Source organism: Burkholderia singularis, assembly GCF_900176645.1.
Classification (GTDB): Bacteria; Pseudomonadota; Gammaproteobacteria; order Burkholderiales; family Burkholderiaceae; genus Burkholderia; species Burkholderia singularis.
This window is the reverse complement of sequence record NZ_FXAN01000039.1, coordinates 1-87,674: the sequence shown is the minus strand read 5'-3', so window position 1 is coordinate 87,674 and position 87,674 is coordinate 1. Positions and strand designations below refer to the sequence as shown.

At 65.2% G+C, this 87,674-nt stretch carries 82 protein-coding genes and 1 other RNA gene; 56 read left to right on the top strand and 27 right to left on the bottom strand.

All coding sequences use genetic code 11. The features are described from left to right. From BSIN_RS06410 to BSIN_RS06380, 7 genes are all read right to left on the bottom strand, one after another. Positions 1-850, bottom strand: an 850-nt coding sequence (locus BSIN_RS06410; protein WP_173678641.1) for an MJ0042-type zinc finger domain-containing protein, incomplete at its 3' end; no start/stop codon positions are given. Between the two features lie 47 nt (positions 851-897). Beyond that, entirely contained in the window at positions 898-1,800 is a 903-nt protein-coding gene (gene prmA / locus BSIN_RS06405; RefSeq protein ID WP_059515838.1) for a 50S ribosomal protein L11 methyltransferase, read from the bottom strand. Beyond that, complete coding sequence (gene accC, locus BSIN_RS06400) at positions 1,797-3,170, bottom strand: acetyl-CoA carboxylase biotin carboxylase subunit (protein WP_059515840.1); 1,374 nt, start codon at positions 3,168-3,170, stop codon at positions 1,797-1,799. Before accC ends, prmA begins: the two co-directional genes overlap by 4 nt. Before the next feature lie 93 nt (positions 3,171-3,263). Then, on the bottom strand, positions 3,264-3,734 hold the full coding sequence (gene accB / locus BSIN_RS06395; protein ID WP_059515841.1) for an acetyl-CoA carboxylase biotin carboxyl carrier protein: 471 nt from the start codon (positions 3,732-3,734) through the stop codon (positions 3,264-3,266). 68 nt (positions 3,735-3,802) lie between these two features. Further along, positions 3,803-4,255, bottom strand: coding sequence for a type II 3-dehydroquinate dehydratase (gene aroQ / locus BSIN_RS06390; protein ID WP_089339858.1), 453 nt, complete (start codon positions 4,253-4,255; stop codon positions 3,803-3,805). A gap of 194 nt (positions 4,256-4,449) precedes the next feature. Continuing rightward, complete coding sequence (locus tag BSIN_RS06385) at positions 4,450-5,016, bottom strand: TlpA family protein disulfide reductase (RefSeq protein WP_089339857.1); 567 nt, start codon at positions 5,014-5,016, stop codon at positions 4,450-4,452. Further along, positions 5,013-5,666 (bottom strand): UDP-N-acetylmuramate--alanine ligase, encoded by a 654-nt coding sequence (locus BSIN_RS06380; RefSeq protein ID WP_089339856.1) that lies wholly within the window; start codon positions 5,664-5,666, stop codon positions 5,013-5,015. The genes BSIN_RS06385 and BSIN_RS06380 overlap by 4 nt, the downstream gene beginning before the upstream one ends. A gap of 191 nt (positions 5,667-5,857) precedes the next feature. Here BSIN_RS06380 and mpl point away from each other — a divergent pair, with 191 nt between their 5' ends. The 17 genes from mpl (at position 5,858) to pyrF (ending at position 24,914) form a co-directional block, all read left to right on the top strand. Further along, positions 5,858-7,255: a UDP-N-acetylmuramate:L-alanyl-gamma-D-glutamyl-meso-diaminopimelate ligase gene (mpl, locus tag BSIN_RS06375; RefSeq protein ID WP_089339855.1), complete on the top strand. Its 1,398-nt coding sequence runs from the start codon at positions 5,858-5,860 to the stop codon at positions 7,253-7,255. Next, a complete protein-coding gene (locus tag BSIN_RS06370; protein ID WP_069233768.1) occupies positions 7,252-7,851 on the top strand; it encodes a YqiA/YcfP family alpha/beta fold hydrolase in 600 nt (199 codons plus the stop codon). The genes mpl and BSIN_RS06370 overlap by 4 nt, the downstream gene beginning before the upstream one ends. Before the next feature lie 78 nt (positions 7,852-7,929). After that, on the top strand, positions 7,930-10,005 hold the full coding sequence (locus tag BSIN_RS06365) for a ribonuclease catalytic domain-containing protein (RefSeq protein ID WP_089339854.1): 2,076 nt from the start codon (positions 7,930-7,932) through the stop codon (positions 10,003-10,005). Between the two features lie 5 nt (positions 10,006-10,010). Beyond that, positions 10,011-10,883: a shikimate dehydrogenase gene (gene aroE, locus BSIN_RS06360; protein WP_089339853.1), complete on the top strand. Its 873-nt coding sequence runs from the start codon at positions 10,011-10,013 to the stop codon at positions 10,881-10,883. A 20-nt stretch (positions 10,884-10,903) separates the two neighbouring features. Then, positions 10,904-11,695, top strand: a complete 792-nt coding sequence (gene mtgA, locus BSIN_RS06355) for a monofunctional biosynthetic peptidoglycan transglycosylase (protein WP_369828148.1) — start codon at positions 10,904-10,906, stop codon at positions 11,693-11,695. Between the two features lie 382 nt (positions 11,696-12,077). Next, the gene (locus BSIN_RS06350) at positions 12,078-13,727 is read left to right on the top strand and encodes a S10 family serine carboxypeptidase-like protein (RefSeq protein WP_089339852.1); all 1,650 of its coding nucleotides are present in this window, start codon (positions 12,078-12,080) and stop codon (positions 13,725-13,727) included. 87 nt (positions 13,728-13,814) lie between these two features. Beyond that, a complete protein-coding gene (locus BSIN_RS06345; protein ID WP_059515860.1) occupies positions 13,815-14,213 on the top strand; it encodes an EF-hand domain-containing protein in 399 nt (132 codons plus the stop codon). Positions 14,214-14,475: 262 nt separating this feature from the next. Further along, positions 14,476-15,384 carry an IclR family transcriptional regulator gene (locus BSIN_RS06340; protein WP_059516104.1) on the top strand — a complete coding sequence of 303 codons (909 nt, stop codon included), beginning with the start codon at positions 14,476-14,478 and terminating at the stop codon, positions 15,382-15,384. Continuing rightward, entirely contained in the window at positions 15,381-16,397 is a 1,017-nt protein-coding gene (locus BSIN_RS06335; protein ID WP_089339851.1) for a 2-dehydro-3-deoxygalactonokinase, read from the top strand. Before BSIN_RS06340 ends, BSIN_RS06335 begins: the two co-directional genes overlap by 4 nt. Before the next feature lie 51 nt (positions 16,398-16,448). Beyond that, positions 16,449-17,132 (top strand): 2-dehydro-3-deoxy-6-phosphogalactonate aldolase, encoded by a 684-nt coding sequence (locus BSIN_RS06330; RefSeq protein WP_173678640.1) that lies wholly within the window; start codon positions 16,449-16,451, stop codon positions 17,130-17,132. Further along, a complete protein-coding gene (locus BSIN_RS06325; RefSeq protein ID WP_173678639.1) occupies positions 17,129-17,908 on the top strand; it encodes an SDR family oxidoreductase in 780 nt (259 codons plus the stop codon). Before BSIN_RS06330 ends, BSIN_RS06325 begins: the two co-directional genes overlap by 4 nt. Before the next feature lie 125 nt (positions 17,909-18,033). After that, entirely contained in the window at positions 18,034-19,029 is a 996-nt protein-coding gene (locus BSIN_RS06320) for an arabinose ABC transporter substrate-binding protein (protein WP_089339849.1), read from the top strand. A gap of 100 nt (positions 19,030-19,129) precedes the next feature. Further along, positions 19,130-20,641, top strand: coding sequence for an L-arabinose ABC transporter ATP-binding protein AraG (araG, locus tag BSIN_RS06315; RefSeq protein WP_089339865.1), 1,512 nt, complete (start codon positions 19,130-19,132; stop codon positions 20,639-20,641). An 82-nt stretch (positions 20,642-20,723) separates the two neighbouring features. Continuing rightward, positions 20,724-21,728 (top strand): L-arabinose ABC transporter permease AraH, encoded by a 1,005-nt coding sequence (gene araH, locus BSIN_RS06310; protein ID WP_059515870.1) that lies wholly within the window; start codon positions 20,724-20,726, stop codon positions 21,726-21,728. 35 nt (positions 21,729-21,763) lie between these two features. Then, the gene (locus BSIN_RS06305) at positions 21,764-22,570 is read left to right on the top strand and encodes an SDR family NAD(P)-dependent oxidoreductase (RefSeq protein WP_089339863.1); all 807 of its coding nucleotides are present in this window, start codon (positions 21,764-21,766) and stop codon (positions 22,568-22,570) included. A gap of 48 nt (positions 22,571-22,618) precedes the next feature. Then, positions 22,619-23,698 (top strand): aldose 1-epimerase, encoded by a 1,080-nt coding sequence (locus BSIN_RS06300; protein WP_089339848.1) that lies wholly within the window; start codon positions 22,619-22,621, stop codon positions 23,696-23,698. Between the two features lie 388 nt (positions 23,699-24,086). Next, positions 24,087-24,914, top strand: coding sequence for an orotidine-5'-phosphate decarboxylase (pyrF, locus tag BSIN_RS06290; RefSeq protein ID WP_089339846.1), 828 nt, complete (start codon positions 24,087-24,089; stop codon positions 24,912-24,914). 268 nt (positions 24,915-25,182) lie between these two features. Here pyrF and BSIN_RS06285 read toward each other — a convergent pair whose 3' ends face one another. From BSIN_RS06285 to thiL, 3 genes are read right to left on the bottom strand one after another with little or no spacing between them, the layout of a single operon-like run. Continuing rightward, positions 25,183-25,683, bottom strand: coding sequence for a CinA family protein (locus BSIN_RS06285; protein ID WP_059515876.1), 501 nt, complete (start codon positions 25,681-25,683; stop codon positions 25,183-25,185). A gap of 46 nt (positions 25,684-25,729) precedes the next feature. After that, on the bottom strand, positions 25,730-26,311 hold the full coding sequence (locus tag BSIN_RS06280; RefSeq protein ID WP_173678638.1) for a phosphatidylglycerophosphatase A family protein: 582 nt from the start codon (positions 26,309-26,311) through the stop codon (positions 25,730-25,732). Then, positions 26,301-27,302 carry a thiamine-phosphate kinase gene (gene thiL, locus BSIN_RS06275; RefSeq protein ID WP_256583635.1) on the bottom strand — a complete coding sequence of 334 codons (1,002 nt, stop codon included), beginning with the start codon at positions 27,300-27,302 and terminating at the stop codon, positions 26,301-26,303. The genes BSIN_RS06280 and thiL overlap by 11 nt, the downstream gene beginning before the upstream one ends. A gap of 185 nt (positions 27,303-27,487) precedes the next feature. Here thiL and BSIN_RS06270 point away from each other — a divergent pair, with 185 nt between their 5' ends. From BSIN_RS06270 to BSIN_RS06260, 3 genes are all read left to right on the top strand, one after another. Next, positions 27,488-29,791 carry an NADP-dependent malic enzyme gene (locus BSIN_RS06270; RefSeq protein WP_059515882.1) on the top strand — a complete coding sequence of 768 codons (2,304 nt, stop codon included), beginning with the start codon at positions 27,488-27,490 and terminating at the stop codon, positions 29,789-29,791. 357 nt (positions 29,792-30,148) lie between these two features. Beyond that, positions 30,149-30,580: a ribonuclease gene (locus BSIN_RS06265; protein ID WP_069233778.1), complete on the top strand. Its 432-nt coding sequence runs from the start codon at positions 30,149-30,151 to the stop codon at positions 30,578-30,580. Between the two features lie 16 nt (positions 30,581-30,596). Beyond that, complete coding sequence (locus BSIN_RS06260; protein WP_059516114.1) at positions 30,597-31,160, top strand: barstar family protein; 564 nt, start codon at positions 30,597-30,599, stop codon at positions 31,158-31,160. Positions 31,161-31,663: 503 nt separating this feature from the next. Here the strand turns inward: BSIN_RS06260 and BSIN_RS06250 are convergent. The 3 genes from BSIN_RS06250 to speE are packed head-to-tail and all read right to left on the bottom strand — an operon-like array spanning position 31,664 to position 33,764. Then, complete coding sequence (locus BSIN_RS06250) at positions 31,664-32,434, bottom strand: 16S rRNA (uracil(1498)-N(3))-methyltransferase (protein WP_059515889.1); 771 nt, start codon at positions 32,432-32,434, stop codon at positions 31,664-31,666. Next, positions 32,431-32,847, bottom strand: a complete 417-nt coding sequence (locus BSIN_RS06245; RefSeq protein WP_059515891.1) for a VOC family protein — start codon at positions 32,845-32,847, stop codon at positions 32,431-32,433. The genes BSIN_RS06250 and BSIN_RS06245 overlap by 4 nt, the downstream gene beginning before the upstream one ends. Before the next feature lie 59 nt (positions 32,848-32,906). Further along, positions 32,907-33,764, bottom strand: a complete 858-nt coding sequence (speE, locus tag BSIN_RS06240) for a polyamine aminopropyltransferase (RefSeq protein ID WP_059515893.1) — start codon at positions 33,762-33,764, stop codon at positions 32,907-32,909. A gap of 270 nt (positions 33,765-34,034) precedes the next feature. Here speE and tkt point away from each other — a divergent pair, with 270 nt between their 5' ends. Further along, positions 34,035-36,107 carry a transketolase gene (gene tkt / locus BSIN_RS06235; protein ID WP_369828147.1) on the top strand — a complete coding sequence of 691 codons (2,073 nt, stop codon included), beginning with the start codon at positions 34,035-34,037 and terminating at the stop codon, positions 36,105-36,107. Positions 36,108-36,190: 83 nt separating this feature from the next. Further along, entirely contained in the window at positions 36,191-37,201 is a 1,011-nt protein-coding gene (gene gap / locus BSIN_RS06230) for a type I glyceraldehyde-3-phosphate dehydrogenase (protein ID WP_059515897.1), read from the top strand. Positions 37,202-37,340: 139 nt separating this feature from the next. Here gap and BSIN_RS06225 read toward each other — a convergent pair whose 3' ends face one another. Then, positions 37,341-38,033, bottom strand: a complete 693-nt coding sequence (locus BSIN_RS06225; RefSeq protein ID WP_069233784.1) for a FadR/GntR family transcriptional regulator — start codon at positions 38,031-38,033, stop codon at positions 37,341-37,343. Positions 38,034-38,320: 287 nt separating this feature from the next. On the opposite strand from BSIN_RS06225, the gene BSIN_RS06215 reads away from it, so the two are divergent. From BSIN_RS06215 to BSIN_RS06205, 3 genes are all read left to right on the top strand, one after another. Then, positions 38,321-39,643: a C4-dicarboxylate transporter DctA gene (locus tag BSIN_RS06215; protein ID WP_059515902.1), complete on the top strand. Its 1,323-nt coding sequence runs from the start codon at positions 38,321-38,323 to the stop codon at positions 39,641-39,643. Between the two features lie 96 nt (positions 39,644-39,739). Continuing rightward, positions 39,740-40,750, top strand: coding sequence for an allantoicase (gene alc / locus BSIN_RS06210; protein ID WP_089339842.1), 1,011 nt, complete (start codon positions 39,740-39,742; stop codon positions 40,748-40,750). Positions 40,751-40,761: 11 nt separating this feature from the next. After that, a complete protein-coding gene (locus BSIN_RS06205) occupies positions 40,762-41,289 on the top strand; it encodes an ureidoglycolate lyase (protein WP_089339841.1) in 528 nt (175 codons plus the stop codon). A gap of 520 nt (positions 41,290-41,809) precedes the next feature. Here BSIN_RS06205 and fur read toward each other — a convergent pair. Next, entirely contained in the window at positions 41,810-42,250 is a 441-nt protein-coding gene (gene fur / locus BSIN_RS06200; protein ID WP_059569055.1) for a ferric iron uptake transcriptional regulator, read from the bottom strand. A 156-nt stretch (positions 42,251-42,406) separates the two neighbouring features. Here fur and BSIN_RS06195 point away from each other — a divergent pair, with 156 nt between their 5' ends. The 9 genes from BSIN_RS06195 (at position 42,407) to BSIN_RS06155 (ending at position 52,362) form a co-directional block, all read left to right on the top strand. Next, the gene (locus BSIN_RS06195) at positions 42,407-43,201 is read left to right on the top strand and encodes an outer membrane protein assembly factor BamE (RefSeq protein ID WP_173678637.1); all 795 of its coding nucleotides are present in this window, start codon (positions 42,407-42,409) and stop codon (positions 43,199-43,201) included. A gap of 73 nt (positions 43,202-43,274) precedes the next feature. Further along, positions 43,275-44,072, top strand: a complete 798-nt coding sequence (dapB, locus tag BSIN_RS06190) for a 4-hydroxy-tetrahydrodipicolinate reductase (protein WP_059516118.1) — start codon at positions 43,275-43,277, stop codon at positions 44,070-44,072. Positions 44,073-44,116: 44 nt separating this feature from the next. Beyond that, on the top strand, positions 44,117-44,818 hold the full coding sequence (locus BSIN_RS06185; RefSeq protein ID WP_059516120.1) for a MotA/TolQ/ExbB proton channel family protein: 702 nt from the start codon (positions 44,117-44,119) through the stop codon (positions 44,816-44,818). A gap of 244 nt (positions 44,819-45,062) precedes the next feature. Further along, positions 45,063-45,560 carry an ExbD/TolR family protein gene (locus tag BSIN_RS06180; RefSeq protein ID WP_089339840.1) on the top strand — a complete coding sequence of 166 codons (498 nt, stop codon included), beginning with the start codon at positions 45,063-45,065 and terminating at the stop codon, positions 45,558-45,560. Positions 45,561-46,091: 531 nt separating this feature from the next. Next, positions 46,092-48,686 (top strand): leucine--tRNA ligase, encoded by a 2,595-nt coding sequence (leuS, locus tag BSIN_RS06175; protein WP_059515913.1) that lies wholly within the window; start codon positions 46,092-46,094, stop codon positions 48,684-48,686. A 61-nt stretch (positions 48,687-48,747) separates the two neighbouring features. After that, positions 48,748-49,299 (top strand): LPS-assembly lipoprotein LptE, encoded by a 552-nt coding sequence (locus tag BSIN_RS06170; RefSeq protein ID WP_059516122.1) that lies wholly within the window; start codon positions 48,748-48,750, stop codon positions 49,297-49,299. Between the two features lie 44 nt (positions 49,300-49,343). Continuing rightward, positions 49,344-50,432, top strand: coding sequence for a DNA polymerase III subunit delta (gene holA / locus BSIN_RS06165; RefSeq protein WP_059515915.1), 1,089 nt, complete (start codon positions 49,344-49,346; stop codon positions 50,430-50,432). A gap of 201 nt (positions 50,433-50,633) precedes the next feature. Then, positions 50,634-51,905 carry a glutamate-5-semialdehyde dehydrogenase gene (locus BSIN_RS06160; RefSeq protein ID WP_089339861.1) on the top strand — a complete coding sequence of 424 codons (1,272 nt, stop codon included), beginning with the start codon at positions 50,634-50,636 and terminating at the stop codon, positions 51,903-51,905. A gap of 34 nt (positions 51,906-51,939) precedes the next feature. Then, entirely contained in the window at positions 51,940-52,362 is a 423-nt protein-coding gene (locus tag BSIN_RS06155) for a CopD family protein (RefSeq protein ID WP_082709743.1), read from the top strand. A 173-nt stretch (positions 52,363-52,535) separates the two neighbouring features. Here BSIN_RS06155 and BSIN_RS06150 read toward each other — a convergent pair whose 3' ends face one another. Continuing rightward, positions 52,536-53,411 carry a MurR/RpiR family transcriptional regulator gene (locus BSIN_RS06150; protein ID WP_089339839.1) on the bottom strand — a complete coding sequence of 292 codons (876 nt, stop codon included), beginning with the start codon at positions 53,409-53,411 and terminating at the stop codon, positions 52,536-52,538. A gap of 298 nt (positions 53,412-53,709) precedes the next feature. Here BSIN_RS06150 and edd point away from each other — a divergent pair, with 298 nt between their 5' ends. The 4 genes from edd (at position 53,710) to BSIN_RS06130 (ending at position 58,445) form a co-directional block, all read left to right on the top strand. Beyond that, a complete protein-coding gene (edd, locus tag BSIN_RS06145; RefSeq protein WP_089339838.1) occupies positions 53,710-55,569 on the top strand; it encodes a phosphogluconate dehydratase in 1,860 nt (619 codons plus the stop codon). A 124-nt stretch (positions 55,570-55,693) separates the two neighbouring features. Beyond that, complete coding sequence (eda, locus tag BSIN_RS06140) at positions 55,694-56,320, top strand: bifunctional 4-hydroxy-2-oxoglutarate aldolase/2-dehydro-3-deoxy-phosphogluconate aldolase (protein WP_069233790.1); 627 nt, start codon at positions 55,694-55,696, stop codon at positions 56,318-56,320. 228 nt (positions 56,321-56,548) lie between these two features. Beyond that, entirely contained in the window at positions 56,549-57,913 is a 1,365-nt protein-coding gene (locus tag BSIN_RS06135; RefSeq protein ID WP_059515923.1) for a GntT/GntP/DsdX family permease, read from the top strand. A gap of 16 nt (positions 57,914-57,929) precedes the next feature. Then, the gene (locus BSIN_RS06130) at positions 57,930-58,445 is read left to right on the top strand and encodes a gluconokinase (protein WP_059515925.1); all 516 of its coding nucleotides are present in this window, start codon (positions 57,930-57,932) and stop codon (positions 58,443-58,445) included. 117 nt (positions 58,446-58,562) lie between these two features. Here BSIN_RS06130 and purB read toward each other — a convergent pair whose 3' ends face one another. Together purB and BSIN_RS06120 are read right to left on the bottom strand one after the other, a co-directional pair. Continuing rightward, positions 58,563-59,951 (bottom strand): adenylosuccinate lyase, encoded by a 1,389-nt coding sequence (gene purB / locus BSIN_RS06125; RefSeq protein ID WP_089339837.1) that lies wholly within the window; start codon positions 59,949-59,951, stop codon positions 58,563-58,565. 393 nt (positions 59,952-60,344) lie between these two features. Then, positions 60,345-61,757, bottom strand: a complete 1,413-nt coding sequence (locus tag BSIN_RS06120; RefSeq protein ID WP_089339836.1) for an MFS transporter — start codon at positions 61,755-61,757, stop codon at positions 60,345-60,347. Between the two features lie 385 nt (positions 61,758-62,142). On the opposite strand from BSIN_RS06120, the gene BSIN_RS06115 reads away from it, so the two are divergent. The 7 genes from BSIN_RS06115 to BSIN_RS06085 all read left to right on the top strand — a co-directional run bounded on the left by BSIN_RS06115 (position 62,143) and on the right by BSIN_RS06085 (position 69,372). Then, positions 62,143-63,090, top strand: coding sequence for a LysR substrate-binding domain-containing protein (locus BSIN_RS06115; protein WP_089339835.1), 948 nt, complete (start codon positions 62,143-62,145; stop codon positions 63,088-63,090). 231 nt (positions 63,091-63,321) lie between these two features. Continuing rightward, positions 63,322-64,626 carry a Glu/Leu/Phe/Val family dehydrogenase gene (locus tag BSIN_RS06110; RefSeq protein ID WP_089339834.1) on the top strand — a complete coding sequence of 435 codons (1,305 nt, stop codon included), beginning with the start codon at positions 63,322-63,324 and terminating at the stop codon, positions 64,624-64,626. A 233-nt stretch (positions 64,627-64,859) separates the two neighbouring features. Next, positions 64,860-65,753 (top strand): glutamate/aspartate ABC transporter substrate-binding protein, encoded by an 894-nt coding sequence (locus tag BSIN_RS06105; RefSeq protein WP_173678636.1) that lies wholly within the window; start codon positions 64,860-64,862, stop codon positions 65,751-65,753. Between the two features lie 83 nt (positions 65,754-65,836). Beyond that, complete coding sequence (locus tag BSIN_RS06100) at positions 65,837-66,577, top strand: amino acid ABC transporter permease (protein WP_089339833.1); 741 nt, start codon at positions 65,837-65,839, stop codon at positions 66,575-66,577. Next, positions 66,577-67,254: a glutamate/aspartate ABC transporter permease GltK gene (gene gltK, locus BSIN_RS06095; protein ID WP_059515940.1), complete on the top strand. Its 678-nt coding sequence runs from the start codon at positions 66,577-66,579 to the stop codon at positions 67,252-67,254. Before BSIN_RS06100 ends, gltK begins: the two co-directional genes overlap by 1 nt. Then, the gene (locus tag BSIN_RS06090) at positions 67,251-67,976 is read left to right on the top strand and encodes an amino acid ABC transporter ATP-binding protein (protein ID WP_059515942.1); all 726 of its coding nucleotides are present in this window, start codon (positions 67,251-67,253) and stop codon (positions 67,974-67,976) included. The genes gltK and BSIN_RS06090 overlap by 4 nt, the downstream gene beginning before the upstream one ends. Before the next feature lie 310 nt (positions 67,977-68,286). Beyond that, complete coding sequence (locus BSIN_RS06085) at positions 68,287-69,372, top strand: hypothetical protein (RefSeq protein WP_143757357.1); 1,086 nt, start codon at positions 68,287-68,289, stop codon at positions 69,370-69,372. Between the two features lie 259 nt (positions 69,373-69,631). Here the strand turns inward: BSIN_RS06085 and BSIN_RS06080 are convergent, their stop codons facing one another. Continuing rightward, complete coding sequence (locus BSIN_RS06080; protein ID WP_089339831.1) at positions 69,632-70,543, bottom strand: class II glutamine amidotransferase; 912 nt, start codon at positions 70,541-70,543, stop codon at positions 69,632-69,634. Between the two features lie 232 nt (positions 70,544-70,775). Between BSIN_RS06080 and pyrC the strand changes: the two genes are divergently transcribed. From pyrC to rnpB, 3 genes are all read left to right on the top strand, one after another. Next, positions 70,776-71,834: a dihydroorotase gene (pyrC, locus tag BSIN_RS06075; protein WP_089339830.1), complete on the top strand. Its 1,059-nt coding sequence runs from the start codon at positions 70,776-70,778 to the stop codon at positions 71,832-71,834. A gap of 44 nt (positions 71,835-71,878) precedes the next feature. Then, positions 71,879-72,700 (top strand): DUF3025 domain-containing protein, encoded by an 822-nt coding sequence (locus tag BSIN_RS06070; RefSeq protein ID WP_089339829.1) that lies wholly within the window; start codon positions 71,879-71,881, stop codon positions 72,698-72,700. 221 nt (positions 72,701-72,921) lie between these two features. Beyond that, positions 72,922-73,334: RNase P RNA component class A (rnpB, locus tag BSIN_RS06065), an RNA gene on the top strand. A gap of 87 nt (positions 73,335-73,421) precedes the next feature. On the opposite strand, the gene BSIN_RS06060 is transcribed toward rnpB, so the two are convergent. Next, a complete protein-coding gene (locus tag BSIN_RS06060; protein WP_059515953.1) occupies positions 73,422-73,844 on the bottom strand; it encodes an OsmC family protein in 423 nt (140 codons plus the stop codon). A 671-nt stretch (positions 73,845-74,515) separates the two neighbouring features. Between BSIN_RS06060 and rplM the strand changes: the two genes are divergently transcribed. The 3 genes from rplM (at position 74,516) to erpA (ending at position 75,920) form a co-directional block, all read left to right on the top strand. Then, a complete protein-coding gene (rplM, locus tag BSIN_RS06050) occupies positions 74,516-74,944 on the top strand; it encodes a 50S ribosomal protein L13 (protein WP_006025277.1) in 429 nt (142 codons plus the stop codon). Between the two features lie 11 nt (positions 74,945-74,955). Beyond that, positions 74,956-75,348 (top strand): 30S ribosomal protein S9, encoded by a 393-nt coding sequence (rpsI, locus tag BSIN_RS06045; protein WP_004194309.1) that lies wholly within the window; start codon positions 74,956-74,958, stop codon positions 75,346-75,348. A 203-nt stretch (positions 75,349-75,551) separates the two neighbouring features. Next, the gene (gene erpA / locus BSIN_RS06040) at positions 75,552-75,920 is read left to right on the top strand and encodes an iron-sulfur cluster insertion protein ErpA (protein WP_059569076.1); all 369 of its coding nucleotides are present in this window, start codon (positions 75,552-75,554) and stop codon (positions 75,918-75,920) included. A gap of 167 nt (positions 75,921-76,087) precedes the next feature. Here the strand turns inward: erpA and BSIN_RS06035 are convergent, their stop codons facing one another. Continuing rightward, on the bottom strand, positions 76,088-77,227 hold the full coding sequence (locus BSIN_RS06035) for a methionine aminotransferase (RefSeq protein WP_089339827.1): 1,140 nt from the start codon (positions 77,225-77,227) through the stop codon (positions 76,088-76,090). 269 nt (positions 77,228-77,496) lie between these two features. On the opposite strand from BSIN_RS06035, the gene BSIN_RS06030 reads away from it, so the two are divergent. After that, entirely contained in the window at positions 77,497-78,531 is a 1,035-nt protein-coding gene (locus tag BSIN_RS06030) for an ABC transporter substrate-binding protein (protein ID WP_218192399.1), read from the top strand. A gap of 61 nt (positions 78,532-78,592) precedes the next feature. Here BSIN_RS06030 and BSIN_RS06025 read toward each other — a convergent pair whose 3' ends face one another. Further along, a complete protein-coding gene (locus tag BSIN_RS06025; RefSeq protein ID WP_256583637.1) occupies positions 78,593-79,693 on the bottom strand; it encodes an anhydro-N-acetylmuramic acid kinase in 1,101 nt (366 codons plus the stop codon). 210 nt (positions 79,694-79,903) lie between these two features. Here BSIN_RS06025 and tyrS point away from each other — a divergent pair, with 210 nt between their 5' ends. From tyrS to BSIN_RS06005, 3 genes are all read left to right on the top strand, one after another. Further along, positions 79,904-81,145 carry a tyrosine--tRNA ligase gene (gene tyrS, locus BSIN_RS06015; RefSeq protein WP_059515961.1) on the top strand — a complete coding sequence of 414 codons (1,242 nt, stop codon included), beginning with the start codon at positions 79,904-79,906 and terminating at the stop codon, positions 81,143-81,145. A 178-nt stretch (positions 81,146-81,323) separates the two neighbouring features. Beyond that, entirely contained in the window at positions 81,324-81,782 is a 459-nt protein-coding gene (gene dtd / locus BSIN_RS06010; RefSeq protein WP_059516130.1) for a D-aminoacyl-tRNA deacylase, read from the top strand. Positions 81,783-81,808: 26 nt separating this feature from the next. Continuing rightward, positions 81,809-82,471 carry a histidine phosphatase family protein gene (locus BSIN_RS06005; RefSeq protein WP_089339859.1) on the top strand — a complete coding sequence of 221 codons (663 nt, stop codon included), beginning with the start codon at positions 81,809-81,811 and terminating at the stop codon, positions 82,469-82,471. Positions 82,472-82,740: 269 nt separating this feature from the next. On the opposite strand, the gene BSIN_RS06000 is transcribed toward BSIN_RS06005, so the two are convergent. The 5 genes from BSIN_RS06000 to ruvC form a co-directional block, all read right to left on the bottom strand. Further along, complete coding sequence (locus BSIN_RS06000) at positions 82,741-83,898, bottom strand: ParB/Srx family N-terminal domain-containing protein (RefSeq protein WP_089339824.1); 1,158 nt, start codon at positions 83,896-83,898, stop codon at positions 82,741-82,743. Positions 83,899-84,003: 105 nt separating this feature from the next. Continuing rightward, positions 84,004-84,960 (bottom strand): oxygenase MpaB family protein, encoded by a 957-nt coding sequence (locus BSIN_RS05995; protein ID WP_089339823.1) that lies wholly within the window; start codon positions 84,958-84,960, stop codon positions 84,004-84,006. Between the two features lie 26 nt (positions 84,961-84,986). Beyond that, on the bottom strand, positions 84,987-86,057 hold the full coding sequence (ruvB, locus tag BSIN_RS05990) for a Holliday junction branch migration DNA helicase RuvB (protein WP_059515969.1): 1,071 nt from the start codon (positions 86,055-86,057) through the stop codon (positions 84,987-84,989). A 111-nt stretch (positions 86,058-86,168) separates the two neighbouring features. Then, complete coding sequence (gene ruvA, locus BSIN_RS05985) at positions 86,169-86,750, bottom strand: Holliday junction branch migration protein RuvA (RefSeq protein ID WP_059515971.1); 582 nt, start codon at positions 86,748-86,750, stop codon at positions 86,169-86,171. A 190-nt stretch (positions 86,751-86,940) separates the two neighbouring features. Next, complete coding sequence (ruvC, locus tag BSIN_RS05980) at positions 86,941-87,483, bottom strand: crossover junction endodeoxyribonuclease RuvC (protein WP_069233800.1); 543 nt, start codon at positions 87,481-87,483, stop codon at positions 86,941-86,943. Between ruvC and BSIN_RS26175 the strand changes: the two genes are divergently transcribed. Continuing rightward, a partial coding sequence (locus BSIN_RS26175; RefSeq protein WP_218192400.1) for a hypothetical protein occupies positions 87,415-87,674 on the top strand: 260 nt, incomplete at its 3' end. The genes ruvC and BSIN_RS26175 overlap by 69 nt on opposite strands.

Here is an 87,674-nt window from a genome sequence, read left to right as displayed (position 1 = left end):
GTGCGGTGTGCAAAGCGGCGGTGGAGGCGAGGGGGCGGGACGGCTCGCGCGCGTCGGCGGATGTGCTGTCGCCCGCGCGGCAGTCGGGCGATGCCGGCGCAGTTTCGTTGACGGTGGCGTGATTGGCCGTCTCGCCGCTACCCATTGCCTGGCCGTTCGAAGCAGAACCGTTCGTCGCGCAGAGGCTCGATGCCGAGCGGTTCGATTCAACGCGGTCTGTCGGCGGAGCGTTTGCGCCCGCAATGTCGCTGGTCGCCGGATCGCCGATTGCCAAGCCGCTTGCGGCTTCGGACGCGCGATTGGCGATGGCCGCGCCGGGCGGCGCGTCCTGAATGGCCGGGGCCGGACCGTTTGCCGTCGCACCGCGTGCCGCCGAGCCGATCGCCCCGCACGCGGCTTCCCCTTGTGCAACCACGCGGTTTGCCGCCGCGCCGATGCCCGCGCTCGTTACTTGCAACTCTGGTTCGACGTTGCCGTCGAGCCAGGGTGCACGCATGTCCCACGCGTGCGGCGTGAAGTCGCGATGACCGGCTCCGAGCGGTACGTGCCCGGACGACGTGGCGGCAAAGAGGCGAGGCGGCTTGGCGGGCGCCGCGCCGCGCACGGCTTCGGCCGCCAGCGCGGCGGCCACGGCCGGTTCGTCGGACACGAGCGAGCAGGTCGCGTCGAACACTTGCTGGCAATGCCCGCAACGCACCAGCCCGCCGCGCAGCGCGAGTTGTTCGCGCTGCAGCCGGAAGACGGTTTCGCAATGAGGGCAGCGCGCCGCGAGGCGCGCGTGCGCTGGCGTCTGGCCGCCCCAAGCGCGCTGACTGTCTTCTTCGGAGGACGACGAACGAGGTGAGTTCATGTTAGCCGGGCCGCCAGCTAAACCGTTAAGGTTGGACTGCGCCTATTCTAATGGCTTTCGCGCCGCGTTCCGGCGAGACAGACCCAACCTTCGTGTTCGCGCCAGACGGCGATGTCGAGATAGCGCGCATAGGCGCTCGCGACTTCGTCCGCTTGCCGCGCGAGCACGCCAGACAGCGCGAGCCGTCCGCCCGGCTTCACTTTCGACGCGAGCATCGACGCCATCAGCTTCAGCGGATTCGACAGGATATTCGCGACGACGATATCGAATTCACTGTCGGGGCAAGCGTCGGGCAGGCCATAGACGACTTCGGCGCGGTTGCGCGCGCTGTTCTGGCGCGCGGCTTCGACAGCTTGAGGGTCGATGTCGATGCCGGTCACGCTGCCCGCGCCGCATTTCTTCGCGAGAATCGCGAGGATGCCGGAGCCGCAGCCGTAATCGAGGACCGACTGTCCCGGTTGCACCGTCTGTTCGAGCCACTCCATGCAAAGGCGCGTCGTCGGGTGGCTGCCCGTGCCGAATGCCAGGCCGGGATCGAGTTCGAGTACGAGCGCTTCGGGGTCCGGCGCATCATGCCAAGACGGCACGACCCAGATTCGTTCGCCGATATGGATCGGATCGAATTGCGATTGCGTCAGCCGTACCCAATCCTGATCCTCGACGTCGCGCACGTCGAAGCGCGGCGTCTTGGCGAGGCCGATTTCGTTCGCGGCGGCGGCAAGCAGCACGGCGGGGTCGTGCGTCGCGTCGACGAGCGCGACTACGCGCGAACGCTGCCACGCGGTGTGCTCCGGCGCGAGGCCCGGCTCGCCGAAGAGCGGCTGTTCGTCCGGCGTATCGGCGTCGGCGTCCTCGACGGACGCCGACAGCGCTCCCAGCTCGACGAGCGCGTCGGACAACGCTTCCGCGTGCTCGCGCGGCAGCTCGACGACGAGTTCCCGGTAACTCATGACGCCGCTTCTTCCGGCGCGTGCTGCTGCCGCTGCGCGAGCCGGTGCTCGAGATAATGGATGCTGGTGCCGCCTTCGACGAACTTCGAGTCGAGCATCAATTCGCGATGCAGCGGGATGTTGGTCTGGATGCCTTCGACCACCATTTCCGACAGCGCGATCCGCATCCGGTTGATCGCCTGCTCGCGCGTCGCGCCGTAGGCGATCAGCTTGCCGATCATCGAATCGTAATTGGGCGGCACGAAATAGCCGTTGTATACGTGCGAATCGACGCGGATGCCGGGGCCGCCCGGCGTATGCCACGACGTGATCCGGCCTGGCGACGGCGTGAATTTGAACGGGTCCTCGGCGTTGATCCGGCATTCGATCGCGTGGCCGCGGAACTGGATGTCGCGCTGGCGGATCGACAGCTTTTCGCCGGCCGCGATCTTGATCTGTTCCTGCACGATATCGACGCCCGTGATCAGCTCCGTCACCGGATGCTCGACCTGCACGCGCGTGTTCATCTCGATGAAGTAGAACTCGTTGTTTTCGTACAGGAATTCGAACGTGCCCGCGCCGAGGTAACCCATCTTCTTGCACGCGTCCGCGCAGCGGTCACCGATCCGGTCGATCAGGCGGCGCGGGATGCCGGGCGCGGGGGCTTCCTCGATCACCTTCTGGTGGCGGCGCTGCATCGAGCAGTCGCGCTCGCCCAGCCACAGCGCGTTGCGGTGCGAGTCCGACAGCACTTGAATCTCGATGTGGCGCGGGTTTTCGAGGAACTTCTCCATATAGACCTGCGGATTGCCGAACGCGCGGCCCGCTTCCTCGCGCGTCATGTTGACCGCGTTGACGAGCGCCGCCTCGGTGTGGACGACGCGCATCCCGCGCCCGCCGCCGCCGCCCGCCGCCTTGATGATCACCGGATAGCCGATCGAGCGCGCGATCTTCACGATCTCCTTCGGATCGTCCGGCAGTGCGCCGTCCGAGCCCGGCACGCACGGCACGCCGGTCTTGATCATCGTCTGCTTCGCGGTGACCTTGTCGCCCATCATCCGGATCGTGTCCGGGCGCGGGCCGATGAACGTGAAGCCCGATTGCTCGACGCGCTCGGCGAAATCGGCATTTTCCGACAGGAAGCCGTAGCCGGGGTGAATCGCTTCGGCGTCCGTCACTTCGGCCGCGCTGATGAGGGCCGGCATGTTCAGATAGCTGAGGTTCGACGGGGCCGGCCCAATGCAGACCGCTTCGTCGGCGAGCCTCACATACTTGGCTTCCTTGTCGGCCTCGGAATAGACGACCACCGTCTTGACGCCGAGCTCGCGGCACGCGCGCTGGATGCGCAACGCGATTTCCCCGCGATTGGCAATGAGGATTTTTTCAAACATAGCGAGTATTCGTCTCTTCGATGGGCACGCGCTGCGCGTGCCTTGAGGAGCAGGGCGGCGGCGCTCTCGACGCGCGCGCCGCGCGGGCAGACGTTAGCCGATCACGAAAAGCGGTTGGCCGTATTCGACGGCCTGGCCGTTCTCGGCAAGGATTTCCTTGATGACGCCGGCTTTGTCCGATTCGATTTCGTTCAGCAGCTTCATTGCTTCGATGATGCAAAGCGTCTGGCCTTCCTTGACCGTGTCGCCGACCTGGACGAACGGATCGGCGCCCGGTGACGGCGCGCGGTAGAACGTGCCGACCATCGGCGATGTGACGACGTGGCCTTGCGGCGCGGCCGGCGCAACCGCAGCGGCGGCCGGCGCGCTTGCGCTTTCGGGCTGCACCGCGACGGCGGGGGCTGGGGCGCTCACCTGCGGCGCAAAGCCGCCCGATTGCTGGACGTAGACCGGCGGCGCGTTCTTGACGATGCGAACCTTGCCTTCGCCTTCGGTGACTTCCAGCTCGGAGATGCCGGATTCGGAGACGAGGTCGATCAAAGTTTTCAGCTTACGAAGGTCCATCGGGAATTCCCCTTTCAATACGTGAAACGCCGGTTCGGAACCGGCGCTGAATCGAGTTCTTGTAAATCTCAGCCGCGCGCGGCCTGTTGCAGCTTGTCGAGCGCGTATTCGAGTGCGTACAGATAGCCTTTCCAGCCAAGGCCGCAAATTACGCCTTCGGCCTGATCGGAAAAATAAGAGTGATGCCGGAACGGTTCGCGCCGGTGCACGTTCGACAGATGAATCTCGACAAACGGGATGCCGACCCCCGCGAGCGCATCCCGAATCGCGACGCTCGTATGTGTATACGCAGCGGGATTGATCAGAATGAACGCGGTGCCGTCGGTTCTTGCAGCCTGGATGCGATCAACCAGCGCACCCTCATGATTGCTTTGAAACGACTCGAGGGCTGCGCCCGCCTGTTGCGCGCGCGCAGCCAGCGCTTGATCGATCTGCTCGAGCGTGACGCGGCCGTACACATCCGGTTCCCGGGTGCCGAGAAGGTTGAGATTAGGGCCGTGGAGCACCAGCAACCGAGTCATGGTCGCTTCTTTTTCTGCGCAATTGCGCGAACTTTATCGCCAATTAGAGAAATTTGTCTAGTTTCGCCGAATGGCTGACGGCGCCGGCGCGCCGACGGTGGCCTGCCAATAGGCTCAGAATCGGCTAACGTCGGGCAATTTTGCTTCAATCTGCTAGAAATTGTTCATAATGCGCCGAGAATCAGTTCGACTGATCAGAGCGTGTCGAGGAGGCGTTTGAGTTCGTCCGTGTGAATTTGACCCAGCTTCGTCATACGGATCTTGCCGCTGGCGTCGATCACGACTGTAAACGGTAACGCCCCCGCGGTATTGCCAAAATTTCGGGCTAGATCTGCGCCCGCATAGCCGCTGACGAAGATCGGATAGTCGACCGGCACTTTCTTCAGGAAGTTTTTCACATTCTGCTCCGAATCGACGCCTATTCCGATGAAATGAATATCTTTTTTCGCGTATTCATGGGCCAGGCTGACGAGTTCGGGCATTTCTGCGACGCATGGGCCGCACCAGGATGCCCAGAAATTGACGACAGTATTCTTGCCCTTATAGGCGGCGAGCGCATGCGATTTGTCGTCGACGCCGGGGAAAGACGCAGCCCATAGTGCGTCGACGGGAGCGCTGGGCGCCGCGCTTGCAGCCGGCGCGGCCGCCTGGGCGTCTTCATTGCCCGCGCTGCCGCGCCACCAATGGCCGGCGGCCAAGCCGCCGGCGGTCGCGATGGCGGCAACCGCGACGGCCGCGAAAATCCTTTTGCTGTTCGTCATCGATTGGGGTCGGTCGGTGAGAGGGGCGCGGCGTCGAGCAGGGCGCGCAAGGCCGCCGCATCGGCCCGGGCAAGCCGGCCGCGGGCATCCGCCTTCAGGGCGCCGCGCAGGTCGTTGCTCGTATAGAGGGTCAAATGAATGCCGACGGGTGCTTCGCCGCGCGCTCCGCGCCACAGGAAGCTGAGCGTTTCGACGTCGCCGCGTCCCGCGAAATGGCGGGTTTCGGAAACGTCATATTGAACGTTCTGATTCAGCAGATAAATGGCGACATCTTTCTGATTGTCGCAAAAGATCTGCAAATAAATATCGGAATGCACATTAGCGGTGCCGTTCAGCACCGCACCGGCGATGTATGGGTTGAACGGGGCGAGCCGCTCCATCCACGCAAGCGCGATGGCGCGCAGCCGCCTCAGTTCGACGGGCTGGGTGTCAGCCTGGAACAGAGCCAGATACTCGTGCAGTTCTTCTTCGATCCGGTCGTTATCCGGCAGCCATTCTCCGGCTATTCGGCTGTCGCCGCCCAATACCTGCCGGGCGGCCTTGCGTTTTGCGCCAGCGTAATCGAGCCCGTCTTCGGCAATCAGGCGTGCCGCCGCGAGCGCAATTTCGTCGCGCACGCGTTGCGGATCGAGTAGGGTTTTGCGAGACATAATTCGACAATCATACTAGAACGGCGCGATGCGGCTGCCGTGCCTTGGCGGAGCCGCCGGAGACGTCAGTTACAATAGTGCGCTTTGGGCGGCGGCGCGAGCGAGCGCTCATGCGCGTAGTCCCGGCAATCGGCGCACGTCGCGGCCGGCCTCCCGGTTCGATTCGACGCCCATGCGGCGCAAAAAGCTCTATGCATATCCACATTCTTGGCATCTGCGGCACTTTCATGGGCGGTCTTGCCGTGCTCGCCCGCGCGGCGGGCCATACGGTGACTGGGTGCGACGCGGGTGTCTACCCGCCGATGAGCACGCAGCTCGAAGCGCAGGGCATTCAGTTGATCGAAGGTTATGGCGCCGAGCAGGTCGATCTGAAGCCCGATCTGTTCGTGGTCGGCAATGTCGTATCGCGTGGCAATCCGCTGATGGAAGCGATTCTCGATCGCGGGTTGCCTTATGTGTCGGGGCCGCAATGGCTCGGCGAGCACGTGCTCGCCGGTAAGTGGGTGCTCGCTGTCGCCGGCACGCACGGTAAGACAACGACGAGTTCGATGCTCGCGTGGCTTCTCGAAGACGCGGGCCTGAATCCGGGCTTTCTGATTGGCGGTGTGCCGTTGAATTTCGGCGTATCCGCGCGGCTTACCGATTCGACTTTCTTCGTGATCGAAGCCGACGAGTACGATACCGCTTTCTTCGACAAGCGCTCGAAATTCGTCCATTACCGGCCGCGTACCGCGATTCTCAACAATCTCGAGTTCGATCATGCCGACATTTTCCCTGATCTTGCCGCGATCGAGACACAATTCCATCATTTGATCCGTACTGTGCCGAGCATTGGCAGGCTGGTGACGAATGGCCGCGACGACGCGCTCGAGCGGGTGTTGGCGCGCGGCTGCTGGAGCGAGGTCGAGCGCTTCGGCGTCGACGGCGGCTGGCAGGCGTTGCCCGCGGATGACGGCGTGCCTGTCGACGAGCGTTTTGCCGTCTATTCGCGTAGCGAGCGGGTTGGCGTCGTCGAGTGGCAGGTGCAGGGCGAGCACAATCGGATGAATGCGCTCGCTGCGATCGCGGCGGCGCGCCATGTCGGCGTGCCGCCGCTGCGTGCCGCCGCCGCGCTCGCCACGTTCCGTAACGTGAAACGCCGGATGGAGGTGCGCGGCAGCGTCGACGGCGTGACGGTCTATGACGACTTCGCGCATCATCCGACCGCGATCGAAACCACGATCGCCGGCCTTCGTGCGCGTATCGGTCGGGAAAATGCCCGCATCCTCGCCGTGCTCGAGCCACGCTCGAACACCATGAAACTCGGCGTGATGAAGGCGCAGCTGCCGGCGAGTCTTGCCGACGCCGATCTCGTGTTCGGCTATGGCGCATCCACGGGCCGCGACGCGCTCGGCTGGCATCTTGCGGATACGCTTGCGCCGCTTGGTGACAAGGCGCGCGCGTTCGACGATCTGCATGTGCTCGTGAATGCGGTGACGCGCGCGGCGCGGCCGGGCGATCACGTGCTCGTGATGAGCAACGGCGGCTTCGGCGGCGTTCATCAGAAGCTACTGGATGCGCTCGGCGCGCGCAGCCGGAGCGGCGCGTGATTCTCTATCTGCACGGCTTTCGTTCGTCGCCGCAGTCGTTCAAGGCGCGCGCGCTGGCCGCGCGGCTTGCCGAACTCGGCCGCTCGGGTGAGTGGCGCTGCCCGGCGCTGCCGGTCGCACCGCTCGATGCGGTTGCGGTTGCCGAGGCGCAGGCCGCGGGCGTGCCGGCGCACGAAGTGACCGTGATCGGCAGTTCGCTCGGTGGCTACTACGCGACCTGGCTTGCGCAGAAGCACGGCTGGCGCGCGGTACTGCTGAATCCTGCGACGCAGCCGCAGCGCGACTTGCAGCGCTATCTCGGCGAGCAGCCGCTTTGGCACGGGGGCGGTACGATCGTTGTCGAGCCGCATCATCTGGATGAGCTGAATGCGTTGCACGTGCCGACGATCACGCGGCCGCAGCGCTACTATCTATTCGCGGCGACGGGCGACGAGGTGCTCGATTACCGCGAGATGCTGGCGCGCTATCCCGGTGCACGGACTCGCGTCATCGAAGGCAGTGACCATGGCATCAGCGAATTTGCCGACTATATCGACGACGTTCTTGCGTTTTGCGATGCCGGACAAGCAGCGCCGGATACGAGGCCGGCGTTCTAAACCGACGGCACCACACATGGCGCCGCTTCCGGCCGGAGCGCGGCGCACGACAGTCTGAACGAAAGACGAGAGTATTGAGTGAACGTTTTCTTCGAGGAATCGGGCAGTTTCAAGGCCGGCAGCGTGCTGTCCCGGCAGGGCGACGCGTTTCAGGTCGAATTGCCGGGCGGCCGGCGCGCGAAGGTACGCGCGAAGGATGTGCTGATCGAATTCGACAAGCCCGCCGCAGGCGAACTGATGCAGCAGGCGGACGAGGCAGCGCAGCAGATCGACCCGGATTTTCTGTGGGAGTGCGCGCCTGCTGACGAATTCGCGTACTCGGCGCTGGCTGACGAATATTTCGGCGCGGATTATGGTCCTGTCGAACGTGCCGCGCTTGTACTGCGCCTGCATGGCTCGCCCGTTTATTTTCGCCGCAAGGGGCGGGGCCAGTATCAGCGCGCGCCGCAAGAGCAGCTCCAGATGGCGCTTGCCGCGCTCGAGCGCAAGCGTCAGCAGGCGCTCGTGCAAGCCGGCTATGAGGAAGAGCTGAAGGCGGGGCGGCTGCCCGACGCGTTCGTCGGCCGCGCGCTGAATCTGCTGACGAAGCCGGACAAGAATTCGATCGAATACAAGGCGCTCGAGGCGGCCGCCGCCGCGTGTGGCGTGTCGCCCGCGCGGCTGATGCTCGATTGCGGCGGGATTGCGTCGGCGCGAGCGCTGCATGAGGCGCGTTTTCTTGCCGAGTACTTTCCGCATGGCACGGGCTTTCCGAGCGTGTCCGTCGGCAAGCTGCCGGACGATCTGCCGCGCGCGGACGTCAGCGCGTTCTCGATCGACGACATCACGACCACCGAGATCGATGACGCGTTCTCGGTCGAGCATTTGGCGGACGCCCGCGTGCGGATCGGCGTGCATATCGCGGCGCCCGCGCTCGGCATTACGCGCGGCGACCCGATCGACGCGATCGCGCGCGCGCGGCTGTCGACCGTCTACATGCCCGGCGACAAGATCACGATGCTGCCGGACGACGTCGTTGACATCTTCACGCTGAAAGAGGGCGACTATCGCCCGGCGTTGTCGCTCTACATCATCGTGAACCGCGACACGCAGGAGATCGTCGCGAACGAAACGCGCGCCGAGTTGGTGTATGTGAAGAGCAACCTGCGGCACAACACGCTCGACGAACTGGTGACCGAAGAGTCGCTGGCGGCCGGCACGGGCGACTATCCGCACAAGGACGATATCGCGGTGCTCTGGCCGCTCGCGCAGGCGCTCTTCGAAAAGCGTCAGGTCGCGCGCGCAGGCTACGGATTGAAGCGCGAGGTGCAGCGCAACACCGATTTCAATTTCTACGTCGAAGGCGAGCATGTGACGATCACGCCGCGCCGGCGCGGTTCGCCGCTCGATCTGATCGTGTCCGAACTCGCGATCCTGGCCAATTCGACGTGGGGCGCGTTCCTGCACGATCATAGCGTGCCGGGAATCTATCGCACGCAGCGCGCGTTCGGCATGCCGAGCGGGCCCAAGCGCACGCGGATGCAGACGAGCGCCGCGCCTCACGAAGGGCTCGGCGTGCCGCAATACGCATGGAGCACGTCGCCGCTGCGCCGCTATGTCGACCTCGTCAACCAATGGCAACTGCTCGCGTGCGTGCAGCACGGCGTGACGGCGAAGCTTGCTGCGCCGTTCAAGCCGAAGGACGCGGATCTGTACGCGGTCGTGCAGGGGTTTGACGATACGTATGCCGCCTATGCCGATCATCAGCGCCGGATGGAGTATTTCTGGTGTTTGCGCTGGATCAGGCAGGAAGGCCGCAAGCAGGTAAGCGCGACCGTCGTGAAGGGCGATCTCGTGCGGCTGGACGAAGTGCCGCTGCTGCTGCACGTGCCTGCGCTCGGCGTGCATGCGCGCGGCACGCGCGTGCTGCTCGACGTGATGTCGATCGACGAGCTGACGGTCGAGGCGTCGGTACGGCTCGTGAGCGTGCTCGACGCGCCGACGGTATCGAGTGGCGAGCCTGCCGACGATGACGACGATACCGAAGCGGCCGGCGATGCGCTGCTCGACGCAGCCGGAGAATCCGCCGAAAGCGACACGCAAGCGCTTGCCGAGGCGGGCAGCGAGGCGGGCGACGGCGGCGCGTCGGCCGGCGGTGCGGAGCCTGCGCCGTGAGCGCAATGATTGCCGGAGGCGGCGAGCGCGCGCACGACCGTTATGCGGTGATCGGCAATCCGATCGCCCACAGCAAATCGCCGTTCATTCACGCGCGCTTTGCCGAGCAGACCGGCGAGGCGATCGAATACACGCACCTGCTCGCACCGCTCGACGGCTTCGTGACGACCGTGCGTGAATTTGCCGCGCAGGGCGGCCGCGGGTTAAACGTCACAGTGCCGTTCAAGCTCGATGCGCATGCGCTTGCCGATACGCTGTCGCCGCGTGCCATGGCAGCGGGCGCGGTGAACACGCTGCGCTTCGACGAAACCGGCGTGTTCGGCGACAACACCGACGGCGCCGGCTTGACGCGCGATATCGAGTCCAATCTCGGCGTGAGCCTCGCGGGCGCGCGGATCTTGCTGCTCGGCGCTGGAGGCGCGGCGCGCGGTGTCGTGCTGCCGATGCTCGAGCGCGGGCCGGCCGTGCTGACGATCGTCAATCGAACGGCGAACAAGGCGCAAGGGCTCGTCGACCAGTTCGCAGCGGCGGCGCGCGACGCGGGCTGCCTGCTTGCGGGCGGCGGCCCCGAGCAGGTGGAGCGCGAGCCTTATGACGTGATCGTCAATGCGACAGCGGGCAGCCTCGATGCGGCATTGCCCGAATGCGACGCCGCCGCGTTCGGACCGGCGACGCTCGCTTACGACATGATGTACGGCGCGCGGCCGACCGTCTTCATGGAGCACGCGCGCACGCTCGGTGCGCGTGTGGCGGATGGGCTGGGGATGCTCGTCGAGCAGGCGGCGGAATCGTTCCTGGTGTGGCGCGGCGTGCGGCCCGATAGCTCCCCCGTGCTTGCCGCATTGCGCGCTGCGCTGGCGGCGCCAGCGTCGCATTGAGTGTGCGAAGCGGCACGCCGATGCGCAACGACGCCGTTTCGCCTGTTTCGTCTGCCTCGCCGGTGCAGGAGGCCATGCCGGCGGCATATGGAGCAGGCCGTGCGCGCAAGAATGGCCTGGCGCGCTGGTTTGCGTATGCGGGTGGCGTGCTCGGTGGCGCATGGTGTGCGACCCAACTCTATTATTTTGTGCAGATCGCGATCTGGGCGGCGCTCGATCCCGGATCGAGCGCCTTTATGCGCGCGGACGCTTGGCGTCTGTCGGCCGAGCAGCCGGTTGCGTCGATCCGGCATCAATGGGTGCCATACGAGCGCATCTCGCGCAATCTGAAGCGCGCGGTGATCGCATCCGAAGATGCGGATTTTGCGAACAATTCGGGCTACGAAATTGACGCCATCCTGCAAGCCTGGGAGAAGAACCGGGCGCGCGGCCGGATCGTGTCGGGCGGCTCGACGATCTCGCAGCAGCTCGCGCGCAACCTGTTCCTGTCGAGAGAAAAAAGCTATATCCGCAAGGGGCAGGAACTCATCATCACTTGGATGCTCGAGACGCTGCTCGACAAGGAGCGCATCTTCGAGATCTATTTGAACTCGGTCGAGTTCGGCCGAGGGGTCTATGGAGCGCAGGCGGCTGCACAGTACTACTATCGGCTGCCGGCGAGCCGGCTCTCGGCGTGGCAGGCGGCGCGCCTCGCGGTCATGCTGCCGAATCCTAAATATTTCGATACGCATCGCAGCTCGCCTTATCTCGCGCAGCGCACCGGCGTAATCATGCGGCGGATGGGCGCGGCGGAGTTGCCCGCATCGCCCTGACAGGCTCGGCGGCTTGCCGTCTCAAGCTTTCGGCGCCGGCATGCCGTGAATACGGGTAATCCTTTATTTATTTCGCTTAGCTGATTAATTTACCTGCGCGCTGCCGATCGGATATCGAATCGGCAACGCGATTGCTTCTTTTCAATGCGGTTTCGTTGATAAAACGCGGCATAAAAGCCGGTTTGGCGCATGGTTTGTCAGAATGACAAATAAAATTGAAAGAATTAAGTAAACCTAATTTATTTCGAAGATTTGGCCGTTTTCCAAATCGAAAGTTGTCGAGTATATTGGCCGTCACCTTGGCTTATCGAGCCGATGTAACAAGGTAGGGGGCGCCTATCCGGCTGCTCGACAAAAAAACTGAGAGAGAAGGAAAACGACTATGCCAGCACGTCAAGCGAAGCTGCTATTAGCCGCGACGTTCTCCACGCTGTTGCTTGCAGCGTGTAATGGAGACGATGCCGGGCCGGGTGCGAAAATCGCCGCGAGCGCGGACGCATCGACAAACGCCACCAGCGTCGACCAGCCATATCAAGATCCCAACCGTTATTCTTCCGAGCCCGGCGCGTCGCTGCCGGCGTCGGCGGCGCTCGAGCGTGCCGCGGTCACGCATCATCAAATCACGGTCAACGGCAAGACGATCAGCTATACCGCGACCGCAGGCCATCTGATCGCGCGCAATCCGCAGACGGGCGCTGCCGAGGCGTCGGTCTTCTACGTCGCGTATACCGCCGACAATCAGAGCGCCAGCAAGCGCCCCGTCACGTTCTTCTACAACGGCGGCCCCGGCTCGTCGACCGTGTGGCTGCACCTCGGCTCGTTCGGGCCGAAGCGCATCGTCACCGGCGATCCGAACGCCAACAACGCGTCGTTCCCGTTCGTCGAAAACCAGGAAACCCTGCTCGACACGACTGATCTCGTCTATGTCGACGCAGTCGGCACCGGCTATTCGGAGGCGATCGCGCCGAACACGAACCAAACGTTCTGGGGTGTCGACCAGGACGCCGGCCTATTCCGCGATTTCGTGGTCCGCTATCTGGCCGCGAACAAGCGCGGCGATTCGCCGAAATATCTGTTCGGCGAATCATACGGCACGCCGCGCACCGACGTGCTCGCGAATCTGCTCGAGACCGCCGGCGTGAATCTTGCCGGGATCGTGCTGCAATCGTCGATCCTGAACTACAACAGCAACTGCGACATGGCGAGCACGAACAACGGCACCGTCAACAACAGCGGCAGCAACAGCCAATCGATGCAGGGCACGACGTCGATCAGTTGTGCCGGCTTTGTACCGAGCTACGGCGAGATTGGTGCCTATTACAAGCTCGACAATCCGAATCCTTCCGACATCGTGCAGTACGCGGACCAGATGCGCTTGCTCACGGCGGGCACCTATTCGCCGGCCGTCAATGCGTATCTCGCGAATCACACGCCGCCTGGGCCGACGCTGGTGACGCAGATGTCGAATGCGACTGGCGCGCGGAGGGCGTTGTGGAACAAGGATTTCAACCTGCTGCCGACCTATTACGACAATAGCTATCAGATTGCGTTGATCCCGGGCACGCTGATCGGCCGCTACGATGCGCGCGTGAACGCGCCGATCAACAGCCCGCTCGCGGCCGAAGGCGATCCGTCGAGCACTTTCATCACGAAGCCGTTCACCGACACGATCGGCGCCTATTTGCCGAACGAACTGAAGTATTCGGCGCAAACGTCCTATTCGGTGGACAGCAACGCGATCAATACGTGGGATTGGAGCCACGACGGCCTGTCGATGCCCGACACGATTCCGGATTTGGCTGCGGCGCTTACGCTCAATCCTTCTTTGAAGATCCTGTCGTTGAACGGTTACCACGATATCGCGACGCCGTTTTATCAGACGGAACTCGATCTTGCCCGTCTCGGCTCGCAGCCCAATCTGACGATCAAAGATTATCAGGGCGGCCATATGGTCTATCTGGACGATACGTCGCGGCCGCAGGAAAAGGGCGATCTGGTGACGTTCTATAACGCGGCGCCGGCTGCTCGATGATGCCGGCTGGCCCATGTCCGTCGCGCAGGCGCGCTCGAGCGCCGTGCGCGGCGGACCACGACGACCCCATTTCTGATCGGAGCTGATATGAACATCCAATCGCTAGTCGCCTGGACGGTGCTTGCCGCCGCGGGCTTCGCGCTGACGCAAACCGCTTTTGCCCAGCAAGCGGCAAGTGACACGCAACCGGCCCGCCACGGGCAGGCACAATTGGGCGATCCATACGTGCCGCCCGCCGCCCGCAAGCCGACGGCCGGCACGCAAACCACCGGCGACGAACTGCACGCGCAGGTCGTGCGCAAGCTGCAGCGCCAGTTCGCGGCGGCCGATGCCGGCAATGCAGGTTTGACTGAAGCGCAGGCGAAGGCTGCGGGCCTTGGCTATGTCGCGAAGAACTTCAAGCAGATCGACGTGAACCGGACGGGGCGCGTGTCGTTTTCCGACGTGCAACGCTATCTCCAGTCGCAAAGCGCGACGCGACAATAAGCACATCTAGCGACTGCGCGACGCGCGCGAAGCTGGCAATAGGCAAGCGGGCTTGGCCGGACAACCGGCTCGGCCCGTTTTTTCATCCGCGCCCCGTTATGCAACGGCGTACGAATCTCCCAATATATGAGACAAACACTCAAATATTGGATATCACGACTGCCCCCCCTACAATCCGAAGCACATCGACATGCTTCGGCGGATGCGTGGCCTTCGCGAGACCGAGGGCTTGCCCATCCGGTTTGCCGGAGTTGATCGCATCATGAACAAATTGCCCATGACGCTTGCCCTGAACGACACGCCCGATGCGCATTGCGCGACGCCCGATGCCGCACTTGCGGACAGCATCGGCGCAACCGGCACGCCGCTCGATCTCGCCGCTCAGCAGGCGGGCACGCAGACGCTGCTGCGCGGGCTGGCGATTCTAGAAGCGGTGGCCGGCGGCGCGCGCGACATGCGTGCGATCGCCGCCGCGCTCGGCACGACCCGCAGTACGACGCACCGGCTCGTGAGCAGCCTCGCGCAGGCGCGTTATCTGCGCCAGGTGCAGGGCGGCTATTTGCTCGGCCCGAAACTGATCGAGCTCGGCACGATCGCGCTCGAACAGATGCCGCTTACGGCGGTCGCCCGCCCGCATCTCGACGCGCTCGCTCAAGCGACGCTCGACACGATTCATCTGGGGGTGCGCGACGGCGACGACGTGCTCTACATCGACAAAATTCCCGGCACGCGCGGCCTCGAGATGCGCTCGCGGATCGGTCATCGGATGCCGCTCGCGTCGACCGGCATAGGCAAGGCGCTGATGCTCGATCTTGATCCCGACATGTGGCGCACGCTGTTCGAAGCGGCAAAGCGCGCTCTGTCGGGCGTGAATTTCAAGCCCGACCGTCGGCCCGACGTTGGCACGTTCCTGCAACGTATGGCCCATTACGCGGCGGGCGGCTACACGTTCGATCTCGAGGAGAACGAAACGTCGATTCGTTGCGTCGCGGCACCCGTGCGCGACGCGTCGGGGGCGATCGTCGCCGGCCTGTCGGTCGCGAGCACGATTCCTTATATGTCGCTTGACCGGATGAACGAGCTGGTGCCGCTCGTGCATCGGACCGCGCGTGCGATTTCGGCCGATCTCGGCTGGAGCGCGCCGCAAGCCACGCGCCGGATCAAGCGATGACGGCGGCCTGGGATACGCCCGCGCTGATCGGGCTCGATTGGGGGACCACGTCGCTGCGCGCGTATCTGTTCGCCGTTGACGGCTCCGTGCTCGATACGCGAACCGACGCGGCGGGCGTGATGAGCCTGCCGGGAGGCGCAGACGGAACACGGGCGCCGCAGGTGTTCGATGAGGCGTTCGAGCGTGCGTGCGGCGCATGGCTCGATCGCAAGCCGGATGTGCCGGCGCTCGCATCCGGGATGGTTGGCAGTGCGCAGGGATGGCGCGAGGCGCCGTATGTGCCGGTGCCGGCCGCCGCCGACGGATTCGCAGCGGGTCTCGTGCGCGTGAAGACCGTGCGCGGCGCAACGCTTGCGATCGTGCCGGGCGCACTGTCGCCGGGCGATCTGCCGGACGTGATGCGCGGCGAGGAGACGCAGATCGTCGGCGCGCTCGCCGCCGAGCCGTCGCTCGCGCTCGCTCGCCCAGGCGCGTTGATCGGCCTACCCGGCACGCATGCGAAATGGGCGTGGGTGTGCGACGGCCGGATCGAGTGGTTCCGCACTTATATGACGGGCGAGCTGTACGCGGCATTGCGCGAGCACACGATTCTCGGCCGCACGATGCAGCCGTCGGACGGCGCCGATTGGGACGCGTTCGGTCGCGGCGTGCGCACCGCCCGCGGCAGGCGCGACGAGGGTTTGCTCGCGACATTGTTCAGCACGCGCACGCTTGGATTGACCGGCCGGCTTACGCCGCGCGCGCAAGGCGATTATCTGTCCGGACTGCTGATCGGTCACGAACTGAGCGCGCTCGACGTGCTGCTCGCGAAGCAGGGCGCGTCGCTGGCGTCGCTCGCGCCGCGTATCGTCGGCGCGAGCGCGTTGTGCGAACGCTATCTGCGCGCGCTCGCGGCATTCGATTGCGACGGCGCGCGCGCCGTCGAGCAGGCGGCCGAGCGCGGCCTGTGGTGCATTGCGACGCGGGCCGGACTGGTCGGCATGGCGGCCGCGCGGCTTCGCCGGCCGTCATAAGCCAAGCCGCACGCGAGCCGATGGACTGGACCGCTGGAGGAAATGTCGCAGATGGATGCTGAAAAATATCGCTTTCCCGCGCCATACGAGCCGCATCGCGGCCTGATGCGCGCGCTTGCCGAATGTCCGCTGGTGGCGATCCTGCGCGGCATCACACCAGCCGAGGTGGCCGCGCATGGCGCGGCACTTTACGACGCCGGCTTTCGAATCGTCGAGGTGCCGCTCAATTCGCCCGATCCGTTCGACAGCATCGCCGTCTTGCGCGCAGCGCTGCCCGCTGATGCGATCGTCGGCGCGGGCACCGTGCTGCGCGCCGAGTATGTCGATGAAGTCGCGCGCGCGGGCGGCAACCTGATCGTGATGCCGCATGCGGATGCGCAGGTCGTGCGCCGTGCGAAAGCGCTCGATATCGCGTGCGCGCCCGGCGTCGCGACGCCGACCGAAGCGTTCGCCGCGCTCGCAAGCGGCGCCGACGTATTGAAGATGTTTCCCGCCGAACAGCTCGGGCCGGTGACGCTCAAGGCATGGCGGGCGGTGATCGATGCACGGGTGCCGATCGTGCCGGTCGGGGGAGTCGCGCCCGACAACATGGGCGCGTATCTCGCGGCCGGTGCAAGCGGCTTCGGAATCGGCTCGGCGCTGTATGCGCCGGGGCAGCCGAGCGCTGTTACCGCGACGCGCGCGCAGGCGTTCGTCAATGGATGGCAGATCGCGCGCAACGGAGCGGCGCGGTGAATAGGCTCGCGGGCAAGGTCGCGCTCGTGACGGGCGCGGGGCGCGGCATCGGCGCGGCGATCGCTCATGCGTTTGCGCGAGAAGGCGCTGCGGTGGTGCTGGCGGAACTCGATGTCGCGCTTGCTCGCGAGACGGCCGGCGAGATCGAATGCGACGTTGCCGGCGCGCGCGTGCTGGCGGTGCAGACCGACGTGACGCAGGCAGAGTCGATAACGGCTGCGTGCGCCGATGCGCAGCGGCTGTTCGGCCCGCTCGACGTGCTCGTCAACAATGCCGGCATCAACGTGTTCGACGATCCGCTCACGCTTGCGGACGACGCGTGGCGCCGCTGCCTTTCGGTCGATCTCGACGGCGTATGGAACGGCTGCCGCGCGGCGCTGCCGGGCATGGTCGAGCGCGGGCGCGGCAGCATTGTCAATATCGCGTCGACGCATGCGTTCAAGATCATCCCGGGATGCTTTCCGTACCCGGTCGCCAAACATGGCGTGTTGGGTCTCACGCGCGCGCTCGGCATCGAGTATGCGGCGCGCAACGTGCGCGTGAACGCGATCGCGCCGGGCTACATCGAAACGCAGGCGACGCGCGATTGGTGGGACGCGCAACCCGATCCGGCGATGGCGCGGCAGCAAACGCTTGCGCTTTCGCCGATGAAGCGGATCGGCCGCCCCGACGAAGTCGCGATGACCGCGGTATTCCTCGCTTCGGACGAGGCGCCGTTCATCAACGCGACTTGCATCACGATCGACGGCGGCCGAGCGACGCTGTATCACGACTGATTCGCTCGCGCACGTCCGCTCCGGCGGACGGTGCGCGAACGCGGCGCGCGACGGCTGCACGCGCCGCGTCGGGACAATGAAGCAGCCGGCACTCCGTCGACGGAGACAATCAGGAGACAAGCAACATGAAACGCAGAATGTTCATCACGTTGGCGGCGGCCGCGATGGCCGCGGCAGCAGGCGCACCGGTGCACGCGGCGGACCCGGTGAAGATCGGCTTTCTCGTCAAGCAACCGGAAGAGCCGTGGTTTCAGGATGAGTGGAAATTCGCCGAGCTTGCCGCGAAAAACAAGGGCTTTACGCTCGTGAAGATCGGCGCGCCTTCCGGCGAAAAGGTGATGAGCGCGATCGACAATCTCGCCGCGCAGAAAGCGCAAGGCTTCGTCATTTGCACGCCCGACGTGAAGCTCGGGCCGGGCATCGTCGCGAAAGCGAAGTCGCACAATCTGAAGATGATGACCGTGGACGATCGTCTCGTTGACGGCGGCGGCAAGCCGATCGAATCGGTGCCGCACATGGGCATTTCCGCTTACGACATCGGCAAGCAGGTCGGCAACGGCATCGCGGCCGAGATCAAGAAGCGCGGCTGGAACGTCAACGACGTCGGCGCGATCGACATCACGTATGAGCAATTGCCGACCGCGCACGATCGCACGGCGGGCGCGACCGACGCGCTCGTCGCGGCGGGCTTTCCGAAGGCGAACGTGATTGCCGCGCCGCAGGCGAAAACCGATACCGAGAACGCATTCAACGCGGCGAACATCGCGCTCACCAAGCATCCGCAGTTCAAGCATTGGGTCGCATACGGTCTGAACGACGAAGCGGTGCTCGGCGCGGTGCGCGCGGCCGAAGGGCGCGGCTTCAAGGCGGCCGACATGATCGGCATCGGCATCGGCGGCTCGGATTCGGCGTTGAACGAATTCAAGAAGCCGCAGCCGACGGGCTTTTTCGGCACCGTGATCATCAGCCCGAAGCGGCATGGCGAGGAGACGTCGGAGCTGATGTACGCGTGGATTACGCAAGGCAAGGCGCCGCCGCTGCTCACGCTCACGACCGGCATGCTCGCGACGCGCGACAACGTCGGCCAGGTGCGCGAGACGATGGGGCTTGCCGCGAAGTAAGCGCCGCGCGGCGCGGTGAGCATTGCCGTCGCGCGCGGCTCGGCGCGGCGGCAATGCACGGGGCAATCCGATTGATTGGATGGCGGCAGACGGAGGCGACGTGGCAGCGGTACTGCGTTTCGACAATATTGGCAAGGTCTTTCCCGGCGTGCGCGCGCTCGACGGTATCTCGTTCGACGTGCGCGCGGGGCAGGTGCATGGTTTGATGGGCGAGAACGGCGCGGGCAAATCGACGCTGCTCAAGATTCTCGGCGGCGAATATCAGCCGGATTCGGGCAGCGTGCTGGTCGATGGCCGCGCGATGCGCTTTTCGAGCGCGGCGGCGTCGATCGCGGCGGGCATCGCGGTGATTCATCAGGAATTGCAGTACGTGCCCGATCTGACGGTCGCGGAGAACCTGCTGCTTGGCCGGTTGCCGCAAACGCTCGGCTGGGTCAAGAAGCGCGATGCGCTACGTTTCGTGCGCGAGCGGCTCGCGGCGATGGGCGTCGATCTCGATCCGAACGCGAAGCTGCGGCAGCTGTCGATCGGCGCGCGCCAGATGGTCGAGATCTGCAAGGCGCTGCTGCGCAACGCGCGCGTGATCGCGCTCGACGAGCCAACCAGCTCGCTGTCGCACCGCGAGACCGAGGTGCTGTTCAAACTCGTCGACGATCTGCGCCGCGACGGCCGCGCGCTCATCTATATCTCCCACCGGATGGACGAGATCTACCGGCTCTGCGACGCCTGCACGATCTTTCGCGACGGCCGGCAGGTGGCCTCGCATGCGTCGCTCGCCGACGTGCCGCGCGAGACGCTCGTGCGGCAAATGGTGGGCCGCGAGATCAGCGACATCTATCACTATGCGCCGCGCGCGCTCGGTGACGTGCGCTTGTCGGTGAATGCGCTTGCGGGCGGCGCGCTGAGCGCGGGCGCGGACTTCGACGTGCGCGCGGGCGAGATCGTCGGCTTTTTCGGGCTCGTCGGCGCGGGGCGCAGCGAGCTGATGCGCGTGATCTACGGCGCGGATCGCAAAACGGGCGGCACGCTCGCGCTCGACGGCAAGCCGCTCGACATTCGCTCGACGCGCGACGCGATCCGCCACGGGATCGTGCTGTGCCCGGAGGATCGCAAGGAGGAGGGGATCGTTGCGCAGGCGTCGGTTGCCGAGAACATCAATATCAGTTGCCGGCGGCATACGCTGCGCGCGGGCCTGTTTCTCGATCGCAAGCGCGAGGCCGAAACCGCCGAGCGTTTCATCGACATGCTGAAGATCAAGACCCCTAACCGCCGGCAGAAGATCCGCTTTTTGTCGGGCGGCAATCAACAAAAGGCGATTCTCGCGCGCTGGCTTGCCGAGCCGGATCTGAAGGTCGTGATTCTCGACGAGCCGACGCGCGGCATCGACGTCGGCGCGAAGCACGAGATCTACGGCGTGATCTACGCGCTTGCGCAGCGCGGCTGCGCGATCGTGATGGTGTCGTCGGAATTGCCGGAGGTGCTCGGCGTGTCGGACCGGATCGTCGTGATGCGCGAAGGGCGCATCGCGGGCGAGCTGGCGCGCGCGAGCGCCACCGAAGAGGCAGTGCTCAATCTTGCGTTGCCGCAGGGCGGCGCGGCGCGCGCGGCATGACGGGAAACACCGCGATGCGCAGCCCGGTGAGCCGAAGGTAGACAACGGCGGCGAAACTGCCGCCTGCAGAGGAGCAAACCACATGCAAATCAGAGAGAATCTTCCACAAGCCGCGCCGCCCGCGAGCATCGCGCGCGCCGGCGAGCAACAGCGCTGGCGTCAGCAGATCGCCGAGTACAGCCTTGTTGCGATCTTCGCGGCGATGTTCGTCGTGATGTCGCTGACGGTCGATCACTTCTTCTCGATCGACAACATGCTCGGCCTTGCGCTGTCGATCTCGCAGATCGGCATGGTCGCCTGCACGATGATGTTTTGCCTCGCGTCGCGCGATTTCGATTTGTCGATCGGCTCGACGGTCGCGTTCTCGGGCGTGCTGTGCGCGATCGTGCTCAACGCGACCAACAATACGTTCGTCGCGATTGCCGCGGCCGTGGTCGCGGGCGCGGCAATCGGCTTCGTCAACGGCGCGGTGATCGCGTATTTGCGGATCAACGCGCTGATCACGACGCTCGCGACGATGGAGATCGTCCGCGGGCTGGGTTTCATCGTGTCGAAAGGGCAGGCGGTCGGGGTATCGTCGGAGACGTTCATCGCGCTCGGCGGGCTCACGTTCGCCGGGATTTCGTTGCCGATCTGGGTGACGCTCGTGTGCTTCGTCGTGTTCGGCGTGTTGCTCAACCAGACCGTCTATGGGCGCAACACGCTCGCGATCGGCGGCAATCCGGAAGCGTCGCGGCTCGCGGGAATCAACGTCGAGCGCACGCGCGTCTATATCTTCCTGATTCAGGGCGCGGTGACGGCGCTCGCCGGCGTGATTCTCGCGTCGCGGATCACGTCCGGCCAGCCCAACGCCGCGCAGGGCTTCGAGCTGAACGTGATCTCCGCGTGCGTGCTGGGCGGCGTGTCGCTCGCGGGCGGGCGCGCGACGATCTCCGGCGTCGTGATCGGCGTGCTGATCATGGGCACGGTCGAAAACGTGATGAACCTGCTCGATATCGATGCGTTCTACCAGTATCTCGTGCGCGGCGCGATTCTGCTGACGGCTGTGCTGCTCGACCAGTTGAAGAATCGCGGCGCGCGCGATTGAGCGCCGCGGCACATCATGACGACAAGGATGACGAAATGAATGTCGACCGTTCGGAACCCGAAGCACACGACGCGGGCCATCGGCGCGACGCGAGCTATCCGAGCCTCGCGCAGCGCACCGTGCTGATCACGGGCGGCGCGACCGGAATCGGTGCGTCGTTCGTCGAGCAGTTCGTGCGGCAGCGTGCGCGCGTCGCGTTCGTCGATCTCGATGCGCAAGCGGGCCACGCGCTCGCCGCCCGGCTTGCGCATGCCGCGCACGCGCCGGTGTTCGTCGCATGCGACGTCACCGACATCGGCGCGCTGCGTGATGCGATCGACACGGTCCGCGCGCGCATCGGCCCGATCACGACGCTCATCAACAATGCGGCGAATGACGCGCGCCATGCGATCGACGCCGTCACGCCCGAGTCGTTCGACGCTGGCATCGCGGTGAATCTGCGTCATCAGTTCTTTGCCGCGCAGGCGGTGATCGACGACATGAAGCGCGCAGGGGGCGGCTCGATTGTCAATCTGGGTTCGATCGGCTGGATGCTGAAGAACGGCGGCTATCCGGTCTACGCGATTGCGAAGGCGGCGGTGCAGGGTTTGACACGCGGGCTCGCCCGCGAACTTGGACCATTCGGCATTCGCGTCAATACGCTGGTGCCGGGCTGGGTGATGACCGACAAGCAGCGCCGGCTTTGGCTCGACGATGCGGGGCGCGCGGCGATCAAGGCGGGGCAGTGTCTGGACGCCGAGCTGCTGCCCGACGATCTCGCCAGAATGGCGCTCTTTCTTGCCGCCGACGATAGCCGGATGATCACCGCGCAGGACATCGTCGTCGACGGCGGCTGGGCATGACGTTTGCGTCCGGGAGCGCGGCCCGGGATGAAGCAGGAGAATCGAATCATGGCGTCGACGCACATTCGGCCATCGGTTGACGATGCAATGCAGATCAGGCAGACGCGCCGCGCGCGACGCGCGGCCGTCTCGCATCAGGTGAGCGCGGGGCCGCAGACGTCGCAGGTCGCGCGAGGCGCCGGCCTGGGCACGGCCGACGCGACCATTGCGACGCTGACCAACGACAAGCTGAGGCTCGACGTCGCGCCGCATCTGGGCGGCGGCATCACGCGCTTCGACTGGCGCGACGACGGCGTGCTCACGCCAATCTTTCGCCGCTGCGAAGCGCCTGGGCCGCGCACCGATCCGAACGAGCTTGCCTGCTATCCGTTGCTGCCTTACTCGAACCGGATAGGCGCAGGGCGCTTCCGGTGCGACGGGCGGCTCGTGCGCGTGCCGCGTAATCGTGACACCGAACCGCTGCCGATTCACGGCGACGGCTGGCTCGCGCGCTGGCAGCTCGATGACGCGACACCGCGGCAATTGCGGCTGTCGCTCGATCTCAGCGACGGCGAACCGTATGCGCTGCGCGCAACGCAAATCTATGCGCTCGACGGCGCGACGCTGACGATCGCGCTCACGGTCGAGAATGCCGGGCCGATGCGCCTGCCGTTCGGGCTCGGCTTGCATCCGTTCATCGTCCGCGACGCGGCCACCGAGATTGCGGCCGCCGCGAGCGGGCTGTGGCTGTCGACGCCGGATTGGCTGCCGTCGCGGCATATCGGCGCGCCGGCCGCGTGGCGTTTCGGCATTGCGTATCCGCTGCCGGACACGCTCGTCAATCACGCATTTACCGGCTGGGGCGGCGGCGCGACGATCGCCTGGCCGTTACGCCGCCTCGCGCTGACGGTGGCGGCCGACGCCGATTGCTATGTGCTTTACACGCCGCCCGGTCAGGCGTTCTTCTGTTTCGAACCCGTCGATCATCCGATCGATGCGGTGAATCTGCCGGGCGGCGGCGCCGCGCACGGGATGACGTTGCTTGCGCCTGGCGAGCGGCTCACGCGCCGCTTTCGCTTTACCGTCGCGCGCACCGATGCGCGCGCCGCGCCCGTTGCGCGCGAGGCGGCCGCGCGGGCATTCGGCTGACGCGCATCGGCGGTGTGCGGCATGCGCCGCTCGCCGCCGGGCGGCCCGACTCGGATGGCGCGAGGCTTGGGCGAGCCGGCTGGGCTGGCGGGCAGCGGCGCGGCGGGCGGCAGGCGCGGGCGGCAGGCGTGGGCAGGATCGGGCCGCATCGAACCGTGGCGAATTGCGGCGACCGCGAAGCGCGGCCGTACCGGATTTTGATGAACCGGGCAGCGTGCGTCATGCCGCCCATCGCCCATCGCCCATCGAGCGATCGCGGCGCACTGCACGCGTTGCATTGCCGCCGTCGGCCGCATGCGCTCCGATCCACACCACGACCGGCAAACGGTATCCGGGAACGGCGCGGGTAAAATACGCGGATTTAATCGCCCCGTCGCGAGTGAGCGCCATGTCTTCCACGTCTACCTTTATCGATTCGTTGCGCGCCGCCTGGCAGCGCACGAATTCGCTGCTGTGCGTCGGTCTCGATCCGGAGCCGACGAAGTTTCCCGCGCAGTTCGCGAACCAGCCCGATGCGATCTTCGATTTTTGCCGCGAGATCGTCGATGCGACTGCGCCGTTCGCGAGCGCGTTCAAGCCACAGATCGCATATTTTGCCGCGCACCGCGCGGAAGATCAGCTCGAGCGGTTGATCGCGCACATCCATCTTCAGCATCCGGGACTGCCGGTGATACTCGACGCGAAGCGCGGCGATATCGGCAGCACCGCCGAGCAGTACGCGCGCGAGGCATTCGAGCGCTATCGCGCGGACGCCGTGACGGTCAATCCGTACATGGGCTTCGATTCGATCGAGCCGTACCTGACCTACGACGACAAGGGCGTGATCGTGCTGTGCCGCACGTCGAATCCGGGCGGCTCGGATCTGCAGTTCCTCGACACGGGCGGGCGGCCGCTGTATCAGGTCGTCGCGTCGCTGGCGGCGGACAAATGGAATAAGCGGACGGGGCAGCTCGGGCTCGTCGTCGGCGCGACGTTTCCGAAGGAGATCGAGATCGTGCGAGGGCTCGTCGGCGACATGCCGCTGCTGATTCCCGGCATCGGCGCGCAGGGCGGCGACGTGGCGGCGACCGTCTCGGCGGGCCGCACCGCCGACGGCGCCGGGATGATGATCAATTCGTCGCGCGCGATCCTGTACGCGAGCCGCGAAGACGATTTCGCCGACGCGGCCGCGCATGCGGCGCGCGCGACGCGCGACGCGATCAACGCCCAGCGCTGAGCGCGTTCGACAGCGGCCTTGGAGGCGGCGGTGCGTGCGCCTCCAAGGCCCGGTGGCGAGAACGGCCCGCCGAGGAATGAAGGCTGCGTGTGGCTGGGACGAATCGGCCGCGCGCGTCGCGCAAGCGCGGTTTGCCCGGCGGTGAGTCCGCGCGGCGGCCTGTGGCTCGCGAGCCGCTACCGGTTCGTGATCGCGCTTGGGGTATTCCAGCCAAGCAATACGTTCGAAGCCACGAACCGCGAACCACGAACCACGAACCGCAACTCGCTCAGCGCTCCTGCTCGTCGATCAGCTTGATCAGGCCGCGCAGCGCGTGCGCGGCCGCTTGCGTGCGAATCTGCTCACGATCGCCGGCGAACACGCACGTTTGAACCGACGTGTGCAGCCGGTTGCTCCAGCCGAACGATACCGTGCCGACGGGTTTCAACTCGGAGCCGCCTCCGGGCCCCGCGATGCCGGTGACGGACAATGCCACCTGCGCGCGGCTGTTGCGCAGTGCCCCTTCGACCATCGCGCGCGCGACGGGCTCGCTCACCGCACCGTGCTTGTCGATCAGATCGGCGGGCACGCCGATCATCTCGACCTTCGCAAGGTTCGAATACGTGACGAAGCCGCGCTCGAACCAACCGCTGCTGCCGGCGATATCGGTGATCGCGGCCGCGATCATCCCGCCCGTGCAGGATTCGGCGGTGGCGAGCGTCAAATGGGCATCGCGCAGCTTGTCGCCGGCGCTGATCGCGAGTTGATGGACGGCGGAATCGGTTGGCATGGCAAGAAATCCGGGCGAGCCGCGGGGAACTGAGCCGCGCGCGGCATTACGGGAAAAACGAGCGCCACAGCGCGATCACGAGCAGCGTCATCACCGCGGCGATCAGGTCGTCGAACATGATGCCGAAGCCGCCTTTCAGATTGCGGTCGAAGTAGCGGATCGGCGGCGGCTTGACCATATCGAAGAAGCGGAACACGACGAACGCCCAAAGCTGCTCGACGAACGTGGCCGGCGTGACGAACAGCATCACGAGCCAGATCGCGACGATTTCGTCCCAGACGGCGGGGCCGGGATCGGCGATGCCCATTTTCTTCGCGGTGAAGCCCGTGAGCCAGATGCCGGCGAAGAAGCCGGCGACGATCAGCGCCCACCATTCGGGCACGGTCAGATAGCGGTTCAACGCGACGAACGACAGCCAGCCGAACAGCGTGCCGAACGTGCCCGGCATGAACGGCGCGAGGCCGCTGCCGAAGCCGAGCGACACGATATGAACCGGGTGCGAGAACATGAAACGCACGGTAGCGCGGCGGCGCGCGGTTTTCTGCGCGTCTTGCGGCGCGGGCGCGCTAGCCGGGCGGGCGGACTCGCCGGCGTTATCGGCCGGGCGGGGCGTCGGGTCAATTTGCATCGAAATGATCGAAACCGTGCAACGTGAGCGGAAGCGCCGCGCCCGATGCGTCACGCCATGTGATGGCGGGCGCGTGCGCCGGCGCGGACAATGCGCGTATTGTACCGATCCGCGTGACGCGGACGCCGGCGCGCGCGCCGGCTGCCTCGATCGCGGTGCGCGCGCTGCGCGCGGCGGTGAAGCACAGCTCGTAGTCGTCACCGCCTTCGAGCATGCAGCGCCGCCGCACGTCGGCGGGCAGCGTCGCGAGCGCGGCCGAGTGCGGCACCGCATCGACGTCGATATCGGCATGCACGTTCGAGCGCCGCAGGATGTGCGCGAGATCGCCCGCGAGCCCATCGGATACGTCCAACGCCGCGTGCGCGATGCCCGCGAGCGCAACGCCGAGCGCGACGCGCGGCTCGGGACGCTCGAGTGCCGCGCGGAACACGGCGGCCTCGCGCGCGCCGGCCTGCCATTCGCCGCGGATCACGCCAAGGCCGGCGCGCGCGTCGCCGAGCACGCCTGACACCCAGACGTCGTCGCCGTCGCGCGCGGCGTCCCGGCGCAGCGCGTCGCCGGCCGCGACGTCGCCGAACACGGTCACGCACAGGTTGAGCGGCCCGCTCGTCGTGTCGCCGCCGACGAGTTCGCAACCGTGGCGCTCGGCGAGCGCGAAGAGGCCATTGGAGAATGCGTCGAGCCAGTCCGCATCGGCGCGCGGCAGCGCGCAGGCGAGCGTGAATGCGCGCGGCGTCGCGCCCATCGCGGCCAGGTCGGACAAATTGACGGCGAGCGTTTTGTGCCCGAGCGCGTCCGGCGCGACATCGGCGAAGAAATGCCGCCCTTCGACCAGCATATCCGTCGAAATTGCCAGCATCTTGCCGGGTTGCGGCGCGAGCAGCGCGCAATCGTCACCGATGCCGAGTGCCGCGCGCGTGCGCGGCCGTTGCGCGCGGCGCGCGAAGAAGCGATCGATCAGCGAGAATTCCGACAGAGAAGAGGTGGGCACGGGGGCGTTCAAGTGTTGCGATGACGCACATTGTAGGATGGTTCGGGCCGGCATCCGCCGCGATCGCAGCGGATTCGTCGCATTTCGGTCGTGACTGTCGAACCTTAATCGTCAAATTCGCGCGCGGGATTGGCGATACAATTGTGCCGAACAGATATTCTAATCCGCTGATCCCGCTAAGACTCATGTCCACCACGTCCTCCTCGCCCAAAGCCAAGCTTCGCGAAGCCGCCCTCGACTACCACGAATTTCCCACGCCCGGCAAAGTGGCGATCGCGCCGACCAAGCAGATGATCAACCAGCGCGATCTCGCGCTTGCTTACTCGCCAGGCGTCGCGTTCGCGTGTGAGGAGATCGTCGAGAATCCGCTGAACGCCGCGCGCTTCACCGCGCGCAGCAATCTCGTCGGCGTCGTGACGAACGGCACCGCGGTACTCGGCCTCGGCAACATCGGCCCGCTCGCGTCGAAGCCGGTGATGGAGGGCAAGGCCGTCCTGTTCAAGAAATTCGCGGGTATCGACGTATTCGACATCGAACTCAACGAGTCCGACCCGCACAAGCTCGTCGACGTGATCGCCGCGCTCGAGCCCACCTTCGGCGGGATCAACCTCGAGGACATCAAGGCGCCGGATTGCTTCATCGTCGAGCGCGAATGCCGCAAGCGGATGAAGATTCCGGTATTCCACGACGATCAGCACGGCACCGCGATCGTCGTCGCGGCGGCGGTCACGAACGGACTGAAGGTCGTCGGCAAGCACATCAAGAACGTGAAACTGGTCGCGTCGGGCGCGGGCGCCGCCGCGCTCGCGTGTCTGGATTTGCTCGTCGATCTGGGTTTGCCGCTGGAGAACATCACCGTCACCGATCTCGCCGGCGTCGTTTATAAGGGACGCACGGAGCTGATGGACCCGGACAAGGAGCGTTTCGCCCGCGAAACCGACGCGCGCACGCTGACGGACGTGATCGGCGGCGCGGACATCTTCCTCGGGCTGTCGGCGGGCGGCGTGCTGAAGCCCGAGATGGTCAAGGGGATGGCCGAACGGCCGCTGATTCTCGCGCTCGCGAACCCGACGCCCGAAATCCTGCCGGAAGTCGCGCTCGAAGTGCGTCCGGACGCGGTGCTCGCGACGGGGCGCACCGATTATCCGAACCAGGTCAACAACGTGCTGTGCTTCCCGTTCATCTTTCGCGGCGCGCTCGACGTCGGCGCGACGACGATCACGCGCGAGATGGAGATCGCCGCGGTCAACGCGATCGCCGCGCTCGCGCAGCACGAGCAGAGCGATATTGTCGCGACTGCCTACGGTATCCAGGACCTGTCGTTCGGGCCTGAATACCTGATCCCGAAGCCGTTCGATCCGCGCCTCATCGTGACGATCGCGCCCGCGGTCGCGCAGGCGGCGATGGACGGCGGCGTTGCGACGCGTCCGATCGAGGACATGGACGCATACAAGGTTCATTTGCAGCAGTTCGTCTATCACAGCGGCACGACGATGAAGCCCGTGTTCCAGCTCGCGCGCAGCGCGCCCGCAGAGAGAAAGCGGGTGGTGTTCGCGGAGGGCGAGGAAGAGCGCGTGCTGCGCGCGGTGCAGATCGTCGTCGACGAAAATCTCGCGAAGCCGGTTTTGATTGGCCGTCCGGCCGTGATCGAGCACCGGATTCAGCGCTACGGGCTGCGCCTCACGCCGGGCGTCGATTTCACGGTCGTCAACACCGAGCACGACGAGCGTTATCGGGACTTCTGGCAGACCTATTACAAGATGATGGCGCGCAAGGGCATCAGCGAGCAGCTGGCGCGCGTCGAGATGCGCCGCCGCACGACGCTGATCGGCTCGATGCTGGTGAACAAGGGCGAAGCCGACGGAATGATCTGCGGAACGATCAGCACGACGCACCGCCATTTGCACTTCATCGACCAGGTGATCGGCAAGCGCGACGGCTGCAGCGTCTACGGCGCGATGAACGCGCTCGTGCTGCCCGGCCGGCAGATTTTCCTCGTCGATACGCACGTCAACGTCGATCCGACCCCGGAGCAATTGGCTGAAATCACCATCATGGCGGCCGAAGAGGTGCGGCGCTTCGGCATCGAGCCGAAGGTGGCGTTGCTGTCGCACTCGAATTTCGGCACGAGCAATGCGCCTTCTGCGCAGAAGATGCGCGATACGCTGGCGATCTTGCAAGAACGTGCGCCCGATCTGCATGTCGATGGCGAGATGCACGGCGACGTCGCGCTCGATGCGGCGCTGCGCAAGGAAATCCTGCCCGAGTCGACGCTCGAGGGGGAAGCGAACCTGCTGGTGATGCCGAATATCGATGCGGCGAACATCGCGTACAACCTGCTGAAAACCGCGGCGGGCAACAATATCGCGATCGGACCGATCTTGCTGGGCGCGGCGAAGCCGGTGCATGTGCTGACCGAGTCAGCTACCGTGCGGCGCATCGTCAACATGACGGCATTGCTGGTGGCGGACGTGAATGCGGCGCGTTGACGCCTATTGGCGGCAATTGGGTGTTTTTGTGCGCGAATAGGCGCGGATAAAAAAACGGCGCGCCTGTCGCAGGCGCGCCGTCGGGCATGGCAGCAGAGAGAAGCCTTCCCTAATAGACAACGCCCCCCTTGGGCCGCAAGGGACGGCGAGGAGGCAGAACCCGCCGCAGTGGACGTCGCTGCGCTAATATTACCCTATGCGAGAGATTTTTATCTTAATTGAGATAAAAATTTTGTCGTCAGCTGCTGTTTTCGCCTTTCAATTTCCTGACTGGCATTGATTCCGGTTGGCATTAGCGCTACGCTTACGCCTTTCTTGGTCGTCAACTTATTGATTTAACAGCGGGAACCTTCGTTTATGGCACGCAAGTGGCTCCGCAACGGCGCGCTCGCGTCCGTCTTCGCGATCGCCGCGATAGGCAATGTCGGCGTCATGCCGGGCAGTCTGGTTTCCGCCGCATACGCACGGGAAGCCGCTCCCCTCAACGGGGCGGCAGCGCAGGTCGATACGATCCCCGCGTCCCAGTTGCCGCGTGAAGCAACGGCCACGCTGAGTCTGATCGCCGCGGGCGGCCCCTATCCGTATGAGAAAGACGGCGTGGTGTTCGGCAATTACGAACGCGCGCTGCCGAAGATGCGGCGTGGCTATTACCACGAATACACGGTGCCAACGCCGAGGGCGCGCAATCGTGGCGCGCGCCGCATCGTTTGCGGCGGCCCGTTGCGGCGTGTCGACAATTGTTATTACACCGACGACCACTACAACAGTTTCAAACGTATCGTTGATTGACTTCGGGATGAGCGGCATGAGCGACAACATCTACGCGCGCGATATGTCGGCTGCGGCGGATCTGTTCGCGGCTGGCGACGGCAACCTGTTTCAGCGTGTCATGCAACTGCGCATGGCGGCGCACGCGGGCCATGCGCCTGACGGCGCGGCCAGCCCCGGGCTTTCATCCATCGAGGAGCCTATGAGCCTTTTTGCGACCGTGCGACCGAATCTCGTGCAGTCGATCCGCGCATTCCGTGTGCAGGATCTTGCTGACGAAGCGAATCAGCTCGGCCAGCATTTCCTGTATGCGTATTGCGGAAATGCCCAATCGAAGCAGGAAGTGCTGGAGACGATCGCAACCTCGTTCTTGTTTCCCAAGCATTTCGGCAAGAACTATGACGCGCTGTATGACTGTCTGACGGATCTCGTCCACAAGGCCGGCTCACAGCCGGGGTTCGTGATCGTGCTCGAAGCGCTACCGATCGCGCACAAATTCGACAAGGAAGGGCGAGAAACGCTACTCGACGTGTTTCGCGAAGCGGCGGAGTTCTGGGCGGAGCGCCGGGTCGCGTTCCGCGTGTTCTACTCGTTCGCGTAATTCCGCACCGCACGATCCGCCGGAAAACCCGCCTTTGCGCGGGTTTTTTGCGTGTGCGGCGATACCGGCACGCGGGCGGCGCATGTGCGAGTTTTCCTGCATTTTTCCGCGTTTTCCCCGCAACGGTTCTTCATCGTATGCCGTTTTTCGGGGAGATGAGGCTCGGTTCGCATGGCACTTTGCTTTTTGCCGCGGAGACGATTCGATTCGCCGACGAAAGGCCGTTTTTCGATGCTCTTCGTCCATTTTGTGCGCCGCGCGGTCGGGCGGCGCACGCTTTGGTGTACTCGATCCGCCGCAGCACGCACCGGCAGGCTTGGTGCGGCGGCATACGCCGCGCCACGCTTGCGGCAGCAAACGGTCAACGTCTATTCGACGTCTTCGTCAACGATGGCGCAGCGAAAATCGCGCACCTCAACGAAATAGCGCGTTCGCCGGCAGTCGTGCCCGCCGCGAGGTGCTGTCCAAAGCCGTCCGACGCGGCGGCAGCCGGCGGCCGTGCGTCACCAGCCGCCCCAGCGCGCGGCGAGCGCGGCCAGTACTGCCGCGCCAGCCGTCTCGGTGCGCAACACGCGTGGACCGAGCGACAGTGCGGCGAAGCCTCGCGCGCGCGCAGCCTGTTCCTCGTCGGGCGACAGCCCGCCTTCCGGGCCGATCAGCAACGTGACTTCGCCCGCGGGCGGCGTGTCGGGCAGCGATGCAAACGGCACGCTCGCGCGCGGCGACAGCAGCAAGCGCCGCTCGCCATCGGCCGGCGCGGCAGGCAGTGCATTAAGCCACACATCGAAGCCGCATACCGGCGCGACGTCGGGCACGCGATTGCGGCCGCACTGTTCGCACGACGCGCGCACGACGCCGCGCCAGTGCGACACGCGCTTGTCCGCACGCTCGCCCGAGAGTTTGACGACCCCGCGCGCGGTCGTCAGCGGCACGATCGCCGCGACGCCCAGCTCGACCGCCTTTTCGATCGCCCAATCCATCTTGTCACCGCCGGCGATGCCCTGCGCGAGCGTGACACGGTAAGGCGGCTCCGCGTCCGCGGCTTCGAACGCGCCGATCCGCGCGAGCGCGCCGCGCTTGTCGATCTCCACGAGCTGCGCGCGATACTGGCCGCCCGTGCCGTCGAACAACACCAGCGCGTCGCCTGGCTGCAGCCGGAGCACCAGGGCGTGGCGCGCGACCTCGGCGGGCAGCGGCAGCGTGGCATCGGTGCGCAACACCGCATCGACGAAGAAGCGGGGCACCGCCGCGGTCGTGGCGCCGCCGCCGCTCATGCGCCGATCCGCCGCGCGAGCGACCAGCGATAGCCGTCGAGATCCTCGATCTGCGCGAAGCGGTCGCCCCAGAATTGATCCTGCGGCTCGCTCAGCGATTTCGCGCCGGCGTCGAGCGCCCGGCGATAGGTCTCGTCGACATCATCGACATACAGATAGAACGACTGCGGCGCGGTCGCCCCCGCGCTTCTCGGCGTGCGGGCCGTCGAGCCGAACGCGCCTTGAGGCGCGAACATCACGATCAACTGGCCGTGATACGACATCTCGACATGCATGATCGCACCGTCTTCGTCGACCAATTCGCGCTGTTTGAAGCCGAATGCGGCGCTAAAGAACTGGATCGACGCCCGGGCGTCGCGCACCGTCAGATAAGGGGTCAGCCATGGCACGTCAGCCGGCCGTGGGTCGGTCATACAAAGTCTCCTGCGGGAAAATGCGTGCGGTTGGCCGACGTTCGGCCCCGCACGCAGGTTCAGCGATGCATGCCGAGTGTATCGCGCAGCGAACGCGGCAGTGTAAAAAGCGCCGGATGTAATTTCGCGTCGTAGAAGCGCAGGCCGTCGATGCGCCGCTGCGCAAGCCGTTCGTCGATATCGTGCGAAAACAGCGACGCCGCGTCGAGCGCGTCGCTGGCGATCGCCATCAGCCACGGCGAGCCGTACAGCGGCACGTGCGCGCAAAGCGGCGTCACCACCGCGAAGCTCGCGCGCAAGCCCGCGAGCAGCGCAGCGATGCGCGGCGGGTGAAAAAGCGGCGAGCCCAGGTGCAGCGATACGGCGCCGCGCGGCGTCAAGATGCGCTTCAGGCGCGTATAGAACTCGGCGGTGTAGAGGCCGGCGGCGGGCGAATCGGGCGGCGTCAGGTCGAACACGGCGAGATCGAAATGCTCGCACGCGTGATCGACGTAATGCGCGGCGTCGCCGATCACGAGTTCGACGCGCGGATCGTCGAGCGCGCCTTGATGGACGTCGGCGAGATAGCGGCGCGCCATGTCGACGACGGCCGGGTCGAGTTCGGCGACGACGATCCGCTCGATGCACCGGTGCTTGAGCAACTGGCGCGCCGCGCCGCCGTCGCCGCCGCCGAGCACGAGCGCCTTTCGGGGCGACGGATGCGCGAGCGCGGCCGGATGCGTCATGCACTCGTGATAGACGAATTCGTCGCCCACCGAGGTCATCGGCTGTCCGTCGAGCGTAAAAAGCAGACCCAGCTGCGCCGTTTCCCAAACCTCGATCGTTTGATACCCGGACGCGACGCGTGCGACACGGCGGGCGTTCGGAAAGCCGTATACGGTATCGGGGGTCGGATGGAAGAGAAGGGCGGTGCTCAAGGTGGCGGGCGGCGAAGCGGGGGATGGTCAGAATTATAGAAGGCCGGCGCGCGGACCGGAATCGCAGCCCGCATCGGCTTGACGGAAACCGCGCCAGGCGGCTCGTTGCGGCCGAGCTTGCGGCAGGTCATCTGTTAGAATGACAGGCTCCATAGCGGCGGAGCTGTTTGCAGGGCTGCCCGCTTTGCAGCCTTGTCCGTTTGCTCGTCCGCCCCGCGTCCTGTCGGCGCCGTACTGCGCGCCGGGAACGGTCGGCCAGCGAGTTGCCGGATGCCGCGCGCCACAGGTTTTCTCGACTCGTTTTCCGGACTCGACATGACGACTTCGTCTCCCGCCTCTCCCACTTTGATGGCCAACGCGATCCGTGCGCTCGCGATGGACGCCGTTCAGCAAGCGAATTCCGGCCACCCCGGCATGCCGATGGGCATGGCCGAAATCGGCGTCGCGCTGTGGGCCCGCCATCTGAAGCATAATCCGGCGAATCCGCACTGGGCCGACCGTGACCGCTTCGTGCTGTCGAACGGCCATGGCTCGATGCTGCTGTATTCGCTGCTGCATCTGACGGGCTACGATCTGCCGATCGACGAGCTGAAGCAATTCCGGCAACTGCATTCGAAGACGCCGGGCCATCCCGAATACGGGATCACGCCGGGCGTCGAGACGACGACGGGCCCGCTCGGCCAGGGCCTCGCGAATTCGGTTGGGATGGCGCTCGCCGAGGCGCTGCTCGCGGACGAATTCAACAAGCCCGACGCGAAGATCGTCGACCATCATACTTACGTGTTCGTCGGCGACGGCTGCCTGATGGAAGGCATCTCGCACGAGGCGTGCTCGCTGGCGGGTACGCTGAAGCTGAACAAGCTGATCGCGCTGTACGACGACAACGGCATCTCGATCGACGGCGACGTCGTCAACTGGTTCCACGACGACACGCCGAAGCGTTTCGAAGCATACGGCTGGAACGTGATCCGCAACGTGAACGGTCACGACGTCGACGCGGTGGACGCGGCGATCGCGCAGGCGAAGCAATCCGACAAGCCCACCCTCATCTGTTGCCGGACGACGATCGGCAAGGGCGCGGCGACAAAGGCGGGCGGCCACGACGTGCACGGCGCGCCGCTCGGCGCCGAAGAAATCGCGAAGACGCGCGAGGCGCTCGGCTGGACATGGCCGCCATTCGTGATTCCGCAGGAAGTCTATGCGGCATGGGATGCGAAGGAAGCCGGCAAGCGCCGCGAAGGCGACTGGAACGCGACGTTCGCGCAATATCGCGCGAAATACCCGCAGGAAGCGGCCGAATTCGAGCGCCGCACCGCCGGCAAGCTGCCTGCCGACTGGGCGCAGAAGGCGGCGGCCATCATCGCCGGCGCGAACGAGCGCGCCGAGACGGTCGCCACGCGCAAGGCGTCGCAGCAGGCGATCGAAGGTCTCGCGGCCGTGCTGCCGGAATTGCTCGGCGGCTCGGCCGATCTGACGGGCTCGAATTTGACCAACTGGAAGGCGTCCAAGCCGGTGCGCGCGAATCAGGACGGCCCGGGCATCCAGTGGGGCAACCACATCAATTACGGCGTGCGCGAGTTCGGCATGAGCGCGGCGCTCAACGGCCTTGCGCTGCACGGCGGCTACAAGCCGTTCGGCGGCACCTTCCTGACGTTTTCCGACTACAGCCGCAACGCGCTGCGCGTCGCGTCGCTGATGAAGGTGCCGTCGATCTTCGTGTTCACGCACGATTCGATCGGCCTGGGCGAAGACGGCCCGACGCACCAGTCGATCGAGCAGGTCGCGAGCCTGCGGCTGATCCCGAACCACGACGTCTGGCGTCCGGCCGATACGGTCGAAACGGCTGTCGCGTGGACCCATGCGATCGCGGCGGATCGTCCGTCGAGCCTGATCTTCAGCCGCCAGAACCTCGCGTTCAATGCGCGCAGCGACGCGCAGATCGCGAACATCGACAAGGGCGGCTACGTGCTGCGCGACTGGAATGAAGAGATCGTCGCGCGCAAGATCATCCTGATCGCGACGGGCTCCGAGGTCGAGCTTGCGATGAAGGCAGTCGAGCCGCTCGCGCAGCAGGGGATCGCGGCGCGCGTGGTATCGATGCCGGCGACGACCGTGTTCGACCGGCAGGACGCCGAGTACCGCGAGCGCGTGCTGCCGCAGGGCGTGCGCCGCGTCGCGATCGAAGCGGGGGTGACGAGCTTCTGGCGCAAGTACGTCGGCCTCGAAGGCGGCGTCGTCGGGATCGACACGTTCGGTGAATCGGCGCCGGCCGGCGTGCTGTTCAAGCACTTCGGCTTCACCGTCGAGCACGTCGTCGAGACCGTGAAGGCCGTTCTCGCCTAAATGCGACGCGTGACGCGCGCTGCACCGCGCGTCACGCCGTGAAGCTGCACGAAACGAATTTTTTCAGCCATCAGGAGATAGACATGACGATTCGCGTTGCCATCAACGGATACGGCCGCATCGGCCGCAACACGCTGCGCGCGTTCTATGAAAACGGCAAGAAGCACGACCTCGAGATCGTCGCGATCAACGATCTGGGCGATGCGAAGACCAACGCGCACCTCACGCAATACGACACCGCGCACGGCCGCTTCCCGGGAGAAGTGTCGGTCGACGGCGATTATCTCGTCGTCAACGGCGACAAGATCCGCGTGCTCGCGAACCGCAACCCGGCCGAATTGCCGTGGGGCGAGCTGGGCGTCGACGTCGTGCTGGAGTGCACGGGCTTCTTCACGACGAAGGAAAAGGCGAGCGCGCACCTGAAGGGCGGTGCGAAGAAGGTGATCATCTCGGCGCCGGGCGGCAAGGACGTCGACGCGACGATCGTCTACGGCGTGAACCACAACGTGCTGAAGGCCGAGCATACGGTGATCTCGAACGCATCGTGCACGACGAACTGCCTCGCGCCGCTCGTCAAGCCGCTGAACGACAAGATCGGCGTCGAAACCGGCCTGATGACGACGATCCACGCCTATACGAACGACCAGGTGCTGACCGACGTGTATCACGAAGATCTGCGTCGTGCGCGCTCGGCGACGCACAGCCAGATTCCGACGAAGACGGGCGCGGCCGCCGCTGTCGGCCTCGTATTGCCGGAATTGAACGGCAAGCTCGACGGCTATGCGATCCGCGTGCCGACCATCAACGTGTCGATCGTCGATCTGTCGTTCATCGCGAAGCGCGATACGACGGTCGACGAAGTCAACGCGATCATGAAGGAAGCGTCGGAAGGCGCGCTGAAGGGCATTCTCGGCTACAACGCCGCGCCGCTCGTGTCGATCGACTTCAACCACAACCCGGCTTCGTCGACGTTCGACGCGACGCTGACCAAGGTGTCGGGCCGTCTCGTCAAGGTGTCGAGCTGGTACGACAACGAGTGGGGCTTCTCGAACCGGATGCTTGATACGGCGGTCGCGCTCGCGAACGCGAAGTAAGCAGCCGGGCTTGCCGCGCCGCTGGAGTTGGCAAGGCGGCGGCGCGCGCAAGCGGCAATGATCGGGCACGCGCCGGCGGATATCGCCGGCGCGTTTTTTTTATACGCGCCGCCCGAGGAGCCGCGTGCATCGCATCCCGTTACCCTTTCGGCGTCGGGAAGAACACGCCGGCCCGTTGCGCGGCATTCGCGATATGCGCTTCGATTGCCGCGCCGGCCGCGGCGGAATCTTTCGCGATCAGCGCATCGAGAATCGCGCGATGCTCGTGATAGGTCGACAGCACGAACTCGCGCCGATAGAACGGCATCCGCTGGCTTTCTTTCATGATGTCCGCGCTGCCGCGCAGGATCGATTCGATCGCCGCGTTGCCGGCAAGACTGACGATGCGCATATGAAAGTCGAAATCGAGTTGCGCCGCGTCGTCAAGCTCGTCATTCGCGAGCGCTTCGTGCAGCGCGGCAACGTTCGTCTCGAACCATTCGAGATCCGCGTCGATGACCGCGAGCGCGGCCATGCGCGCCGCGAAACCTTCGAGCGCGTAACGCATCTGGTACGTATCGGGCAGTGACGACTGCTCGGCAAAGCGCCATGCATGCGCGGCGTTTGCCTGCGCGCGCTCGACATACACGCCTTTGCCGGGGCGGATGCGCAGCAGGCCGAGCGCTTCGAGTGTCGACAACGCTTCGCGCAACGACGCGCGGCTGATCTCCAGTTCTTCGGATAACTGACGTTGCGCAGGCAGCAGACTGCCGACGGGATAGAACCCGGTCTCGATCCGCTCGCGGATCGTGGCGATGGCGGCGTCGGTAACGGTGTGCGGAACGTTCTTCATCGATTTCGTCGGATGTGGCGGCGATTATGCGGTCTGACCAGTATTGTAAACCGTCGTTCAGACCATGCGCCGCAGCATCGGAAAAGCGATGATCCGGCGCTTTTCCGATGTGCGGCTGCCCGCCGGCGCGGTGTGGAAAATCACGGGGAAATCCCTATTTTTGTGTGCTTGACGCGACTATATCGGCTTCCTACTATCATCGATAACAGCACTGGTCGGACCAGTATGAACAGATGAATCGGCATCGGTCCGCCACTTATCCGCAACTGCCGTGATGGGAGAGCGCCGTGTCGAAGTTCCTTAATTCGCTGTTTGGCCGGGTGGTCGTCGCGCTGTTGATCGGCGTCGCGCTCGGTGCGTTGTTCCCGCATTTCGCGCAGTCGCTGCGGCCGTTCGGCGACGGATTTCTCAAGCTCATCAAGATGGTGATCGGGCCGATCGTGTTTTGCGTCGTCGTGCACGGCATCGCGAACGCGGGCGATTTGAGGAAAGTCGGCCGCGTCGGGCTGAAAGCGGTCGTCTATTTCGAAGTGATGACGACGCTCGCGCTCGCGATCGGCCTGGTGCTCGCGTTCGTGACGAAGCCGGGCGCGGGGATGAACATCGATCTGCACTCGCTCGATCCCGCGTCGCTCGCCGATTATGCGAAGAACGCGCAGAGCCTGAAGGACACGGCGGGCTACCTGTTGAAGATCATCCCCGACACCGCGTTCGATGCGTTCGCCAAGGGCGACATCCTGCAAATCCTGGTGTTTTCGGTGCTGTTCGGCTCGGCGCTCTCGCTGCTCGGCGATAAGGCCAGGCATGTGAACGTGCTGATCGACGAGTTCGCGCACGTATGCTTTCGCGTGATGGGTTTCATCATCAAGCTCGCGCCGCTCGGCGTGCTCGGCGCAATCGCGTTCACGACCGGCAAGTACGGCGTCGCGTCGCTCAAGCAGCTCGGCTTGCTCGTGATCGTGTTCTACGCGAGTTGCGTGGCGTTCGTCGCGATCGTGCTCGGCGCGGTGATGCGGCTCGCGGGCTTCTCGGTATTCAAGCTGATCCGCTATCTGCGCGAGGAACTGCTGATCGTGCTCGGCACCGCGTCGTCCGACGCGGTGCTGCCGCAGGTGATGCGCAAGCTCGAATGGCTGGGCGTCAAGGATTCGACGGTCGGCCTCGTGATCCCGACCGGCTATTCGTTCAACCTCGACGGCTTCTCGATTTACCTGACGCTCGCCGTGCTGTTCATCGCGCAGGCGACCAACACGCCGCTGTCGACGCATGACCTGATCGTCGTGCTGCTCGTGTCGCTGCTCACGTCGAAGGGCGCGCACGGCATTCCCGGCTCGGCGATCGTGATTCTCGCCGCGACGCTGTCGGCGATTCCGGCGCTGCCGGTGCTCGGCCTCGTGCTGATTTTGCCGGTCGACTGGTTTGTCGGTATCGCGCGGGCGTTGACGAATCTGCTCGGCAACTGCGTTGCAACGATCGTCGTCGCGGTATGGGAGCACGATATCGACAAGGCGCGCGCCACGCGCGTGCTGAATGACGAACTGCGCTATGTGCCATCGGGCGACGACCAGCCGGATGGCGCGATCGCGCAGGGCAACGCGCCCGCGCTCTGACGCCGCGCTGCCCGACATGGCGGCGGCGCGCCTCGTGGTTTGCGCGCCGCCGCTTCGCTTGAATGGACAAACCGCCGAACAAAGACAGGAGACGACATGGCCGCCCCGATTCTCGATCCGAACGCGCCCGCTTTCACGCGCCGCTACATGAATCTCGCCGATCCGCGCCTGGGCGCGAAGGCGCTTTTCGCGAGCGACGAATTTTTCGCACCGAAGGAGCGAATGCTCGATCCCGAGCCGGCCGTGTTCATCCCCGGCAAATACGACGATCACGGTAAATGGATGGACGGCTGGGAGACGCGCCGCAAGCGCACGACGGGCCACGATTTCTGTGTAATCAAGCTTGCGCGGCCGGGCGTCGTGTACGGCGTCGATCTCGATACGAGCCACTTCACCGGCAATTTCCCGCCGGCCGCGTCGATCGAGGCGTGCGTGTCGGACGGCGAAACGCCGTCCGATCATGCCGACTGGCACACGCTCGTGCCCGCGACGACGTTGCAGGGCAATCAGCATCACTACGTCGCGGTGAGCGATCCGCGGCCGTACACGCACCTGCGCGTGAATCTGTATCCGGACGGCGGGCTCGCGCGGCTGCGCGTGTATGGTCAGCCGCAGCGCGACTGGACGCGCGCGGTGCGCGGCGAGCTGTTGGATCTTGCGGCAATCGAGAACGGCGCGTATCTGGTTGCGGCGAACAACGAGCATTTCGGGCCGGCATCGCGGATGCTGATGCCGGGGCGCGGCGCGAACATGGGCGACGGCTGGGAAACCCGCCGCCGCCGCGAGCCCGGCAACGACTGGGCGATCGTCGCACTGGCGCGCCCGGGCGTGATTCGCCGGGTCGAAATCGATACGGCGCACTTCAAGGGCAATTTCCCGGACCGCTGTTCGCTGCAGGCGGCGAGCGTCGTGGGCGGCACGGACGCGTCGCTCGTCACGCAGGCAATGTTCTGGCCGGCGCTGCTCGACGAGCAGCCGCTCAAGATGGACAGCATTCACACGTTCGACACGCAGCTCGCGGCGCTCGGCTCCGTCACGCACGTGCGGCTCAACATTCATCCGGACGGTGGCGTATCGCGGCTGCGCATCTGGGGGGAACTGGCATGACACAGGCGCGCATGGACAAAGTGCATACGTTGCGTGTCGAGCCGCTCACGCGCGACGCGTTCGCGCCGTTCGGCGACGTGATCCAACTCGACGGCGCGCGCCGTTTCCTGATCAACGGCGGCACGACCGAGCGCTTTCACGATCTCGCGTCGGTCGACGTCGGCGACGCGCAGGGGCGGCCGCTCATCAGCATGTTCCGCGCCCAGCCGCGCACATGGCCGATCGAGATCGACATGATGGAGCGTCATCCGCTCGGCAGCCAGGCGTTCATTCCGCTCGCGGCCGTTGCCCGCTACCTGCTCGTCGTCGCGCCGGCAGGCGAGTTCGACCCGGCACGGATGCGCGCGTTTGTCGCGCAGCACGGCCAGGGCGTCAATTACGCGAAAGGCGTCTGGCACCATCCGCTGCTCGCGCTCGACGCCGTAAGCGATTTCATCGTGGTCGACCGTGGCGGCGAACAGCCGAATTGCGACGAAATTTCGCTTGGCGCCCGGTGGCGATTGGTCGATGACGGAGAACGGATGCGTGTCGTCGCGTAGCGCTTGCTTGCCGTCACGTGCCGGGCGTTGACGGGTGCATCAGCCGGAGCGAATCCGGCGTAAGACGCACGGCGCGCGTTCTCGGGTGGCGCGGGCCGCCTGTCCGGCGGCGGCCGCTGCGCGTGCCCATCCGGCCCCAGGACCGGCAGCGGTGGCCGTCGAAAGGCTGCGGCCCTTAAGTTGCGCAGCGGGCCGGCAGGCGTGAGACGCCGGGAAGCGGCTGCGCCGAGCGGGGGCGGGAGCGCGAAAATTGAACGGGCGCACGGCACATGCGGCTGCGTTCACGCGCGGCGGCTGGCCGGGTCCGAGCCGAAATTCGCACGGCATCCAACCGGCATGGCACGGCGTGCGGATAATCCGCAAAAAAGCGGCCTGATCCATCGGCGGCAGAATCCGCCGATACGCAAACTCCCGCGGGGCAGGTCGCATCCAATCGAACAAAGGCCCGGTCGGGCTTGCGTCCGCCGGGCCTATACGATCTGCTTGCGCGGAAAACACGCGCAGCGCGGCCGGTGCCGCGTCAGTGCTTGCCTTCGTGCTTGCGGTGCGGGCAGTTTTCCGTTTTGCACGAACCGTACATCGCGAGCGAATGCTCTTGCAGCTTGAAGCCGCGCTCCTTCGCGATCATCTGCTGGCGGCTTTCGATCTCGGCGTCGAAGAATTCCTCGACGCGGCCGCAGTCGAGGCAAACCAGGTGATCGTGGTGCGAGCCTTCGTTCAATTCGAACACGGCCTTGCCGGATTCGAAGTTGCTGCGCGACAGCAGGCCCGCTTGCTCGAACTGGGTGAGCACGCGGTAGACGGTCGCAAGGCCGATGTCGAGTTCCTCATGCAGCAGGTTGCGATAGACGTCTTCGGCCGTCAGATGGCGTACCGGGCTCTGCTGGAAAATTTCGAGAATTTTGAGGCGCGGTAGGGTGGCCTTGAGCCCGATATTCTTGAGATCGGTCGGATTGGTCATGGCTAGGCGTCCCTAGAGTACAATGCTGGGCTTCAATAGTACCGGCTTTTTGCCATTCAGGTCACCTTCGACATCTATTCGCGCGCGGCCTGCGCCATGGCCGGCACGGTGAGGGAAATGATTCCAAGATCTCTTTTGCAACTTCAGAGGAGCCGCATGCGAAGCGCTGTCATCGCTGCTGTCGCCGTCGCCGGATTGGCTGCCTGCTCGTCTTATGACAGCTTGACGCAACGGGTCGCGCAAAGCATCACACCGTATCGGATTACCGTCGTCCAGGGTAATTTCGTGTCGCAGGAAATGGCGTCGCAACTGCAGGCCGGCATGTCGCGCGACCAGGTGCGCGCGTTGCTCGGCACGCCGCTGCTGACCGACGTGTTCCACGCGGATCGCTGGGACTATTTGTTCTATTTCAAGCGCGGCTCGACCTCGGTCGTCCAGCAGCGCGACCTCGTGCTGAATTTCTCGAACGATCGGCTCGTGAGCTGGACCGGCGCGGATAATCTGCCGTCCGAACTCGATCTGCTTGCCGATATCGACGGCGACAGGCGGGGCAAGAAGGCGAAAAAGGCGGCGCAGGCCGCCGCCAGCTCGGCCGAGGCCGCGTCGCAGGCCGCTGCTGCCACCGCGTCGTCGGCAGCCGTGCCGGCTGCGGACGCCGCGCCGGCGCATGCCGATGCGGGCACGCCGGCCGTGCAGCCGGCGCCGGACAGTGGCGCGAACGAACAGGCCGCGCGCGCGGCAAACCGGGCGACCGCGCAGGTGTCCGGCCAGGGCGGCGCGTCCGTGCGGTTCCGTCCGTCCGCACAGTCGGCGCCGAGCGCGCCGACGCCTGGCGGCCAGCCGCCCGGCGCGAGCCCGGCGATCCAGCCGCAGTTCCAGTTCCATCGTCCGCCGCAGCGGCCCGCGCCGGGCGCGGGCGAGGCCGTCGGTCCGCAGGAAACGGGCAACTGAGCCGGCCCTTTCAGTCAAACCGGGCGGCATGCGCCGCTCGCTCTTTATTCGTAGCAGGTAGTGCATGTCGTCCATGAAGATTGCGATTGCAGGCGCATCGGGCCGGATGGGCCGGATGCTGATCGAAGCGGTGCTCGACGCGCCCGACGCCACGCTCGTCGGCGCACTCGATCGCGTGGGCTCCGAGCAGCTTGGCCAGGATGCGGGCGCGTTTCTCGGCAGGCAAACCGGGGTGACGCTCACCGACGATATCGAGCGCGTTTTCGCCGACGCCGATTATCTGATCGACTTCACCCGCCCGGAAGGCACGCTCGCGCATGTCGAGGCGGCGCTGCGCCACCGCGTGAAGCTCGTGATCGGCACCACGGGTTTCAGCGAACCGCAGAAGGCGCAGCTTCGCGCGGCGGGCGAGCGGATCGCCGTGATGTTTTCGGCGAACATGAGCGTCGGCGTGAACGTCACGCTGAAGCTGCTCGAGTTCGCGGCGAAGCACTTCTCGCACGGCTACGACATCGAGATTGTCGAGGCGCATCATCGGCACAAGGTCGATGCGCCGTCCGGCACCGCGCTGATGATGGGCGAGGCGGTGGCGGGCGCGCTCGGGCGCTCGCTGGCCGATTGCGCGGTGTACGGCCGCCACGGCGTGACGGGCGAGCGCGATCCGTCGACGATCGGCTTCTCGGCGATTCGCGGCGGCGATATCGTCGGTGACCACACGGTGCTGTTCGCCGGCACCGGCGAGCGCATCGAGATCACGCACAAATCGGCGAGCCGGGTCTCGTATGCGCAGGGCGCGCTGCGCGCCGCGCGCTTCCTCGCCGGTCATGACGCCGGCTTCTTCGATATGCAGGACGTGCTCGGCCTGCGCTGAGCGCCTGCCGTTCCATCCGTCCGTAGCCGAACGCATCGATGGCGATCTCCACCCCGACCGGCATCCTGCATTACCTCGAAAGCGGCGACGCCGTCACGCACGCGGTTGCTTACGTGCTGCTCGCGATGTCGGTTACAAGCTGGTGTTTTCTGCTCGTGAAGGCGTGGCTGCTGGTGCGCGCGAAACGCCAGGCGCCCGCCGCGCTCGCCGCATTCTGGCGGGCGGCGACGCTCGATGAGGGGGTGGCCGCGCTGCGCGCGGCCGACAAGGAGCGCGTGTTCGCGCCGCTTGCACAGGCCGCGCGCGATGCCGATGCCATCCCGGAAGCCGGGCCGCGCACGCTGGCCGCCCGCGTCGAGCGCGGCGAGCGGGTATTGCGCTCGTTGCGTGCCGCGTTGCGCACGTCGCAGCGGCGGCTCGAATTCGGCCAGGTGCTGCTCGCGTCGATCGGCAGCACGGCGCCGTTCGTCGGCCTGCTCGGCACGGTCTGGGGGATCTATCACGCGCTCGGCAGTATTGCGGCGAGCGGGCAGGCGCAGATCGAGAACGTGGCCGGCCCGGTGGGCGAGGCGCTCATCATGACGGCGTTCGGCCTGGTCGTCGCGATTCCGGCCGTGCTCGCGTACAACATTCTCGGCCGGCTCGTGCGGCAACTCGTCGAGGAACTGGACGGCTTCGCGCGCGATCTGCATGTGTTCGTTTGCGGTGAGTCGGCCGGGCAGCCGGTTGCGCAACGGGCTTCGTAGCCGCTGTTTCGCGGTCTGCCGCTGTCTTTTTCGCGGCCTCTTTTGCAGCCGGTTTCGTAACAGGCTTTTGCGGCCGGATGCGGCGGATTTCGCCGCCTGCGTTCGATTGTGCCGATAGGCGCGCGGGGCGGCTGCGGCAACGGGGCGCGTGGCGACGGCGTCGGTCGCCACGATTCGCCGCGCGGCATCGCGCAACAGGTATTCAACGCATTTCACGCATCCGATCCGGCAACGGAGGGCATATATGGCGTTCGGCGGACTCGACCATCAGCAGACCGCGCAACCGATGGCGGACATCAACATGACGCCGCTGATCGACGTGATGCTCGTTCTGCTCGTCATCTTCATCATTACCGCGCCGCTTCTCACGCGCGCGATCCGGCTCGATTTGCCGAAAGTCGCGGCGGCGCCCGCGCGCGATACGCCGCAGACCATCACGCTGTCGATCGACGCGGCGGGCAAGCTGTACTGGAACGGCGAGCCGATCGCATTCGGCGCGCTGAGCGCACGCTTGCGCGACGCGGCGTCGGGCGGCAAGGACCCGCAACTGCATCTGCGTGCCGCACGTGACACCCGCTACGATGCGATCGTGCAGGTGATGGGCGCCGCGCAACAGGCGGGCGTCGCGCGGATCGGCTTCGTGACCGATTCGCCCAAGCCGGACGGGACGCCGGGCGCGGGGCAGCCGGCGAGGCGGGCGGAGCCGGCGGCGCCCGCCGCCGCGCTTGCGGTGCCGCATTGAGTCGAATCGCGGTTTGCCGCGCGCCCCGGCGCCTGGGCGGCAGCGTTGCCTGACGGGCCGAGCCGTTCGCGAGCGTATCCGCGCTGTTTCTCTCTTCCTCTCTCTGCGGCGCCTCCGGCTACATTGCTGACCATGGCGTTGGTGTTGCCTTTGACTTCGGTGTTGGCTTCCGTATCGGCCTCGGCTCTGGCTCCAGCTCCGGCTCCGGCTCCTGGCTCCTGGCTCCTGCTCCCCCTTCCGCTCTCGCATCGACCTCACCCCCGGTCCATCCTTCTCCCTCCCGTCTCATTTTCGCCCGCAGCCTGCGCCATAAAATACGCTCCGCGCGCCGAAACCTTTCTCGCTCACCGCCGCTCACCGTCCAAACGCGCCCGGGTGCGCGACAGCGGCATGAGTCGCCGTGACGGACGGTATAATCGATCTTTTCTCCGCGCCGCCGGCGACGCGGGAATGCGCGCTTGCCGATCCGCTCGAACGCGCTTGCCCGATCCGCCGCTGCGTGCTGCTCCAAAGCCCAGCCCGAATCACACCATGCACGAAAGATACGTACCCGCCGACGTCGAAGCTGCCGCCCAAGGCGATTGGCGCGCCGCCGACGCCTACCGCGCGACGGAAGACGCGCAACGCAAGAAGTTCTATTGCGTGTCGATGCTGCCTTATCCGTCCGGCAAGCTGCATATGGGCCACGTGCGCAACTACACGATCAACGACGTGATGTACCGTTATCTGCGAATGAACGGCTACAACGTGCTGATGCCGATGGGATGGGACGCGTTCGGGATGCCTGCCGAGAACGCCGCGATGGCCAACGGCGTGCCGCCCGCGCAGTGGACTTACGACAACATCGCGTACATGAAGAAGCAGATGCAGTCGATGGGTCTCGCGATCGACTGGTCGCGCGAGGTCACGACCTGCAAGCCAGACTATTACAAGTGGAACCAGTGGCTGTTTCTGAAGATGCTCGAGAAGGGCATCGTCTACAAGAAGACGGGCACCGTGAATTGGGATCCGGTCGATCAGACCGTGCTCGCGAACGAGCAGGTGATCGATGGCCGCGGCTGGCGCTCGGGCGCGCTCGTCGAAAAGCGCGAGATCCCGATGTACTACATGCGGATCACGCAATACGCCGACGAACTGCTGAGCGACCTCGACAGCCTCGGCTGGCCGGAGCGCGTGAAGGTGATGCAGCAGAACTGGATCGGCAAGAGCTTCGGCGTGAACTTCGGCTTCCCATACGAACTCGATGGCGAAAAGAAGCTGCTGCGCGTCTTCACGACTCGCGCGGATACGATCATGGGCGTGACGTTCTGCGCGATCGCGGCCGAACACCCGCTCGCCACGCGGCTCGCGCAGGGTAAGCCGGAGCTGCTGGCGTTCATCGACGAATGCAAGCGCGGCGGCGTCGCCGAGGCCGATATCGCGACGATGGAGAAAAAGGGCGTCGCGACGGGCTTTTCCGTATCGCATCCGCTGACGGGCGAGCCCGTCGAAGTGTGGATCGGCAACTACGTGCTGATGAACTACGGTGAAGGCGCGGTGATGGGCGTGCCCGCGCACGACGAGCGCGATTTCGCGTTCGCGAAGAAATACGGCCTGCCGCTCAAGCAGGTGATCGCGGTCGAAGGCGAGACGTACTCGACCGACGCGTGGCAGGAATGGTACGGCGACAAGACGCGCGGCACCTGCGTGAACAGCGGCAAGTACGACGGCCTCGCATATGAAGCCGCGCTCGACGCGATCGCCGCCGATCTGCGCGCGGGCGGCTTCGGCGACAAGCAGGTGACGTGGCGCTTGCGCGACTGGGGCATTTCGCGCCAGCGCTACTGGGGCACGCCGATTCCGATCATCCACTGTCCGTCGTGCGGCGACGTGCCGGTGCCCGAAGCGGATTTGCCGGTCGTATTGCCCGAGGATCTGGTGCCGGACGGCAGCGGCAACCCGCTCGCGAAGTCCGACGCGTTCCTGAACTGCGTGTGCCCGAAGTGCGGTGCGGCGGCGAAGCGCGAAACCGACACGATGGACACGTTCGTCGATTCGTCGTGGTACTTCTCGCGATACGCGGCGCCGGACGCGACGTCGATGGTCGACGCGCGCACCAATTACTGGATGCCGATGGATCAGTACATCGGCGGCATCGAGCACGCAATTCTGCACCTGCTGTACTCGCGCTTCTGGGCGAAGGTGATGCGCGATCTCGGCCTTGTGTCGTTCGGTGAGCCGGCGAAGAACCTGCTCACGCAAGGCATGGTGCTCAACGAGACGTTCTACCGCGAGGACGCGTCCGGCAAGAAGACCTGGTACAACCCGGCCGACGTCACCGTGTCGTATGACGACAAGGGGCGCCCCGTCGGCGCGGTGCTGCAATCCGATGGCCAGCCTGTCGTGCTCGGCGGCATCGAGAAGATGTCGAAGTCGAAGAATAACGGCGTCGATCCGCAGGTGCTGATCGACCAGTACGGCGCCGACACCGCGCGCCTGTTCACGATGTTCGCCGCGCCGCCCGAGCAGCAGCTCGAGTGGTCGGGCGCGGGCGTCGAGGGGGCGAGCCGCTTCCTGCGCCGGGTGTGGAGCTTCGGTTACGCGAACCGCGACGCGCTCGCCGCGCGCGCGACGTTCGACGCCGCCCAGCTGGCCGATACCGACAAAACGCTGCGCCGCGAGATCCACGGCGTGCTGAAGCAAGCCGATTTCGACTACCAGCGCTTGCAGTACAACACGGTGGTGTCGGCGGCCATGAAGATGCTGAACGCGCTCGAAGGCGCGAAGGGCGCCGCGCCCGGCGTGGTGCGCGAAAGCTACGGCGTGCTGTTGCGCGTGTTGTATCCGGTCGTGCCGCACGTCACGTATCGGCTTTGGCAAACGCTCGGCTACGCGGACGAATTCGGCGGGTTGCTCGACGCGCCGTGGCCGAAGGTCGACGAAGCCGCGCTCGAGCAGGCCGAGATCGAACTGGTGCTGCAGGTCAACGGCAAGGTGCGCGGCGCGATCAAGATTGCGAAGGACGCGAGTCGCGACGCGATCGAGGCGGCGGCGCTCGCCGACGAGACGTTCGCGAAGTTCGCCGAAGGCAAGCCGGCCAAAAAGGTGATTGTCGTGCCAGGGCGTCTCGTCAACGTCGTCGTCTGACGGCGTCCGGTGTCGGTCCGGTGTCGTTTAGCGGCGCATGGTGAATCAGCAAGGAGCGAAGGTGATCCGCAGATCGTTTTTGATGCTCGTGGGCAGCGCGATGTTGTTGTCGGCGTGCGGTTTCAAGCTGCGCGGGCAGCAGGACTATGCGTTCAAGCGTCTGTACATCGCGGGCGGGCCGCCCGCGGCGGCGGCGCGGCTCACGCGTCTCGTCGAGGGGGGCAGCGACACGAAGATCGTCAAGTCGCCCGACGACGCCGACGCGGTGCTGAACCTCGCCGAAGCGCAGAGCCAGGGCACGCTCACGCTCGACCGTTACGGCACGGTGCAGGAGTATCAACTCAACTACACGCTCAATTACACGCTTTTAGGCAAGGACGGCACGGCGCTGATTCCGCCGAGCGTGATCGCGCTGAACCGCGCGATGACGTACAGCGCGCAATATACGAACGCGAAGTCGCAGGAAGCCGAGATCCTGTACGCGGACATGCGCAACGATGCGATCGATCAACTGATGCGGCGCCTGGCGATCGTGCGCACGCTGCATCCGGAGCCGGGCCAGGGCGTACCGGCCGTCTGGCCGCGCGCGCCGCTGCCGCCGCCGCCGCTGTGATCGGCCGCGTTCGCCATTTCGTTTCGTCGATAGGCGCGTAACCGATGCAATTGCGACTTGACGCATTAGAGCCGCATCTGGCGAAAGGGCTCGCCGGCTTGTACGTCGCGTATGGCGACGAGCCGCTGCTCGTGCAGGAGGCGTGCGACCGGATTCGCGCGGCCGCGCGCGCGGCGGGCTTCGTCGAGCGTTCGGTGCATACCGTCGAGCGTGGCTTCGACTGGAGCGTGCTGATCGGCGCGAGCCAGGCGATGTCGCTGTTCGGCGACCGGCAGCTCGTCGAGCTGCGGATTCCGTCCGGCAAGCCGGGCAAGGACGGCGCCGATGCGCTGAAAACGCTCGCCGGCACGCACAATCCCGATACGCTGATGCTCGTCACGCTGCCGCGGCTCGATGCGGCGACGCAGAAATCCGCGTGGTTCACCGCACTCGCGAATGCGGGCGTTGCGATCAAGATCGATCCGGTCGATCGCGCGCAATTGCCGAAATGGATCGGCGAGCGGCTGGCGCTGCAAGGCCAGCGGGTCGCGGCGGGCGACGACGGGCGGCGCGCGCTCGCATTCGTTGCCGAGCGTGTCGAAGGCAACCTGCTGGCCGCGCATCAGGAAATCCAGAAGCTTGGCTTGCTCTATCCGGCGGGCGTGCTTACGTTCGAGCAGATCCATGACGCGGTGCTGAACGTCGCGCGCTATGACGTATTCAAGCTCAACGAGGCGATGCTCGCAGGCGACGCCGCGCGGCTCGCGCGGATGATCGACGGCCTTAAGGGAGAGGGCGAGGCGCTGGTGCTCGTGTTATGGGCGCTCGTCGACGAGTTGCGCACGCTGCTCAGGATCAAGCGCGGCGTCGCGGCAGGCAAGCCGCTCGCGGCGCTCGTGCGCGAGAATCGTGTCTGGGGGCCGCGCGAGCGGCTCGTCGGGCCGGCGTTGGCGCGCGTGTCCGAGACGGCGCTCGAGCAGGCGCTCGCGTTTGCCGCGCGGCTCGACCGGCAGGTCAAGGGGCTTGCCGCGGTGCCGCGCGGCCGCGCGCATGGCGAGCCGCCGCCCGACCCTTGGGACGGCCTGTTCCAGCTTGCGATGACGGTGGCGCGCGCGGGCGGACCCGGCGGCGATACGCCGCGCCGGGCCGGCTGAGCGGGCTTGCGCGCAGGCGCTTACAATCGAGCGATCTCGGGCGATAGCGGCGAGCGCGACCGCAGCGGCGCGGCACATCGATGGGCATTTGCGAGCCGCGGTTCGCGCGCGAGCCGCGGCATCCGGCGATTGGCGCCGCAGGGTTTTTCCGACAACGTTTTTGCCGCTCGATACGGGGCGGCTTGCATGGCGAGTCTCATGATGGATATCGATCAGTACATGACGGACGTTGGCCGCCGCGCGCGGCAAGCATCGCGCGCGATCGCGCGCGCGTCCACCGCCGCGAAGAACGCCGCGCTCGAAGCCGTTGCGCGGGCGATCGCGCGCGACGCCGATGCGCTGAAGGCGGCCAATGCGCGTGACGTCGCGCGCGCGAAGGACAAGGGGCTCGACGCCGCGTTCGTCGATCGCCTGACGCTGTCCGACAAGGCGCTGAACACGATGATCGAAGGGCTGCGCCAAGTCGCGGCGCTGCCCGACCCGATCGGCGAGATCAGCAACCTCAAGTATCGTCCGAGCGGGATTCAGGTCGGCCAGATGCGCGTGCCGCTCGGCGTGATCGGGATCATCTACGAGTCGCGGCCGAACGTGACGATCGACGCGGCCGCGCTGTGCCTGAAGTCCGGCAACGCGACGATCCTGCGCGGCGGCTCGGAGGCGCTCGAATCGAACACGGCGCTCGCGCGGCTGATCGGCGAGGGGCTCGATGCGGCGGGGCTGCCGCGCGACGCGGTGCAGGTCGTCGAGACGGCCGACCGCGCGGCGGTCGGCAAGCTGATCACGATGACCGAATACGTCGACGTGATCGTGCCGCGCGGCGGCAAGAGTTTGATCGAACGGCTGATCAATGAGGCGCGTGTGCCGATGATCAAACATCTCGACGGCATTTGCCACGTGTACGTCGACGATCGCGCCGATCCGCGCAAGGCGCTGACCGTTTGCGACAACGCGAAAACGCATCGCTACGGCACCTGCAACACGATGGAGACGCTGCTCGTCGCGCGCGGCATTGCGCCGGCCGTGCTGCCGCAGCTCGGGCGGCTGTATCGCGACAAGGGCGTCGAGCTGCGCGTCGATGCGGCCGCGCGCGCCGTGCTCGCCGATGCGGGCGTCGCGCCGCTCGTCGATGCGACCGAAGAGGATTGGCGCACCGAATATCTCGCGCCCGTGCTCGCGATCAAGATCGTCGACGGTCTCGACGCCGCGATCGAGCACATCAATACATACGGTTCCGCGCACACCGACGCGATCGTCACCGAGGATCACGATCGCGCGATGCGTTTCTTGCGGGAGGTGGATTCGGCGAGCGTGATCGTCAATGCATCGACGCGCTTTGCCGACGGCTTCGAATTCGGCCTGGGCGCCGAGATCGGCATTTCCAACGACAAGCTGCACGCGCGCGGCCCGGTCGGGCTCGACGGGCTGACGTCGATGAAGTACATCGTGCTCGGGCACGGCGAAGGGCGTCAGTAACGCAAGCAGGCGCAAACAGGAACGCAAAGGATCGATGGCAATGCTTTGGGTCAAGACTTTTCATATCGTGCTGATCGCCGCGTGGTTCGCGGGACTCTTCTATTTGCCCCGGATCTACGTGAACCTGGCGCTCGAGACCGATCCCGCCGCGGTGCGCCGTCTGCTCGTGATGGCGCGCAAGCTGTTTCGCTTCATGACCTTCATCGCGGTGCCGGCGCTCGCGTGCGGCCTGTGGCTGTGGCTCGTGATCGGCATCGGCCAGGGGCAGGGCTGGATTCACGCGAAAGTCGGCGTCGTGCTGCTGCTGATCGTCTATCACGCGTATTGCGGGCATTTGTTGAAAGTCTTCGAGCGCGGCGAGAACCGGCGCTCGGACAAGTGGTATCGCTTCTTCAACGAATTGCCGGTGCTGGCGATGCTGGCGGCTGTCGCGCTCGTCGTGATCAAGCCGTTCTGAATCGGCGGCGCGCAGGCGGTTGCGTTGCGCTGCGGTAAGCGTGCCGGCAAGCCCCGGCCTTGAACTGCACTCCAAAAGTTGGGCATCGATCCAGTCTTTGGGAGGCCATTCAAGGCCGGGGCTTTTTTGTTTTTTCGTATCCGGCAATCGGCTGTTTTCGCGCTCTCGCGCGGCTATAGCGGCTCGTGGGCCGTATCCTTCGGCGCCTGCGGCTCCATCCCGATGCGCCGCCGCGTGATCGCCTCCTTCGCGCGGCCGAGCCGGTCGACGAGATCGGGCCCGCGATTGAGTGCGACGCCGACCGCGAGAATGTCGCCGATCGCGAGATGCGACATGCGCGAGGTCATCGGCGAAAACACGTCGGTTTCCTCGGCGACGTTCGATGCCAGACTGACCGTCGACAGTTGCGCGAGCGGCGAATGGCTATGCGTGATCGACACGACGTTCGCGCCGCATGCGCGCGCGGCGCGCGCGGCGTCGACGATGTCGCGCGTGCGCCCGGTGTTCGAGATCGCGACGACGACGTCTTTCGCGCCGAGCAGCGCGGCGGACATCGAGAACGTATGCGGGTCCGAGTACGCGACGCTGGGCACGCCGAGCCGGAAGAACTTGTGCTGAATGTCCTGCGCGGCAATGCCGGAGCCGCCCGCGCCGTAGAACTCGATGCGCGACGCGCGCGACAGCAGTTCGATCGCGTCGGCGACGCTGGTTGCCGACAGGCTGTTGCGGACCTCGATCAGCGCGCCGATGGTCCGGTCGAACACTTTGCCGATGATGCCGGGTGCGGGTTCGTCGGGCTCGACGTCGCGGTAGACGGACGCCACGCCCGGCGCGATGCTTTGCGCGAGCCGGATCTTGAATTCGCGAAAGCCGCTGCAGCCGAGCGCCTGGCAGAAGCGCGCGATCGTCGGCTGACTCGCGCCCGCGCGCGCGGCGAGCGCGGTCATCGACAAATCGAGCACTTCGCGCGGCGCGGCGAGCACGTAGTCGGCGAGCTTGCGCTCGGACGGGCGGAGTTGGGCGCGAATCGCCTCGATTCTGGGTAGCATGGCGTGAAAGGGCGTGGAGGTGGATCGAATGGACGCTAGTATTGCGGTGATATTGTAGAAAATCTACAAGAATTTTCTAGCGCTCAACGCAATAAAGTTGGCGGGCTGATTAGGGTTAACACTGAATAAATATCCCTAATTTTCAGGTCGTAACGATGAAATTTCGATATTCATGCTGCGCCGCGAGATTGCAGGCTTGTAGTTTTTCTACTAAACTCGCGCCGTTTGTTCGCTGAAGCGGACGAACCCACGATTCCAGCTTGCCGGCTCCAGCCGGCTCATGTGAGGAGCGCCCAGCATGGCCTCGCTGCACCCCACTCTTGCGTCCGTGACCGAGCGCGTGATCGCGCGCAGCCGGCCGACGCGCTCAGCCTATCTCGCCCGCATCGACGCCGCGCAAGGCCGCTTTCCGGCGCGCGGCGCGCTGTCGTGCGCGAATCTCGCGCACGGCTTCGCCGGCCTCGAAGGTAGCGACAAGTTCTCGATCAAGGCGATCAAGCAGCCGAACATCGGCATCGTGTCGTCGTATAACGAGATGCTGTCCGCGCACGCGCCATACCTTGATTTTCCCGACATCATCAAGCGCGCCGCGCGCGAGGCGGGTGGCGTCGCGCAGTTCGCGGGCGGCGTGCCGGCGATGTGCGACGGCGTCACGCAGGGCAATCCGGGCATGGAGCTGTCGCTGTTCTCGCGCGAGGTGATCGCGATGAGCACGGCGGTCGCGCTCACGCACAACATGTTCGATGCGGCGCTGTGCCTCGGCGTTTGCGACAAGATTGTGCCGGGCCTGTTGATCGGCGCGTTGCAATTCGGCCATCTGCCGACGATTTTCGTGCCGGCCGGCCCGATGACAAGCGGCTTGTCGAACGACGACAAGGCGAAGATCCGCCAACAGTTCGCCACCGGCCAGGTGGGGCGCGACGCGCTGCTCGAGGCGGAATCGGCCGCGTATCACGGCCACGGCACCTGCACGTTCTACGGCACCGCGAACAGCAACCAGATGCTGATGGAGGTGATGGGGCTGCATCTGCCGGGCGCGGCATTCGTCCATCCGCACACGCCCCTGCGCGACGCGCTGACGGCCGAGGCCGCCCGGCGCGTGCTCGAACTGACGGCCGAGCGCGGCCATTACACGCCGATCGGCCGGGTGGTTGACGAGAAGGCGGTCGTCAACGGAATCGTCGCGCTGCTCGCGACGGGCGGCTCGACGAACCATACGCTGCATCTTGTCGCGATCGCGCGCGCGGCGGGCATCGTGATCGACTGGGACGACTTCGACGCGCTGTCGAGCGCGGTGCCGCTTCTTGCGAAGATTTATCCGAACGGCAAGGCGGACGTGAACCACTTCCATGCAGCGGGCGGCATCGCGTTCCTGGTGCGCAATCTGCTCGACGGCGGCTTGCTGCATGACGATGTGACGACGGTGGCGGGCGACGGGCTGTCGTCGCACTACACGCGCGAGCCGCGACTGGTCGACGGCAAGCTCGCGTGGGTGCCGGGCGCCGACGCGAGCGGCGACGACAAGGTGTTGCGGCCGATCGGCGCGCCGTTCCAGCCGGACGGCGGCTTGCGTCTGATGCAGGGCAGGCTCGGGCGCGGCGTGATCAAGATTTCGGCGGTGGCGCCCGAGCACCGGAAGGTGAAGGCGCCCGCGATCGTGTTCGATTCGCAGGAGGCGGTGCAGGCCGCGTTCGACGCGGGCGAACTCAAGCGCGACTTCGTTGCGGTGGTGCGCTTCCAGGGCGCGCGCGCGAACGGCATGCCCGAACTGCACCGCCTCACGCCGCTGCTGGGCGTGTTGCAGGATCAGGGCTTTCACGTCGCGCTGGTGACGGACGGCCGGATGTCGGGCGCCTCGGGCAAGGTGCCCGCGGTGATCCACGTGTCGCCCGAGGCCCTGTTGAGCGGCCCGCTCGGCAAGGTGCAGACGGGCGATACGATCGTGATCGACGCACCGGCCGGCGTGCTCGACGTCGAGATCGACGACGCAGCCTGGGCCGCGCGCGCGCTCGCGCAGCCCGCGCATCAGGCGGATAACGAGGTTGGCTTTGGCCGCGAGCTGTTCGGCGTGTTTCGCGCGGCGGCGGCGCCGGCGGAGCAGGGCGCGTCGGTGTTCGGCGCGATGGCGGGCGAGGCCGCGCGCGTGAACGTCACCTGATCGCCGGCAACCTCGGCATACCGCCGCACCCAACCTAACCGCGCGGGCGTTGCGGCGGCTGCCCCTACGAACGGCTGCACAACGCTGCGAAAGCTACGAAAGTCATAAAAAAGGAGTTACACCGATGAAGACGATAGGCGAGATCGTGAAGCTGGGCCCGGTGATTCCGGTGCTTGCGTTCGATTCGGCCGAACAGGGCGAGCAGGTGTCGCGCGCGTTGCACGCGGGCGGCGTGAAGGTGTTGGAAATCACGCTGCGCACCGCGGCGGGGCTCGATGCGATCAAGCGCGCGAGCGAACTCGCCGACGACATCGTGGTCGGCGTCGGGACCATCACGAAGCCCGAGCAATGCGCGCAGGCTAAAGCTGCTGGTGCGCAGTTCGGCGTATCGCCCGGCCTGACGAAGGACATGCATCAGGCGGCGCTCGATGCCGGCCTGCCGCTTTTGCCGGGCGTGATGACGCCCACCGATATCATCGCCGCGCTCGAGCTGGGCTATGAAATCGTCAAATTCTTTCCCGCGCAGCAGGCAGGCGGCGTGCCGATGCTGCAGGCGTTCCACGGCCCATTCCCGACGTTGAAGTTTTGCCCGACGGGCGGCATCACCGCCGAAACCGCGCCGAATTTCCTGAAGCTGCCGAACGTCGTGTGCGTCGGCGGCTCGTGGCTGACGCCGAAGGCGGCGCTCGCCGCGCAGGACTGGGCCGAGATCACGCGTCTCGCGCGCGAGGCAAGCGGGCTCGCGCACTAAGCATCGGACCGGATTCCCCTAGAATCCGCAAATGGAGATGTTTTCCCTAGTCCTTGTTTGGTGAGGGTTTCCGCTGATGGAACCGGTTCTATCGCGAAGCACTGAACAAAAGTAGAATTCAGCGTCCTGACAGGCGGGCATCCGCGTTCTGTATCGGAGACTTAAAGCGCCGGGCGTCACGCGGCTTGCCGCGCGCCCGGCTCGAAAAATCCCAAGGAGGAGTGCCATATGGGGGCTGTCCAAGGCAGCACGCTGCTGATTTACACCGTGATCGCGATCGCGGCGCTAATCGTGATGATCGCGCGATACAAGATTTATCCGTTCCTCGTGCTGATCATCGTGTCGCTCGGCCTGGGCCTCGCGGTCGGCATGCCGATGGACAAGATCGTCAAGTCGTTCGAGACGGGCAACGGCAACACGCTCGGCCATATCGCGATCGTCGTTGGCCTGGGCACGATGCTCGGCAAGATGATGGCCGAATCGGGCGGCGCCGAGCGCATCGCGACGACGCTGATCCGCTGGTTCGGTGAGAAGAACATTCATTGGGCGATGATGTTCGTCGCGATCATCGTTGGCTTGCCGGTCTTCTTCGAAGTCGGCTTCGTGCTGTTGATTCCGATCGCGTTCAACGTCGCCAAGCGCACCGGCAAGTCGCTGCTGCTCGTCGGGCTGCCGATGGTCGCGGGGCTGTCGGTCGTGCACGGGCTGATTCCGCCGCATCCGGCCGCGCTGCTTGCGGTTCAGCAGTACGGCGCGGACATCGGCAAGACGATCGCCTATGGCCTGATCGTCGGCGTGCCGACCGCGCTGATCGCCGGGCCGCTGTTCGCGCTCGTGATCCACAAGTACGTGAAGCTGCCGCAGAACAACCCGCTCGCCGCGCAGTTCGTCGATTCGCACGACAAGCCGGCCGCGCAGCGCGAATTGCCGAGCTTCGGCATCACGCTCTTCACGATTTTGCTGCCCGTTGCACTGATGCTCGTCGGCAGTTGGGCCGACCTGCTGTTCGCGCCGAAGACGCTGCCGAACAATTTGCTGCGTTTCGCCGGTACGTCCGACGTCGCGCTGCTGATCGCGGTGCTCGTCAGCTTCTGGACGTTCGGCGCGAAGCAGGGCTTCAATCGCGATCAGATCCAGAAGTTCTGCGGCGACTGCCTCGCGCCGATCGCGGGCATCACGTTGATCGTCGGCGCAGGCGGCGGCTTCGGCGGTATCCTGCGCGATAGCGGCATCTCGCAGCAGATCGTGTCGAGCGCCTCGCATGCGCATTTGTCGCCGTTGCTGCTCGGCTGGTTCGTCGCCGCGCTGATCCGTCTCGCGACGGGCTCGGCGACGGTCGCGATGACCACCGCCTGCGGGATCGTCGCGCCGATCGCGGCGGCGGCCGGCGCGGGCGTGAAGCCCGAGCTGCTGGTGCTCGCGACCGGTTCGGGCTCGCTTATTTTCTCGCACGTCAACGACGGCGGTTTTTGGCTCATCAAGGAATATTTCGGGATGACGGTGGGGCAGACGTTCAAGACCTGGACGTTGCTCGAGACGCTGATTTCGCTCCTCGGGCTCACGTTCACGCTGCTGATCGGCGCCGTCCTGTAACAACAAGGGGTAGTCAATGATTCTGATCGCAATGGGCGTGTCGGGCGCGGGCAAAACGCGGATCGGCGAATTGCTGGCGCAGCGCCTGTCGTGCACGTTCACCGATGGCGACGCATTTCACAGCGCGGCCAACAAGGACAAGATGCACCACGGCATTCCGCTCACCGACGAGGACCGCTGGCCGTGGCTCGCGGCGATTCGCGCGGCCATCGAGGAAAAACAACGTGACGGGCAGACGGCGGTGTTCACGTGCTCGTCGCTGAAACGCGCGTATCGCGATATCCTGCGCGGCGGCGACCGCGACGTGCGCTTCGTTTATCTGAAGGGCTCGTTCGACGTGCTGCGCGAGCGGCTGAAGGTGCGCACCGGGCACTTCTTCGATCCGTCGCTGCTGCAGAGCCAGCTCGATACGCTCGAGGAGCCGGGCCCGGACGAGGCGATCGAGGTCAGCATCGAGCTGCCGCCCGACGAGATCGTCGCGCGCGTGATCGCGCAAATCGCGCTGGAGCAGCAACAGCAGCAACAGCAGTGAGCGCGGGCGGCCGTTGCGGCGGCGGCTCGCCGTTCCGTAGCAAATGACAAAGGCGCCCCGCGGGGCGCCTTTGTCGTGGAGCGGGCGCGCCAGGCACGCCGGCGCGTTAGCCGGCGCTCACGCGATGCGCTTCGCCAGCTCGGCCGCGTTGCCGGTGTACGACGCGGGCGTCATCGCGAGCAGCCGTTCCTTCGCATCCTGCGCGATCGCGAGCGTGCCGATGAACTGCCGCAGCGCGTCGCGCGTGATGCCCTTGCCGCGCGTCAATTCCTTCAGTTGCTCGTATGGATTTTCGATTCCGTAGCGGCGCATCACGGTCTGCACCGGTTCGGCGAGCACTTCCCAGCAGTTGTCGAGGTCTTCGTTCAGCCGCTGCGGATTCACTTCGAGCTTGTCGAGGCCGCGGATCAGCGCGTCGTAGGCGAGCAGCGAATAGCCGAGCGCGACGCCGATATTGCGCAGCACCGTCGAATCGGTGAGGTCGCGCTGCCAGCGCGACACCGGCAGCTTGTCGGCGAGATGGCGCAGCGTCGCGTTCGCGAGGCCGAGATTGCCTTCCGAGTTTTCGAAATCGATCGGGTTGACCTTGTGCGGCATCGTCGACGAGCCGATTTCGCCCGCCTTCGTTTTCTGTTTAAAGTAGCCGAGCGAGATGTAGCCCCACACGTCGCGGTCGAGATCGAGCAGGATCGTGTTCGCGCGCGCGACGGCGTCGAACAGCTCCGCCATGTAATCGTGCGGCTCGATCTGGATCGTGTACGGGTTGAACGTGAGCTTCAGACGGTTTTCGATCACGTCGCGCGAGAACGCTTCCCAGTCGAATTCCGGATACGCGGACAGGTGCGCGTTGAAGTTGCCGACCGCGCCGTTCATCTTGCCGAGGATTTCGACTTTCTCGATCCGCTCGATCGCGCGTGCGAGACGCGCGGCGACGTTCGCGATTTCCTTGCCGAGCGTCGTCGGGCTGGCCGGCTGGCCGTGCGTGCGCGACAGCATCGGTTGGTCGGCGTGCGCGTGCGCGAGCGCGACGAGGCGGCCGTGGACAGTGCGCAGCGACGGCAGGATGACATGCGCGCGCGCGCCGGCCAGCATCATGCCGTGCGACGTGTTGTTGATGTCTTCCGACGTACACGCGAAATGGATGAATTCGCTGGCTTTCTCGAGTTCGGGCTGGCCTTTCACCGATTCCTTGAGCCAGTACTCGACGGCTTTCACGTCATGGTTCGTCACGCGCTCGATTTCCTTGATGCGCGCGGCGTCGTGCGCGGTGAAGCGCGCGACGAGATCGAGCAGGAACTGCTCGGCGGCGGCCGAGAAGCGCGGCACTTCGGCAAAGCCGGCGTGAGACAGTGCGATCAGCCAGTGCACCTCGACGATGACGCGATGGCGCATGAACGCGGCTTCGGAGAGCCAGTCGCGCAGCGCCTCGGTCTTGGCGGCGTAGCGGCCGTCGAGCGGCGATAGCGCGGTGAGGGCGAAAAGGGTATCGGGACGGGTGTCGGACATGATGGGGCTTGGGCGCGTGCGGCCGCGGTTCAAACGTGAAGGGGTGAACCGCGAATTTTACCATCGGCGCGAACCGGGCCTGCGGTTGCGCGGGCAGGGCGCGCTGGCTCGGGGGCTGCCGCGCGCCCGGCGGCAAGACCGCTGCGCGGGCGGGGGCGATTGCCGCATCGCGCGGCGAGCGGCGTGTCGTCGAGCGCCCGCGTGCGCGACGCCGCTGCGCGCACATCGGGAGTTCGCCGACGCGCGCTGGGCAACTGCTCAACCGCCGTCCGCCGCCCGCCGTCACCATGCGCAGCATTTTTGCCTCGGAGTGCGCGGGCCGATAGTGCGTGCCGCACCGCTGGCTATCTGCCGCCGGTCATCCGCCTGCGCTGGAACATCGTCTGTCCGCTGTCAGTCGCCCGCGCGCGCCGCGCCGCCGATCGGCATGCCGGCTGCACCCGCCATGCCTCTTGTCGGAGCCGTATGTCCCGGCGCGGCCCAGCGCAGCCACTGCGCGCGCAGCAACACGAGCGCGCCGAGCGCGCAAGCCGCGAGCGCGCCGAATGTCGCGAAGCCGAACTGATAGCTGCCGGTGCTTTCCTTGGCGATGCCCATCACGACCGGCAGATAGAAGCCGCCGATGCCGCCCGCCGCGCCGACGATTCCCGACAGCAGCCCCGTCTTGCCCGGCCAGCGGTGCGGCACGAGCTGGAATGTCGAGCCGTTGCCGAGGCCGAACGCGATATACAGGCACACGAGCAGCGCAATGCCGCCTGCGAGCGGCGGCATCATGGCCGCGAACGCGAAGTCGGCCGCGGCGATCGCGGCAAGGATCGCCATCAGCGCGCGCACGCCGGTGACGCGATCCGCGAGATAGCCACCGAGCGGCCGCACGATCGCGCCGATGAACGCGAGCATCGACATGAACAGGCCCGCTTCGATCTTCGGCATCTGATAGAGCGTCGTGAGCAACAGCGTCACATATGACGACATGCCGACGAAGCCGCCGAACGTAATGCTGTAGATCAGCATGATCACCCACGTATCGCGCTCGGCGAGCACCGCGCGATAGCGGCCGGGCAGCACCGTGATCGCGATGAGCGCGCCCATCACCGGCAGCAGCAGCACGCCCGCCTTGCCGGAGCCGAACACGCCCGCGTGCACGGCGAGCACGAGCGCGATCAGCGCGGCGAGCGTGAGCGCGAACGCACCAAGCGCGCGCGGCGCGCTGCCCGATTTTTCGCCGCGGTCGTCGGCCCATGCGAACAGCGCGAAGCCCGCGATCGCGAGCAGCGGCAGCGCGGCGGCCGTCGAAAACTTCCAGCCGAGCGCGGCGGCGATGTGCGGGAACATGAAGCCGTCGAGCACCGCGCCGATGTTGCCCGCCGCGGCGAGCCCGAGCACCAGGCCTTGCACTTTTGGCGGATAGCTGCTGCCCGCCATCGGCAGCGCGACCGCGAAGCTCGCGCCGCCTATGCCGAGAAACACGCCGAGCACGAGCAGCAGCGTGTACGACGGCGTGCCTGGCACGAACGGCAGTACGACGGCGGGCAGAGCGGACAGCAGCACGCCCATCAGCGCGATGCGCCGGCCGTCGGCGGACTGATAGAGATTGCCGAGCGTCACGCGCAGGATTGCCGCCGCGAGCACCGGCACCGCGACGAGAAAGCCTTGCTGCGCGGCCGTCATCGCGATGTCCTTGCCGATGAACGGCGCGAGCGGGCCGTACAGCACCCAGACGGTGAAGCCGGTGTCGAAATAGAGGAAGCAGGCGAGCAGCGAGCGCCAGTTGCCGCTTTTGACAGAGCTGCGCAGTGTATCCATCGAGAAAGCCTCGCGTATGCGGTTGCCGTTTGAAGGCAGGGTGGGGCCGGATCGAAACCGCTCCGCGGCGGGCAACGGAGCCAGCAGTCTTTTGCAAGGCCTATGCCAGCCGCAGGTCAGCCGCGGCGCGTGGCGCGAACGCCCGCGCAACGAGCGCGCCGCATGGCGCGTCCCACGACGAGACGCGATGAGGCGAGACGCGGCGCGCACCGGCGGCAGGCGCGCGGCGTGGTTGCCGGCACCGCGTCTGTGCGCGCGGTGCGTCGTTGGTGCGATGCAAGCAGTCTGACGAATGCGTGCCGCCGTGGCTTGCCGCCGCCCGCCGCTGTTTAAAATGCGGGCTTCACGGCTGGCGCAGATCGCGCAAAGGCGCAAAAGGGCTCGTATGGAACTCAAATGGCTCGAGGATTTCGTGTCGCTCGCGGAAACGCGCAGCTTCAGCCGCTCGGCTGAACTGCGTCACGTTTCGCAACCGGCGTTTTCGCGGCGCATCCAGGCGCTCGAAGCGTGGCTCGGCACGGAATTGATCGATCGTTCGGTCTACCCGACCCGCGTCACGCAGGCAGGCCAGGTGTTTTACGAGCAGGCGCTCGCGATGCTGTCGCAGGCGCACGAGGCGCGCACGCTGTTGCGCGGCCATATCGGCGCGCCGGTGCCGACGATCGAATTCGCCGTGCCGCACACGCTGTCGCTCACGTACTTTCCGCGCTGGCTTCAGCGGATCGAAGCGAAGATGGGGCCGGTGCATACGCGGCTGCGCGCGCTCAACGTACACGATGCGGTGCTGTCGCTCGTCGAGGGCGGTTGCGACCTGGTGATGGGCTACCACCATCCGAGCCATCCCGTCGCGCTCGATCCCGCGCGCTACGACATGCTCACGCTCGGCGCGGAGCCGATCAGCCCATTCTCGGCGCCCGGGCGCGGCGGCCGCGCGCGCTACGCGCTGCCCGGCGCGGCCGATGCGCCCGTGCCTTACTTGTCTTATACGCCGAACGCGTACCTGGGCCGGATGACCGAAGTGATCATCTCGAACGCCCATACGCCGCTTTATCTGGACAAGGTGTACGAGACCGACATGGCCGAGGCGCTGAAGGCGATGGCGCTCGCCGGGCACGGCGTCGCGTTCCTGCCGCACAGCGCGGTCGAGGATGCGGTCGCGGGCGGGCGGCTCGTGCGGCTCGGCCGCGCGGCGAAAGGCGGTGCGGAGCCGTTCACGCTGACCATGGAGATCCGTCTTTATCGAGACAAGCTCGCCGTGCAGGGCGACGAGTCACGCCGCCAGCTGGTGAGCGCGCTCTGGGACGTGGTGCGCGACGAACTGGACGCGCGCTGAGCCTGCGGCACGCGCGCGAGGCCGGCGCGCCGTCACGCCGCCCGCCGTTGCGCACATGAAAATTGCGGCGACCGATCGCACCGCAATTGCGTGTGTTCGCGCTGCGTATCGACGGTTTTTCGCGCAAAAGCCCGATCATGCAAGAAATGCATAATCGAATAAGCAAACGGCATTGGATTTCGAAATGGGCTTTTTCGACAATGGGCGCATTCTTCGACCGTTGGAGATTCCATGTCTTCGCATTCGCAGTCCCCGTCCGTTGCGCAATCCATTCCGTCATACCTGCACGCGGACGATCTCGGGCCCTGGGGCAACTATTTGCAGCAAGTCGACCGTGTCGCGCCGTATCTCGGCTCGCTCTCGCGCTGGCTCGAAACGCTCAAGCGCCCGAAGCGCATTCTGATCGTCGACGTGCCGATCGAGCTCGATAACGGCACCGTCGCGCACTTCGAAGGCTATCGCGTGCAGCACAACGTGTCGCGCGGGCCGGGCAAGGGCGGCGTGCGCTATCACCAGGATGTCACGTTGTCCGAAGTGATGGCGCTGTCCGCATGGATGTCGGTGAAGAACGCGGCGGTCAACGTGCCATACGGCGGCGCGAAGGGCGGCATCCGCGTCGATCCGCGCAAGCTCTCGCGCGGCGAACTCGAGCGCGTGACGCGCCGCTACACGAGCGAGATCGGCATCATCATCGGGCCGAACACCGATATTCCGGCGCCCGACGTCAACACCAACGAGCAGGTGATGGCGTGGATGATGGACACCTACTCGATGAACCAGGGCCAGACCGCGACGGGCGTGGTGACCGGCAAGCCGATTTCGCTGGGCGGCTCGCTCGGCCGCAAGGAAGCGACGGGCCGCGGCGTTTTCGTGGTCGGCTGCGAAGCCGCAAAGAAGAAGGGCGTTGAGATCGAGGGCGCGCGCATCGCGGTACAGGGCTTCGGCAATGTCGGCGGAATCGCCGCTCGGCTGTTCCAGGAAGCGGGCGCGAAGGTGATCGTGGTTCAGGATCACACCGGCACGATTTACCAGCCGGCAGGCGTCGATACGGCCAAGCTGCTGGATCACGTCGCGCAGACGGGAGGTGTCGCCGGTTTCACGGGCGCCGAGCCGATGCCGAACGATGAGTTCTGGACGGTCGAGACGGAAATCCTGATTCCGGCCGCGCTCGAAAACCAGATTACCGAGAAGAATGCGTCGAAGATCCGCACGAAGATCGTCGTCGAAGGCGCGAACGGCCCGACCACGACGGCGGCCGACGACATCCTGAGCGCCAACGGCGTGCTCGTGATTCCCGACGTGATCGCGAATGCGGGCGGCGTGACCGTGTCGTACTTTGAGTGGGTGCAGGACTTCTCGAGCTTCTTCTGGACCGAGGACGAGATCAACCACCGTCTCGAACGGGTGATGCGCGAAGCGTTCGCCGGCGTGTGGGCGGTGGCCGAGGAGCACAAGGTGTCAGTGCGCACCGCCGCGTTCATCGTTGCGTGCAAGCGCATCCTGATGGCGCGCGAAATGCGCGGTCTGTACCCCTGATCCTTTGGCCGGCCTGTTGGCCGGTGTGGCGGCGCGGCCTGCGGGCGGCGCCTCGTTTTTTCGCGGGCGGCCTCGAGTACGAGGCCGCCCGCGCGCGTATGCGGAGCGTCTACTATGGATGGATGTATTGCGTATGCGCAACCTGCCCCGCCGGGAGTGTGGTTTACGACCATTACTTTCAAAAATATGACTTTGCTAAACTGGCGCGGGTTTTCGCCAAGGAGATGACCATAATGAAATTCCAACAAGCCATGCTGATGGCTGCGATGCTGAGCGTGTTCGCAGGCGGCGCCATTGCCCAGGAGACGGGCACGCTGAAAAAAATCAAGGACTCCGGCGTGATTTCGCTCGGACACCGCGAATCGTCGATTCCGTTCTCGTACTACGATCAGAACCAGCAGGTGGTCGGCTATTCGCGCGACTTCCAGATGAAGGTCGTCGACGCGGTCAAGAAGAAGCTGAGTCTGCCGAACCTGCAGGTGAAGAACATTCCGGTGACGTCGCAGAACCGCATTCCGCTCGTGCAGAACGGCACGGTCGACATCGAGTGCGGCTCGACGACGAACAACCTCGACCGCCAGAAGCAGGCGGCGTTCTCGAACACGATTTTCGTGATCGGCACGCGCCTGATGACGGCCAAGGATTCGGGCATCAAGGATTTTGCCGATCTGAAGGGCAAGACGGTCGTGACCACGGCGGGCACTACGTCCGAGCGTCTGCTGCGCGCGATGAACAACGAAAAGCAGATGGGCATGACGATCATCAGCGCGAAGGACCACGGCGAGTCGTTCCAGACGCTCGAGACGGGCCGCGCGGCCGCGTTCATGATGGACGACGCGCTGCTCGCAGGCGAGCGCGCGAAGGCCAAGCAGCCGGGCAACTGGGTGATCGTCGGCACGGCCCAGTCTCAGGAAGCGTATGGCTGCATGATGCGCAAGGACGATCCGGCGTTCAAGAAGGTGGTCGACGACGCGATCGCGGATGTCGAGAAATCGGGCGAAGCCGCGAAGATCTACGCGAAGTGGTTCGAGAATCCGATTCCGCCGAAGGGGCTGAACCTGAACTTCCCGCTCTCCGACGCGATGAAGAAGCTCTACGCCGCTCCGAACGACAAGGCGCTCGACTGAGCGTACCGCTGTTCGAACCTGTTTAGCGCTGATGAAACGGAAGAGGCTCGGCTTCTTCCGTTTCTTTTTGCCGGAGTCTCGCTATGTCTTACCACTGGAACTGGGGCATTTTCCTTTCCCCCGTTTCGACTGGCGAACCGACCACCTACCTCGGCTGGCTGATGTCGGGGTTCTGGGTGACGGTCAAGGTGTCGCTCGTCGCCTGGGTGATCGCGCTCGCCGTCGGCTCGTTGTTCGGCGTGCTACGCACCGTGCCGAACAAGGGGCTCGCGGCGATCGGTACGCTGTATGTATCGATTTTCCGCAATATCCCGCTCATCGTGCAGTTCTTCGTCTGGTATCTCGTCGTGCCGGAACTGTTGCCCGCGTCGATCGGCACATGGATCAAGCAATTGCCGCCGGGCACGCAGTTCTTCACGGCGTCGGTCGTCTGTCTCGGGCTTTTCACCGGCGCGCGCGTGTGCGAGCAGGTGCGCTCGGGGATCAACGCGCTGCCCAGGGGCCAGCGCGCGGCCGGCCTCGCGATGGGCTTCACGCAATGGCAGACGTATCGTTACGTGCTGCTGCCCGTTGCCTACCGGATTATCGTGCCGCCGCTCACGTCGGAATTTCTGAACATTTTCAAGAATTCCGCGGTGGCCTCGACGATCGGTCTGCTCGATCTGTCCGCGCAGGCGCGCCAACTCGTCGACTACACCGCGCAGACCTATGAGTCGTTCATCGCGGTGACGCTGGCCTACGTGATCATCAATCTGATCGTGATGACGTTCATGCGCTGGGTCGAACGCAAGTCCCGGCTGCCCGGCTATATCGGAGGCAAGTGATGCATCAGTTCGACTGGAGTAGTATTCCCGGCGCGCTGCCGACGCTTTGGACGGGCGCGATCGTCACGTTCAAGATCACGCTGATCGCGATCGTGGTCGGGATCGTCTGGGGCACGCTGCTCGCGCTGATGCGCCTGTCCGGCGTGAAGCCGTTGCAATGGTTCGCGCAAGGCTACGTGACGGTGTTCCGCTCGATTCCGCTCGTGATGGTGCTGCTGTGGTTCTTCCTGATCGTGCCGCAGGTGCTGCAAGGCGTGCTCGGGCTGTCGCCGACGCTCGACATCCGGCTCGCGTCGGCGATGGTCGCGTTCTCGCTGTTCGAGGCTGCGTATTATTCGGAGATCATCCGCGCCGGTATTCAGGCGGTGCCGCGCGGGCAGGTCAACGCGGCATTCGCGCTCGGCATGAACTACGCGCAGGCGATGCGCCTCGTGATCCTGCCGCAGGCTTTTCGCGCGATGGTGCCGCTGTTGCTCACGCAAGCGATCGTGCTGTTCCAGGATACCTCGCTCGTCTATGTGATCAGCCTCGCGGACTTCTTCCGCACGGCCGCGAATATCGGCGATCGCGACGGCACGAACGTCGAGATGATCCTGTTCGCGGGCGCATGCTATTTCGTCGTGTGCTCGGTCGCGTCGATGTTGGTCAAGGGTTTCCAGAAAAAGGTCACAAGATGATTTCAATCAAGAACGTGTCGAAGTGGTACGGCCAGTTTCAGGTGCTGACCAATTGCACGACCGAAGTGAAGAAGGGTGAAGTGGTGGTCGTCTGCGGGCCGTCGGGTTCGGGCAAGTCGACGCTCATCAAGACGGTGAACGGCCTCGAGCCGTTCCAGCAGGGCGAGATTCTCGTCAACGGCGAATCGGTCGGCGACAAGAAAACGAACCTGTCGAAGCTGCGCTCGAAAGTCGGGATGGTATTTCAGCATTTCGAGTTGTTCCCGCACCTGTCGATCACCGAAAACCTGACGCTCGCGCAGATCAAGGTGCTCGGCCGTGGCAAGGACGAGGCGACCGCGAAGGGGCTGAAGCTGCTCGATCGCGTCGGGCTCAAAGCGCATGCGGACAAGTACCCGGGGCAGCTCTCGGGCGGCCAGCAGCAGCGCGTGGCGATCGCGCGCGCGCTGTCGATGGATCCGATCGCGATGCTGTTCGACGAGCCGACGTCCGCGCTCGATCCCGAGATGATCAACGAGGTGCTCGACGTGATGGTCGAGCTCGCGCAGGAAGGCATGACGATGATGTGCGTGACGCACGAGATGGGCTTCGCGAAGAAGGTTGCCCATCGCGTGATCTTCATGGACAAGGGCGCGATCGTCGAGGACGACCGCAAGGAGGATTTCTTCGCGAATCCGAAATCGGATCGTGCGAAGGACTTTCTCGCGAAGATCCTGCACTGAGCGCCCGCGTGCCGATCGGGGCCGATACGGGCGGGTAGGTATCGTCGGGCGTCGCGGCGCCGGTCGGCAAAGAACGAGTCCGTCGGGCGTTCGGCGGCTACAGGTAGACAGATATTTTCACCCTGCGGGCGGGCTGTGCCGCAGGGTGTTTTTCTTTAGACGGGCCTGCTCGAGCCGGGTCAGGCTTACTCAAGCAGATCGGACTCTCCCGGATTTCGTTCGACCGGGTTTCGTTTCGCACGTCTATTTTTTTATCGGAGGATCGAGGATTACGCTGAACGCCTTATAAGGTAATGAGGCCATGCATTAAATGAATACTCATCCTATTAATCAAAATGTCGGTGCGCAGTCGTCAACGACCGAGCGCCCGAGTTCCTCGTCTGCCGCTGCGGCGTTGACAGCCGCGCAACCGCAGACAGTCAGCATGGGAGGCGGTCTGTTGACGGACTTACTCGAATCCTTGCCCCCTGCTCGCGCGATTGATGTTCGACCCGCCCAGGTCGGCAAAGAAGGTGGAAGTTATAATTTGCAGGATTATTTTGCTTATCTTGATAGGCAAGGGTTTGTACATGAATACGACAAGGGTAACGGCGATATCTCATTGAGTTTGATCATTCCGATTAATGAGATGGGGCGCGCCGTGTATAAGATGAATATCGATCCTCTGGTTGAGGGGGCCGGCAATTTAATTAGAAGACTCGGTTTCGCATGGGCGACCATGGGATTCAAGGTCAAATCTATCGATAAAGGGGCGCCGCAGGCCGCCGATTCGATAAGCTGGGTATTGCATGATCATGTCGGCAGCATAACTAAAAAAAACTACAGCGCAGATATCTTGCCGGATCTTCCTCGGCGCGAAGATGTGTCGGCAGCGGTATCAAGCGCGAAATTTCGAGGGATCGTGAGTAGGTTGTTGAATATGCCGGCCGATCCTCGCGCTTTGTATGTAAAGGAGATGAGCGAGGGCAATATTCAATGGAGGGCCCGTGCTGTCGATACAAAATGGAGAACGCCTGAAGCGGTGTTGACCAAGCAAGCCAATATGATGACCCGGCTGGGGTTTAAGAAGATATCGGCCGGGGAGTGGGCGCTGCGGCCGCTGAAGAGTGCCGACGGATATGAAATGGATGGAATCGATACGGACTTCGGACCTGTTTCGGTTCAAAAACTATACGAGCAAGGCCCGCTGGATTCGTTGAACGACGATATCAATCCTATCGTGATCGATGGAGATTTTCATGAAGGAGCGGCCGGGCAGGATCGTCAGCTACCGATTTTGGAGCAGGCGTGGGCGCTCGCGGTGGCAAAACGCATAGACGAATGGAAAGCCAATCATAATCCCGCCGCCGTTTTTAGTTTCGTAAAGGATGACGGCTCGATCAAGGAGATGCTCTGATCACGGATGTTCGTCCGGCAAGGACGGCCTGAGCCGGCGGCATTTTATTGAATGCGGGGGTTGGCGCGCGTGAATTGCTTTTGTGATTATTGAGACCGGAATTTGTCGGCCACGGATCGAACCGGTCTGATCTGATAAAGCGCAATCATCGTTTCGCCGCCGGTTTGCCCGGCGCTTGTTATGAGGGATCAGCGCCGCGTCCGCCCGTCAGTCGCGGCGAACGCCGTTGGATAAGGCGCGATTGGCGTGAGCCGCGGCGTCAAAAATCGATCGGATCGTCGCCCGGATCGTCCGCGCTGTCCGCGGCGAGCGCGGCTGCCCGGCGCGGCGCCGATGCGGACGCATCGAGCGCAGGATTCCTGAGCTTCTCGAGCACGATTTCCGGCACCGGAATGCGCATGCGCGCGGCGACGTCGCCGCATTGGAACATCACGAGCTCGCCGGGTTCGAGCGCGGTCCACACTTCGTCGTCGGTCAGCGGCTGCGTTGCGATCACGGCAACCCGGTCTTCAGGCGTCGTGTATTTCGCGAAATCGATCGAGATGTCCTCGTCGATCAGGTGCGCGGTCGAGAATGGCCAGCGCCGCACCAGATAATGCAGGCGCGTCGAGCAATGCGCAAAGAGCGCTTGCCCGTTCGACATCAGGAAGTTGAACACGCCGTGCTGCGTGATGCCGCGCGTGAGTTCGCCGAGTTGCTCGAACAGCTCGGCGAGCGGCGGCTGTGCGTCGGGGAATGCATCGCGCAGGCCGCGCATCAGCATGCAGAACGCCTTTTCGCTATCGGTCGTGCCGACCGGCTGATAGACGCCACCCCCGAGATCGGGCGCATAGCCCGGCAGATCGCCGTTGTGCGCGAAGATCCAGTGGCGGCCCCATAACTCGCGCATGAACGGATGGCAATTCTCGAGCAGGATATGGCCTTGCGTCGCCTTGCGGATGTGCGCGATCGTGTTCTTCGATTTGATCGGGTAACGCTTGACCATTTCGGCGACGGGCGAAGTCGCCGATGACTGCTGGTCGATGAACAGCCGGCACGCCTTGTCCTCGAAGAACGCGATGCCCCAGCCGTCGGCATGGTGATCGGTGAGCCCGCCGCGGGCCGCGAAGCCGGTAAACGAGAACGTCACGTCCGTCGGTTCGGCGCAGTTCATTCCGAAAAGTTGACACATATTGCTGGGGCGGCTGAATGCTGGCGGGTAAGGATACCGGGCTGAGCCGGTACAATGACGGGTTCAAGCATATCACCGAGCCCTGAGCGGCAAAAGGCGGAATCCGTGCCGGCAAACGGCGCAATCCAGGCGCGTGGTCCCCGGTTGCGGTTTGGCCGTCAGTCGGCGCAGCCCGCGCGGTGCGCATCGCCAGTGCCGCCCGCTTTGCCGCCCGTTACACCCACACGACACCATGAACGCTTCCGCTTCCGACACGCTCACCCTCGCGCGCCCCGATGACTGGCACTTGCACGTGCGCGATGGCGCAATGCTGGCCGCCGTCCTGCCGCATACCGCCCGTCAATTCGGCCGGGCGATCATCATGCCGAACCTGAAGCCGCCCGTCACGACGACGGCGCAAGCGCACGCGTATCGCGAGCGCATCCTGGCCGCGCTGCCGGCGGGCGCCGCGTTCGAGCCGCTGATGACGCTGTATCTGACCGACAACACGCCGCCCGACGAGATCCGCCGCGCGCGCGAAAGCGGCTTCGTGCACGGCGTGAAGCTGTATCCGGCGGGCGCGACGACGAACTCCGACGCCGGCGTGACCGATCTCATCGGCAAATGCGCGAAGACGCTCGACGCGATGCAGGATACCGGCATGCCTCTTCTCGTGCATGGGGAGGTCACGGACGCGTCGATCGACCTGTTCGATCGCGAGAAGGTGTTCATCGACCGCGTGATGGAGCCGCTGCGCCGCGCGTTTCCGGCCCTCAACGTGGTGTTCGAGCACATCACGACGAAGGACGCGGCCGATTACGTGCGCGATGCAGACACCACGCACGGCCGCGTCGGCGCGACGATCACCGCACATCATCTGCTGTACAACCGCAATGCGCTATTCACCGGCGGGATTCGCCCGCACTACTATTGCCTGCCGGTGCTCAAGCGCGAGACGCATCGGGCCGCGCTGGCGGCGGCGGCAACCTCGGGCAATCCGCGCTTTTTCCTCGGCACCGACAGCGCGCCGCACGCGAAGGGGCTGAAGGAGGCCGCATGCGGCTGCGCGGGCTGCTACACGGCACTGCACGCGCTCGAGTTGTATGCGGAGGCATTCGATCAGGCGGGCGCGCTCGACAAGCTCGAAGGTTTCGCGAGTTTCTTCGGCGCGGACTTCTACGGGCTGCCGCGAAGCGGCGAGACGGTCACGCTGCGCCGCGAGACGTGGGAACTGCCGGGCGAGATCGACGCGGGCGGTTTGAGCGTCGTGCCGCTGCGCGGCGGCGAGCCGATCGGCTGGCGGCTCGTCTGACGTACCGGCACGGGCATCTGGTTGGCCACTGCGGGTTGATCGGCATGGAAAGAGGCACGAGCGCCGGCTTCGAGATCGACTGGCGCGCAGCGTGGCTCGCGCCATTCGCCGGGCAGGGCGAGCGCTGGGCCCGGCTCGCGCGGCAGGACGGACCGGCGTGGCTGCGCACCCTGAACGACGATGCGCGCGTCGAATCCGTCACGACGGCGGCCGGGCTGCCGCTTCGTTTCATTGCGCAGGCGGCGCTGCCCAACGGCATTGCCTACGAAACGCATATTGCGGCGACAGGCGCGGTTCCGACGCGCCACAACACGCATGATTTTTTCAACGCACTCGTCTGGTTCGCCTATCCGCGGATCAAGGCGATGCTCAACGCGCGTCAAGCGGCGGCGATTGACGTCACCGGCGTCGGCCCGGCGCGCGGCGCCGTCCGGGATGCGTTGACCTTGTTCGACGAAAATGGGGCGCTGTTCGCGACATCCGACCCCGCGCTCGCGGCTGCGCTGCGCAGCTTCGACTGGCGCACGCTGATGCTCGCGTCGCGCGCCGCGTGGGGCACGCGCTGCGAGGCGCGGATCGTCGGCCACGCGCTGCTGGAGAAGCTCGTTGAGCCGTACAAGGGGTGCACCGCGCATGCGTGGATCGTCGACGTGCCGCAGGTTTATTTCGAATGGAACGAAGCGGCGCGCCGCGCGTGGCTCGACGAGCATGCCGCGGTGGCGCTGGGCGACGCGCTGCCGACGAGCCGCGCGTTCTCCCCTTTGCCGGTGCTCGGCGTGCCCGGCTGGTGGGCGGCGAACGCATCACCGTCGTTTTACGACGATCCCCGGGTGTTTCGCAGCGGCCGGCGCTCGCGGGCCGCTTGAGCGTTGGTGCCCACGCGGCCCGAACCTGCGATGAGGCGAGCGAGAAGATGCGAACGTGGCAGGAACTAGCGGCCGGGCTGTACGCTGTCGCCGGCCGATGCGCTCACGGGCTGAAAAGCGCTGTCTCCGGCAACAGCCTCGCGATGACAATGTTGTGGTGCCGCCGATCGGCACTCACGGCTTGAACGGGTGCCGCGTCGCGGTGCTAAAATTCCGTTCGCAAAGCAGGCCAGGCAGTCGCGGCTTTCGCGGTTGTGCCGCGAAGGGCGAGGAAAGTCCGGACTCCAATAGGGCAGGGTGATGGCTAACGGCCATCCGTGGCGACACGCGGAACAGGGCAACAGAAAGCAAACCGCCGATGGCCCGGCGCAAGCCGGGATCAGGTAAGGGTGAAACGGTGCGGTAAGAGCGCACCGCGGCTGCGGCGACGCAGACCGGCACGGTAACCTCCACCCGGAGCAATTCCAAGTAGGCAGGCGCGCATTTTCGGATGCAGGACGGTGCCCCCGTCTCGTCTGCGGGTAGGAAGCTTGAGCGCGTCAGCAATGGCGCGCCTAGAGGAATGGCTGCCACGGAGCGCGCGCTTTCGAGCGGGCGGTCTGCACAAAATCCGGCTTATCGGCCCGCTTTGCCGATCGATAAACGAAAGGCCGCCGCTGCATCGTGCAGCGGCGGCCTTTTTGCGTTCGGCGATCCCGGCGCCCGCTTGGGCGCGGCAGGCTTATACGGCGACGATCTCGAACGAGTGCGTAAGCTCGGCCGTTTTTGCCAGCATGATCGAAGCCGAGCAGTACTTGTCGTGAGACAGATTGATCGCGCGTTCGACGGTTGCGGGATTCAGATTGCGGCCCGTCACCGTGAAGTGAAAGTGGATCTTCGTGAAGACCTTTGGGTCCTCGCTCGCTCGCTCGGCCTTGAGCGACACCGAGCAGCCGGTCACTTCCTGGCGGCTCTTCTTTAGGATCAGTACGACGTCATACGCGGTGCAGCCGCCCGTGCCGACTAGCACCATTTCCATCGGACGCGGCGCGAGGTTATGCCCGCCGCCTTCCGGCGCGCCGTCCATCGAGACAAGGTGGCCGCTGCCCGTTTGGGCGGCGAACGCCATGCCATCCTGTCCCATCCAGCTAATCTTGCATTCCATGCATGAGCTCCAGCGTTGCTTGATTTAATTGTCAACCGGCATTGTAGCCCTGCACCGGGCATGCGGTTGATGCGATGCAATATGGCTGAGCGCCGCGCCCGGCGAGGCTTCGCGAGCGATTCGACGAGTCGGCAAGCCCCTGCCGGATCTAGGGGTTTGGCTCGAGAAGAAAAAAGGGCGCTTTACAGACGATAACCTATCTATTTGATTCGAAAGAAAAATAGGGATTTCTTCACATGGCCCGGTATTTTCGTATTATAAAATCATATTTCTCAATGCGGTTTTTCTTGTCCTGCTAAGATCGGCCTCGTATAATGCGAGACATTGGTTGTCGCGTTGCGGCAACCTCCGCATGTCTCCTCCACCCTCCTCCTTTGGTGGATTAAGCCCGAACCGGCGGTTCGGGCTTTTTTTCGTCTGATTTTTCGTTGGATGCACGTTTCGGCGGACATTTTTCGCACGCGCCGCGGTCAATACGCACCCGGCGTTAGCCGGCCACGGTGGCCAATGCCGATTGCCATTGACCAGTCAATGCAAATCTCTTTATAATTCAGGGCTTTTCCGCATTCATGCCCGCGGAAAAAGAATAGGGAGAGCCTGCACCGCGCCACGAAGCGCACACAGACAAGCAGGAAAAGAACATCGGGCACAGCAAATTTATTGGATCGATCATGAAGACGTTTTCCGCAAAAGCCCATGAGGTGGCGCGCGAATGGTACGTGATTGACGCGACGGATAAGGTTCTCGGCCGTGTCGCCAGCGAAGTGGCACGCCGTCTGCGCGGCAAGCACAAGCCTGAGTTCACCCCGCACGTCGACACCGGTGATTTCATCATCGTCATCAACGCGAGCAAGTTGAAGGTCACGGGCAACAAGACTCTGGACAAGAAGTACTACCGCCACTCGGGCTACCCGGGCGGTATCTATGAAACGACGTTCGGCAAGATGCAGGAACGCTTCCCGGGCCGCGCGCTCGAGAAGGCGGTCAAGGGCATGCTGCCGAAGGGCCCGCTCGGCTACGCGATGATCAAGAAGCTGAAGGTCTACGCTGAAGCCACGCATCCGCATTCGGCGCAACAGCCGAAGGCGCTTGAGATCTAAGGGGAGCCCACATGATCGGTAACTGGAACTACGGTACGGGCCGCCGCAAGAGCGCAGTCGCTCGTGTCTTCATCAAGGCTGGCAAGGGCGACATCGTCGTCAACGGCAAGCCCATTTCCGACTACTTTTCGCGCGAAACGTCGCTGATGATCGTGCGTCAGCCGTTGGAACTGACGAACCACGCGCAGACGTTCGACATCAAGGTGAACGTGTCGGGCGGCGGTGAAACGGGGCAGGCAGGTGCGGTGCGTCACGGCATCACCCGCGCGCTGATCGACTACGACGCGACGCTGAAGCCGGCGCTGTCGAACGCAGGCTTCGTCACGCGTGATGCGCGTGAGGTCGAGCGTAAGAAGGTCGGTCTGCACAAGGCACGCCGCGCGAAGCAGTTCTCGAAGCGTTAATCGCTTGTGCCGCGTGCCGCTGCACGCGGTGCCGCAGCAAGAAAAACCGCCAGTTTTTGCACTGGCGGTTTTTTTATGTGCGCACGGTTTGTGTTTGCGCAAGGAATGCGCAAAAAATGTTCGTGTGCATCTTGATTTCTCCTGCGCAAGCACGATCTGCGGATCGGTCCTACAATAGCGCCAATGCTTTTTGGAGAGTTCGCATGAACGCTGTCACCGAATCCGCGGCAATTACCGAGATGCCGGCCCCGTTCGTCTTTACCGATGCGGCGGCCGACAAGGTCAAGCAATTGATCGACGAAGAAGGCAACCCCGACCTCAAGCTGCGCGTGTTCGTGCAGGGTGGCGGCTGCTCGGGTTTCCAGTACGGCTTCACGTTCGATGAAGAAATCAACGAGGACGACACCGTGATGAACAAGAACGGTGTCCAGTTGTTGATCGATTCGATGAGCTATCAGTATCTGGTTGGCGCCGAAATCGACTACAAGGACGATTTGAACGGCGCGCAATTCGTTATCAAGAATCCGAACGCGACGACGACTTGCGGTTGCGGCTCGTCATTCTCGGTTTAATGCTGGGTGTCATTGCCGGATAGTCGGAAACGGGGCGCAATGCCCCGTTTCTTTTTGGCGGCGGCCAAACCGGGTGAGCGATTCGGCCCGATTGCCGGGCGGTGGCGGCAGCCGGCAGGTGCAAAGCCGCGCCCCAGTGCTGCGACGCCGTGGCGGGGCTACGCCGCTCAGAGTTCGGCCAAGCGCCTGCCGCCTTCGCGCAGCGTCGCGTCGTCCTTGCAAAAACTCAAACGCACCAGGCCGGTATTCGCGCCGTCGCGGTAAAAGCTCGACAGCGGAATCACGCCGACCTGCTTGCGACGCAGCACATCGAGCACGAAATCCTGGTCGCTCGCGTCGTAAAAGCCCCGAAAACGCGCCAACATGAAAAAACTGCCTTGGCTCGGAACGATCTCGAGCCGCGAGCCGGCCATCGCGTCCGTGAGCAGATCGCGCTTGCGCTGATAGAACGCCGGCAGGTCAAGATAGCTCGCTGGCCGCGTCAACGCGCGGGCAAGCGCAGCTTGCAGCGGCGCAGACGCGGAAAACACCAGGTACTGATGAACCTTGCGAATTTCGGTTGTCAGTTCGGCCGGCGCCACGCAATAGCCCACCCGCCAGCCCGTCACGCTGTAAGTCTTGCCGAGCGACAGCACGACGACGCTGCGCTCGGCCAGCTCCGGATAGCGCGACATGCTGTGATGTGTGCGTCCGTCGTAGACCATGTGTTCGTACACTTCGTCGGCGAGGATCACGATGTCGGTGCCGCGTGTCACGGCGATCAACCGGTCGATGTCGTGCTGATCGAAGACCGCCCCGGTCGGATTGTGCGGCGTATTGACGATCAGCATCCGGGTTCGGGGCGTGATCGACGCCGCCACTTCGTTCCAATCGATGCGCAGCGTATCGAGCCGAATCTTGAGCGCAATGGGCGTTGCGCGTTGCAGCCGGATCGCCGGTTCGTAGCATTCGAACGCCGGCTCGAAGAAGATCACTTCGTCGCCGGCGCTCACGAGCGCGCTGATGGCCGAATAGATAGCTTCGCTGCCGCCTGCGGTCACGGTGATTTCGTGATCGGCGTCGTAATGGGCGCCATATAGCGCGGCGGTTTTTTCCGCGAGAATTTCGCGCAGCGCCGGCAGACCAGGGATCGGTGCGTATTGATTGAACCCATCCTGCATCGCTTGCGCCGCGGCGCGAATCAATTCGGGGGCGGGCGCGAAGTTGGGAGCGCCCTGCCAGAGATTGATCGCTTGATAGTCGGCGGCCTGCCCGGCGATCACGGCGAAGATGGACAGCCCGCTGTTCGGTAATTTGGAGGAGCGCATGGAACGGTTCCGGTCGATGCGGCGGAGTCGTTCATTGTATCGGGACTGGGGCAGCAGCGAGCCGGCGTGCCGGCTCGGGCGTGAATGAAGTCAGCGGGAAAAAATGAATTTCCTCCGGTTATTCAATTATCGAAGCAGGCTGATATAAGCTGGCCGCGCCGGAAAATTGAATTCAATAAAATTGCGGAGGGTTAATGAAAAAATTATGGGTGGTTGTTTTCGCATTTGTCATATCGATATCGAATGCGAGCGGGGCCGATCAGGTTTCGGTGGGCGAAACCGTAATCCTGAATCAGCTTTATCACGATGCACTGGCCGAAGGCGGTGCGTTGACCGTCTATGCCGGCGGCGATACGGCCAATGCCTGGGATGGCGTGGTGGCGCGCTTTCAGCAGCGTTTTCCCGGCGTCAAAATCGCGATCATCACGGATCTCAGTAAATTCCACGATGCGCGTATCGATAATCAAATCGCGCGCGATAGATTGTCGGTCGACGTTGCGCATTTGCAGACATTGCAGGATTTCCCGCGCTGGAAACGGGAAGGCGCGCTTTTGCGTTATGTTCCGCCGATCGGATGGCGGAACATACCGGTCGATTTGAAAGATCCGGAAGGCTATTACACGGGTATCGGAATTTTCAGTCTCGGCTATGTCGTCAATCCGACGCTCGTGCCGGCGGGCGAGGTGCCGCGTACCGCGCGCGATCTTTTGCAGCCGAGATTCAAGGGCAAGATCGTGCTGACTTATCCGAATGACGACGATGCGGCGCTGTTCATTTTCCACCAAATCGTCCAGCAGTACGGATGGGCATATCTGGACGATTTGATCGCGCAGCGGCCGTATTTCAGGCGCGGCTCGGTCGGTGCCGGGCAGGATGTGGCGTCGGGAAAGTACGCGGTCAGTCTCGACGCATGGTGGCCGCTGAAAGCGCCCGCGGGCAGCACCGCGCGCTATGTCACGCCGCAGGACACGTTCATGACCTGGCCGCAGACGGCGGCTATTTTCAAGAATACGCGTCATCCCGCCACCGCGAAGCTGTACGTGAACTGGTTGTTGTCTCGGGAATTCCAGAGCAGCGATCTGACCACGCAATGGCCGATCAGAAACGATGTGGCGCCCGCGGCGGGATATCAGCCGATCTGGACCTATCGGAATACGGACCCGGCGGCGTTCGCGCGTTTCATGAGCGATCGGGCGGAGGTGGAGCGTTTTCGCGCACAACTGACGCTGTATGTGGGCGAAGTGCAAGGGCCGAATCCAACCGGCGTCGGCGGGTTGCTGCCGTCCGCTTCCGGCTCGCGCTGACCGGGGGCGGGCAGTGCGTCGGCGCCGTATCGATCGCGGCGGGACTGGCCTTGCCGCCGGCTCAGCGAGGATACAACGCGCCGAGCACGCGCTCGCCCGCCGCGCCCGTGACGGCCGGTAGGTTGCCCGGCTCGCGCGCGGCGAAGCGGCGCGCGAGCCACGCGAACGCGAGCGCTTCGACTTGCTGCGGCGGTACGCCGAGCGCGGCTGTCGTGTCGACGGCCGCATCGAGCCCGCGCGCGGCGACGGCGGCCGATAGCGCGTCGAGCAATACCGGGTTGCGCGCCCCGCCGCCGCATACGTAGATGGCCTCGCAATCGCGCGCGTGCCGCGCGATTTCATCGGCAATGCTTTCGGCCGTGAGCGCGACGAGCGTCGCTTGCACGTTTTCCGCCGGCAGCGCGGCGAAGCCGCGCAGCTTCGCGTCGAGCCAGTCCGGGTTGAACAGGTCGCGGCCCGTGCTTTTCGGTGGCGGCGCGCGGAAGTAAGGCTCGTCCAGGAGCACGGCGAGGAGGGCGGCGTCGGGCGTTCCGCGCGCCGCGAAGCGCCCGCCGTCGTCATACGGCTGGCTCAGATGGCGCGCCGCCCATGCGTCGAGCAACGCGTTCGCGGGCCCGCAGTCGAAGCCGCGCACCGTGCCGCCGTGCGCAGCGGCCGCGGGCAGGATCGTGATATTGCTGATGCCGCCGAGATTGCAGACGACGCGTGTGGTGCCGGGAGAGCCGAACATCGTCGCGTGGAACGCCGGTACGAGCGGCGCGCCCTGGCCGCCCGCGGCGACATCGCGGCTGCGAAAATCGGCAATGATGTCGATGCCGGTCAACTCGGCCAGCAGCGCCGGATTGTTGATCTGGCGCGTATAGCCGCGCTCCGGCCGATGCCGGACGGTCTGCCCGTGCACGCCGACCGCGCGCACGTCGCCTGGCGCGAGTTCGGCCGAGTGCAGCAATGCGCGGCAACATGCCGCGTAGCGCGCGGCGAGCGCGTTCGCGGCGAGCGCCTCGCGTTCGATCTCGCCGCCGCCCGGCTGCTGTAGCGCGAAGAGCGCGTCGCGCAGCGCGCCGTCGAAATCGGCGAACGCCTGCGCCAGCACGGCCGGCGGCTTGCCGGCGTCGAACCGCACGGCGACGCCGTCCACACCGTCCATGCTCGTGCCCGACATCAGGCCGAAGTAGACGCCATCCGCGGGATGGCCGGGTTGCGTGTGAGAGGACGTCACGTTGATCGCTCCGGAATCGTGGTTGAGCGGCGCGGGCGCATTGCCGCGCGCTATCGCGCCCGATTATCCGCGCAAGCGGGCGCGGCGTTAAGCGGGCGACCCGCAACTTATGGGAAAATCGCTCTTTTTGCGACATTTCCTTTTCCTGCACCGATGAGCACCGATCCCACTTCGAAGCCAGCGTTCCCGATCACCGATGAAGTCCGCCACGCGCTCGCCGTTACGAAGCGCGGCGTCGACGAACTGCTGATCGAGGAGGAATTCGCAGGCAAGCTCGCGAGAAGCGCGGCGACGGGCAAGCCGTTGCGCATCAAGCTCGGCCTCGATCCGACCGCGCCCGACATTCACCTCGGCCATACGGTCGTGCTGAACAAGATGCGGCAGTTGCAGGATCTCGGCCATACGGTGATTTTCCTGATCGGCGATTTCACCTCGCTGATCGGCGATCCGTCGGGCCGCAACGCGACGCGGCCGCCGCTTACGCGCGAGCAGATCGAGTCGAACGCGAAGACGTATTTCGAGCAGGCGGCGCTGGTGCTCGAGCGCGAGAAGACCGAAATCCGCTACAACAGCGAATGGTCGATGCCGCTCGGCGCGGACGGGATGATCAAGCTCGCGTCGCGCTACACGGTCGCCCGGATCCTCGAGCGCGAGGATTTCACGAAGCGCTTCCAGAGCGGCGTGCCGATCTCGATCCACGAATTTCTGTATCCGCTGATGCAAGGCTACGATTCGGTCGCGCTGAATGCCGATCTCGAACTCGGCGGCACCGATCAGAAATTCAATCTGCTCGTGGGCCGCGAGCTGCAGAAGCAGTACGGACAGGAGCAGCAATGCATTTTGACGATGCCGCTGCTCGAAGGGCTCGACGGCGTCGAGAAGATGTCGAAATCGAAGGGCAACTACGTCGGCATCAGCGAGAAACCGAACGATATGTTCGGCAAGCTGATGAGCATTTCCGACGTGTTGATGTGGCGCTACTACGAGCTGCTGTCGTTGCGCAGCCTCGACGAGATCGCGCAGTTCAAGCGCGAGGCCGAAGGCGGGCGCAATCCGCGCGACTTCAAGGTGCTGCTCGCGCAGGAGATCGTCGAGCGCTTCCATTCGCGCGCGGATGCGCAGCGTGCGCTCGACGACTTCAATCATCGCGCGAAGGGCGGCGTGCCGGACGATATCCCGTCGGTGACGCTCGCCGGCGCGCCGCTTGCGATCGGCCAGTTGCTCAAGCAGGCGGGGCTCGTGCCGTCGACCAGCGAGGCGTTGCGCAACATCGAGCAGGGCGGCGTGAAGATCGACGGCGCGACGGTGTCGGACAAGGCGCTGAAAGTCGAGGCCGGCGAGTTCGTCGTGCAGGTCGGCAAGCGCCGCTTCGCGCGCGTGACGCTCACCGCATGAGCGCGCGGCACACCAGCCGGCGGTTGGGGCGCGGCGGCGGTGCGTGCGCGGCCGCGCTGCGCGCCGTGAGCATGGCGAAAACGTGTGCCGTGGCGGTGCCCGCATGCACGGTGCAAGCGGGTGCGGCAAGCGTGGTGGCGGCGGCGCGCAGACGGGCGCCGTCGCGGGCGAGCGCGGCATGATCGCGCTGATCCAGCGCGTCAAGCGTGCGGATGTGCGCGTCGGCGAGCGCGTGACGGGCGAGATCGGGCCGGGGCTGCTCGCGCTCGTCTGTGCGCAGCGCGGCGATACCGAAGCGGTTGCCGATAAATTGCTCGCCAAGGTGCTCGGCTATCGCGTGTTCAGCGACGCCGCGGGCAAGATGAACCTGCCCGTGTCGAACCTTGACGGCGCGGGGCGCGCGGGCGGCCTGCTGCTCGTGTCGCAGTTCACGCTCGCGGCCGATACGGCAAGCGGCCTGCGGCCGAGCTTCACACCCGCCGCGCCGCCCGCCGACGGCGCGCGGCTTTTCGACTACTTCGTGCGCGCCGCGCGTGCACGCCACCCGATCGTCGCGACGGGCGAGTTCGGCGCCGACATGCAGGTGTCGCTCGTCAACGACGGGCCGGTGACGTTCTGGCTGCAGGTGCGCACCTGATTCCGATGCGAGAGCCCACGATGACGATGGCCACGACGCAGATTTTCTTCATCCGGCACGGCGAAACCGAGTGGAACCGCATCAAGCGGATTCAAGGGCATATCGATATCCCGCTCGCCGAAACGGGGCTTGTGCAGGCCGGGCAACTCGCCGAGCGGCTCGCGCGCGATTCGCGCGCGGGCGTGCGCATCGATGCGATCTATTCGAGCGATTTGATGCGCGCGCAGCAGACCGCGAAACCGGCAGCCGATGCGCTCGGTTTGCCGCTCACGCTGTCAGCGGGGCTGCGCGAGCGCGCTTACGGCGTGTTCCAAGGCTATGACAGCGCGCAGATCGAAGCGCGCTTTCCCGATGCGTATGCACGCTGGCAGACGCGCGACCCAGGTTTCGCGCCGGAAGGCGGCGAGTCCCAGCGCGCTTTCTACCATCGTGTGCTGCACGAAGTCGAGCGGATCGTTGCCGCTCATCCGGGCGCGCGCATTGCGTGCGTCGCGCACGGCGGCGTGCTCGACTGCGTCTACCGGTTCGCGAACGACCTGCCGCTCGACGCGCCTCGCCACTACGCGTTGCTGAATACGAGCGTGAATGTGGTCGATTACGATGGCAGCCGGGCGCGCGTCGTGCGCTGGGCTGATGTCGATCATTTGAGCGCCGCGAGCGACGACGACGGATATCGGAAGGTGCTGTAACGCGGTGATGGGCGCGGCGCGCAGCGTAGGACGATAAGAGGCGCTGCGGGCCGTCGCGGCGTGCATATCGTTTGCGTCCGTCATTGCTTACTCGCACGCGGCTGCTCCGACGGCCGGTTCCTGGGCCGACGGTAGCGCATTGGCCCGCCGTCGGCCGTACTCACTCGCTATCGCGCCTCGCGAGGGGGCGGCCGCACTGCCTGCGCTCGTACTGGCGATGCGCGCGTCGCATTGCATTGCCGCACTTTTGCTGCGGCGCGCGCTGCGCGTCAGCGCAGCCCGTGACGCGCCTTGTAATCGAGCGCATAGGCTATCTTGCCCGGCTTGTCGGCGGTGATCGGCTGGCGCAGCTTGTCGAATTCCCCCTTGTTGTATTTCTTGCCGCCGTTAAGTTGATCGGCGCGCCCGAGGTCGGCGCCCGTCTTGCCGTCGATCACCGGATCGGTTGACGCGACCATGCGGGCGGATGCATTCCAGACAGCGTTCAGATAGCCCGTGTCGGCGGTTGCCGGGTTCGGGTCGGTCGAGCCCGCGCGCGTGACGTCGTAGCTCGCGAGCGAGAACTTTTCCGGTTGCATGCGCAGCCAATCGGCCCAGTAAAACTCAAGGTAGTCGGTTGCGCCAGCGGGCTTCGCGTAGCCGATGTCGCGCGTGAAATAGACAAGCGACCGGTACGGGTCGTTGCGCAGGCCGAGCTTCAGGCCGAGCCCGGTGGGCAGCCGGTCCGGCGTGATCCGCTGGCCGTCGCCGTCCTTCAGCCGCAGATAGCCGCGGTCTTGCATTTGCTGCCAGAACGCGTTGCCCGAATAGGCGTTGAGGTTGTCCTTGACGACGACATGCACGTGCAGCGGCGCGCCGCCGTCCGGCGTTTCGTAATAGGCCGACAAGCCGTGGTGACCGTCGGTTACATAGAGCGTGTCGCCGTTCGGGCCGACGACGACGGGATTGAGGACCGAGCGCTCGCGCGAATCGGCGCTCGCCGCGCATTGGTAGCTCGCGGGGTCGTGCAGCGTGGATTGCGCGGCGTAGCCGTTCGGTGCGATGCCGCCAAGCCCTTCGTCCGCACAGAAATCGTCGAATTTCTTATCCGGTTGGCGCTCGTAGCGGCCGAGCTTGTAATAGATCTGGTCATAGCCGATCGCGCCTTGAGTCGGACGCAGATCGCCAAGCGTTACGTCGAGCATGTCGCCTGCGCGCGCGCTTTTCCATTTGCTTGGCTCGGGCTCTGATTGTGCAGGTTGTGCCGGACTGCCGGCATTCGCTGTGCTGCCGGGTTGCTGGCTCGGCTTCGCGCCGTCGGCGCTGGATGCTGGGCCCGCTGGGGCGGCGAGTACGTTCGACGAAGCAGCGGAGAACTCGTCGCCGCCGCATCCGGCCAGCATGGCGACGATCGGAAAAACAGCGAAAACGAGGTGCAGACGTGGCATCGGGCGTGAGTGTGTGAGGGTGGACGGTGCGCTGCTGACGAGCACACAAATTGTCAGCATCGCGAATGAATGTGACGGGTGTTTGAAATAATACCGAAAGTCGGCTTATTGGCTGCTTCGGTCTGGCGTTGCCGGCGCGGCGGCAACGCGCCGGCGCGCGCGCTTCGATACGCCGTTGACGAGCGCCCAGCGGACCATCGGCGCGACGATCCGCACGCCGGGCCGCACCAACGCTCGGCGCACCGGCGCGAGCGCCGACAGCCCGAGCATCCGCTGCGCCCAGTCAGGCAGCAGATCGATGCCGGCATTGAAGAAGAGCGAGGCCGCTGGACGCAACGCCGGCTTTGGCACCGGCGCGTTCAACAAAATGCGCACGACCTCTTGCGTGCGCTCACTTGCGTCGAGTTCGGCGCGCGTTGCGGCGAAATAGGCACTGACGTCGGCGCGCGTCTTGGGGGCAGCGGCCGCGCCGAGCAGCTCGGCGATGCGCGCGGTTTCCTCGTAGTATCGATCCTGATCGTCGCCTGACAGCCGCGGGTTGACGTAACGCAGGTGCGCGGCGAGAAAACTCGAGACTTCGGCGACGTGCACCCATGTCAGCAGCGCCGGATCGCTCGCGCGATAAGGGCGCCCGTCGGTTCCGGTGCCGACGACGGCTTCGTGAATCGCTTTCACGCGCGCGATCAGCCGCATTGCATCGTCACGGCTGCCGTATGTGGTGCCGGCGATGAAGGTCGCGGTGCGGCGCAGCCGGCCGAGGATGTCGGTGCGGAACGTCGAATGATCCCAGACGCCCGCGAGCGCAAGCGGATGCAACGCCTGCAGCAACAATGCGGCGATGCCGCCCGTCATCATCGACGTGAAGTCCGCATGCACCTTCCAGCACACCGAATCGGGGCCGAACAGGCCAGGATCGCCGGGCGGTGACGAGTAGTCGAGCGACGGGCCGCCGCCGTCCGTCGTCAGATAGGTGACGCCTCCCGCGACGCGCGCGCGCACGCGTTCGACAAGCGGATGGCTGATCGGCGGAGCGGCGGGGTGCCTGCGCAGGGGCTCGGACATCGGTCGGCTCGCCGGGAAATCGTGGCTCAGCGCCCGGTGTCGGGCGCGTCCCAGAGATTGCGCACGGCACTCGCGGCGTCCGGCGCGGCGAGCCCGAAATGTCGGTACGTGAGCAGCGTCGCGATGCGGCCGCGCGGCGTGCGCTGCAAGAAGCCTTGCTGGATCAGGTATGGCTCGAGCACATCCTCGATCGTGTCGCGCTCCTCGCCGATCGCGGCGGCGAGATTGTCGACGCCGACCGGGCCGCCATCGAACTTGTGCAAGATTGCTTCGAGCAGCTTGCGGTCCATCAGGTCGAAACCGACCGGATCGACGTCGAGCATCGCGAGCGCGGCGTCCGCGATGGCCGCGGTGATATTGCCGTCGGCCTTCACTTGCGCATAGTCGCGCACGCGGCGCAGCAGCCGGTTTGCGATGCGCGGCGTACCGCGCGAGCGCTTGGCGATCTCCAGCGCGCCCATCGGATCGATCTGCGCGTTCAACAGCGCGGCCGAACGGCTGACGATTCGCGACAACTGCTCGGCGTCATAGAACTCGAGCCGCGCGACGATCCCGAAGCGGTCGCGCAGCGGATTGGTCAGCATGCCCGCGCGCGTGGTCGCGCCGACGAGCGTGAACGGCTGCAGGTCGAGCTTGACGCTGCGTGCCGCCGGCCCCTCGCCGATCATGATATCGATCTGATAATCCTCGAGCGCCGGATATAGGATTTCCTCGACGACGGGCGACAGCCGATGGATCTCGTCGATGAACAGCACGTCGTTCGTTTCGAGATTCGTGAGGAGCGCGGCAAGGTCGCCCGCGCGTTCGAGCACCGGGCCGGATGTCTGGCGCAGGTTGACGCCCATTTCGCGCGCGATGATATGCGCGAGCGTCGTCTTGCCGAGGCCGGGCGGCCCGAACAACAGCACGTGGTCAAGCGCCTCGGCGCGGCGTTTCGCGGCCTCGATGAAGATTTCGAGCTGGCCGCGCACCTTCTCCTGCCCGACGTATTCATCGAGCTGGCGCGGGCGCAGCGCGCGTTCGAACGCCTCTTCGCGCGAAGACGCGGGCGTGGCGGAAATGATCCGCTCGGCGGCGAGTTTGTCGGTTTCGATCATGCGGCCATTGTACCGCGTGGCGCGTGTCGTCCAATCCGGCCGAATGGCCTAATTGCCCGGCCGGGCCCGGCGTGCGAAGCTGGGTTCCGACACCGCGCCACACCGTGACGGCTATGCCTTCGACAGCGCCTTGAGCGACAGCTTGATGCCTTCGGACACGCCGGTGCCGGCCGGCACGTTCTTGATCGCCGCGAGCGCTTCTTTTTCCGAGTAGCCGAGCGCGACGAGCGCGTTGAGGATGTCGGTCGCGTGGTCCGACGGGGACGCGGCGCTTGCGAGCGCGCCCAGGTCGGCGCCGAGTTTGCCCTTGAGTTCGAGCAGCAGGCGCTCGGCGGTTTTCTTGCCGATGCCGGGCACGCGAGTCAAGCGCGCCGCGTCCTGCAGCGTGACGGCCTGCGACAGTTCCGCGACGCTCATCCCGGACAGCACGGCGAGCGCCATCCGCGCGCCGACGCCCGTGATCTTGAGCAACTCGCGGAACGTCGAACGCTCCTGCGGCGTGAGGAAGCCGTATAGCAGATGCGCGTCCTCGCGAACGATCTGCTGGGTGAGCAGCACGACCTTCTCGCCGGTGTGCGGCAGGTTGTAGAACGTGCTCATCGGCACGTCGACCTCGTAGCCGACGCCGTTGCAGTCGACGAGGAGATGCGGAGGATTTTTTTCGAGGAGGATGCCGGCAATGCGACCGATCATGGCGGTGGTGACACGTGACGGAAACCGCGAGTGTAGCGTACCGCGCGACGCGGGCGGCGCGACGCCGCTCGCGATCGCATATGACCGCCGAAGGTGCGGCCGAACGTGCCCGACGCGCAGCGCAACGGCGGTGCGGAGCGCGATCGGCGGCGGCCAGCGCGGTCAGGCGCGAGCGCGCGGCTTGTCGCGCTCAGCCGACGAGCCGCCCGCGCCGCACGCGCAGCCCTTTTTTCGCGAGCGCGGGCGCGATACCGCCGAGCGTGTTGAGCGTGCCGCCGCCGTGCGCGTGGCAAATCGCCATCCCGAGCGCATCGGCCGCATCGGTGCCCGGCAGCCCGGACAAATTCAGCAGGCGCGCAACCATCTCCTGCATCTGCGTTTTCGTCGCGCGCCCGTAGCCGACTACGGCCTGCTTGAGCTGCAGCGCCGTGTATTCCGCAACCGGCAGACCGCCCGACACCAGTCCGCAGATTGCGGCGCCGCGCGCCTGGCCGAGCAGCAGCGTCGATTGCGGATTGACGTTGACGAACACCTTTTCGATCGCCGCCTGCTCGGGCGAGTGTTCGCGGATCAGCGTCGCGACGCCGTCGAAGATCGTGCCGAGGCGGGTCGGCAGATCGGCGGTGGGGGTCTTGATCACGCCGCTCGCAACATACGCGAGCCGATGGCCGCTGACGTCGATCACGCCGAAGCCGGTGACGCGCAAACCAGGGTCGATGCCGAGAATTCGCATGAAGAAACGGGGAAGCTGTCTGCGATCGATACTACACGAATGATGCGGCGGCCAGAGGCGTGCGCGCTCGCGGCGCCGGCGAGCGGCGCGGTGCGCAGCAGCGGCGCACGAGCGCCGATAAGCGCGCGGGCCGATAAAAAAACCGGTGGGGTTGCCGCCGGGGCACCGGCTTGCGTCGCGCGCGCCGGAGG

Coding starts and splice junctions, on each gene's coding strand:
- accC (WP_059515840.1), bottom strand. CDS start 3,170: ATGTTTGAAAAAATCCTCATTGCCAATCGCGGGGAAATCGCGTTGCGC.
- BSIN_RS06080 (WP_089339831.1), bottom strand. CDS start 70,543: ATGTGTCAACTTTTCGGAATGAACTGCGCCGAACCGACGGACGTGACG.
- dtd (WP_059516130.1), top strand. CDS start 81,324: ATGATCGCGCTGATCCAGCGCGTCAAGCGTGCGGATGTGCGCGTCGGC.
- BSIN_RS06195 (WP_173678637.1), top strand. CDS start 42,407: ATGCGAAGCGCTGTCATCGCTGCTGTCGCCGTCGCCGGATTGGCTGCC.
- dapB (WP_059516118.1), top strand. CDS start 43,275: ATGAAGATTGCGATTGCAGGCGCATCGGGCCGGATGGGCCGGATGCTG.
- BSIN_RS06155 (WP_082709743.1), top strand. CDS start 51,940: ATGGCAATGCTTTGGGTCAAGACTTTTCATATCGTGCTGATCGCCGCG.
- ruvB (WP_059515969.1), bottom strand. CDS start 86,057: ATGATCGAAACCGACAAACTCGCCGCCGAGCGGATCATTTCCGCCACG.
- BSIN_RS06105 (WP_173678636.1), top strand. CDS start 64,860: ATGAAATTCCAACAAGCCATGCTGATGGCTGCGATGCTGAGCGTGTTC.
- BSIN_RS06000 (WP_089339824.1), bottom strand. CDS start 83,898: ATGCCACGTCTGCACCTCGTTTTCGCTGTTTTTCCGATCGTCGCCATG.
- BSIN_RS06340 (WP_059516104.1), top strand. CDS start 14,476: ATGAACAAATTGCCCATGACGCTTGCCCTGAACGACACGCCCGATGCG.
- erpA (WP_059569076.1), top strand. CDS start 75,552: ATGAACGCTGTCACCGAATCCGCGGCAATTACCGAGATGCCGGCCCCG.
- alc (WP_089339842.1), top strand. CDS start 39,740: ATGGCCGCCCCGATTCTCGATCCGAACGCGCCCGCTTTCACGCGCCGC.
- BSIN_RS06280 (WP_173678638.1), bottom strand. CDS start 26,311: ATGCAAATTGACCCGACGCCCCGCCCGGCCGATAACGCCGGCGAGTCC.
- mtgA (WP_369828148.1), top strand. CDS start 10,904: ATGCGCAACGACGCCGTTTCGCCTGTTTCGTCTGCCTCGCCGGTGCAG.
- holA (WP_059515915.1), top strand. CDS start 49,344: ATGCAATTGCGACTTGACGCATTAGAGCCGCATCTGGCGAAAGGGCTC.
- BSIN_RS06385 (WP_089339857.1), bottom strand. CDS start 5,016: ATGACGAACAGCAAAAGGATTTTCGCGGCCGTCGCGGTTGCCGCCATC.
- BSIN_RS06005 (WP_089339859.1), top strand. CDS start 81,809: ATGGCCACGACGCAGATTTTCTTCATCCGGCACGGCGAAACCGAGTGG.
- BSIN_RS06225 (WP_069233784.1), bottom strand. CDS start 38,033: ATGAAGAACGTTCCGCACACCGTTACCGACGCCGCCATCGCCACGATC.
- BSIN_RS05995 (WP_089339823.1), bottom strand. CDS start 84,960: ATGTCCGAGCCCCTGCGCAGGCACCCCGCCGCTCCGCCGATCAGCCAT.
- tyrS (WP_059515961.1), top strand. CDS start 79,904: ATGAGCACCGATCCCACTTCGAAGCCAGCGTTCCCGATCACCGATGAA.
- aroQ (WP_089339858.1), bottom strand. CDS start 4,255: ATGACTCGGTTGCTGGTGCTCCACGGCCCTAATCTCAACCTTCTCGGC.
- BSIN_RS06160 (WP_089339861.1), top strand. CDS start 50,634: ATGGATATCGATCAGTACATGACGGACGTTGGCCGCCGCGCGCGGCAA.
- BSIN_RS06245 (WP_059515891.1), bottom strand. CDS start 32,847: ATGACCGACCCACGGCCGGCTGACGTGCCATGGCTGACCCCTTATCTG.
- mpl (WP_089339855.1), top strand. CDS start 5,858: ATGCATATCCACATTCTTGGCATCTGCGGCACTTTCATGGGCGGTCTT.
- BSIN_RS06285 (WP_059515876.1), bottom strand. CDS start 25,683: ATGCCAACCGATTCCGCCGTCCATCAACTCGCGATCAGCGCCGGCGAC.
- BSIN_RS06100 (WP_089339833.1), top strand. CDS start 65,837: ATGTCTTACCACTGGAACTGGGGCATTTTCCTTTCCCCCGTTTCGACT.
- BSIN_RS06350 (WP_089339852.1), top strand. CDS start 12,078: ATGCCAGCACGTCAAGCGAAGCTGCTATTAGCCGCGACGTTCTCCACG.
- BSIN_RS06270 (WP_059515882.1), top strand. CDS start 27,488: ATGTCCACCACGTCCTCCTCGCCCAAAGCCAAGCTTCGCGAAGCCGCC.
- BSIN_RS06025 (WP_256583637.1), bottom strand. CDS start 79,693: ATGTCGGGCACGAGCATGGACGGTGTGGACGGCGTCGCCGTGCGGTTC.
- edd (WP_089339838.1), top strand. CDS start 53,710: ATGGCCTCGCTGCACCCCACTCTTGCGTCCGTGACCGAGCGCGTGATC.
- ruvA (WP_059515971.1), bottom strand. CDS start 86,750: ATGATCGGTCGCATTGCCGGCATCCTCCTCGAAAAAAATCCTCCGCAT.
- fur (WP_059569055.1), bottom strand. CDS start 42,250: ATGACCAATCCGACCGATCTCAAGAATATCGGGCTCAAGGCCACCCTA.
- BSIN_RS06120 (WP_089339836.1), bottom strand. CDS start 61,757: ATGGATACACTGCGCAGCTCTGTCAAAAGCGGCAACTGGCGCTCGCTG.
- BSIN_RS06035 (WP_089339827.1), bottom strand. CDS start 77,227: ATGCGCTCCTCCAAATTACCGAACAGCGGGCTGTCCATCTTCGCCGTG.
- BSIN_RS06150 (WP_089339839.1), bottom strand. CDS start 53,411: ATGCTACCCAGAATCGAGGCGATTCGCGCCCAACTCCGCCCGTCCGAG.
- BSIN_RS06250 (WP_059515889.1), bottom strand. CDS start 32,434: ATGAGCGGCGGCGGCGCCACGACCGCGGCGGTGCCCCGCTTCTTCGTC.
- ruvC (WP_069233800.1), bottom strand. CDS start 87,483: ATGCGAATTCTCGGCATCGACCCTGGTTTGCGCGTCACCGGCTTCGGC.
- BSIN_RS06060 (WP_059515953.1), bottom strand. CDS start 73,844: ATGGAATGCAAGATTAGCTGGATGGGACAGGATGGCATGGCGTTCGCC.
- rplM (WP_006025277.1), top strand. CDS start 74,516: ATGAAGACGTTTTCCGCAAAAGCCCATGAGGTGGCGCGCGAATGGTAC.
- BSIN_RS06090 (WP_059515942.1), top strand. CDS start 67,251: ATGATTTCAATCAAGAACGTGTCGAAGTGGTACGGCCAGTTTCAGGTG.
- prmA (WP_059515838.1), bottom strand. CDS start 1,800: ATGAGTTACCGGGAACTCGTCGTCGAGCTGCCGCGCGAGCACGCGGAA.
- BSIN_RS06135 (WP_059515923.1), top strand. CDS start 56,549: ATGGGGGCTGTCCAAGGCAGCACGCTGCTGATTTACACCGTGATCGCG.
- araH (WP_059515870.1), top strand. CDS start 20,724: ATGCAAATCAGAGAGAATCTTCCACAAGCCGCGCCGCCCGCGAGCATC.
- accB (WP_059515841.1), bottom strand. CDS start 3,734: ATGGACCTTCGTAAGCTGAAAACTTTGATCGACCTCGTCTCCGAATCC.
- pyrF (WP_089339846.1), top strand. CDS start 24,087: ATGTCTTCCACGTCTACCTTTATCGATTCGTTGCGCGCCGCCTGGCAG.
- leuS (WP_059515913.1), top strand. CDS start 46,092: ATGCACGAAAGATACGTACCCGCCGACGTCGAAGCTGCCGCCCAAGGC.
- gltK (WP_059515940.1), top strand. CDS start 66,577: ATGCATCAGTTCGACTGGAGTAGTATTCCCGGCGCGCTGCCGACGCTT.
- BSIN_RS06130 (WP_059515925.1), top strand. CDS start 57,930: ATGATTCTGATCGCAATGGGCGTGTCGGGCGCGGGCAAAACGCGGATC.
- BSIN_RS06330 (WP_173678640.1), top strand. CDS start 16,449: ATGGATGCTGAAAAATATCGCTTTCCCGCGCCATACGAGCCGCATCGC.
- BSIN_RS06085 (WP_143757357.1), top strand. CDS start 68,287: ATGAATACTCATCCTATTAATCAAAATGTCGGTGCGCAGTCGTCAACG.
- BSIN_RS06260 (WP_059516114.1), top strand. CDS start 30,597: ATGAGCGACAACATCTACGCGCGCGATATGTCGGCTGCGGCGGATCTG.
- gap (WP_059515897.1), top strand. CDS start 36,191: ATGACGATTCGCGTTGCCATCAACGGATACGGCCGCATCGGCCGCAAC.
- aroE (WP_089339853.1), top strand. CDS start 10,011: ATGATTGCCGGAGGCGGCGAGCGCGCGCACGACCGTTATGCGGTGATC.
- BSIN_RS06070 (WP_089339829.1), top strand. CDS start 71,879: ATGGAAAGAGGCACGAGCGCCGGCTTCGAGATCGACTGGCGCGCAGCG.
- BSIN_RS06205 (WP_089339841.1), top strand. CDS start 40,762: ATGGACAAAGTGCATACGTTGCGTGTCGAGCCGCTCACGCGCGACGCG.
- BSIN_RS06380 (WP_089339856.1), bottom strand. CDS start 5,666: ATGTCTCGCAAAACCCTACTCGATCCGCAACGCGTGCGCGACGAAATT.
- BSIN_RS06335 (WP_089339851.1), top strand. CDS start 15,381: ATGACGGCGGCCTGGGATACGCCCGCGCTGATCGGGCTCGATTGGGGG.
- BSIN_RS06300 (WP_089339848.1), top strand. CDS start 22,619: ATGGCGTCGACGCACATTCGGCCATCGGTTGACGATGCAATGCAGATC.
- tkt (WP_369828147.1), top strand. CDS start 34,035: ATGCCGCGCGCCACAGGTTTTCTCGACTCGTTTTCCGGACTCGACATG.
- BSIN_RS06305 (WP_089339863.1), top strand. CDS start 21,764: ATGAATGTCGACCGTTCGGAACCCGAAGCACACGACGCGGGCCATCGG.
- rpsI (WP_004194309.1), top strand. CDS start 74,956: ATGATCGGTAACTGGAACTACGGTACGGGCCGCCGCAAGAGCGCAGTC.
- BSIN_RS06180 (WP_089339840.1), top strand. CDS start 45,063: ATGGCGTTCGGCGGACTCGACCATCAGCAGACCGCGCAACCGATGGCG.
- eda (WP_069233790.1), top strand. CDS start 55,694: ATGAAGACGATAGGCGAGATCGTGAAGCTGGGCCCGGTGATTCCGGTG.
- BSIN_RS06265 (WP_069233778.1), top strand. CDS start 30,149: ATGGCACGCAAGTGGCTCCGCAACGGCGCGCTCGCGTCCGTCTTCGCG.
- BSIN_RS06320 (WP_089339849.1), top strand. CDS start 18,034: ATGAAACGCAGAATGTTCATCACGTTGGCGGCGGCCGCGATGGCCGCG.
- BSIN_RS06115 (WP_089339835.1), top strand. CDS start 62,143: ATGGAACTCAAATGGCTCGAGGATTTCGTGTCGCTCGCGGAAACGCGC.
- purB (WP_089339837.1), bottom strand. CDS start 59,951: ATGTCCGACACCCGTCCCGATACCCTTTTCGCCCTCACCGCGCTATCG.
- BSIN_RS06345 (WP_059515860.1), top strand. CDS start 13,815: ATGAACATCCAATCGCTAGTCGCCTGGACGGTGCTTGCCGCCGCGGGC.
- pyrC (WP_089339830.1), top strand. CDS start 70,776: ATGAACGCTTCCGCTTCCGACACGCTCACCCTCGCGCGCCCCGATGAC.
- BSIN_RS06110 (WP_089339834.1), top strand. CDS start 63,322: ATGTCTTCGCATTCGCAGTCCCCGTCCGTTGCGCAATCCATTCCGTCA.